This is a genomic window from Melioribacteraceae bacterium, from assembly GCA_030584085.1.
Lineage (GTDB): Bacteria > Bacteroidota > Ignavibacteria > Ignavibacteriales > Melioribacteraceae > SURF-28.
Genome location: CP129490.1, coordinates 3,229,598 through 3,344,940, shown reverse-complemented (window position 1 = coordinate 3,344,940; position 115,343 = coordinate 3,229,598). Strand labels below are relative to the sequence as shown.

The window sequence follows — 115,343 nt, the reverse complement described above, 5'->3', positions numbered from 1 at the left end:
GAACTTAATTCTTACGGATGGACGAACGGTTCTTATGCTATCTCACATTACAATGTAACCAATATAGATTCGTTTACTTACAACTCAAAATTTGGTTTGGAGATTTTACCTTTTGTTGATAATCTTTACGGAAATGAAACAATCGTTTATGATTCCGAAGCTGATTATATAAAAATTTATAAAGATAGTCTTTCTACATATATCGGCGTAAAATTTTTGAATAATCCCTTAATTTCGATGAATGTAATCGAGTGGGATACGGCTTATAATCGTTCAGATTCACTTTTATACGCAAACCTTTTTAGTAATGAAATTTTGCCGGAATATACTGCCGGTGAGTTAGGATCGATAATTTTCCCGGGAATAGATCCGCTAATTATAAATCCCGGAGAAACTTATGATGTTTACATTGCCCTTGCGGTCGGAATAGATGAGATACAATTAGATTCGAATATGACTCTGGCTGTTGAAAGATTTAATTCAGATATAACTTCGGTAGTTGATAATGAAGCTCTGCCCAAACAAATTGTTCTTGAACAAAATTATCCGAATCCTTTTAATCCCTCCACTGTAATTCAATTTAGTTTACCAAGTATGCAAAAAGTTGAATTGGCAGTTTATAATGTACTTGGACAGAGAGTAGAATCATTGATTAATGAACAGCTTAGTCCGGGTCTTCATAAAATTGAATTCAACGGAAATCGTTTATCATCAGGCGTTTACTTTTATAGGTTGATAACCGACAATTTTGTGCAGACACGTAAAATGATTTTGGTGAAGTAAACGGATAAGCTAGCTATCCACACAACTCCCCGAAAGGGTAGTTACAAATTATACAGAAATTGCTTATCTATAATTGAATAATTATCGAAGATGAGCATTAAAAAGATTATAATATCATTTCTGATTTCAAGCGGCATAATATTCTCGCAGATAAACATTCGCTCGGTTGAATCTTTTTCTGTCGAAGATGGATTGAGTCAAGCTAGTGTTCATTCCATTTTCCAGGATTCACGTGGATTAATATGGTTAGGCACTGAAGGCGGAATCAATAAATTTGACGGTTATACAATCACTCCCTTTCATACAATCGATTCAAGAAAAGTTTTGACATCACGCGGCACTATCTTCTCAATAATTGAAGATCATCTTGGCGATATTTGGTATGGTTCTTCCGGTGTATTAAGCAGACTTCACATACATTCAGAAAAACCGGAAAACCTTAATCAACTTTTGAACGATAATAGCCTAGAATTCGGGGTAGTACAATGTGTTTTTGAAGATTCCCAAAATAATATTTGGTTCGGAACATTTGGACAAGGTTTCTATAAAGTTTCTTCCGATTTCAAAGAAATAAAAAATTATCGTAACGATCCCGACTCAACCGGTGATTCGAGTTTAGATTATGTTAGACATTTTTATGAAGATGGAAACGGAATTATATGGATTGCAACTTACAAAGGTTTGGTTAAATTCAATCCACGAACAGAATTTATAGATAATGTTTTTGAAAATATCACAGGATTTAACCATACGGTTATTTACAAAATAATTCCTTTCCAAAATAAACTTTTGTTATTTACAGGATCAAAAGGAATTTTAATTTATGATCCAAGATCGGAAATAGTAGATGATTTCAATAAAAATTTTAATCTGCAACTTAAGGAATACTCATTACGAGATGCCGTTTTTGATAAGGAAGGAAATTTATGGATATCTGCTTATGGAGCAGGTGTTATAATATGGAATAGTCGTAAAAATACATTACAAAATATCAGCGAGTTACTTGATCAAAAAATTCGAAGTCAACTTTTAGAATCTCTTTCCATCTTAATTGATAGAAGTGGAATAGTCTGGATTGGTACACAACGGGATGGTTTGATAAAGTTAATACCTGGTAAAGAGAAGTTGAATTCCATTAACGCAAGTGAAAGCAAGTATGATACAATTGAAAGTTATTTTGCAACGGCAGTTTCTAAACATGAAAATGGAGATATCTGGTTTGCCTCAAGTTCAGGGTTGTACAAAATTAATCGGAATACCAAGATTGCTGTAAGATTATCTCTGTCTAATGAGTTTACTCCCTACATGATGAAGATTTATAACATAATTTTTATGAAGAATAAAGCATGGCTTTCTCTAGTCAAAAACTTGATTAAATATGATGTACAAAATGATAGATATGAAAAAATTGAATTTGATTGTAAGGGAAACATTACAGAAGTATTTCAACTTGATGAAGAACATTTAATAATCGGAACATCGTTCGGTGAATTATTCGTATATAATACAGCAAATGATAATACCAAAAAATTCTCGATTCCCGATTCAAAGAATATGCAGACTTCAGTTCTGGATTGTTACTTAGATGATTCAAAGCAACTCTGGATCGGAACCAACAATGGTTTATATATCGCCAATCCTTACATTGATTCAGTTGTAGTCACTGAGATTAAATTAAACTTAAAAATCGATTACATTTCTTCACTAACAAGTTTTGATAACAAAAAAATATGGTTTACGACCTATGGCGATGGGCTGTTCGCTTACGATAAAGTTACATCTCAATTAGAACATTTTACTCAACAAGATGGTTTGCCTGATAACATTCTTTATGCGGCACTATTTGATGATAATAATAAGCTTTGGATGAGTTCTAATCGGGGTGTTTTTGAATTTGACCCAATAAAAAAAACTGTCAGAACACTTGATCCGAAAGACGGAATTCAAAGTTATGAATACAACAGTAAAGCATTTTCGAAAAGTAAAGACGGTGAATTATTTTTCGGTGGAATAAACGGATTTGATCATTTCTATCCTCAGGACATTGTCGTAAATCAAATTCCTCCCAAAATATTAATCGACAAAGTTCTTCTGTATGACAGTGTTGTAGTCAACAACATTTCAGAAAGCTATAAAGAAATTCTTGAATTCGATCACTTCGAGAATTCAATTTCGTTTGAATTTTCGGCGCTGGATTTTACAAATCCGGAAAAGAATAATTATGAATATATGCTTGAAGGAATTAATAAAAATTGGATAAAAGCCGGTACTAAAAGATATGCAACATTCCCGAATATGAATCCCGGTCAATATAGATTTGTTGTTAGAGGATCAAACAGCGATCAAGTATTTAATGAAGAAGGAATTGCATTATCGTTTGTAATTCATCCTCCGTTTTGGGCAACTTGGTGGTTTAGATTTATACTCATTTCAGCGGCGCTTTTAGTTTTATATTCCATTTACAAGATGAGAATAATAAACCAAGATAAACGTATTAGAGAAATTGAAACCATACGAAAAAGAATCGCTGACGATTTTCATGACGATCTCGGTCATAAACTAACAAGAATTTCTCTTTATTCTGAGATGATAAGGAATCAAGACGAGTTTGGTACAAATAAGCAATTGTATCTTGATAAGATTAGTGAAGCTTCAAACTCATTATTTTATGAAACTAAGGATTTCATCTGGTCATTAGATCCCGGTAATGATTCTGTTTATGACGTGTTGGTTTACTTAAAAGATTTTGGTGATGATTTTTTTAATCGCTCATCTATAGCGTTCAAGGTAAACGAAATAGATGAGAAATATAAAAAGTACACACTTCCGATGAAATGGAAGAGAGAAATAATATTGATCTTTAAAGAAGTTATGAATAATGTTTTAAAGCATTCACAAGCATCATCTGCCGAAATGGAAGCTGAAATTAGTAACAAGAATTTAATAATACGATTATCTGATAACGGTAAAGGATTTGACACAGAAAAAAATCATACAAACGGCAGAGGATTAACAAGCATTAGAAAACGCGCAAAAATTGTCGATGGTAAAATCGAAATTCAATCAGATGAGAAGGGAACAACAGTTCAGCTATCTCTAATAGTTCCGGAGGAAAGAAAATGATATATGTTAGTTTAGTTGAAGATGACGACGAAATTCGGGAAACTATAAAACTTCTTATAAATAATGCGGAAGGTTTTAAGTGCATTAGTGATTTCCGAGATTGTGAAACCGCAATTCCCGAATTACAAAAAGAAATTCCGGATGTTCTACTTATGGATATTACACTTCCCGGGATGACCGGAATTGAAGGTGTAAGAATTCTTAACGATAAACTTCCTAATTTGGATATCATAATGCTCACAGTTCACAAAAGTGATGAGGTGATATTCGATTCACTTTGTGCAGGTGCCTGCGGTTATTTGATGAAAAATACACCACCTCATAAATTGTTGGAAGCAATTAAAGAAGTTATCAGCGGCGGCTCCCCGATGAGCACTTCAATTGCAAGAAAGGTAATTACTTCATTCCGAGTTACAAAAGATTCACCTCTAACAAAAAGAGAAACAGAAGTACTGAATGAACTTTGCAAAGGGAAAAGTTATAAAATAATTGCCGATACTCTCTTTGTAAGTGAAGACACGGTTCATTTTCATATCAAAAATATTTACCGTAAACTCCAAGTCCATTCAAAATCGGAGGCTGTTGCTAAAGCCATAAAAGAGAAACTAGTGTAATTCAAAACACCCAACTCCGGTAGTATCATTTCGGCATTGATTTTTTCAACTTAGCATTAGATCAATTAATAATCCTGTGGGGGGAAGATGTATAAAGCTATAATTCTAATCTTGTTCATTTCTTCATTCATATCGGCTCAAACTTTCGAGCCTGTCGAAGTCGGTCCGGTTGTTGAGGACGGAGGGGATTCTCGCGCAGTTAACTGGATCGACTACGACAATGACGGTGATCTCGATCTCTTCATCACAAACGGTCCGCGCAACGGTCAAAACAATTTCTTTTATGAAAATAATGGTGACGGTACTTTCACTAAAATTACAGATATCGCAATTGTTTTGGATAATTCCGCATCGGACGGAAGCACTTGGGGAGACATTGATAATGATGGTGATCTCGATCTATACGTTGCAAATTGGTGGGGTCAATCAAACAAATTTTATCTAAATAACGGTGATAAAACTTTTACAGAAATTACCGGTGAACTAATCAATGCAAGTAATTCATATTCAGAAACCGCAAGTTGGGGGGATTTTAATAATGACGGTTATCTTGATTTGCTTGTAGCTAACAGCGACGGAAACAGAAGAAATTTACTTTTCCAAAATAACGGCGATAACACATTTACTAAAATTAGTTCCGGTAATGTTGTAACAGATGCACATTATACACGCGATGTCGATTGGGTCGATATCAACGGTGACGGCTTGCAAGACATTTATGTTACAAATGAATCCGGTCAAAATAATGCGCTTTATATAAATAACGGTGACGGTACATTCGAAAAAGTTACCGACATTAATATTGTTCAAGACAGTAAATCATCGTGGAGCAGCAATTGGATTGATTACGACAACGACGGTGATTTTGATCTCTTCTATACAAACTGGAACGGTCAAAACAACTCTCTTTATCAAAATAACGGAGACGGAACATTTACCCAAATTACCGATGGCGATATAGTTAATGACGGCGGACATTCTTCCGGAAGTGATTGGGGTGATATAGATAATGACGGCGATCTAGATCTATACGTAGGTAATGCTTTTGCATCAACTGAAACGAATAATTTTATGTATATAAATAATGGTGACGGTACATTTACAAAAGTTGAAAATGAAATTACGAATGTCGGCGGTTGGACTTACGGTGTGAGCTTTGGTGATCTTAATCGAGATGGTTATCTAGATCTTGCAATAGCAAAATGCTACAGCGCAACCGAGAACAACGCACTATTTATTAACACAACCGGAAATAGTAATAATTGGATTATTATTAGACTTGATGCCGATTCGGATGCACAGCTTAACAACCGTGTCGGAATAGGTGCTATCGTTAGAATAAAAACAAATATTGACGGGAAGAATGTTTGGCAGGCAAGAAGAATTGAAGGACAAAACGGTTATTGCGCACAAAATTTAGAAGCTCACTTTGGATTAGGTAAGGCATCAAGTATTGACTCAGTAATTGTTGAATGGCCAAGCGGTTTAATTCAGGTTTACGATAATGTTGAATTAAATTCAGTTAATTCTCTTAAAGAAGATATTGACTTAAGCGTTGAAGATGATAGATCAGTACAAAATGATTTTACTCTATTTCAGAATTACCCTAACCCTTTTAATCCAACTACTACAATAAGTTATAACCTTTCAAAAGCGGGTAATGTAAAAATTGTTGTTTATGATTTACTGGGCAACAAAGTTACAGAGCTGGTAAATCAATACAGCTCTCCGGGTCTTTATTCCGTTTTATGGAAGGGGAATACAAGCACCGGGGAAACGGTCTCCTCCGGTGTTTATTTTTACTCTATGTATTTTGGGGAACTAAAAAGCTCTAAAAAAATGTTTCTTGTTAAGTAGCAAATTGAGCCTCCCAGCTTAATTAAAAGCCGGAAGTTCATTTTATTGAATGACCGGCTTTTTAATTTCATTGATAACAGAAAGCAATTTGAGGCGGCTAAACAAAGAGAAATCTAACTACTTTCGAATTACTATGAAGATTTAAATGGGAAAGTAAAAATAAAGCTGGAACCTTTACCTGGTTCACTTTCAACTCTGATTTTACCATTATGTTTTTCGACAAATTCTTTGCACAGAATAAGTCCCAGGCCTGTACCTGTTTCACCGCTTGTTCCGATTTTAGAATTTGTTGTATCCAGTCTAAATAATTTATCAATTGTTTCTTGATCCATTCCTACACCTGAATCCCGGACTTGTACTTCAACTAAACTCTCTTTTTGTTCGGCAAAAACACTTACCGTTCCACCCGAATTACTGAACTTAACTGAATTGGTCAGAAGATTCCGGAGAATTGTATTTAACATATCTTCATCGGCAAAGACTTTAAGATCGCGAGGTACATCTGCGGTTAACTCAATTTTCTTTTCATTAGCGGAATTTCTCAGTAATTGAAAATTCTCTTCAACAACGTCACTTAAAATTAATTCACTTGGATTAAATTCTATCCGACCGGTTTGTGCTCTTGACCATTGGAGCAAGTTCTGCAATAAGTTGTGAGAAAGATTGGCGGATTTCTCCATCTCAGCAACGTAGAATTTTCTTTCCTCGTCTGATAATTCGTCATAATCCGCAAGAAGAATATCCGAGAAACCTAAAATTGTTATAAAAGGATTTTTAAGATCGTGAGCAATTATTGAAAAGAATTTATCTTTGGTTGTATTCAATTCTTTTAATTCTTCTGAAAATTTCTTTATTGCCTCAGAATTTCTTTTTCTCTCGATTACTTGTGCTATCTGTTCAGCAACAAATACGAGAATTTGTTTTTCTTCCTCGCCATAAGTTTCGGCTGTATGATAATCCTGGACTACAATAACACCAATTGTTTTGCCTTCTACTTTTAACGGTACACCAAGCCAAATTAAAGTTGGTGTACCAATCATCTCAACTTCGCCGGTTTCTCTTAATTCAAGATCAAGCTTTTCATCGATCAATGTTGCTTCACCTTTTTTTAAGATATACTCCGTTAAACCTTTTCCGGCTTTTTTTGGCGGATATGGCGGATCATATTCGTCAACCATATACGGGAATGAAATTGTATCTGTTTTCTCATCATATATTGCAATGTAAAAGTTTATTACAGGCATTAAGGTGCTTACGGCTTCATGAATCTTTTTATACAATGCGACCATATCCGATGCAGTATAAGCAGCTTCGGAAATTTGGTAAAGTGCTTCCCGCATTACTTCAACTTTTTTTCTTTCTGTTATATCTCTAACAATTGCTAGAATTACATCATTGCCTGCTAGTTTAATTGGGGTTAAGGAAACCTCGGCATCAATCAGTTTATCACTTTTGGACTTGTGCTGCCAATAGAATCTTTGCGGAATACCGTTTTTAACTTGATGAATTTTTTCAGCGGCAGCTTCCGCTGACTTTTTTCCATCCGGTTGATATTCCGGTGAAAAGTGGAGAGGTGACTTACCAATGACTTCTTCTTTCTTACATTCAAATAGTTCACATACTGAATCATTACAATCAAGAAAAAGGTCGTCCATTAAAAACATAGAATCGGTAGAGCTTTCAAAAATGGCTTTATATGTTTTTTCGCTTTCCCGTAAAGATTTTTCTGCTTGTCGTGTTTCGGTTATATCTCTGAAACTCCATACACGACCAAGTATTTTATCCCCAAATTTCTGTGGTATTGAATAACGCTCGAAGATTCTACCATCCTTAAATTCTATTTCATCATAGCTGGATTTTTCCGGATGCCTGTACAGATCTTCAACTTTTTTTATAAACTGATCCGGATCTTTAAGCTGGTCTAAAATAAAAGCGAGCATTTTGTCATCATCTTTAGAAGCCAATAATGATGGCGGAATATTCCATAACTCTGCAAATTTTTCGTTGGTTAGTGAAACCTTCTTATTTGTATCAATAACCAAAATACCATCTGCGGTCGATTCAATCGTTGCTTCTAATAGGGAAAGATTATACTGACTCTCGTGATTTTGATCGATATTTAAATTTTGGGTTACTCCATCGTTAATTAACAAACGAAAGTTCTGTATTACCAATGAAGAAACTATTGCCGCTATCAACGAACTGAATAAAATAATCGGTATATCGTCAAAGAGTATAATTTCGTTACCAGACAAGTAATTTTTAATCAACACAAATAATAACATTACAATTATCATGGCACAAAAGATTAACAAAGCTTGATAGGACAATATTCTCTTTTTTTGAGTCAAAATCGTTTCCTTAATTATCCGCGGAAGAAAGTGATGAAAATCTGTTGATACAATTCATCATGGCTTTCCTAATAAAGTGAATTAAATATACGAAAATCCTTTTTATGTTGGACAAAAGATTTCACTTAAAATAATATTTTCTACATATTTAATTGCAATTCATTACTTTTCATTATGATTAATAATTCTCACAAGAGTAAAAAACATTAAAATTATAAACCGGGAAGACGGAGTTGTTATGAAAAAAGCAGTTTTGACTTTGGTTTTTATAAGCCTATTTTTTAGCGCGTGTGGACCTTCTAACAGTGTTAAAATTAACCAATTCACACCAACAGGAGAAGTTAACAATTTAACTACATTTACTGTTGAGTTTTCAGAGAACCTTGCACCAGCAGATATTCATGACCAATGGCTACAAGAAGAATTTATAGATTTCAATCCAAAGATTCCCGGTCAATTTAAATGGATTGATGCGAGTACATTAATATTTTCACCGGATGTTCCGCTTGAACCGATTCAGTCTTACACAGCTAATATCACAAAAAAAGTTTTATTCAATACAACATTTAGTCCCGATTTTGATGAAGTCAAATTTCACACCCCGGAATTTGATGTAGTTTCGGTAGATTTTTTCTGGACTAGGATCCCTAATCAAACTTACAAACTATCCGTTCAAGCTAATATTAATTTCAATTATGCGGTAAATCCGGACCAACTTAAGCAGTACATAAAAGTGTTTGTTGAAGGAGAAGAAATTTCAAACTATGAGATAGTATCGCAAAGCTCTAATCAAACAATAGCTATGAACTTTGGCGAAATTCAGCAATTGGATAAAGATCAAGAGTTTGAAATAAAAGTTGAAAAAGGATTAATGTCGATTGTGGGTAAAAAACCTTTAAGCGAATCACGTTCCTTTGCAAAAGATTTACCACCAATCACTAAATTACAAATTACTGGTGTTGCATCGGAATATAACGGAGAGATTACTTCAATAATTGTCGGTACTACACAAATGGTCGATGAAACAAAATTGAGAGATTATGTTGCTCTAAATCCCAAAAGTGATATGCAGTTCTTTGTAACAGAAAATTCGTTTCGTATCGAATCAAATCTTGATAACATGGAAACGGTTGAATTAAAAATAGAAAAAGGTTTACCCGGATTATATGGTGGTGAATTAGAGTTTGAATATGAACAAGTAGTTTCACTTGTAAGTTTAAATCCATCAATAAACTTTTCGGATAAGCGCGGCAAGTACTTAATGCTCGGCGGTAATAAAAATTTGCAGACAAACATTGTAAACGTTGATCAAGTTGAAATTGAAGTTTCTCAAATATTTAAAAATAATTTAGTTCATTTCTTGGATCGCTATTCTTATACATATGATGATTTCGAAGGTTATTACAATCCTTTCTTTTATGGTGAAAGTTTTGGAAGAACACTTTATACAGAAAAAGTTGAATTGAACTCAAGCCGAAATTGGCTTCAAAAATTAAACTTAAATTTAGATAAAGCTATTCAATCGGATCTAAAGGGAATATATACAGTTACAGTTCGCTCCGCTGAAGATAGATGGATACAAGATTCAAAAATGATTGCAATTTCCGATTTAGCAATTATTGCCAAGAGATCGGATAATCAACTTGTCGTATTTGTTAATTCCATTAAATCTGCAGAGCCGGTTTCAAATGTTAATGTCTCGGTAGTTTCATACAATAATCAAATTAGATTGGAAGGCACAACAAATGAATCGGGGATTATAACTTTTAATAACACTTCCGAACAATTGAAAGATTTTGCACCACAGTTAATCACTGCAGAATTAGATGATGATTTTAACTATATCGATCTACGTGAAACTTATGTTGAAACATCCCGTTTTGATGTCGGAGGAAAGACTGAATATGCCGATAATTATCAAGCATTCATTTATGGTGATAGAAATTTATACAGACCGCAAGATAAAGTTAACATCTCCGCTATAATCAGAAATAACTCAATTAATGTAGTGAAAGATTTACCGGTTATTATCAAAGTGTTTTCACCAACCGGAAAAATCTTTAATGAATTCAAAAAGGATCTAAACACTGAAGGCTCGTTTGAATTATCGTTTAATTTACCCGATTATGCATTAACTGGACAATATAGAGCTGAATTATCTATCGGGAATAATCAATTAATTGGTGTGTATTCTTTCAGTGTTGAAGATTTTGTACCCGATAAAATTAGATTAACTCTAAAAAGTGACAAAAAAAATTATTCTCCCGGAGAACAAGTTCAAATTGATGCTGATGCTGAATTTTTATTCGGTGCTGAGGCCGGTGGTTTAAGATATGAAGCCGATATTCAATTGCGTCACCAACCTTTCATCAGTAAAACATTTCCCGATTATGATTTTTCAAGATCAACTACTGAAAATACAGTTGTTCAAAATGGGTTTGTTGACGGTAATTTGGATGAGACCGGTCATGCTGATATTAAATACATTATTCCCGATGGAATTACATCGGGCGGAATATTAAAAGGTTATGCATTCGTAAGTGTTTTCGATTTAACAGGACGGCCTGTAAATCGAGTTACTGATTTTTCAATCTTTCCAAAAGAATATTTTGTCGGAGTTAAATCTCCCGGTTATTATTTCGGGACAAATGAAAAATTGAATTTCAAATCGGCTGTTGTTAATAATGACGATAAAGCTATCAGTAATTTTACAGGCACAGCTCAACTTGTTCGATATGAATGGAAAACAGTCCTCAAAAAAGATTACAGTGATAGCTATTACTACACCTCGGAAGAAGTTGAAATCTTAGAATGGCAAAAAGATATTAGTTACAGTAACGGTAAAGCAGACATTCAATTTGTCCTTTCTCACTCAGGTAAATATCAATTACGCTTAACAAAAAAGGGAAAAGAGAATGATGGGTTCGTTTTCAAGGAGTTTTACGCATACGGTTGGGGCAGTTCTACAGCATCGTCTTTTGAAGTTGACAAAGAAGGACGTATAGAAATTGTATTCGATAAGGAAAATTATGAGCCGGGAGAAAATTCAAAAATACTTTTCATGACACCTTTCGCCGGGAAAATGCTAATTACATTTGAACGAAATGGAGTTTACGAACATCAATACGTTGATGTAAATGATAGATCGTATGAATTAAATTTGAAAGCCAAAGATTCATTTATGCCGAATGTTTATGTAACGGCAACATTGTTCCGCCCTCATCAAGCGGAAAATAAATCGCCATTTTTAGTAGCACACGGTTTTGCATCGATGAAAGTTGAGAAGAAATCTAATAAACTTCCGGTTAGTATTGCCGCCAATGAAAAAATAAAACCAAATACCAAGCAGACAATTACAATAAAAACAGAATCACAAAAAAATGTCTTTGTAACATTAGCCGCGGTTGATGAAGGAATATTACAGATTAAGAATTATCAAACACCGGATCCATACGCTTATATGTACGCTAAACGCCCGCTTAAAGTTGATAGTTATGATTTATATAAGTTGTTACTACCGGAAATTGTTTCAACATCTTCTTCAACCGGTGGTGATATGCTAGCCGCAGAATTGCAAAAGCGTGCAAATCCAATTACCACAAAAAGATTTAAGCTGCTTTCATTCTGGAGCGGAATTAAAAGAACTGGATCAGATGGAATTGTTAAAGTAGAATTAGATATTCCTCAATTTAACGGTGAAGTAAGATTAATGGCCGTTGCTTATACCGAATCAAAGTTTGGAAGTGCAGAAAAATCAATTAAAGTTGCCGATGATTTAATCATAGAACCGGAAATTCCAAGAGTACTTTCAATAGGCGATTCACTAATTATGCCGGTTACAGTTATCAACACAACAGAGAAAGATGGAAGTGTAAAATTAAGTGTCGAAGTTGATGGCCCGATTAAACTTACTTCGAAATCAAATGTTGATCTTCAAGTTAAACCAAACTCAACGGCTAAAGGGAGTTTCGTTATTACAAGTAAGACAGAAGTCGGAAAGGCTAAGATAAAAATCTCTACAAGCGGTTTGGCAAATGTTTCGGAAAAAATTGAAATCGGAGTACGCCCAATTTCGCCATATGTTACCGAAACGGGTTCCGGAACAATAAAAGGTGATACTCAAACAAAAATAAAAATTCCGACAAATTTTTTAGACGGAACTCAATCATCGGTTTTGACAATAAGTAAATTCCCCGCAATAAAATTTGCAAAGCAACTCAAGAACTTGGTTGGATTCCCTTATGGCTGTTTAGAACAATCTGTTTCTAAATTATTTCCTCAAATATATTTTGATGAACTTGCCAAAGTGATTGCCCCGGAATTATACAGAACAAATAATCCCGTTTACTTTGTAAAAGAAGGAATTCGTAAAATAGAAGCAATGCAGTTATACGATGGTTCATTTGCATATTGGCAAGGCGGAAATTATACAAATGAATGGAGCCATGTTTATGCAGTCCATTTCTTACTTGAGTCGAAGAAAGCCGGTTATCAAGTAAATCAAGATGTATTGAACAAAGCAATCAGTTATATCCAAAATAAAGCTAAAGAAAGAAATGTAGTTGATTATACTTCTTATTCCGGTACTAGAAGAACAGTTAAGAAGATCGCAGATAAAGCTGTTATATATTCATTATATGTTTTAGCTCTTTCAGGAAAAGCTGATATATCAACAATGAATTATTACAAAGCGCGGCTGCATCTACTAACAGAAGACACCAAATATCTTCTCGCCGGTGCTTATGCATTGGACGGAAAATGGACATCGTATAAGCAAATGCTTCCGGAAATTTTCAAACCGGAATATTCCGAAAGGCAAACTGGAGTTTGGTTTGATTCGGAGGTGAGAGCAAATGCCATAATGTTAAATGTACTTTTGGAAGTTGATCCGACTAACGAACAAGTTCAATCAATGGTTAGACATTTATCATCATTAACCGATAAAATGTACTCAACACAAGATCAAGCATGGTCATTCCTCGCGCTTGGTAAAGCCGCAAATCTAAATGCCGATGCAGATGTAAATGTTGATATATTGATTGGTAATAAAAAACTCGCATCGTTCAACGGTAGAGATATTTCAATTAGTTCAAACGAATTGAACGGTGCGGAAATTTCTCTGAAAGGAAGCGGTAAAGGAGAAGTCTATTATTTCTGGAGTTCCGAGGGAGTTAAAGTAAACGAAAAAGTAAAAGAAAAAGATTCTTACATGGCAGTCAGAAGAACATATTATGATTACAGAACCGGAGACCCGGTTAATAGTTTTACGCAAGGTCAAATGATTGTAGCAAAAATTACTTTACAAGGGTTTGAACGATCGGCTGAAAATATTTTAATCACGGATATGATTCCATCCGGTTTTGAAATTGAAAATCCACGTCTTACAGAAGTAGGTAGACTGAATGTAAATTCAAGTAATTTGATGAATGTTCAATTCTCAGATATTCGTGATGATAGAATGATAATCTCAACCGAGTTAATAAGAAATAAAACAACAGAATTTTATTACTTGTTAAGAGTGGTTAACAAAGGAAAATTTGAATTACCCGCAATTGGTGCGGAAGCGATGTATGATAAAGAGCATAGTTCATATAACGGCGCAAAACAAATTAGAGTTCGATAAAACTTCTTAGCGTCTTTGCGTCTCTGCGGTTAAAAAATGGGACCGCAAAGGCGCAGAGTCGCAATAATTTTTATGACCGATAAACTAAGAAAGTTAACACAAAATATTTTATTCAGGTTAATTCTGGTAATTATATTTTTAGCTATTACACTCAATTTCATTTATCCACTCCCATCGACAAAATCATATTCAAAAACAATTTATTCCAATAATGGAACTCTGCTTAATGCTTATTTATCAGAAGATGATAAATGGCGAATGAGAACTAATCTCGATGAAGTAACACCCGATTTGGTAAAAGCAATTATTGAAAAAGAAGACGGTTGGTTTTATTGGCATCCCGGTGTAAATCCTATTGCAATTATTAGAGCTCTTGCTCAAAATGTTTTCAGCGGAACAAGGGTTTCCGGTGCATCAACCATAACAATGCAAGTTGCAAGGTTACTTGAACCTGCTGATAGAACTTATTGGAATAAGTTTTTAGAAATACTTAGAGCAATTCAACTGGAAATTCATTTTAGCAAAGATGAAATCCTTGAAATTTACTTAAGTCATTTACCCTTTGGAGGAAATATTGAAGGTGTTAAATCGGCATCGTTTATATATTTCAACAGACCTCCGGACAAATTGAGTTTATCACAATCAATTTTGCTTACAATTATTCCGAATGATCCAAACAAGCTGCGATTGGATACTAAGAATTCCAACACACTGACAAGAAGAAATATTTGGATTGATAAATTTATGGATGAAGAAATCTTTCCGATTCAAGATTTAAAGGATGCAAAAGACGAACCAATTATTTTTGCTCGTTATGAAATCCCAAACATTGCAGCTCACTTTTCAAGAAATATCTCAACTAAATTTAAAGATGACCAAATAATCTCCTCCCTCGATTTAAGTATTCAATACAAATCAGAATCACTGTTAAAAAAATATGTGAATCAAGTCACCGGGAAAGGAGTAACAAATGGAGCCGTAATCATAATCGATAATCAAAGTGCGAATGTTGTCGGTTATTGTGGTTCGGCCGATTTCTATAACAATTCAATTTCGGGACAGGTTGATGGAATTACTTCCGTCAGGGCACCGGGATCAACATTAAAGCCGGCATTATTTGCTTATGCGATTGATAACGGTTTTGTTACACCTCAAATGAAACTTCTTGATATTCCTACAGACTTTGGAGGTTATGAACCGGAAAACTATGATCTTAAATTTTACGGAGATGTAACGGCAGAGTTTGCATTAGCAAATTCCTTGAACATTCCGGCAGTTAGACTATTGCGAGAAGTTGGAATGAATAATTTTCTCAGTCTGTTAGAGCGTTCGGGTTTTGAAACTGTAGCGAATTCAAAAAGTAAGTTGGGACTTTCATTAATTCTTGGTGGATGTGGTGTAACGCTTGAAGAATTAACAAGATTATTCGCTTCATTTGCTTCGAAAGGAAATCTACCGAAATTGAATTATACGTTTACTACTAAAGAGAGTGAAAGTATAAAAATATTATCAGAAGAATCAGCATACATTGTCGGAAAAATATTGATGAAGAATGAACGGCCGGATTTTCCTGCTGAATTTTTATTTACTACAAAGCAACCAAGAATAGCTTGGAAAACTGGAACATCATATGGTAAACGTGATGCATGGGCAATTGGATTTAATCCAAATTATACAATTGGTGTTTGGATGGGTAATTTTGACGGTAAAGGTTCGCCTCATTTATCAGGTGCTGAAATGGCCGTCCCACTTTTGTTTGATCTCTTCAACGCAGTTGACTATGATTCACAAAATGAATGGTTTGAATTCCCAAAGAATCTTCGAACAAGAGAAGTGTGTACAGAAACGGGATTACTGCCTTCGAAATTTTGTGCGAATCTAATGGATGATTATTACATAGAAAATCACTCACCTATGACGAGATGTACATTAGATCGAGAGTTATTTGTTAATGAAGAAGAAACAATAGAATATTGTCCGGAATGTTTACCGAATGAAGGATACAAAAAAGTAGCTTACTCGTTTTATGATCCCGAATTAACATTATGGCAAAAGCGAAATAATGTTAACGTAAAACGACCACCAAAACATAACCCGGATTGCAGTGCAAAATTTAGTTCCGAAGGACCGAAAATAATCTCACCTTCAAACGAGTTTGAATATCTAATTGAAAAAGGAAATGAGGAAGAAATATTACTTCAAGCCGCTTCAGATCCGAATGTTAAAATTCATTATTGGTTTATTAATGATAAGTTTTATAAAAAATGTTCTCCGAGTGAAAAAATCTTTATGAAAGCTTCCGATGGTAAAATTAAAATTACATGTATGGATGACAGGGGAAGGGAAACAACTTTAAATGTGCAGTTGAGGAGTTATTAACAATATTTTTTATATTATAGTTATAAAAATGCAAAGTGCTCTATGAAAAAACTATTTGAAATAAAAAGCATAATTAACAACTCTAAACCTTATTTTGCAGAGAAATATGGACTTAAAAGTATTGCTGTATTCGGTTCATATGCTAGAGGGGATGAAACTGAATTAAGTGATGTTGATTTATTAGTTGAGTTCAATAGACCGATCGGACTTGATTTTGTGACTTTTGCCGATGAATTGGAGTTACTTTTAGAAGTTAAAATCGATGTGGTAACGAAGAATGCACTGAATAAAAGTATGTTTACACAAATTGAATCTGATTTGAATTATGTCTAAAAAAGATTGGAAAATATTAGTAAATGATATTCTTTTCGCTATTAACAAAATTGAAAATTATACCAATGAATTGTCCTATGAAGATTTTATTGTAAACGATTTAGTTAAAGATGCTGTTGTTCGTAATATTGAAATAATTGGTGAAGCTTCTAATAGAATTCCAGATGATGTTAAAGCACAAATTGATAAGATACCTTGGAAAAAACTTAGAGGTATTAGAAATAGAATTGTGCACGATTATTTTGGAGTTGATCAAGACATAATTTGGCAAATTATTTCGAAAGAACTGAGCGATTTAAAAGTAAACTTAAATCAACTATTAAATTCCAACTAAATTTTCAAGTCTGTCTAAAATCCTAACCATAGCAAATGTATCCAACTTGCAATATTCCAAAAGCTGTTTTTTTATTTCATCTATTTTTATAAAATCATCCATGTTCAACAGACTTTCATAAGCAAGAGAAGCTGTTCCACCGTCACCAATTTGCAAATCAGCATAACTTAACTCCGGAACTAGTGCGGGCAGTACATATTTTATTGAATATGAACCTTGCATCTCTGGGGTATAATAATACTTTTTCTGGAATGGAAGCATAATATCCTTTACCCTATCTAATAACTTATCAATTTTGTCAGAGTACTTTGGGTGGTCTCTCGCAATCTCTTTTAACCTTGTCATCTCAAAAGATTTGTTGTAAACAATAATATCGCCTTTATCACCAAGTACCTTTATCAAATTTTCAATAAACGGAATTCTTGGATCAATATGAGGATCAGCCAAAAATTCAAAGTGTATAAGTTCACTAGAAGCAGTTTCTTTGTAATGAACAGAATATTGAAATGGGATTTGTTGATATGGTTTTGAATAATCATATAAAGGAATCGGTGGCTGAAATGATTCAAAATCCACAAAGAACATAGGGTAATTAATTGTCTTTAAAAATTCACTGATTGCTTCTTTGTCAATTATTTCTTTATTCTTTAGCGTTCCCTCTATTTGCATCCATTGATTTGAATTTAATCCGGCATCTTCGGGAATATCTTCCATCTTTATTATTCCCTGGTCATAAAGCTCAAATTTCCTTCTGAGATGCATACCGGAAATATCAAACACAGAATTTTGTGGAATATGGTCCCAACAATAGCCGATAAATCCGCATGGATAAGGATCTGTGCAATGCATCCCGATATCTACTTTTGGGACTGCATTTTTTTCAAGTACTTTCTTTTGTCTAGCAATTTCTTTCGATACAAAAATTTGTTTTTTAATAACAGATTCCAATACCGATTCAAATTTGAATAACGAATTAATATCAAGTTTGCCATTCCTAACATACTGATTGTTTATATAAATGATTGCTATATCATTTACTTTATAACCCAGATTGCTGATTATCCAGTATTGAACTGCAGCATCGTTTAAGTGAACCTCATTTACAGATGTTGAGCTCTTCACTTCAAAAATATTCCAGCCGTCTTTATTTTTTACTACAATATCTGCTGCGGCTAAGACGTCATCATAAACAAAAGCAGCTTCGTAAATTACTTTTTCCTTGGCATTCATCAGTTGTTCGGTTTGTTCAATCGATTTAACGAAATTCATCGGTGAGTTTGGTGAAACATCTACTCCGTTTGGGAAAAGTTTTTGAGCAAATTTACCTACATCCGTCCCCCTTGCAAATATTGCTTGCTGCATCTCACTAAGTGGGTCAAGTAATTCCTTATTATTTTTATAAAGATAAAGATGCTTATCGCACTGAAGACCTTTTAGAAAAGTCGATTTACTGAGAATATGAGTTGAAACCATTATTTTCACAAAATTTTGCTCTTAAACTAACATTTATCTTTGATAAATTGAATTAAAGAATTAGTGAATTTGGAAAAATTGTTTTATATAATAATAAAGTTTTTTAAGAAATATGAAATCATCGCTTTTCTATTTGCTAATAATATTTCTATTAAGTAATCAAAAATTCTATATGCAAGAATACAGCAGCATTATAGTAGATTCGGATATGACGTTTGACGAAGCAGTCGCCGGACTCGAATTTCCTTTGGAAGTTAGGAAGAATCTCACTCTCATAAATGTGATGTACATTTCTTTTGATGAGAAAATTCATAAAGGACAAATTGTAATTCATAAACAACTCTCTGCCGAGCTAAAAGAAATTTTTGATGAACTCCTTGCAAAAAGATTTCCTATTGAAAAAGTGATTCCAATTGTGAAGTATGGCTGGGATGATGAAAAATCAATGGCAGATAATAATTCTTCGGCATTTAATTATAGGTTTATTGCTGGAACAGAAAAATTATCTAATCATGCATACGGTTTTGCAGTCGACCTAAATCCTTTCCAAAATCCTTACATAGTGGGTAAAAAAGTTTCTCCTTCAGGGAGTAAATACAATCCCAAACAAACTGGTACAATAACAGCAGAGTCAGTTATTGTTAAAATTTTCAAAAAACGAGGTTGGGAATGGGGTGGGGATTGGACAACGAAGAAAGATTATCAGCATTTTGAAAAATCAATTAAGTAGCTCGAACTTTCCTTTTATCAACAAAAGTATGCTAAAAATGGAGACGGACAATGCCCAACTAAGTTCATTGCCCAGGTTTATTCAACCATGTCTCCTTGGCGAAATATACAGTTTTTCTATTGAAAAGTATGAATGTGATATACCTCATTGTCAAAAATAAACTTAATGCTATATTTGTAATTAAAAATACAAAGGGTCTTTTATTGTGACACTTAGTACAATTGTATATTCAGCTTTATTGGTTTTTGCCTCTTTTGTTGTGGGAATTGTTTTTATCTCTTACGTTGCTTACAAAAGTAAAAACTCAGATTAAATATAAATTTTACGGCTGGTAAAGGTGTCGTGTCATTGGCTTTATTTTGATGCGGCACTTTTCTATTTTAAAGCATGAGGCAAAACGAAGCAATATCCCCAAAGTATGTTTTAGCAATTCTAGCAGGGATCGTCTATATCATTTTTTGTTTCGTAATTGATGTTGATAAAGGGGTTACGTTTTATAAATCAACCGCAAAAAATTATAGCTACTCTGATGGCAAATCTGATTTTGAAATTCCAAGCAACGAATTTCAATCGAAATCATCGATCGAATATCAGCATGTTGAATTAGATACGCTTGCCTATAAAATCCATCATGATCTAAAAAATTCTTACTTGATTGCTCGTGTAATTTGTTCTAACGAGAATATTATTTTAGTAAAGCTTGCAATCGATCCTCGTAACACGAAAGAATATGAATCTTATTTGATGAAAAAAGTTAGACTAAAAGCAGAGGTACATCAAATCAGAAAATTTCCGATCGAAAAGGAAATATTGGACTTCGAAGGTAATTTAGTTTGGAATCAACTACAGTATGATTATGTGTTGGAAGGAAATCTCGAAGAGATTATCTCAGTAACTCCTTTAATTGGATAGTAAAAGATTCTTCCCAACTTTATTCTCACTTTTCCTATTTTATCCCTATCAATTTTCTAATCTAAAGAAATGAACAGCACATTAAAGAAGATTATAATTCCACTGTTACTCGTTGTAATGCTTCCAATATTAAGCTATACATTTTATGAAATTACATCGCTAAACGAAACCGAAGAAGTTATTCAAGAAATATATTTGAACCAACTTGACGCGATTCTTAATTCGGTTAATCAATATTCTGACTTGGTAATTACATCTTGGGTTAATGATATAAACTCTGCTATTGATAAAAATGTTAACACTTATTTAAAGTCACAAAATATTTTTGATGAACTATTCCACCGTAACAAATCCTTATTGCAAATTTTTATAGTTCACGATACGCTTACACAAAATGGAATAACGTTTAAACAAGAAACAGCTTCTGATAAAGAAAAATTAAAAAATGTGATATCAGCAAACACCGGTAAAATTGAAAGACTTTTTAGGTACATTCAAGCTGATTATAGAAAGGTTGAACCGCTTGAATCAACTATTGGGCAAAATCAGTTCCTTGCTGTTTTATTAACCGTGAACCAAAAAGAAACACTCGCAATCATTGAAATTAATCCATCGATTTATATTGAAAATGTACTGCGCCCTTTAATTATCGAAGCGGCCGGAGAAAAGTTTGCAATCTCTTGTAACTCAGAAAATGATATTCATGAATTTAACTTTGATGAATCTGTTTCGGATAAACATCCGGATGTAAAAAGTAATCTATGGATTTTGCCGAACTACGAACTCGGAATTAAAATAAAAGGCAGAACACTTAAGGGGTTAACAGCAGAAAGAACTTATACTAACCTTATAATTCTCCTTTTTATGAATTTTATAATAATCGGGGGAATCATTTTTATTTACCGATCTATTCGTAAAGAAATTCAACTGGCTCAAATTAAATCGGATTTCGTCTCAAATGTTTCCCACGAATTGAGAACACCGCTTGCATTAATCAGTATGTTTGCCGAAACACTCGAAATGGGAAGGGTGCAGAATGAAGATAAAAGAAATGAGTACTATAGAATTATAAGTCAAGAATCAAATCGGTTAAGCAGAATTGTAAATTCAATTTTGAGTTTTTCTAAAATTGAAGCAGGAAAGAGAACTTACAATTTTTCGAATACTGATTTAAATGAACTTATCCAGCAGATATATGATAATTATAAATTTCATCTATCGAATAAAAAATTCAATTTTAGATTTGAACCAGCAGAAAATATTCTTTCTGTTAAAATTGATCGAGAAGCAATATCCGAAGCTGTTATTAACTTAATTGATAATGCTGTAAAATACAGCGAAGAGAAAAAAAGAATCGTTATACGAACTTTTAATCGGGTAAATGAAATCGGAATTGAAGTAGAGGATAATGGAATAGGAATTTCTAAAGATGATCAACAAAAAATCTTTGATAAATTTTTTAGAGTTTCAACCGGACTAGTTCATAACACAAAAGGTACCGGATTAGGTTTGACGATTGTTAAGCATGTTATTGATGCACATAATGCTAGGATAGAATTAGAAAGCGAACCGGGCAAAGGATCAACTTTTAGAATAATATTTAATGCAGTAATAAGTTAATACGGAGGAATGATGCCAAAGATATTGATAGTTGAAGACGAACCAAGTATGCGATTAGGATTAAAAGATAATCTTGAATATGAAAGCTATGAAGTCGAAATAGCAGAAGACGGAAAAGTTGGATTAGAAAAAATTCATTCATCTAAATATGATTTAATATTGCTGGATGTAATGCTTCCAAAAATATCCGGATTCGATGTATGCAAGACTATAAGGAAAGAAGGAAACACAACTCCGGTAATATTGCTCACGGCAAAAGGTGAAGAAATTGATAAAGTGTTAGGACTTGAACTCGGTGCAGATGATTACATAACAAAACCTTTCAGTTTACGCGAATTACTAGCAAGAATAAAAGCTGTTCTTAGAAGAAGTGAAAATTTATCGAACCAAGACCATTCAATAATTAAAATCGGCAAACTCGATATTAATTTTGAAACTTATAATGCATTTGAAAACGGAAACTCTGTTCAAATGTCGCATAAGGAATTTGAAGTACTCAATTATCTTTGGAAGAAAAAAAACAATACAGTTTCTCGTGATGAGCTTCTTGCTAATATTTGGGGTGAGGATGTTTATATAACAACACGTACGATAGATAATTTTGTTTTGAAACTTCGTCAGAAAATCGAAATAGATTCAAACCACCCGCAAGTAATTTTGACTGTTCATGGAATTGGTTACAAGTTAATCAATGCTTAATGACTGTGACAATTTATTACAATCATTTACTTTGAACTGACAACGATTACAGATTGCCTCGGTAAATTTGAAATAGAAATTTTACTAGGAGGCAGTGATGAAAACAATAGTTAAAGTAGCAACAATATTAGTTTTTTTCTCAGTATCAATAATGATTAATTTAGCTGAAGAAGCACCAAATTTGAGTGAAAGTGAAGTTGCAACATTAATTGAAGGAATAAAATCAGAGAACTATGGTTTAATGAGAAGTTCTATTTTTATTGCAGGTAAGTATCGAGTTGAAGAAGCAGTAGAGGCTCTGTTTGAAGTTTTGGAAAGAGAATCTGATCCCTCAAATTTAGTTTTAGTTTCATTAGCGATATATAGGATTGGAAATCTGGAGGCAATGATGAAAGTGATCGAAACCGCAAATAATTCAGAAAATAATCATACCAAGAATATTCTTTCTGCGATTGCGATGAATTACTTAGTGGAGAATGAGATACCATTTTCTTTAAAATAGAAATGATTCAGTGACAATTTATGACAACTAATTACAATTAATTAACAAATGTTCAGCCCCATTTCACGATTTTTGAATGAAATTATGAAAACATCTATTCAGAAAATATTAGTACTAGTTCTTCTCATTTTAATTCCTTCGGCAATTAAAGCGGACGAGTGGGAAAGAGTAGTCAACCTTAGAGGTTATTGGAAATTTACAATTGGTGATGATTTGAAGTGGTCATCGCCAAACCATAATGATAATAGCTGGGAAGATATCCGTGTTCCATCATCTTGGGAATCTCAAGGATTTCATGGTTATAATGGTTACGCATGGTACAGAACAACTTTTGAATTACCAAGGGATGCAGAGGGATACAGTATAAAAATACAGTTGGGGTATATTGATGATGTTGATGAAGTTTACTTAAATGGTAATTTAATCGGTAAGTCCGGCAGTTTTCCTCCAAATTATTATACGGCATATAATGTTAATCGAAGTTATCCTATTCCGGATAAGTATTTAAATAAACATGGCATTAATACAATTGCCGTAAGAGTCTTTGATTCTCAACTTGACGGCGGAATAACTGGCGGAGATATTGGAGTATTTGCATACACTGGTGGAATGAAACTTGATCTAAACCTCGAAGGCGAATGGAAAATTAGTGCCGGGGACAATTTTGAATGGAAAGATGCAAATTTTAATGATAGAGATTGGGAATCTATTTTTGTTCCTGGCTATTGGGAACCACAAGGCTGGACTGATTATGATGGATTTGCTTGGTATAGGTTAGAGTTTACAGTCCCGGAGAAATTAAAAGGTAAGAAACTTGTAATGGTCCTCGGCAAAATTGATGACTTGGATGAAGCATATATCAACGGTAAAAAAGTTGGTTCTACAGGTGTGATTGATAGTAAATGGGAATCAAATTTTTCAAATGAGTATGCCGAATTTAGAGGTTATTTTTTAGCGGATGATGTTATAAAATTTGGTGAAAAAAATATTTTAGCTGTTAGGGTGTATGATGGCTACTTGGATGGTGGAATCTATGAAGGACCAATCGGATTAATTACACAAGATAAGTATCGTACTTATTGGAAAGAGAAAAAACGTAAAAAAAATATTTGGGATATAATTTTCGGAAATTAGTACCTCCCAGCCTTAAACTGTAAACCGGTAGGGTAAGGGGTTTACCGGTTTGCGGTTTGTTTTAATAAGAAATCTCCCACAACGGAATAAATCCTGAATCTTTTACGACTTTTTGTCCGGCCGGACTCAAAACCCAATCAATAAAATTTTTAATAGCCCCGGTTGGTGTTTTTGAAGTGAAGAAATGCAGGTAACGTGTAATTGGGTATCTATCGTTTCTGGCGTTAGCTTCCGAAGACTCAATTCCATTTATTGCGGCATGAGTTATATCTTCTTTATATCCGATTCCTCCATAACCTATTGCATTTTCATTTTCATCAATGAAATCAATAACGGATTCAGTTGTTGGTAAAACAACAGAATTATTACAGTATTGTGAACCCTCCAAAACATGTTCTAAAAAGTATAAATGAGTTCCCGAATTTGGAGTCCTGATTACAGTCTGAATCATCTTATTCTCGCCTCCAAGTTCTTTCCAATTATTAATTTCACATAAAAATATTTTTTTTAATTCTGAAAGCGTAAATTCTTTTACCGGATTGTTTTGATTTATGTAAATACTTAGTGCATCTTTTGCAATTAAATAGTACATGCCAAGAGAACCATAATATTCGGCAAGTAATTTTGCTTCTTCGGCTTTTAGATTTCTTGATGCCGTTGCAATATCAACTTCATTATTAATTAGCGAATTTACTCCGCTTGCTGTTCCACCACCGGAAACATATATTGAAACACTTGGGTTTCCCTTCATATATTGTGCTGCTAGTTTCTCTGTAAGTTGCAGCATAGTATCAGACCCCTTAATACGTATAGTTGCGACTTCATAATTTGAAGAAGTGCAGCCGGCTAGAACAATTATTAAAACAATATCTAATAATGATCTTATTTTCATTTATCGTTTCTCTGCGATTGAACGGAGTCTGGTATTTAGATATGGTGAATTCTCATTCCATTCCGGTTCTTTAGTAGAATTACAAACTGCTAGAATAAATTGCATTAAAAACTCGGAATGTTGTAAAACAGCGTCATAATTAATTGGCAGACTTAAATCATCTTGCGGAGTATGATAATACATTTTGCTGAACTCAATGAATTTCTCAATTCCTTTTTCCTTCGATATATTTTGATAATCAATTCCTTCTAATATTAAAATAGAAGGAACACCAGCAACAGCAAAAGATATCTGATCAGAACTACTGAATGCATCACTAATCTTAAATATTGGAGGAACATTCGTAACACTTAAACCCAGTTGACTAGCTGCTAAGGCTAGGAAATTATTAAGATTGGAATACTCACTTCCGATGCCTACGACACTATTAAATTTGTCAAATGATGCAATTCCATCAATGTTTAAATTAGCAATTGTCTTGTAAAGCGGAACAGGCGAGTGATCCACGTAATATCTAGAACCAAGTAATCCTTTTTCTTCACCGGTAAATAAAGCAAATATTATCGATCGTTTGGGTTGTATGTTTTCTGTTTTTATTGCTGAAGCAATTTCTAACAAAACCGAAACACCAATTGCATTATCAAATACACCGTTATAGACTGAATCTCCATTAACCTCAGGACCAATACCCAGATGATCGTAGTGTGCGGAAACAACCATATATGAATCTTTCAATTCATTATCTTTTCCTTCAATCATTCCGATAATATTTGACGAGATAAAATCTCTTCTTTCAAATACTCCTTTAAAACTAATTTTTGTTAATAAAGGAAAGCTCATCATTCTGTTTTTGATATGCATATCGTAAATATCATTAAGCGAAAACTGCGAACCAATAAAAAGATTATCTGCTATGTTGGGATTTAACAACACGCTAAGATTTGATGTAACCGAATAAGCAAGTTGAACATTCTCGAATAAATAATTGGTTTTTATTTCTGCCCAATCAAAATTTGGTTCATCTATTAAATTCGGTATGATTATTATCCCGCTTGCACCGCGCGAAATAGCAAATCTTTTTTTTGATTCCACTAAACTATAAATAGTTGGATTTGCTCCGTCGAAGTATTTAAAGTCATTCGATGTTGGTTCGCCTTCAATTACAACTACAACTTTTCCTTCTACATTAATTGACTGAAAATCATTATAATCATATTCGGGTGCTATAATTCCATAACCGGCAAAAATTAATTGTAAAGGCATCGGTGTAAAGGTTTGATCTCCGTCTTCTAACAAGATATAATCGTTTAATAATTTTAGTGAAGTTTGATTCTCATCCCTATCATAAATTGTTAAGCGGGATTCAATTTTAGGTTCGCTTCCGTGCATTGGAATGTATTGATAATATGTCCCGTTCGAACCAAGTGGAATTATATCCAACTTAGAAAATTCTTGTGCTAAATATTTTGCGGCTAATTCACCACCGGTTGTTCCGGTCCCTCTTCCCTCAAAAATATCACTGCCAAGAAATGAAACATGTTTCTGAATTTTCTCGATAGAAATACTTGTTGCAGGATTTTGAGCAAAAACATTATTCACCAATATGAAAAAAAGATAATATGTAATTTTCTTAGATAATTGCATTAATCACTTAACGGAGATATTTTCAATCTTATATTAAAAATAAAATTTGCGAAAATTAAACAAATTTAGCCGACATTTTGTTTACAAAAATGTAAGATTTAAAGAAACCACTTTGCTGATAAAATGTATAAAGGACAATCAATCGGAATATTAATGAAGATTCTTAAAATTGCTGCTTTTACTGCATTATTTGCTATTCTCAATATTAATGCACAATCCGTCAGAACTGATTATGTGGAATCGGAATTGATTTCGGAAGTTCAATCTATCCAACCCGGGACTCCTTTCTGGTTAGCACTGCGATTAAAAATGGATGAACACTGGCATACATACTGGCTTAATGCAGGAGATGCCGGTTTACAAACAAAGATAGAATGGAAATTACCAGAGGGATTCACGGCGAGTAAAATCCATTGGCCGTATCCTGAAAAAATATACTTAGAAGATCTAGCAAACTTTGGTTATGAAGGTGAGGTATTTCTTTTAACAAAAATTACTCCTCCGAATGAGATAAATTCCAAAGAAGTACAAATCTTTGCCGAAGCGAGCTGGCTTGTTTGTAAAATTGAATGTCTTCCAGGCGAGGCGGAACATTTAATAACAATTCCTGTCAAGAGTGATACACCTCAACCTATTCAAAAATGGCAACAAGCTTTTGCAGATACTAGATTTAATTTACCATTATTAAACTCTGATTGGAAAATTACTTCTGTCAAGAATGAAAGTGGAGTAAGTATCAATATTCTGTCCCCCGATCAATCTGCAATTGTCGAAAAGATTGAATTCTTTCCATACGAAGGTAGCATCTTTCAAAATGCAGTTGATCAAAAATTTTCAAAAAAAAGTGACGGTTATATTCTTACAATTCCCTTTGATGATTTCAAAGTTACTGATCCAGATTCGCTTAAAGGAATTTTAGTTTCAAGTTATGGCTGGAGAGGGGAGAATTCCGAGAAAGCACTTGAAGTAATTATTCCGTTTGGTGAGCAAATTAGTCCGGGGCTGAAAAATAACTCAACAATTTGGATGGCGTTAATTTTTGCTTTCATCGGGGGAATGATTTTAAATCTTATGCCGTGCGTACTTCCTGTGCTTTCTATTAAGATAATGGGATTTGTTCAGCAATCAGGTGAAGATAAAAAGAAAATTATAAATCATGGATTGATGTTCACAGTTGGTGTTTTAATTTCATTTTGGATACTTGCCGGGGCTTTACTTGGCTTAAGAGCCGGTGGTGAAGAACTTGGCTGGGGATTTCAACTTCAATCACCTGCGTTCATTATTATTCTTTCGGTGTTCTTGTTTTTGTTTGCATTAAATCTATTTGGAGTTTTTGAAATAGGAACCTCGCTTATGAGTATTGGATCAAAATCTTCAAATAAAAGCGGATCATTTGGTGCATTTATGAGCGGTGTAACAGCCACAGTTGTCGCAACGCCTTGCACCGCACCATTTATGGGTACAGCTTTAGGCTTCGCAATTGTTCAACCACCAATCGTTACGATGATAATTTTTACTTCGCTTGCACTTGGAATGGCATTCCCGTACTTACTTCTTACAATTTTCCCCGCTTGGTTAAAATTTTTACCAAAACCTGGTGCATGGATGGAAACTCTTAAACAATTTATGGGATTTCCACTTGTGGCTACAGTGATCTGGCTGGTGTGGGTTCTCGGATTGCAAACCGGTTCTGATGGTGTTGCATCTTTGCTAATGACTCTTTTACTTGCATCTTTAGGAGTTTGGATATACGGTAAATGGGGAACTTTTAATAACAAGAATTCGGTTAAGATATTATCAAGAATTGTAACAGTCGTCTTAATTATTGCCGGACTTTTCTTCGGAATAAGTACTACCGCTTCATCATTCAACAATTACAATACAATTACCAATAATACTTCGGGCGTTCAATGGGAGAAGTTTTCACAAGTTAGAGTTGATGAATTAAGAGCGGAGGGCAGATCAATTTTTATTGACTTTACAGCCGCGTGGTGTTTAACTTGTCAAGTTAATGAACGAGCTGCAATTAATAAATCTGAAGTAATTGCAAAACTTAATGAAAAGAATGTAGTTGCGCTGAAAGCAGATTGGACGTCGCGTGATGATGAAATAACCAAAGCTCTCGCGAAATTTGGACGAAATAGTGTTCCACTCTATGTAATCTATTCGGAGAATTTAAGTGAACCATTAATTTTACCGGAAATATTAACGACCGGAATAGTTTTAGAAGCACTTGAAAAAATCAATTAACCACAAATAAAGGAGTTGGTATGAAAAGGTTCAAATTAATTTCGTTGTTTCTATTTATATCATTAGCACTTTTCGCATCAGAAGCAAAAGTGGGTGAAGCGGCACCAAACTTTACTTTGAAAGACAGTAATGGAAATGAACATTCACTTGCCGATTTTAAAGGTAAGTATGTTGTTTTGGAATGGATAAATTATGATTGTCCTTTCGTGAAGAAACATTATGAAAGCGGCAACATGCAAATGCTTCAAGAAAAATATACCGCAAAAGATGTAGTTTGGTTAACAATCTGTTCCTCTGTTCCGGGCAAGCAAGGTAATTTTGAAAACGAAGAAATCAATAAGAGATCAAGCGATCATAAAGCAAAGTTTACCGCATACTTGATTGATGATACGGGCGCAACCGGGAAAGCATATGGTGCAAAAACAACACCTCATATGTACGTAATCACTCCTAAGGGTGTGTTAGAATATGCAGGTGGTATTGATGATATACCATCGGCAGATCAAGATGATATAGCCAAAGCTACAAATTATGTAGCCAAAGCATTGGATGAATTAATGTCAGGGAAAGAAGTTGAAGTAAAAACTTCAAAACCATACGGGTGTTCTGTAAAGTATTAAGATAATTTTTGCCTCCTGAGTAAAGGGATTGGTTGAGTAATATCATATTATTCAATTAATCCCTTTTTCGTTACTTCAATTTATTTGATTAGCACTCCCATTTAAATTACTTTGGTTGTATTCAAAAAAAAAGAATTCAGGTCAAATTATGAGTAACCTCGATCTAAACAATTTCCTTTCACGAATTGAACTATTCAAAGAACTTTCCGAACAAGAATTAGACAGTATTTCCGGAATATTAGATAAAAGATATTACAAGCCCGGCGATTTTCTCTTTAGCGAAAACGTACAAAGAAAGAATTTATTCCTTATTGCCAAAGGGGAAATTGAACTTTTCAAAAAATCACCATTTGGCGATGAAAAAAGATTAGCAATATTCACCATGTATGACTTTATAGGCGAAGGTGCGTTGCTAGATGATTCACCTCACTCAACTTCGGCTAGAGCTATTGGTGAAGCTGAAATTCTAGTTATTAACCGCGATAAGTTTAGAGAATTATTTAATGAAAACGCTGCAATCGGTTTTAAGATTCTTGCAAATATTGCAAAAGTAATTTCACGAAGAATGCGTTCCGCGAATACTCGTGTAATTAATATTGCGGCTCAATATCAATCCGGACGTACACGTAAAGAGCACGATTTGCTTGGAGATAGAGAAGTACCATATGAATTTTATTATGGAGTTCAAACTTTACGCGGAATGGAAAACTTTAACATCAGCGGCGTTACTTTAGCTTCTTTTCCAACTTTGATTGAAGGGCTAGCTATGGTGAAACTTGCCGCAGCTCAAGCTAATCATGAACTTGGACTCCTTTCAAGAGAAATCAGTGATGCAATTGTTCACGCATGTACGGATATTATTAATGGAAGATTTCACAGTCATTTTGTTGTTGATATGATTCAGGGCGGGGCTGGTACTTCGACAAATATGAATGCAAACGAAGTAATTGCAAATCGCGCACTTGAAATCATGGGCTATGAAAAAGGGGATTACGATCATTGTCATCCAAATAATCATGTCAATCTTTCTCAATCAACAAATGATGCGTATCCAACTGCTGTTAAAATCGCATTGATCAACAGCAACAAAAAATTAATTGAGGTTCTGCAAGATCTCATTGAATCATTTCACAATAAAGCTAAAGAGTTTTCAAATGTTATAAAAATGGGACGAACCCAACTTCAAGATGCCGTTCCCATGACACTCGGACAAGAATTTGAAGCATACGCAGTAACGTTAGCGGAAGAGATTGTACGACTTGAACAAAATGCAAAACTATTTTTAGAAGTAAACATGGGTGCAACGGCAATCGGTACTGGCATTAACTCTGATCCGGACTATAGCGAAAAAGTCGTTAAACATTTACGCGATGTAACAGAACTAGATATTATACTTGCCGAAAATTTAGTTGAAGCAACACAAGATACAGGTGCATTCGTGATGTATTCTTCAGCCGTTAAGAGATTGGCTATAAAGCTTTCAAAAATTTGTAATGATCTTAGATTAATTTCATCAGGACCTCGTACGGGAATAAATGAGATAAATCTTCCGCCGATGCAACCCGGCTCGTCCATAATGCCGGGAAAAGTGAATCCGGTTATTCCAGAAGTTGTAAACCAAATTGCATTTAAAGTGATAGGCAATGATTTAACAGTAACTCTTGCGGCCGAAGGCGGTCAATTAGAGTTAAATGTTTTTGAACCGGTAATAGTCCAAAGTCTTTTCGAATCCATCGAAATGTTAAAAAACGGCATGATGACTTTGAAATACAAGTGCATCGATGGAATTACGGCAAACGAGAGACGATGTCGTGAACTTGTAGAAAATTCAATTGGATTAGTAACAGCTTTGAATCCTGTGCTTGGCTATGAAAAATCTACGAAACTAGCTAAAGAAGCACTCGAACAAGATCGTGGAGTTTATGAATTAGTATTGGAAAAGAAATGGCTGACTAAACATCAACTAGATGATTTACTAAAACCTGAAAACATGGTTAAACCGAGGAAGTATAAGTAACGTTTTTATTTGTGTATCGAAATTCTTTGATTCAGAAAGAGTTAACAATTACAATTTTAGAATAACTCAATAACATATTTGCAATATTTTTCTCAAATAAATTTATTTGCTGTTTTCGATTGCATTCTAATGAACATCCAGTAAAAATCTCTCCAACATGTTTTTTCTTCGCTCACTCTACAAATTATCACTTTCACTTGTTTATAAGTATCATTTTATATATCATAAATTAATATTCCCTGAATTAATAGAGGTGATTAAAATGAAATGTAAAATTCTTATGACCGAATTTGTCACACATGATGTAAAAAGCTTTATAGTTGAAAAACCAAAAGACTATACTTTTAATCCTGGTCAGGCAACAGAAGTAAATATTGACGATGATAAATGGCGAAAAGAAAAACGACCTTTTACTTTTACTTCCATGGCAGAAGATGAAGTATTACAGTTCATCGTTAAAAAATATCCTGATCATGAAGGTGTAACTGATAAAATGCATGAGTTGAAGTCAGGTGATAAAATCGAAATTGGAGATGCATGGGGTGCAATACAGTATGAGGGTAAAGGTGTCTTCATTGCAGGAGGTGCAGGCGTTACTCCCTTTATTGCAATTCTACGTGACTTAAAAACCAAAGGTGAAATAGAAGGCAATAAACTTTTGTTTTCTAATAAAGAAGAAAGAGACATAATTCTTGAAAAAGAATTTAAAGATTTACTTGGGGATGATTTCATTACTACACTAACACAAGAGAAAAACACAAAACATCACAATGGAAGAATTGATGAACAATTCCTCAAAAATAATGTTAAAGATTTTTCGCAGAACTTTTATGTATGCGGGCCGCCAAAGTTCATTGAGAGCATCACTCAAATTTTAAAAAATCTTGGAGCTGAACCGGATTCAGTTGTGATTGAAGAATAAATTTCGATTTTGACCGAAAATCGTAAAATACGCAGCAAATTAAAGACGATTTCCACCTCTTTTGATTGTGTTTACAAAGGGTTAATACTATTTTTACTGATACATTTTTTTATAAAAAGTACGAATAAATATCATTTCGAAATTGAAGGAAGATGGAGGTAGCAGTATGTCTAACGCGTATTTCAAGGTTCCGGTACCTATTAACGAACCAGTAAAAAGTTACATCCCAGGAAGTCCCGAAAGAGAAGCACTTACTAAAAGAATAAGTGAATTAAAATCACAACAAATTGAAGTTCCATTGATTATCGGTGGTGAAGAAGTCAAAACTGGTAACACTCAGGAAATGGTTATTCCTCACAACCATAAACATGTTCTTGGAGTTTACCACAAAGCAGGCAAAAAAGAAGTTGATATGGCAATTGAAGCAGCTCTTGAAGCCAGAAAAAAATGGGCTGACATGCCTTGGGAACAACGTGCTGCTATATTCTTAAAGATGGCTGATTTACTTGCCGGTCCATGGCGGGCAACTTTAAATGCTGCTACAATGCTCGGTCAATCCAAAACAGTTTATCAGGCAGAAATTGATTCAGCATGTGAGCTGATTGATTTTTACAGATTCAATACTTATTACATGACACAAATTATGTCAGATCAACCTTACTCTCCCGCAGGAATGTGGAATCGAGTTGAATACAGACCGCTTGAAGGTTTTATATTCGCAGTAACTCCTTTTAACTTTACATCTATTGCGGGTAATTTACCTACAGCTCCTGCAATAGTTGGTAACGTATCACTATGGAAACCAGCATCAAGCTCGGTTTACTCAGGTTATTGGTTAATGAAATTGTTCGAAGAAGCTGGTCTGCCGAAAGGTGTTATTAATTATGTTCCCGGTTCAGGTGGACAAGTCGGTAATCCTGTAATGGAAAGTCCACATTTAGCTGGAATTCATTTTACAGGTTCGACATCAGTATTTCAAGGTATGTGGAAAACTATCGGTAATAATTTATCGAAGATGAAATATTATCCAAGAATCGTTGGTGAAACAGGCGGTAAAGATTTTATCTTTGCTCATAACTCCGCAGATGTTGATGCACTTGTAGTTGCCGCACTTCGCGGGGCGTTTGAATATCAAGGACAAAAATGTTCTGCCGCTTCAAGAATGTACGTTCCGAAATCTATCTGGAGTGAATTCAAAACTAAATATGTTGCGGAAGTAAAGAAAATCAAAATGGGTGATGTAGAAGACTTCACTAATTTCTTTGCCGCCGTAATTGATGATGCAGCTTTCAAATCTATTACAGAATATATTGACTACGCAAAAGAATCTAAAGATGCTGAAATTATAACCGGCGGAAATTACGATGATTCAAAAGGTTATTTTATTGAACCGACTACAATTGTTACAACAGATCCAATGTTTAAAACAATGCAGGAAGAAATCTTCGGTCCGGTATTAACTATTTATGTTTACGAAGATGAGAAATTTGATGAAGCATTGGATTTATGTGATACAACTTCACCTTATGCGTTAACCGGTGCAATCTGGGCACAAGATAGATATGCGTTGATCAAAATGTCGGATAAGCTAAAAAATGCTGCAGGTAATTTTTATATAAATGATAAACCAACCGCCGCAGTTGTTGGTCAACAACCATTCGGTGGCGGAAGAGCGAGCGGTACAAATGATAAAGCCGGCAGTGCTATGAATTTGTTGAGATGGATGTCGGTTAGAACAATGAAAGAAACTTTCGATCCGCCAAAAGATTGGAAGTATCCGTTTATGCAGAAATAATTTTTCTAACCTTAGAGATTCCATCTTTTGGAAAGATGGAATCTCTTTTTTTTCTAATCCGTAGGCTTTTCCGGTGCAGGGTAACTTGCAAAAAATTCATCGTAAAATTTTTTCACATATTCATTAATCAATTCGGTAATTCTATCATAGTTTTCTGATTTTACAATTACTCCCACGTGATTTTTTTTGTTTAGTCGCCAAACGACTTCTTCATCATGGAAAGCATTCATATCCGGCCATTCTTGTTTAGCAAGTGAAAGTAAAATTGCAGCATGATTGTTCTCAATACTTGGTAATTCATAATCGCCTTTGCCGCCAAGCAATTCAATTTTTGCCCATTCTTCCCAGAGATTAATTCCACTTGCGGCTTTAACAAGTTCATGCAAATTTGCTCCTCCTACACGTGCGGATGTTTCAAGAAAATAAAACTTACCATCGCTTTTAGCTTTTATAAATTCGGTATGAGAAACTCCGCGAAGCAACCCCATTGCGTTTAATACTTGTATGTTCATTAACTTCAATGCTTTGTCTTCATTCGTTTCTTTTTGGATAGTCCGGCTTGTAAAAACTCTACCTTCATGAGCAACTTCCATCGGTGGATGACCGTACTTGCTCGTAATTGCAAACTTTATCTCATTGTTGTATATAATCGAATCCACATGATAAATATCTCCGGGAATAAACTGTTCCAAAAGGTAAAAAGACTGATCATCACCAAGATTTTCTATGGCATTCCAAAGTTCTGAAGGTGAAGTAATTTTTTTAATTCCAATTGCACCGGCTTGCATTCTTGGTTTTAAAACATAAGGTGGATCAAAAAGTCTTATAAAAATTTTAATTTCATCATAATTCAATATGTGAACAAATTCGGGTGCATTGATTCCAACTTCCTTTGCCCGCATTCGCATTGCAAGTTTATCCCTGAAGTACCGAGCAGTTGTATCACCCATACCGGGAACGCGTAAATGTTCTCTTAACTTTGCTGCCTTCTCAACATCAAAATCATCGAGAGCAACAATTCTATCTATTTTAACGGAGCGTGCTAAATAACTAACTGCATTAATGACATCATTCATATTCCATTCTTTGTTTACATCGGGCATATAATAAATATCGTCTAAATACTCTCTAGGCCAGTTTGCACTTTCCAAACTTTGTGAAGTCAGTAAAATTACGTTAGCGCCTAACTTTTTAAGAGCTAACATAAAATCATAGCCCTTCTCATAACTTGCTATGCATAAAAATGTCATTGATATGCTCGCTTTTTAATTAGATGAGAAATATTAGCTTTCATTAAGGTGAGAATCAAGATGATTAAACGATTGTACACATTTCATCAATTGACTTTTTAGAGATGTTAGGAACTCTTGTCCCTTCTTTAGGAAAACCGGTAACAAGAATCAAATATGGTTTCTCGTTTTCAGGTCGATTAAGAATTTCATTCAAAAAATTCATTGGACTTGGAGTATGTGTTAATGTTGCCAACCCACAATTATGTAAGGCAGTAATTAAAACTCCGGTTGCAATTCCAACCGATTCTTTTGTATAGTAATGTTTTACTTTATTTCCCGTATCATCTATACCGTATTTCTTTTCGAAGATTATGATTAAATACGGGGCATATTCGAGAAAGGGTTTTTCTGCATTTGTTTCAAATTGTTCCAGAGCTTGAAGCCATTCATCAGGTGCTTTACCACCGTAAAACTCACGTTCTTCTTTCTCTGCCCCTTCTCTAATTTTCTTTTTTACTTCCGGGTCTTTAACTATTACAAAATGCCAAGGCTGCATATTGGCTCCGCTCGGAGATGAGCCGGCTGCTTTAATGCAATTCAAAATAATCTCATTCGGAAAATCTAGTGAAGAATATTCGCGAATGGTTCTCCTTTTTTTTAGAAAATTCGAGAACTCTTGTGAACGTTTTTTCATTTCATCAATTGAGAACTTAGGAAAGTTCTTAAGCTCTATAAATTTATCTTTATTCATAAATGATAAGATAATGTTGATAAGGTTCAAATTCCAATAGGAAAGTTTGTCGGTACTGGTCGCAAATTTTACGATCTCTACGAATTAGATATGAAAATACAATTTATAAGTAAGTCTAAAGTTTCTACCGGCTTCCGGAAGTATTGATTTTACACGAGACAAATGATTGCGGTATTCTTTGTTGAGAATATTATCTACGCTCAATGAAAAGTTATGAATTAAATCTCCCGCATTTAATGAATATTGGAAATATGAATTTAAGACTGCAAATCCTACTGTTGGTTCTTCGAATTCATCAACATCATTCTGTGAAGCGGCTAATTCGGAGTTAATTCCAATTGACCATTGATCTGTTGAATAACTTATTTCAACGTTCCCCTTTAAGGGAGGAATTTGTGGGAGAGATTTATCAGAATCTTTGATTTTACCTCTCGTGTAACTCAAAGTAAAACCAATCTTAAAATGATTCCAAAATCTATAACTGACCTGTCCTTCCACTCCATAAAATAGAGCGGCTACACCTTCGGTTTGATAGATTGGTAGAAATGTTGCAAAGTTAGTTTCCCCGGTATTTCTGGGTATTATATAATAACCCAAATCGTTTCGAAATACATTGAGATGAAAATAAAGATCACTGAAATTGTGGAACACAAAAAATTCCATACCCCAACCACGTTCATCTTCTAATTGTGGATTTCCAATTTCATAAGAATATGCGGCAAGATGTGGACCCTCTGAAAATAATTCTTCAATGGTTGGAACTCTGGAGGATTTATTTAGATTGATTCCGAAATGAACAATGTTGGTAAAAGAATACAACGCAGATAGCGATAACGAATAAGTGTGATAATCTCGCTCTTGGATATTACCGATTTTAGCATCCGGCTTTGGAGTATCAGGTGAAATCTTATCAAAATTATATCTAGCACCGAACTCAAAACTAAAATTATTGTAGTTAAATGACTCGTAAACGTAGGTTGAGAAATTAAACGAATAAGATTGTGGAGTAAATACAAATCCACCAATATCAAAGTCTCGATACTCCGAAGATAATCCGAATGTACCATTACTAAGAAATCCGAATCCTTTATAATTGAGATTAATATAACCCAAGTAACTTCTTATTTTGAATTCGGAACCGATTAATCCACCCGATTCAAATTCTTTATGCCGGTAAACTGCAGTGCTAAAATGTGCTTCGATGTTGTCGAAAGATTTCGAAGGCAAATCAATAAAAACTTTTGTGTTAAATTGTCGTTTGTACATTTCAATATCTACACCGTTTGGATGGGCGCCGATAAATCCTCCCGGGATACCATAATCTAAATTAAAATCTCTATAAGAGATACCAACCATCCCAAATGCTGGGAAGTAACTTCCACCGAGACTCCAATTATAATTTTGCGAATAAGAATTATCAAGTTTTCCTACAGGAGTATTCAAATTCTCAGTTTTTCTTCTACTTCCTTCTAACCTCAGCGCAAATGGTTTAAGAGGTACTTCTGTAATTAGAGAACCCAAATAACCATTATTTGCACTCTCACCGTAGGTTCCAAATACTCCGTAAATTTTATCATGAACTTCTATTGGGATTTCATCTCTAACAACATTTACAACTCCACCTAAAGTTGTAGGAGTATGAATCAATACTTTGGGTCCGCGCAATACTTCAATTTTGTTTACTCCAAAAGGTTCGATGGTAACAGCGTGATCTGGTGAAGTGGCAGAGAGGTCAACAGTTTTATTTCCATCTTCTGTGATCAAAACTCTATCGCCACCGAGTCCGCGAATCACAGGTCGTGCAGGTGCAGGGCCCATTGACCGAATGGCTAATCCTGTTTCATTTTTTAATGTAGCGGCAAGACTTAATCCAAGTTCTCTTTGTAATTCTTTTCCGCGTAAAACATTTGACGATTCATAAATTTCATCAAACTTGGACATTATGTTTTGTCCTGATACAATTACAGGAGCCATATCAATTGCTTTCGGAATGAGATATAAAATTAGCTGCTGGTGGTTAACTTTTTCCAGATCGATTGTTTTTAGTTCTTCTTTGTATGCAACGTGCGTGATTTTTAATTGATAAATTCCAAGTTCAGAGAAGATTAGATCAAAACTTCCATCTGCTTTTGTGGTTGTAAAAATATCCTCGCCTGTTGTTCGGATATTCACATTTTCAATTGGTCTATTTGTCTCGCCATCAAGAACAATTCCGGAAAGATGTATGTCGGGATGTTGTCCTAATAAAAATGTTGGAAGTAAAAAAAGTAGAAAGACCACAAACTTCCTGTTGTGGTCTTTATAAAATTTTGTGACTTTTATATTTATAGAAGAAAAAATCATTAGTTATCAATTTTAACAGGAATCAAACCGGAACGATAGTCACTATGTCCATTATGCAATATCTTAATTTCTATTGTAGTAATTCCAACGGCTTTACCCTCTAAATGAAATTCAAATGCACCGAGTTCATCTTGTTCGAATGCAAGTAAATTTGTGTCAGTGATATCAATTCCCATCGTTGTTTCATCATCAGTAGGCGGGTTCACAACTTTTTCATCTTCATCTAAAAACTTTACATTATAATGATCCGATAATATGCCGACTTTGGCAAAAAGTGTATCAGAAGTTACACCACGTAAAATTCTTACAACTTCAGCACCGGTTGCATCATAAACTACTGTTCCGATTGCCTCAAAATGTTCTTCTTGTGGTGTAACTGGATCATCATCGCCGCATGAAGTAAATACAAAAACGAATAAACTGATAAATAAAACTAATACTGGTTTTTTAAGAATAGTAAACATATTCTCCTCCTTAGAAATTTAGTGAAATCTTTTTGTTTAGTTGTGCAAGTAAAAGCTAAACTATTGGAGGAGCGCGAAGCGAATTGGAGCTAAAAGAAAGTCTTTGGAGAGGAATTGATTGAAAATTGAATTCATCAAATGAAATAAGTGAAAATTCTGAGATGGTAAAATCTGAAGCCGGTATATAATTAAATGTAGATAGTAAATGACAAATATCGCAATGTAGTGTTTGATGTGAACCGGATAATCCGTCATGTTGACTATTTATAAAAGAATGTTCAGTGCCATTAACAATATTAATTGGATGGAAGTGAAAAACAAGACAGAGATACAAGAGAGAATATAAAATTAAAACTGATGTACTGAGCTTTCTTGATTGCGATATCTTTTGCATTAAAATCATTCAATAAATGTACTAAATATTAATAACAGATTTCAAGTCCAAATAAAACCAGCCATTTAAAAAACTTTATAAATTAATTATTGAAAAACAAATCTAAACTGATTAACTTAATATAAAAATATAAATACGTAATAAGGATTTATCCCTTATGGATGATAGGGTAGAATTTGATTATCGCAGTTCTAATCCCGAGACTAATTTTGTACCACGTGCTGTTTTAGAAATCTCAGAATCTATTAATAATTCTCAAAATTTAGATGAACTTTTTAACAAAGTTCATCAGATAATTAGCGAATATATCCCTTCCGATAGCTTTTACATTGCATTATATGATAACGATACAAAAGAAATTACATATCCGTTCTACTTTGATCAATTGGATGAATCGTTAAATTCCGAGAAATTCACTCAAGGTTTTGATGACATAACTACTTTTGCTATCAATCATGATAATCCTTTATTAATAACCGCAAAAATGTTTAATGAATTAGTAAAAACCGGAAAGATCTCCGAAACTTCGGAAATGTTCAGTGAATGGCTTGGCGTTCCTTTAAAGACAAATGATAATCAGACAATCGGGCTTATGGCATTGCAAAGAAATAAATCTGAATTGGTTTTTTCAGATTCACATCAAAGCTTTCTAAGATTCGTTTCCGAGCAGATTGCCAAAGCAATTCAGTACAAAAGAACTGAGGAGGAACTCAAAAATAATGAACTTAAGTTCAGAATGTTATATTCAAAAAATCCACTTATGCTTTTTATTGTTGATGAAAATGGAAAAGTAATTGACGCAAACGAAAGAACTAAAATTGATTTGGGCTATGAAGCACAAGAATTAGTCGGTAAAAATGTAAAAAGTGTATTCCATCCCGATGACCAATTAATGATCACAAAAAACATTAAAGAATGTTTGGCTAAAAAGGGGTCAACACTTGTTTGGGAACTGCGAAAAATTACAAAAGGCGGTGAAACTATCTGGGTAAGAGAATATGCAAGTGTTTTAGATTTTCCGGCCGAAAAGAAAACAATTTTGATTGCATGTGAAAATATTAATGAAATAAAAAAAGCACAACTGAATATAATTTCAAGTGAAGAGAAATATAAGTTGTTAACAAACAACATTGATGAAATGATTCTTATGCACGATGTAAATGGTGAAATAAATTATGTAAATGAAGCTGGACTCAGCCTTTCGGGATTTGATTTTTCTGAACTAATGGGTCGGAATATTTACAAACTTTTTAGTGAAGAATATGGACATGAAATTCGTGATTATATAGCCAACAGTGAAAAGATCAATTCACTCTTCCTTTTTGAAGTGAAGTTAATATGTAAAAATGGACTTAAAATTCCATTAGAAATTAGTGTTAATAAACTCAAGAAGCATAATTCACATGAAAATTTATTGGTTGTTGCGCGGGATACCCGGTTAAGGAAATCCGAAGTTCAAAACTTAAGAGACTATAATGAAGAACTGAAAAAATCAAATTCTGCTAAAGATAAATTCTTTTCCATTATAGCTCATGACTTACGAAGTCCGTTTAATGCTTTGTTAAGCTACACAGAAATTTTACTTGAAGATTTTGATGAATTAAAAAAAGATGAATTAAAAGAGTATATCCACCACATTAAAAATGTTTCGGGAAACATTTTTGAGTTACTTAACAATTTGCTTGATTGGTCTAGAATGCAAACCGATAAATATCAAATTGATCCTGTTAATGTTGACATACAAGAAGCAATTTATGTTGTACTAAGATTATTCCGTGAAAGTGCAAAGAGTAAAAAGATCGATATGCAATTTGAAAGTGATACGAGATGCTATGCTTATGCAGATGCAAATATGATTTCAACTATTCTAAGAAATCTCATTTCGAATGCTATAAAATTTTCGGAAGATAATTCAGTAATCAAAATTAGTTCTACAAACGAAAAAGATTATGTCCGGGTTACAATTGAAGATAACGGTGTTGGAATGCTTGAAGAAGATATTGCAAAACTTTTTAGAATTGATATTAACTATACAACCTTAGGGACGCATAAAGAAAAAGGAACCGGGTTGGGTTTGGTTTTATCCAAAGAAATGATTGAGAAAAATGGCGGAGAAATTTTTGTTGAAAGTCATATTGGAAAAGGAACTAAATTTTCGTTTACAATCCCAAAGAAGTAAAATTAAATTTGTTAAGACAAAGAAAAACCGTTGATAATCAGCGGTTTTTCTTTGTAGAGGGGATTAGTATGCTGCACTTACAAAATTTTTATCGTTGACCCAATGTTCATAAATTGCTTGTGCCATTCTTCTAACTTTATAATCTTCGTCTTTATTCTTAGCAAGCATATTTAAGTCAGTTATTACATTATCGTCTCCAATTTCATAAAGTGCCAACGCTGCTAAAATTTGTATGTCGGGATTTTCGGCATTTAGCATTTCATCTTTAAGAACGTCTACAGTTTCCGTAAGTTTATAATATCCGGCGAAGAAAATTGAGCTTCTTTTGAGACCGGGATTATCAGACTTAATACCTGTGATCAATGTTTGAAGTTGATTGTCAGTCAATTTTTCTTTTGCTTGAGCAAAGTTGTTTGATGCTACTAATAAAACTACAAGAGCTATTAAAGTAAGTGTGCGTTTCATTTCTCCCTCCGAGAATAATTTTTTTGGTTTCTACATATTCTGACGAGAGAGATTGCAGCTAGGTTGTCATGTTAAGGTAAGAGTTTGTCACGAATTGTCATGATAATATTTACTATAAGACAAAGGTATTTATTCCAAATACAAAGTTATTATCTCCGCGGTGATTCAATTTCCAAGTAAATTCAAATTGAAGCGGAATTAAAGGATGAGAAATACCAAAACCCGCTTCCCAAAATGGTTTTAGAAATAGCGTTGGTGAAAGCAATAAAATGTTTTTACTTTCCTTTGATAAATCGACAAAAGCTCCGTTTAGATGTGTGGTTAAATTAATTTGCCAATCTTTAAGAAGTGGAATATTTAGTAATCGCCATAGTTCGGAACCAAAATTGTATTCAATAAAAGTTGAAATAACTCGATCGCCATATATTTCAGCAAAACCTAATGTTCTGAATGAATTACTTTTTCCGGATGACTCAATATTACCCGGAAGTGCTTCCAAAAATTGAAAAGGTATTGCACCGTTTGAAACAGTTGAAGTAAGATTTATTCGTGCAGAAGTTGATCCGAATGATTTTATAAATGAGTTTATATTAAATTTATATATCTGGAAATCCATTTCACTGTTTAATAAAGTCGGACTCAGAAGTATCTCTCCGCCAAAACTAATTCTTGTATTATTTGAACCAAGTCTTCTTCGGAATTTTCCATCTTCCATATAATTTCTGAAGTCAAAATCAAAACCAATTTTTAATGCGTTAATCTTAGTGTCATAAATTGAAAGGTTTGGTGAATAAGATTTGTCTTTGCTAAAAAAGGAAAAATCACTCTTTGTCAGCAAACTTTTATCTGTTCTATTAAGAAATCCCAAACTTAATTTGAGAGTGGGAAATATCTCGCCGGCTAAATCAAATTCAATTCCGGTAGAATTAAAATAATCTCTAAAATCATATTTGCCGAACAGACTAGTTAAGGTAGAAGTGAAAGTATTGTAATTATCCGAGTTGTCAAACAAAACATTTGTTTTATCAAATACCGATAAATCAAATGAATATGTTCGATAATCTCCGAACAGATACTTTGCGGATAATTCTTTCTTAAGCTTTTTATCTGAGAAACCGTAACTTAAATTTAATTCAGAATCGAATCGATCATTAAGCAAATTTTGTAATCCTAATTTAAAATCGATTGAATGTCCCTCAACATTGTTGAAGTGATACATTCCCAGAGGTGCGGATGAGTAAATGTTATCATCATAATTAATAATACTGGAAAGAATAGAAAACCTATCCCAAAAAGTTCTTTCAATCGATTCCAAGCTGTCGATTCTTTGGTAAGCTTGTGCTTCGATACTTGTTGAGGGAATTGTTTGAACCGACTGCCAATAAGTAGAATTCTTTTCATCAGCCGCCGGTTGAACTTTTAAAACCAACATGCTGAAATCATCACTGGCAAGTCCGGGATTAATTTCATAATCATATAAAATTGAATTGAGTTCAAAACCAAATTTGAATAAACCAAGATAATTTCCTTCAACAAACAATCTATAATCAATCGGCATATAAATACTATCATATACCGTAAATTGTTGAAAGATATTCACCTTTGTAAATATACCACCTGGATTAGCCGCAGCATTAAGATCAACATCGATTTTGAGTAAATCATAAGTTTTATCTTTTATAAATATTCTTCCGTAAAACCCGGGGTCATCATTATCAATGGTAGAAAAGTATATTTGGAATATTTTATTCTTATCCATTGCTAATGTATCTTCGATATAGAAGTAATAGTAATTAAGTGAATTATCGGCTATCGGACTTAATAAATTGTTGCCAAAAAATTGTATATCATCCGAATAAAAATTTTGGATAAGTCTTCCACCGGTTAGAATATTTATTGTGGAAGGAAAGTTTGATGTTTGCTTCCGTGCTAATATTTCTTCTTTATAATAATTGGGCTTCAGAAAGTAACCTTTACTTTGGTTTTCAATTATCCCCGTAATTTTTAATTCGGATGTGTCGGCAGTACCTAGCCCGATACCAACACTGTTACTGCCAGCAGAAATTTCTTCAGTTGTTAAAATTTTCCCCTTGGTATAACCATAGAATATGTATGAGTTTAACCGAGAATTCCTTTCGTGTTTTCTTTGGATCGCTTTTTTGATTATTTCAATAGCAGGATTGATACCCGGAGTTACAGTGACTTCGGCAAGTTCAACCGTTGCCGGATTTAATGCGAAATTTACGGTCAAGCTATTCGTTAAATTTACGTTTACTGTATCCGTTTCATAGCCAATAAATGAAGCAGCTAATTTGTAAGAACCTATGGATAATTTTAAGGAATATTCTCCGGTTACATTTGCTGCAGTTCCGTTGGTAGTCTCTAAAACTCTTATATTCGCAAAACTAAGTGGTAGACCGGTAACAGCATCAATTATTCTACCTTTCAACTCATAAGTTTGAGCAAAGTAAATTGAGCAAGTGAAAAATATTGCCGTTATAAATTTAATAATCATTGTGCCTCTAAATGTTAAATTCGATTTTCTTTACTTTATCTTTAGCTTTTCTTAAGACAATAACCATTGCATCGGAATCTTCAGATTCATCAAGCGGTTTAGGTGGAATGCTATAAAGACTTCCAAAGAACCAAGCTTTATCAAAAACTCCCGCTTTCTCTATAAGTAACTTCATCTCTTGTAATAAGTACCATCTAACTTCACTTCTACTTTCCGTTATAACTTGAGGTGCGTTTCCATTTTTGATTTTCAATCGTGTTGTAGAAAGCCAAGTTTGATTTAAAGAATTGTACGAATCGTTAGGATCACCAAAAGTTATTTCAACGGAAAAATTCCCTTCCTTTGAAATCCATGTGTTTGGTTCATCGTCAGGAAAATAAAATTGGGGATGAGTCGCTTCGATAATATATAGTCCACCCTTTTTCAAATTTGCAGCAACAGATTTGAAGTGTTCAACCATATCTTCATTTCGTGTTATATGAGCAATGCTTTCCATTAATGTTGCAGCAAGTGGAACCTTTTTATCTAACTTGAAGTCAATCATGTTTGCCACAATACCGGTTAAATCAAGATTATCTTTTTTTGCTTCATGCCTTGCGTATTCAATCATTTCATCTGAGAGATCTAAGGCGATTGATTTCCAATTTCGTTTTGCAAATTCTCTTGCGTGACGTGCAGGACCGCAGCCAAGTTCAACAAAACGATTTTGCTTATTTGATTTTTTTACTTTGGAATAGTTATTAAAACACCATTCAAGGAAATCGCATTCCTTGTCGAATTCTCTATCTAAAAAAGCTACGTCATACGCCTTTGCATTCCTATAAAACTCCTTTGACATCATCACTCCGTAATTTGAAGATTAATATTTTTCGTATTATTGTTTATTTACAAGTATAATTAAACTTTTCAGAGCAAATATACGTTTATTATAGAAATCGAGAAAAACATGAAAAGAATAATAATTACAGGTGCAACCGGTTTAATCGGTTCGAATATCACAACCAAATTAATTGAGAGAGGGGATGAGGTTATTATTTTTTCCCGTAATCCACAATCAGCTAAAAAAGAAATCCCGGGCGCTTATCGGTATATTGAATGGAATTTTAATTCAATTGGAAATTGGTCAGATGAGATTAATGAAGCAGACGCAGTAATTCATCTTGCCGGTGAAAATGTTATGGGAGGAAGATGGACTACATCACATAAGAACAAAGTTGAAAAAAGCAGAGTTATCGGAACAAAAAATTTAGTAGATGCAATTTGCAAATCGAAAAGAAAGCCGGTCTTTATTTGTGCATCTGCAATTGGATTTTATGATAATTCTATCAATAAAATTGTTGATGAAAATTCTGAACATGGCAGTGGATTTCTATCTTATGTAACACAAAAATGGGAAGAGGAAGCAACAAATGTTGAAAAATGCGGTGTTAGAAGAGTAAGCATTAGAACAGGAATTGTGCTAGAGCAAACTGAAGGTGCATTAGCCAAAATGTTAACACCATTTAAATTTTTTATAGGTGGTCCACTCGGTAGTGGTAAACAATGGATGCCATGGATACATATTGCTGATATTGCAGCTCTTTTTATTTATGCTGTAGATAATGAAATTCACGGTGCATTCAACGGAGTTGCGCCAAATGTTGTAACAATGAATGAATTCTCATTAACAATTGGTAAAATATTAAATCGTCCATCAATATTTAAAATCCCGGAATTTGTATTAAAACTTGTATTGGGAGAAGCCGTAGAAGTAGTAACGAAAGGATCAAAAGTGTTTCCAAAGAAAACTCTAGAAAGCGGCTTTCAATTTAGATATACTGATTTAAGTGAGGCTTTAAGAAATATTCTAGATTAATCCCACCATGCGACAACATTTGATGAGCTATTACCTGAGGTTAAACCTCCACTGCCAATAGTGGTTGCTTTTTTAATTGCCTCGGTAGAGTACTTTACATGTCCGGTTCCATTTCCAATCTGGTTTCCGCTTGAAGGTGAGGGTGATAAACCAATCAAAGCACCGATTATATCAGCATGAACATGAACAATATCGTCCGCAATGATTAACCCCTTAAACGTAGACCAATTTATATTTTTAATGACAGCATCTTTCGTAGAATTATGAACTATCAATATCCCTTCCCCCTGAATGTTGGCAGGATTCCATGTTCCGCCTGAAGCTAGTTCAACATAAGTAACTCCCTTCAGGGGATTCGAAAGGAGAGCAGGATTTGTAACATATTGACTACCGCCTTTTCCGCTCATTGCAATTGATTTTAAAGTGCCGGCCGGATAACCCATGGCGGCTCCTCCCAAAACTTCATCAGGATTATCGGGATAAGAACCTCCGGGATATGTCTGCCCTTCTAAACGATAATTATCATCTTCAGACTTTGCTGGAGCATAATCTGTTCCGCTGACAGAAGAACCAAGTTTTGAATTACCTTTTCGGTTGTATGAATTTGTTGTCCAAATCGCATGGGTGCCGGTTCCACCAATTAAGTTTCCATTAATATCGTGATCTCTTCCATCAACAATGAGAGTACCACTCGTTTCAACTTGATTGTTTGTTGTAATTGCTGCTAACACAGCAGCAGGCATGTATCCGCTTCCACCAATTTGTGCATAAGCTCTTGAGGTTTGTGAAGCAGCTAAGTTTGTTCCGGCTCCGACAGTTGCTGTAGAAGTGATCATTACAACATTTATTGAATCTAATGTTGTATCTGCTAGAGTAGTAGTCAAATTTCCATTAAAGATATTTATATTTGAAAAGCCTGTTCGCCAAGAACTTGAATCAGCTAATTGGCGAAGTGACATATGTATTCCTGTTTGAGCAATATTAAACGCATTCTGTTGATTGTAATATCTAACCATATTATCTGTAGCTTGTACCGAATTTTCCGAAATATTTATAAAAGCTAAAGAAATAGCCATTGCCGCACCAAGTACTAATATTAATACTGCTTTTCCACTCATAACTATCTCAAATTATTTGGTTGAATTAGTCTTTCAATATAAGTCGTTACATATTCATCATTATAGGTAAAGAGACTCTCGACATTCAATGCAAATTTAATGGAACGTATATCCGCCGGTGTTGAAGTTAAATTTCCAGAAGCATCATAATACCACAACCTGAAACGGGTAACTCCTAAATTACTTGTTTGAGGTTGGCTTCCATTTACGGTTCTATATAAAAATATATCTCTTGGATTCGGAGTATTACTCAATATAGTTGTATCACTTGTGAAGTATGAAATTGTTTCAACACTTCCGTTGTTGTCAATATCATATCTAAAAGTAATTGCATTTGTATCAACAGAAACTATTTTAGGATCTGGTGATCTATAACCGATTTTCTTTAAATCATATTCTATTTCTTCGACTAACGAAGTAAGATTCTCCTGTGCAATTTTATCAAAAGACATTTCACCGGCATTCTGCATTACATTAGAATTTAGATTAAGAATGATAAAAATTATCATTCCGCCTATAAATGATGAACCAACTATTTCTAATAAATATGCCATCGATTACCTAATAAGTAATTGCGCTTCTCATCTGAACTGAAGGAAGTGTTGTGAAAAATGGACTTGTAACTGTTACAGTAATTAATTTGCTATATGTTCTTGTCCCGGATAATATGTCCGGATTTGAAACCTGAACATATTGAACTGTACACGTTAATGAAAAATTCTCGGCAATATCGGTATCAACAGTCCTTGAGTATCCATTATAATCATCCACATCATTGTAAGCAGAAAGAGATGAATAAGCTTGTGAACTGGAAGTATCAGGTGTTGCTACTTTTTCGCCGGCTTCAGGACCGAGTGTTGATGATAAATCAGATGGTGAATCTATAGTTCCGGTTATTTCCACTTGATCAAACGCTTTCGTTTTAATCTCATCTATCAGCGATTGTGCTAAAGAAATACCAGTGATAACAATTTCACTTTCCGCAACAGTAACATTATTATTCATGATGTTATTATTGGTTGTTAAAACCAATAAACCTACTAAACTTAAAGCCCCTAATGTTATTAATAAATTTCCGCCCATAATTTTTTTTCTACAATTGTCTGATAATTACTAAAGATAAACAATTAGTTACGCAAAAATCATGCTAGAAAACACGCTGAAATTAGTTAGAAATCCCAACGAAGTTTAAAAAGGTATGTAATAAATTGATAAATTGCCTCATTATGAAAAAAAACTTTTGATTACTCATACCAAGAAACAATTTCAAATTTATCCGTTGATGGGAAGAGTGGGGGAACGGCATTTAACATTCTTTCGTCATAGACAACATGTCGTCTGTATCCGTGTTCAATGATACCGGAACTATTTGCTATTGCGATCTCTTCTTCTTTTGCTGCAACTGCACTTCCCATAAGTTTTAATGTTCCACTTTCGGGAATAGTTTTATCCTCCATTTCAAATCCGCCTTGAGCGGCAAAAATTGCTGCATGTAAATTTATATCTTTATCGGCTACATTTGCTGTTGTGTTTGCAACTCTAACATTATTACTTGCTAAAATTCCCAACATGTCAGTTGAGTTCTCATTAACAACATAGTTGCCTTCTGCTGCATCCCATACCATTGGTGGTTGTGTATAAACCAAATCATCAACTAAATAAACATTACCATGGCCTGTTCCCGATGATTCTCCTGCCGCTATTGTAATTTTCCCTTTTAGAGTTCCCGATGTATAGATATTTCCAAAACCAACATAGATTATTTTATTAGGTGCGAAAGTGGATAGAGATTCAGTAATAGGAGCACTATATGTCGAGCTATCACTTCCGGTTCCTGTTCTATAAGTTACCGTTCCATCTGCGTTAAAAGTTAACCACACATCGGTTCCTGTAAAATATGATGAACCTCCACTAGCTACACCATCAAGTGCCGCAGCTTTTTGATCAGTAAACTGGTAATTGTTTGGAATTGGCATATCAACACCTGATTCATAACCACCATAAAATTTGGGGAAGTAACCACTTTTCGCTAAGTTCTTTTCAGATGGGTTTATGCCTTTTAAAGCTGTAACTTTTCCCCAAAATACGGGATTTCCTCCAATATTTAATTTTGATTGAGTATGAAGTGGTCCCCAAACGGTATCACCTGTTACAAATACTTTTGAACTCATATTTCCGGCATACCATGCATATTTGGCATAACTACTTCCTGCTAACTTAACAATTACAGTCGAAGATTCTCCATCGTAGGTTCCAACAGATGTAACAACTAGTTCATCACCTGTATCCGTAACCGTAACGGTTACTTTGCCATCGCCAATACCTAGATTGTTATAACCTGTACGCCAAGTTGGATCAAGAAAAATTTGATTCAACGCCATATTTGCGCCGCCTCCGGCTATATTGTATGAGGTTGTCTTTGAGAAATAATTTATTGAGTTATCAACTGATCTGTTTGTGAGGTTGTTAAAATTATAACCGACAACCATAAAGATCATTGAAAAACCAAGGACTAATAATATTGTAGCTTTTCCACCCATTTGATTACCTATTCTTTAAATTTCTTGCAGCAAGCCGAATTTGTCGCCAAAAAGCAGAGGAATAATTTTCATCATAAGCATCTGTATTTTCTACTGTAATATTTATTTGCATCGTGTAAATCTGTCTTGGCTGAGTTATCGGAAAAGGAATTACTGCTCCAATTGCATCATAGAAAACCATATTGAATTGTGTAACACCTAAATTTGCACCCTTTGGTGATTCATTATTTTCCACCCTATATAACATGCGATCTCGAGGATTAGCCGTGCCTGTTAACTCACTAGTCGGGCCTGTAAAATATCGTAAAGTATCTATATTTCCATCAGAATCTAAATCGGTAATAAAAGTAATGTCATTTGAATCAGCAGATAATATTGCATCGGCCGGATCAGGGATTTTCGACCAATCAGCACAATAGCCAATTTTTCTAAAATCATATTCAAGAAGGGTAACAACTTCCACAAGATTTTGTTGAACGAGCAGTTCACCACCGTAAACGTATGTGTTTTCAACAGCAGTATCATTCATGCGAAATAAGATCACCAGAAGCATTCCGCCAATAATTGTGGAGCCCATTATGTCTATTAAAGTACTAAAGCCCATAAGTTTACCTAAAGAAAAAGTAACTGTAAATTGAAGTAAGTCTAATTGTGTCTTGCATGAAATCACTTGATACTGTTACATTCATCCTTTTATGCCATGTTTTTGAACCGGTTGTTAAATTTGGATTTGACGGGTTTATATAATGAACTTCACATTCAATTTTGAAAGGTGCTGAAGGTAATGTACTATCGATTTTGGAGAAACCATTGAAGTCATCAAAATCATTAAAGTTGGGATAAACTTCACCGCTTTCAGGACCAATAGTGCTTAGTTGGTTTGAGGAAGTAACAGTATTGGTATCGGTATTATGATCGAATGCTTTCCCTTTAGCTTCTTCCAAGATTGACGTGGCGAGCGAAACAGCCAGTACTCCGAACTTGTTTTCCATGAGAATTGTGTTAGTGCTTAGGAAGTTATTATTAACCCTAAGAATCACAAGAGTCAATAACATTAATGCGGCGATGGTAATTAACATTTGACCGGTATTCATAAATACCTTCGATCTTTCCTATTTAAATTAGAGAAAAAGCCCAAATAATTCTATGCAAATTTTATGCTAAGTAAAGACTATCATAAATTTGCCAAAAAATTAAGCTAATTTACTATTTTCAAAGAAATTTGGTAAAAATTACATGTATAAACTTCTTGTCTAAATATTTAGTATAAACTCATCCAACAATTTTGGAAAGGCATATTTTATAATAATATTTTATATTGTAGAAAACAATTAAAGTAGTTTCTTAAATGGATGTTATTAATTTACTTGTAGGTATTAATCTATTTGCGACAATAACTGCAAATGCTTCCGGTGCTAAAAAGGGATTGAAATCATCGTTGAGCGAAGTTATTGAACGGCCTAAGACTTATTTGCAAAAATGGCCTCTTAACATTGCAGCATTGGTGTTGATTTTAGAAGCTGTTGGTGTATTCGGTTTAGGAGTTTTTGAGATACCCGAATCTGACTCATTTTATATTTACAGATTAATTGGATTGATCATTTTCATAATTTTTTCTTGGATACAAGTTTGGTCATACAAAACACTCGGAAAGAATTATTCTCAAGAAGTAATTATCTCGAAGAAACAAGAACTTGTTACAAACGGACCCTATAGATTAATCAGGCATCCCCAATACATTTCTCAATTGTTAAGTGATCTTGGTGCCGGTTTGGCATTGGCAAGTTATCTTGTTTTACCAATTGTTATTATAGTTCAAATTCCTTTATTTGTTTTGCGTGCTCAACTTGAAGAGAAACTTTTATTAAAAAGATTTCCTGTAGATTACGCAACATTTAAAAAGAAAACCGGATTTATATTTCCATTCCTTGGTTAAGTTGAGAAAACTTATCTCAAATACAATCGTAATCGTTTTATTTTTCTTTCTCGTTCAATCGAGTATTGAAGCACAGCGTATGCTTAAGCTAAGCTTATCGGTTGATGGGAAAACAGAACATGTTTCTTACATTACTCGTAAAGGGATTAGTTATGCTTCGGCAAAAGAGATCGTTTTGGCTTTAGGTGGTAATTTCTATTACAGTGATGAGACAGCAAAGCTTGAATTAAAATTCAGCGAATATAATCTAAAACTTACCGGCAGAAATCAATTTGTCGTTTTAACTAATAGAAGCAATAACAATCAAAATGTATTTCAATTACCAATATCCACTTTACTCGTACAAGATGATGTAATGATACCTATGATATATGTTTCTAAAGTACTCTCACTTGCGTATGGAAAAGAAATAAATTATGATGATGGACGTAAACATATAAGCATTACAGAAAAATCTGCACCGATAATCGCCGACATACCAATTAAAGATGAAAAGCCTGTTGTTTCACCCAAACCAGAACCGGTAAAAGAAAAGGATACGAAAACAGTTGTCGCATCAAAGTATGATATTTATGATATGGCAATTGATGAAAAATCAAATGGGACAATGATAAGACTCAAATCCCAAAAGAATTTAAAGGGTTATAGAAGCTCAATAAAAAATAATACACTGTATTTATTTTTAACAGGAACAAGCGTTGATCCGAGCATAACACAAGTTAAACCATTCGGGTTGGTGAAAAAAGTTGAACGAAAAACCGTAGCAGGAAATATTCAACTTGAGTTTCAATTGAAAGATAATTTTGCAGCTCATGAAACATTTAGAGATGTTGAGAGTGATGATATTCTTATTTCTATCCAAAATAAAATGTTTGATAAACCGGTAGTTGATTTAGTAAGTAAAATTAATGAATGGAAGTTTGATGTAGTGGTTATTGATGCCGGACATGGCGGTAAAGATCCCGGTGCAATCGGAGTTACCGGTGTTAGAGAAAAAGACGTAAATCTTGGTATTGCGTTAAAACTTGGAAAACTTATTGAACAAAAAATACCGGGTGTGAAAGTCGTCTATACAAGAGACAACGATACTTTTGTTGAATTATTCAAACGTGGAAAAATTGCAAACGAAGCAAACGGTAAATTATTCATCTCAATTCACTGCAATGCTTTAAAACAAAAACCGAGTACGACAAGAGGATTTGAAGTCTATTTACTTCGTCCCGGTAGAACTCAACGCGCGATTGAAATTGCTGAATTTGAAAATAGTGTAATTCATTTTGAAGAAGATCCGAACAGGTATCAAGCATTAACTGATGAGAATTTTATTTTAGTAAGTATGGCTCATTCGGCTTATATGCGTTATTCCGAGAAATTTTCAGATATACTAAATCAAAAGTGGACTGCACATACAAAAATTCCGTCACGTGGGATTAAACAAGCCGGATTCTATGTTCTTGTAGGGGCTTCGATGCCAAGTGTTCTTATTGAAACCGGATTTTTAACAAATCGAGAAGATGAAGCATATCTTAAAAGTGAAAAGGGTCAAAAAGAAATTGCAAATGCAATTTTAAATTCCGTTATCGCTTACAAAGATTATTATGATAAAGCCTTGCTGGAGACTTCAAATTAACTTTGAAATTAATCCCGCTAGTCTTAATTTTACAGTTCGTCTTATGAATAATGAAATAATGAATTGAAAGGAAATGTATGACAAATGCACAAAAATGGGTAACAGCGTTTCTTCTAGTTTTTATTTTTCTCTTCGTCTTATCCGATCTGGTAAAAGATGATTCGGTTAATGTACCTCATCATATAGATGATTATTTACAAGAAGAACCTTCGCAGCAAACAAATCGGGAAGTATCGCAAGAAGCTCCCGGACTTACATTAATAAAGCAAAATGGGTGTACAGCATGTCACGGTCAAGATTTGAGAGGAAACAGAAATCTTGGTCCAAGTTTATACAATGCGAAGAAACATTGGAATCGTGATGAACTTATAAATTATTTAAGAAGTCCTGCAGATTATAGCAACGATCCACGGTTTGACGAATATTCAAATCAATTTAGAAATATCATGATGCCATCTTACGAAAATTTAGATGTAAAAGATCTTGGAATTATTGCAGATTACTTATTGAGTTTGGAAGGAAATTAGTTTGTAGCGCCTTAATTAATTAAGGCGCTATAATTTTTTTTTATAAGTCTGAAATCACTTCAATTGCTGGATTTACTTCTCTCTTCAAAAGATTTTCGATAGCAACTAAAGTACCTCTAATTGCACTTGGGCACGTTCCGCAAGCACCTTGATAACGTATTTTCAAAGTGTTTCCATCGAGGCCGGTTACTTCTAAACCGCCACCGTCTCCGGCTAAAGCAGGACGAACTCTTTGATCCAAAATCTGATTAATTTTTCTCAATACATCAGATTGTTCTTCTTCAGTAATTTTTACTTCTTTCTCAGCAGGAACGAGGTTTTTATCAAATTTGGAAATAAAATCAACAAAAGGCTTTTGAATTTGTCCCCAGCTAGCTTTCGGATCTTTTTCAATTGTGACGAATCTATCCATATAAAAAACCGAAACTACCCCCTCGATATCAAAAATACCTTTTGCAAGCGGATCATTCTGAGCTTCCTCTTTTTTAGCAAAATTGCGGGTTTCTAACTGTAAAAGCTTTTCATTTAAGATGAACTTTAAAGCTTGTGGATTCGGTGTTAAATCAACATCCTGAACCTGTAACATTTATTCCTCCGGTTCCTATTTATTCTTTTTTACTAAGATTAACTAAAATAATTATAATTTCATGTACAAATGAACAAATTTCTTGCCAAAAATGGTAGGGTATCTAACTGCGATTTTCAATTAGAAGGACAAACTCTCCTTTGAGTTCGTTTTTTTCTATTTTCGGTAGAACCTGAGATATTTCGCCACGGAAAAAGTGTTCATCATTCATCGTTAGTTTATATGCAACTACAATCTGTTGTTTTTTCCCGAAGATCATTTCCACATCTTTCAGCAGTTTTATAAGGCGGTAGGGAGTATCGAGAATTACGATTAGTTCTTTCAAGTTTTTTAGTCTATTTAGTTCTCTTCGTCTTTCTTCTGTATTTGCGGAAAGCCAGCCGTAATAATAGAATTTTTCAATATCAAGTCCCGATCCGGTTAATGCCGGAATAAGAGAATTAGCTCCGGGCACAGGTACAATCTGAATATTACTCTCAATACACAAATCAACAAGGTAATGACCAGGATCAGAAAAAAGAGGTGCCCCGCCATCTGATATAAGCGAAACTGTTTTTCCACTTTGAATCAACTTTAAAACTTCTTTTGCTGATTCTTCCTCAGTATGTCTGTTGAGAGGAATTAATTCTTTTTGAATTCCAAGGGTTGATAAAATTCTTCGTGCGGGTTTTATTTTTTCACAAGCAATAATATCTGATTCTTTTAATATTTTTAGAGCTCGCAGTGTTATATCATCAGGATTCCCGATAGGAGTTGAAACTAAGTAGAGTTTATGTTCCATATATTCACCGCAAAGTCTAATTCACAGCCGGGCAAGCGCGAAGACGCAAAGGAAAACTTAGCGACTTTGCGTCTCTGCGGATTAACTTAATAAATCTTCCAGCTTTGATTTCAAATTACTTATTGCCACGACTTCCTTTTCACCGGTTCTTCGAATTTTAATTTCAACATTTCCATTTTTATAATTTTTTTCACCGACAACAACTTGAACCGGCATACCCATTAGATCAGCATCGTTAAATTTAAAACCAGCAGAAACATCAAGTCTATCATCAAATAAAACCTCGTAGCCTTCGCTAGTTAATTCATCATAAAGTTTTGATGAAGCTTTATTTATTTCGTCATTCTTCATGTTCAAGCCAATCAAATGAATTTGGAAAGGAGCTAAGTTTTTATCCCAAACTATTCCGCGATCATCATGATTTTGTTCAAGGTAACAAGCTAATACCCGTTCAACGCCAATTCCATAACTTCCCATAACTATCGGATGTCCTTTACCGTTCTCATCTAAGTAATTTACACCCATAGCATCTGTGTACTTTGTCCCGAGTTTAAAGATGTGTCCAAGTTCAATTGCCTTGAATACGCTAATGGGTGAGCCACATTGAATACATTTCTCACCGCTCTCAACTGTACGTAAATCCGCATACTCAATTGTCGGAACATCTCGCTTTAAATCAATACCGCCGATATGATAATCATTTTTATTTGCACCGCTATATAAATTGTTGCCATCCATTAATCTATTGTCTGCAATAATTCTTTTCTTAAATCCTATCGGACCGATTGAACCGGCATCGGCACCGGTTATTTCGTTTAATTCCTCAGGATGACCGGGACGAACATTTCCGCCGAGCACAGATTCTAATTTTGTTTCGTTGACTTCATCATTTCCGCTCATTAAAATTAAAACCGGTTCATCGTTATGAATATAAATTCTTGATTTAGCAGTCTCACGTTGATCAATTTTCAAAAATTCACAGAGTTCATCAATCGATTTAACATTTGGTGTACTGATTTCTTCTATTTGCTTGCTTACTGAGAGACGATTTACCGGATCAATTACAGACTTTGCTACTTCAACATTTGCGGCATATCCACAATTCTCACAATGTGCAACTGTATCTTCACCGGCATCAGATTGAACCATAAATTCTTCTGATTTGCTTCCACCCATTGCACCGGATGAAGCTCCTACTATAAAGTATTTCAATCCGCATCTATCGAAAATTTTTCTATATGCTTTATCATGTAACTCATATGATTTATCAAGTGTTTCATAAGAGGTATCGAATGAATAAGCATCTTTCATTAAAAATTGTCTTCCACGAATAACACCGCTTCTTGGTCTAGGTTCATTTCTAAATTTAGTTTGAATCTGATACCAAATCTGAGGTAAGTCTTTATATGATTTTAAAACTCCTTTTGCATGGAATGTCATAATTTCTTCGTGTGTTGGAGCTAAAACATAATCACGATTTTTTATGTGAAACATTGTATCACCGAAAGCTTCAACACGATTTGTCTCTTCCCAAATATCTTTTGGGTTAAGCGCCGGCAAATGAAATTCTTGTCCGCCTATAGCATTCATTTCTTCACGAATAATATCGGAAATTTTCTTAATCATTTTGTAACCAACAGGAAGAAATGAATAAATACCGGCTGATAACATTCTAACTAAACCGGCTCTAACCATTAGAATATGGCTTGGTATAACTGCATCCGCCGGAACTTCTTTTAATGTGGGAATAAAAGCTTTTGATAAACGCATAAAAATAATATCTCCAATAATCGAATCAACAAAAATAGTAAATGATTATAAGAATACCCACTTGTTAGTATGCGGTTCGCAATTGCTTCTTAATTGTGTATTTTTGCAAAGAAATTAAATGTTGGTGTTTCCGTTTTAATTCAGTCTTAGGCTGGTTCGTAAATGAGGAGATAATGAAACTTAACTTTGATCCAGTAACACAAGATCCACCTGAAGTTGATCTAAAATATCCGGCTACGGTTCGTACTTTTACACTCGATTCTCATGGGAGTAAACTAATCGGTTCTATATTAATTGCAGCGGGAGAAGGACCTCATCCGACTGTTATTCTCTTAACCGGTTTTCCCGGTAATGATACAAATATAGATATTGCTCATGCAATAAGAAGAAACGGTTTTAATGTTGTCCATTTTCATTATCGCGGTTCTTGGGGAAGCGGTGGAAGTTATTCATGGAGTAATTGTATTGAAGATTCCAAATTAGTGATTACCTACTTCAGATCTGATGAAGTAAAGGATTTATATCGATGTGATAATAAAAAAGTAATTCTTGTTGGTCATAGCATGGGTGGATTTATCACTTTGTTAAATTTAGCAAATGATAGTTTGCTAAAACATGGTGCTGCTTTCGCCGGGTTCAATTTCGGGTTATGGGCGGATTTTATTAAATCAAATGAAGACATAAAAAATATTTCACTCGATAGAATGCATGATTCTGTGCTATTGCTTAATGGAACTTCAGAGCAAGATTTGTTAAATGAAATGTTGCAGCATAATAAAGAGTGGAATTTGATAAATCATGTTAAAACATTAGCAAAAAAAGATTTATTGTTAATCGCGGCAAAATTCGATCAACTTGCGCCGGTTGAACTCCATCATTTTCCTTTATCCAAAGCTCTAAAGAAGTATAACCCAACCTATACAGAGAGAATAATTTCTTGCGGGCATTCATTTTCGGATAAACGAATTGAACTGACAAGAGAAGTAATAAATTGGTTGAATAAAATTGAGTTTTAGAAATGAATAAAAAGTATGTTGATATGTCTCCCGAGGAGTTCAGAAAGTATGGCCATGAACTTATTGATTGGATCGCAAATTATTTTGAGAATATTGAAAGTTATCCAGCGCTTGCAAAAATTAATCCCGGTGATGTAAAATCTAAACTTCCCGAATCGCCACCGTTAAAACCAGAGAATATGAAAAATGTTTTTAATGACATTGATGAAATCATAATGCCGGGAATGACACATTGGAATCATCCGAAATTTATGGCTTATTTTAATTCCAGTGGAAGTGGTCCCGGAATCCTTGCAGAACTGCTTTCCGGTGCGTTTAATATTAACGGGATGTTGTGGAAATCCTCGCCTGCTTCAACAGAACTTGAAGAAGTTATGATGAATTGGCTTAGACAAATGATAGGTCTCCCGGAAAATTTTTGGGGAATTATTTATGACGGCGGATCGGCTTCTACATTACACGGCATTGCAATGGCTAAAGAAAATATTGAAGGTGCCGACTTTAGATTAAAAGGAATGAGTGGAAGGAGTGATACTAAGAGATTAAGGTTATATCAATCAGAACATGCGCATTCTTCTGTTGAAAGAGCAGCTATTACATTGGGAATAGGTATTGAAGGAGTTAAAAAAATTCCGGTCAATGAAAAATTTGAATTGATTTCTTCGGAGTTGAAAAAAGCTATTGAAGAAGATAGAAAAAATGGTTGGTTTCCGTTTTGTGTTGTTGGAACAGTTGGTACAACTTCCTCAACTGCAATTGATCCGATTCCGGAAATATCAAAAATCTGTAAAGAAGAAAATCTTTGGCTTCATGTTGATGCAGCACACGCTGGTTCGGCAGCAATTCTACCTGAAATGAAATATATCTTAAATGGATGCGAAGAAGCGGATTCATTTTATTTTAATCCGCACAAATGGATGTTTGTCCCGATTGATGTTTCCGCATTTTATACAAAACATCCTGATGTACTACGACGAACTTTCAGCATTGTAGCGGAATATTTAAAAACCGAACATGATAAAAACGCCGTTAATCATATGGATTACGGTATTCAACTTGGCAGAAGATTTCGATCGCTTAAATTGTGGTTCTTAATTAGGCACTTTGGAGTTGAAGGTATTCAGAATATTATAAGAGAACATCTTCGTCTCGGCAAATTAGTTGAAAAATGGGTACTTGAATCTGAACAATTTGAATTGTTAGCGCCGGTTAATTTCAGCACAATATGTTTTCGTATAGTCCCGGGAAAATTACAAACAGATGAACAATTGAATTCCTTTAATGAAAAACTGTTAGAAAAAATTAATCAAACGGGAGAATTCTTTTTAACACATACAAAGCTCAACGGCATGTTTACAATTAGAATTGTGATTTCCGGTTTGCGTACTACCGAAAAACACGTGCAACAAGTTTGGCAGCATATTCTTAAATGTTATAAAGAAATTGAAGCTTTTTAAAATATGGATCAGATAACGGAATACATACTTTACGCATTTGCTACATTATTTACAATGGTAAATCCGCTTGGTGTAATGCCAGTTTATACAACAATGACAGCGAAGTTACCATCGGATGAAGCACGCAAGACCGCATTGAAAGCTGTGTTAATTGCCGGTATTACTCTTTTACTTTTTGCGTTTACGGGTAAATTCATTTTTGACTTCTTTCATATTTCTATTAACGGATTACGAATCGTTGGTGGAGTTATCTTTTTTATGGCTGGTTATGATATGCTCCAAGCAAGATTAATTAGAACAAAAACCGATAAAGAAACTACACATGAATTTGTTGATGATATTTCAATTACACCACTTGCAATTCCAATGATTGCCGGTCCGGGTGCAATGACGGTTTCAATTGTTTTAATGAGCGATGCACATACATTATTATTAAAGGGAGTTTTAGTTGCCGTAATTCTCGTTGTATTATTAATTACCTTTTTAGTTTTAATATCATCTCGTAAAATTATTCGTAAGCTTGGTGAAAGCGGAAATAAAGTTCTAACCCGAATAATGGGATTGATAGTAATGGTTATTGCCGTCGAATTTGTCTTCAGCGGATTGAAACCTATATTACGTGACATCCTGATGATTGGCAATTAATTACAGATATCTTTCCTTTATCACTTCGATGTGATGATCTATATGTCCCGCCATTATATACAAAATTGAACCAACTGTATATTCAGTATTATTTGCGATTCCTTTGCGAGATAGAATCTCATCATTAAATGTTTTGAAAAGTGAAATATGAGAATCCCTCATAATAACAAAATCATCTATTAATAATTGCAACGGAAGTTCATCAAAGTTAGCTGCTCGGACATACTCGTTTTCTTCGAAGCCCGGCAGAGCTTGCTTTTCGTTTCTTGCAAATTTTAATGCGCGAGCTGTAAATATTCTTTCTGAATCACAGATGTGACCTAGAATTTGTTTAATACTCCATTTATTATCCGCGTATCTGTAATTGGATTTCTCTTCGTCTATGTTTTCAAAAAATTTCTTAGTCGAAAACTTTTGTTCTTCAAAGTATTTAAAAATATCTTTATCAATTACTTGTTGAATATATCTTTTATAATATTCCGGAAAATCATCTAGTTTTGGTTTATTCATTGTACTCCCTATAAAAGAAAAGCGGCATCTTATGAATGCCGCTTAAATTTGTTTACTTAGTTAACCAGCGATGTTAACAACTTCTTGAGCTTGCGGACCTTTTTCTGCTTCAACAACAGTGAATTCTACTTTTTGTCCTTCTTCAAGTTTTTTGTATCCATCGGATTGAATAGAACTGAAATGGACAAATAATTCTTCACCACCGTCTCTTGTGATGAAGCCGTATCCTTTTGATGCGTTGAACCATTTTACGGTACCGGTTTCGCGCTCTGCCATGAAAAAACCTCCGAAAATATTTTAAAACAAAATTGGCAGAAGATAAAACCGTGTCTTTCTTTTAATTCTTAAAGCCACAAAATTATCAAAGAACTGCCTCAAACAAAATTGTTGAAAAGAGTAAGAAAAATCAACAAAAAACGAAAATTTGCAATTAAAACATTTTTAGGAAAATATTTGTCTTATTGAGTTAATGTTATTTTTATTTACCAGCATCGATAGAATATCTCCGCCTTCTAAAATAGTTTGACCGCTGGGCACAATATTTTTTTCATCACGGGTTACTAAAATAATTCTACTTTCTTCCGGGAAATTTAGATCAACAATTTGTTTCCCGATAACTTTTGAGCTAAACGGAATTATGATTTCAATCATCTCGGTATCATCTTTTGTGGTTGATGTGAATTCAATCTGTACACTTCTTGCTTTTTCTAACGGGGCAGCAAGTTTTAATAACTTTGCAACCGGATTAATTGACCATCCTTGAACTAATGCCGATGTAAGTACAATAAAGAAAACTAAATCAAAAATTAATCCCGAGTTTTCTACACCCATTAAAAGAGGGAAAGTAGCGAGGATAATCGGAACCGCACCACGTAAACCCACCCACGATGCAAATATTTTTTCTTTGATCGTAAATTTAAATGGAATTAACGTAATCAGAACACTCAAAGGTCTGGCAACAAACATAAGTAATGCGCTGAGTAAAAATCCTAAACCAATTACATCAAGTAATTCAGATGGAAATAATAATAGACCTAGAGTAAGAAACATTGTAATTTGACTTAACACTGCAAGTCCATCAAAGAATCTAATTAAAGATCTTTTATGTACAAATTGGCAATTCCCAAGAACAACTCCGGCAATATAGATGGCAAGAAATCCGCTTCCACCTAAAACCGCTGCGGAAGAATATATCAACAGTGCTATTGAAAGCGCAAAAATTGGATAAACACCTTCGTAAAAGAAATTAAGTTTGTTTACTAAATATGCCATTAATCTGCCACCGCCAAAACCAAGCGCTCCACCTAAACCAATTTGAAGCAAAAACATGATTGCTAAATCAATAACAGGTTTCTCAGGTGAAAGTAATAATTCTATCGTTCCGATTGTGAGGAATACTGCCATCGGATCATTACTTCCGGATTCAAGTTCAAGTAATGGTTTTATTTTTCCCTTTAATGAGATATTTCCGGTACGAAGAATCGAAAAAACAGCAGCAGCATCAGTTGAGGAAATTATAGAACCAAATAGTAAACCCCAAAGAAAGGATGTATCAAACAACCACATTATAAATAATGCGATAATTATTGCAGTAATTAAGACCCCTACTGAGGCAAGTAAAAACGAGGGTAAAACAACTTGTTTTGAATCACTCCAATTTGTATCCAACCCGCCCGAAAATAAAATAAAAACTAAAGCTATAATACCTATTGATTGTGCAAGGTTTGCATCGTCAAAATAAATTCCGCCAATACCTTCAGAACCGGCAAGAATTCCTACAGCTATAAAAAGCAGCATTGTAGGAATGCCGATATTATGAAAAAGTTTTGCGATCAATAAACTGATTAGAATAAGAATCGCACCGATAAAAAGTAATAAATCAATGGTGATCATTTATTCACATTATAATTGGATAAGATAAATTTGACAAAATATTTTATAAATATCGTCAAATAAAATCAAAAATGAATAGCGGAAAAGACTAAAAAATTTTACGGAATTATAAGAGTTCTTCCAAAGAATGCACAACCTTACATCCGGTTGAAGCTAATCTTTCATAAGATTGATGACCTTCAGCCGTTAAAAGGCAATCAGCGCCAATTTCTAGTGCAACTTCAAAATCGTGTATTGTATCACCGATTAGAATTGATTCGCCTTTTTTTAATCCAAGTTTATTCATCAGCATTTTACCTTGCTCAACTTTTCCGTACGCATATATATCACCGGCACCTACCAAGTAATCGAAATATTCGGTCAAGTTGTAATGTGAAACAAGTTCCTCTAAAGTATGCTGCATATATGCGGAAAGTATTGATTGGCTTTGTCCGTTTTGATGTATTGAAGAAATAATTTTTGAAACCGCGGGATGTATAATTGCATCATCATATTTTCTTCTTTCATATTCGTCCATCCATTCCTTCCCGATTATCTCAAAACTCTTTTTGCTGAAATCGAATCCGATTTCTTTATAATAGTTTTCTACGGGAATAGTAAAAACAGATTTATACTGTTCCGTTGAAATTGTCTGCATATCATGTGCTTCAAGAAGTTCATTTATAATATTAACACACATATCAAGATCGCTGAGAATCGTTCCGTTCCAATCCCAGATAATATGTTTGTATTTAGAGAGCTCGATCATGTTTATATAATGTTTTTGAAAAGTTGAATGACAAAGATGTGACTTTTATCTGAGATAACAAAAAACAATTATACTTATTACTTAATATTACCTAAAAACGTAATCATATTGAATTTCATGTTTACTTAGAGTTGACTTATTTTTTTCTATAAATCTGAGAATAGCTTCAATTGATAACACTTTAGTAATTCCGAACTTGATATTACGTTGGGCATCAGCAACTAGACGTCCTTTATATTCTGAACCGACTACCATCTCACTCTCTTTATGAGGTCTTAAAACATACTCATAAGAAGCCGGAGCCGAAAGGACCATTCCAACCAGTTCAAAATTTGGGATACCATCACGTATTGCTAAAACAATTCCACCGCTCATTCCTTGATTAGCAACAGCATCAATTATGAATGATGATTTTTTATCATAATTTGGACTTGAAACAATCGCTTTAGATATCATTTTATAATTAGCAGGAAATCCGAATACATATACAAATGTTCCCCAATTTAATTCAGCAGCATTTCCGAGTGGAATACTTAAGGTCGGAACCTTGAATAACTGTTCACTTTTTAATTTCTTTTTAAGAATAGCAATGTCGAGATCATTGTCTTGTAGAATAAGTTCAAAATTTCCTTCTTCGTAGGAAGGAACAACATAAATATCTTGCTTAACAATTAGAGAAAAACTTTTTAAGTATTCGGTCCTTTTACCACTTTCGGTTAAGTGAAATGATTTTATTGAATCGGGAAAATTGATTACATGCGCGCATGTTAATATGGCAAGAACATCTCGATAACTATAAATGAGAGTACCGGTGCCGGAGGCAGTCTCATCAAATATTGTTGAACTAGCAACATAATTTTTATAATCTTCATTTATTATTGACGAAACTGTTATGCTATCATTTAAATTAAAGTGGTAAGTTCTGTAGAAGGCAATACTGTTTACAAGTCTAATTGAATTGGAAATTTTCTCTAATTGTTCAGAACTGCTTCTTGCGGGGAATTCGCTGTCATATTTTCCATCAAATAATTCGGGATATGTAACCTTGCGTATTTCGGTTTCGGAAGTACAACTTGAAAAAATCAAACCAATAAAAAGCATGAAAGAAATATTCTTTAATAGCCTAGTTCTCCAATTCGTCGATCTCATCTTCTTCATCCTCCAAGCGTTCAAATTTATTATAAGGATCAAGCTTCCGGAATGCAACAGCGCATATAAAACCCAGTACTGCACCCGATAAATGTCCTTCCCAAGAAACTTTGTCGTCTAAAGGTAACACTCCCCAAGTAAATCCACCATAAAGAAATGTAACAATTAAAGAAAGTACAATTGATCTTCTATCCCATTTTATTATGCCGGAGAAAAATGTGAATGTAATTAGTCCGTAAACAAACGCACTTGCGCCAATATGATAAGAGGGGCGTCCGATAAACCAAACCATAATACCGGAAAACAGAAATATTAATGCCATCACCCGAAATGCAGAGTTTGGATAAAAATAGACAATTGCGGTAACCAAAAATAATATCGGAAAAGAATTTGAGATTAGATGCTCAAAACCGGAATGAATAAAATGAAACAGAAAAACTCCCGGGGGGAATGCAAAACTTTTAGGCAGTAAACCGTACTGTACAAAACTTAGACCAAAAGAAATTTCAATTATTTTAACAATCCATATAATCAATAAAATGATTGAGGAAGTTAATATAGCTTTACGAAATTTAATTTTTTCATCATTCATTGAAATATTCTAAACACTGAAAATATCTGTTAGAGTTGCGATATCTTCTACTTTGGAGAGAACAAAAACTATATCATCTTCTCTAAGTATTGTTGAAGCATGTGGATTTCCAATTACTTCGTTTCCACTTTTAATTGCAAAAATTGAGAAACCATACTTATTCCTTAAGTCAAGTTCTGCCAATGATTTATTTGCCAGGCTGGATTCTTTTTCTATTACAAAATTGCATAGCCGTAAATCGGGGAACTGTAATTTTAAATTTTGCATTGGAGCAATATCTTCAGATAATGATCTGAACATTTGGTAATCAGCAGAACGAACTTCGTGAATAAATTTTTCGATTTGATTACGTGGTATCAAATACTTAACTAAAACACGCGCAAAAATTTCGATAGAGGTTTCATATTCTTCAGGAATTACTTCATCCGCCCCGAGTTTTTGCAATGTTTCAACTTCGTTGACATGTCTCGTTCTAACGATAATAAACACATTCGGATTTGCGGCTTTTGCTTGTGATACAATTCTTTGAACGGCAGTTGGATCATTTATTGCAATCACAATAATTCTTGCTTTTTTAATATTTGCTTGGGCTAGTATATCGGGATAAACCGCATCTCCAAAAATTATATTTATTCCATGTTCTCTTTCCTCTTTTACTGTATCCGGATTAGTTTCCAGAACAATGAACGGTATGTTGGCTTTTACTGCAGCACGGGCAAGATTTCTTCCGTTTATTCCAAAGCCAACAACTATTAAATGATCTTCTAAATAATCATGTATTCCTGAAGAATCGGATGAGTGAAATTTATCATTAAAAATCTTCGCAACTATATCTCCAATAAGTGGTGAAATTTTCAAATAAACCGGTGTGAGAGACATTGTCAATATTGAAACAGAAAGAAAATTTTGATAAAAATTTTCATTTAAAAATCCGAAACTCATACCTGTCTTAGCAAGAATAAATGAAAACTCTCCAACTTGAGCGAGAGCTAAACCGGCAATAATTGAAATACGCCATGGAATTCTTAGTATTTTAATCGAAGTAACGCCGATGACTGATTTAACAATAACCACGATTAGTGTTAAGCCAAGTGCTACCGGTAAATTGTTTAATAAAAACTTTATATCCAACAACATTCCGATGGAGACAAAAAACAAACTTGAAAATGCATCACGGAAAGGCATCACATGACCTAAAGCCTGATGTGAATATTCTGATTCCGAAATAATAAGTCCGGCTAAAAAAGCACCAAGTGCAAGTGACAATCCAAGCTCGCCTGTAACCCAAACGATTCCAAAACAAATAACGAGAATTGTGAATAAGAATAGTTCTCTGCTCCTAGTTTTTGCAACGTGATGAAGTAAAAACGGAACAACATACTTAGTCCCAATAAATACTAATATTATTACACCCAATGCTTTCAGTAATAAAATTGAGACTTCGGTAATTAGATTACCGCTTAATCCGGCTAAAATCGGAGTGAATAAAATCATCGGTACAACGATAATATCCTGAAATATCAAAATTGAGAGAAGAATCTTTCCGTGCGGAGTTTCCATCTCGCCTTTTTCACTATAACTTTTAAGTAAGATGGCTGTTGAACTAAGCGCGGCAAGAAATCCTATAAAAATAGCTTCATTAAAATTTCCGCCATAGAAATTGAATAGTAATGCAACAATTATAGTGGTTAAGAAAACTTGAATTGATCCACCGATTAAAACAGAACGCTTAAGCTGTACCATTTCCTTAAATGAGAACTCAATGCCAATGGTAAACAACAGTAAAAGAATACCTATTTCGGCAAGTACTTCAACTTGATGTACCGATTCCACTAACCCAAATCCGAAAGGACCTGTAAGTACACCTGTTATTAAGAAACCAATAATGGTAGGAAGTTTTAATTTATGAAAGATCAGAAGAATTATAATCGATAAAGCGAATATGATAACAATATCATTGAGTAATTTGAATTCCATTTAATGCCTGTTTATTCCGGAATAATATATACAGAACCCGGTGCGGGTAATTTTATTTTATATGATTTTCCTTTAGGTACTTTTAAGTAGTTATCTCGTAACCAAGGATTGAGAATTTTCAACCACTTGTAATTTATTTGTTTGTCCTTAGCCCAAATTGCCAAGTCGGTAATATCTTCGGTAACTTCTATTTCATATGTTTCATATGGCATGTATTTCTCAAATTCTTCAACATTAAAACCGTAGACTTCCGGATTATTTAAAATAAGCTTCATAGCAATTGCCCGGAATAGATATCTTGATGTTTCCGGATTTAAGGTGAAGTTATAATAGTTGCTGGTCTTTTGGCGTTCAATTTGTTTTCTAACTCCGTCTATTCCCATATTATAACTTGCAGCAGCAGTTGCCCAGCTTCCAAATTTCTCGTATGCTTCCATCAAATAATCACAAGCAGCTTGAGTAGATTTTTCAAGGTGATACCGTTCGTCAACTTCATCCCTAATTTCTATATTGTATTTTGGTGCGGTTCCTTTCATAAATTGCCAGAAGCCGGTTGCGCCGGCAGGGGAGATAACATTATCTAAATTGCTTTCAATTACCGAAATATATTTTACATCATCGGGAATATTATTTTTTTTAAGAATTGGTTCTATAATCGGAAACCATCTTTTTGCTTTTTTAATCATCAATAAAGTAGATGAATGCCAATAAGTGTTTACAATTATTTCACGTTCTAATCTTTCACGAACATCAATATCTTCAAGTGGAACGCGTTCTCCGAAAATTTCAATATTATCGGGTATTGGCGGAACTACGATTCTGTAATTTTGAGGATAAGGTTCGGGAGGTGTAGTTACTTTTTGTTCTTCGATCTGAACGTAAAAATTCAGAAGAAAAAATATAGATACAGCAAGCAATAAATAAAGTGAAATAACATGAACGCGGGAAAAACTTTTTGAACTCATACAAATCTCTAAAAATTATAAAATGAATATAATCGTTAATTATTATATCAATCTTGGCTAAAATAAAATTGAAAATCAACCGAGGCAGAATGAATTGATCTGAATTTACAAACTTTTGGTATTACTATAAAGCAGAATCGATTTATTAAAACGAAGAGAAAAAATCATTTCTTTTTAATGGCCACAAAAGTGATATCATCTTCTTGCGGATGATCTTTTCGCCATTGGTCACCCTTTTCAAAAAGAGTCGTTACAATTTTATCGGAACTACTATCCGCCACATCGAGGAAATATTCTTTTAATTTCTCATCGCCCAGCATTTCTTTTTGTGCATTGAACAACTCGATGTATCCGTCACTTTGAATAAGAATTACATCTCCGCTATTAAACTCGGTTTGAAAGCTTTCATAAGGAAAGTTTAGATACGCACCCAGCGGCATACTTTTCTGTAAAATTTCCTCGATAATATTTTGCTTTTTTCTATAAACTAATATCGGCGGCATCCCTGCTAAACTTCCAATGACTGTATTTCCTTTAATTCTAATAAATACCATTGACATGAACAAATTACCAAGCGCCATGCTCTTAATTATCTCAGTACACTTTTTAAAGAAATCCGGGATCATCATTTTCAAACCCAGTGCACTGAATAAACTCTTGATACTTGCAACCATAATCCCGGCTTTCATGCCATGACCGGTTGCATCACCGAGAACAATGTTTAAAGTTCCGTCTTCACCGATTTTATAATCATAATAATCGCCTCCAACCTCAGTTGCCGTTTTCATATCGAAACAAATATCCAAACCTTCAATATCATTTAAACATTGCGGCAGCATAGCAAGCTGAACTGATCTTGCAGCTTCGAGTTCATCGGTTTTACGTTTATTATCCGCTTGAAGAATTCTTTTTTGAATATCCAATTCTTTGGCGGCTAGCTCTTGCTGCAATGTTTTTTCTGAAAGCTCTTGAATTTCCTCAAGCTTCAATTTCAATTTTTTACTTGTAGTAACGTAATCACGAGCCAAAGCAATGGACATTGAAAGGATGAAAATTATAACACCATAAATAAACGGCATTCCAATTCCCCAATTAGCAAGCAATCCAAAACTAAGCAGCATCTGGTAGACTCCCATAATACCCATTACACCAAATCCGATTCTTAGATACCAATCACTTTTAGAGTTCCTACTGTGTTTTGGATTGTAAAGTACATGGCTTCCCCAAATCGAAACTAATATGATAAACGCGTATATGATGTACCAAATTAAAATAGTGCTCAGTAAGTATCCCAGCAATCCTAATATTACACCCACGAAAATGAAATACTTCAGGTACTTGCCATGTTCTCTATAGATTGAATTGATAGTAGTTGAACCGAATAAAATTGTGAATACAAGAACACCGGGAGCAATTCGGTACAAGAAGAATAGTGCTTGAATATCGTTGCTGTAAAATGGACTTAAATTAATGTAAATAAATAGAGTAAAAAAGAGTAAGAATAAAACATAAAACAAATTTTGCTTTTGTGATCGATCGAAAAAGAAGAGGAATAAGTGAAGAATTGCAAGCACCAAAGAAATGCTCATAAAAACATTTCTTACTAGAAAAGTTTCACTTAAATATTCATGTCGACCCGGTAAGATCTCTGACGGATATCCTAGTTCTAGAAAGAAACCAGGAGTAAAATTTCTCCTATGCATCTGATCATAATCAGGGTTATAATATCTTATGGCAATTAAATTTTCTCTTTGAGCAAAACTTATAATTTTCGGTAAACTTGGATTGTAATGTTTAATGCTTCCATCATCATTAATATTTCCGTAAGTAAGGATTTTTTCTCCGTTAACATAGACCTCGGCAGCGCCGGCAAGCCATAAATCAAAAGAAATTGGTTCATTGATAAGCAATGAATCCACAACTAAATGTAACCGAAACCATCCTTTCCCGGGGAATTCTTGTTCGGGATGTTCAATTCCATTTAAAGAAGTTGCGGAAATTTCCCAGGCAGAATCATTAAAGCTCGGATAAGCCCACTCTAATTTATCACCTGGATGATACTTCCAATTCTTTCCTGTATAAATCTCGCCTCGCGTAACTAAAGAATCAGGAGAAAGAGTAAAGTATTTTTCATCTTTACCCTGAGCAAGGTGAAAAGTCGTTAAAATAATTGTAGCTATAAGAAATAATCTCAAATATCGACCCATAATACTTTGCATCAAAAAAAACTAAAATCCGAAACCTAGTAATGAATGAGGGTCAATCTTATTGTTAAACCAATTAACTCCCCAATGCAGGTGCGGACCTGTAGATCTACCGGTTGAACCTACTTCACCAATCTTTTGTCCTTTCTTAACAAACTCTCCGGTTTCAACAGTTAACTTACTGAAATGCAGATACACACTAGATAATCCTTGTCCATGATCAATTAAAACAAAATTACCGTTATAATAAAAATCATCTCCGGCAATTTGTACAAGACCATCGGCCATAGCGTAAACATCTGTTCCGGTTGGAGCCGAATAATCCAATCCATTATGAATATTTTGGGGAACACCATTCAAAATACGTTGACTTCCAAAAACTCCGGTTAGCTTTCCACCTTTAATGGGAAGAATAAAGCCTGATGAAAAATAAGCTGTATCAATTTTACCGATTTTATTTCGGGCAGCTCTCATTAATTGACGTTCTCTTTCAATGCGCGGCAATTCTTCTTCAGGCGGAGTGCTGAATTGTTTTTTTGTACTGTTTATTCTCTGGATGTCATATTCACGTTTAGGAAGTTCCAACTTCTTAACTTCAGATTTACCATCGTTATATTTTATCTTTAATAAATGTGTGCCTTCCGCGTCTCTATCAAATCCGATGAAAAAAGTGCCGCTTTTATCAACCATTATCTTTTGATTATTCAACATAACTTGTGAGATATTTTCTCCGAATCCAATTAATGCGTTACCAGGTTGTGCAGTGCCAAATAATTTAACGGATTGAGAATAGATTACCGCCTGTAAAATTAATATTGCTAATAAATTTCTAATCATAACTTTTGAAGAGATTTTAATAAATTGTCCAATAAGCGGAAAGCTGACCTTGAATGTACTTATAACTTGCGTTGTCGCGTGAAGTGCTTCCTAAATTCAATCGGCCTTGAATATTCAATCGTTGTGAAACTTTCAAGTTCATATCAAGGTAAGCTGATAAAAGTAAAAAATTACTTGCCGGTACAAAGCCAATTCTTCCGCCAAGTTTAATTTCCAAATGTTTTTTCTTTTCTAAATATGAATCGAGGAATAAACTATGTGATTCGAAGTTGTTCGGAGAGTAATAAAAATCTGCATTGTATTTATAATTGGAATAAAAATATTCATATCCCGCTATTACTTCCGGTAGAAATCTTCTACCGATTCTTAATTGTAAATCGTTTCCTTCATTACCATCGGTTACCGTTAAATAAGAAAAGTAACCTGAAAAATGAAATCCATTTTTATGATTTAAATAACCACCGATTCTATAATATGTTGTGAATAAACGATTATCAATTAAATAAGGTGAATATAAAATTAGAGCAGCATCTGTATTCATGTATTGGAAATTTAATTGAACCGTATCTTTTCTCTCGTAATTTATAAATGCTTCAGATTCATCCCGTGTTTCAAATCCGTTGACATTTGCTTGACCAAAACTGGCACCAATTACAACATCAGGAATAAATCGTAAATACATGTGACCCTTAAACGAAGTGAATGTTTTATCACCGGTAAAATTATATGTTGATATAACATCCTCGTTTAAACTAGACGCATTTGCATTCATCTGTGTTTTGAAATAAGATACTCCGAAAGTTAACCAGTAGGTAAATCCCAATTCCATTCTTGCACCGAGCTGCCAAAAACGGAAACTCAAATTGTCAGAGTAAAACGAACCTTGCGGTGCTAAACCAATATAGTTTGGGAAAGTTTCGAATATTGCGGCCAAACCTGTAACAGGCAGATAACCTTTGCGTATATCAATTAAAGCTATTTCAGTAGAATCCAAATCTTCCCAAGCTAAAAGTGAATCGTACTCTTCGCGAGCCATATCGTATAATTGTGCCTTTGCATAAGAATCACCGAGATATAATCTTGGTTCAAATTCATAAGGTTCTTCGTTTTTTAATTTTTTAAAATAACTTATTGCCCCTGTAGTATCATTTAGTGCGTACGCAACTTTTGCTCTTTGAAGTTCGGCATCGTAGAAGTATCCGTCGAGTAAAACTTCATCATAAACATTTTTTGCATCTTCTAAACGATCCGCACCAAAAAGAACATCACCGTATTCCTTTTTAATTAAATTATTCGGTTCCGCTTGATTGAGATAATCTTCGTAATAGGGAAGAGCCATCTGATATTCTCCTTCCATTACAAGTTCTCGTCCTTGATTTAGAATTTTTAATAACTGCTCTTCCTCATAACGGAGTTTTTGAAAATCAATATTGGATTCAAGCTTAACCACTTCGCTATTATTGGGGTCTATTGCTTTGGCTTGATCAGCATAAGATTGTGCACCCTCAAAATCATTATCGATTAACATCAGTGAACCCATTGCGATTAACGCATCAACATTTTCCGGGCGATCTTCTAATACATTAGTTAGATATTCGCGGGCAAGTTCAACGTCTTGGTTAGTCCAAATCGATAATTGTGCTCTGAATAGCTGATAATCTAAATTATTCGGATAATCCACTAACAAATCATCCATCAAATCGATTGCCCTGTCAAAATACCTTGCCCATGCATTAACTCTTGCATATTGATATCGAAGCGCTGCATCTTTTTCATCCGGTACAAGTGAAAAATAATTATCAAGCACTTGCAATGCTTGATCATATTCTTGAAGGTATTCGTGATACTGAGCTAAGCCTTTAATAGCCTGAAGGTTTTGAGGATCTTGTTCTAAACGAGCTTGGAATTCTTCAACCTTTGTCCTGTAAGTTTCATCACGATAAGTAACAACATAATTCCAAAGTTCATCAAACTTTTCTTCACCTTGATGACGAATAGCTAATCTTTGAAGCTGCTGATATGCTTCTTCTATTCTTTCTTCCTGGATTAAAGCTTCAACAAGCTGAAACCGTGTGTCATCATCATCGGGGTTTCTTCTAAGAATGCTGTAAAATCTATCAATCGGATAAACTCTTTCAAATGAACGCGGGTCTTCTTGGGTCACATAAGCTTCACTTCGGGCAATATCCAATCCATCTTGAGCTTCTTTAAAAAATGGTTTGAAACCAAGGGCAGTTTCAAATGCGGTTCTCGCCTCATTATATTTTGCAAGCCACAAAAGGAAATACCCGAAACGGCTCCATAGTCTCCAGTCATCCGGATATCTTCCCACATATTCTCTAAGAATTTTTTCGCCCTTAACAATACTTCCTGTTTTTGCTAGGATTTCAGTATATCTAATAATTTCATCCGGAGAAGCATTTGGATCGCGTAAAAGATATTCATCATACCAAAGCTCGGCTTCAGGCCACATTTCCATCCATCTGTATGATTTTCCTATCTCCAAATAGTTGAATGGATTATTAGGATCGATCGCAATTTCCCGTTGATGACCTTCAATTTTCTTACGAAGTTGAGCATACCAAACTTCAATAACTCGACTTAAGTTATTTCGGTATTCTTGAGTTCCCGGTTCAAGAGCAATTGCACGTCTAAAATCTAGAACTGCATTTTGATATTGAGATCGGTTTTCATAACAAATTGCTCGCAAATTATAACCTTCAGCTTCACGTGCATTTGCGGCGATATATTTGTCAAGGAGATCAATTGCCTCGCCGAACCTTCCGGCTTGCATATGACCTATTGCTCGTTGTTTAAATTCCTTTAGCTCTGAAGCGGATTGAGCATTTAAAGAAATCGAGAGAGTGATAATGAAAATTACGAGACCGATTATTCGATATGCAAATTTGAGTTTAATATTTATACGTCTCGCCATAAATTTTGGATAGTCAAAAATCACAATAATAGTATATATTAAAAATAACACAAAATCGAAATCATATAAAGGTTTATTTGCGTATTTCTACAATTTGTGTAATTAGTTGCAGAAAACTAGAACTGGAAGTAAATAAACGGCTGAATATCCGAAGCTTTAAATTGAGCAACTAACCAAATTACGATGGTAATTAAAATTGCTTTGCCTATTAACGGTAAATTAGTGATTATTTTTTGTATTGCGTCTTCCCACTTTTCAGGTATGTAATGTGATACATAACCAATTACAATAAGAATAAATACTAAAGTATATCCCTCAATAAATTGGAACAAGACTTCAAAATGGAAATAGTGTATAATCTGATTTAACATTTCAAAGCCAGTATTATATTCTTGAACACGGAAAAAAATCATTGATAGTGCCCAAACATGAAGCGTAATAAAAACAGATAATATTTTAATAATTATATTCTGTTTAGAAATCCATTTGGGAAGATTAAAAAAACGTTCAACAGCTAATGCTAATCCGTGCCAGGCACCCCAAATTACAAACCGCCATGAAGCACCGTGCCATAATCCACCGAGTAGCATTGTTAACATTAAGTTTATGTAAGTCCGCGTATTTCCTTTACGATTACCACCTAAAGAGATATACAAATAATCGCGGAGCCAAGTTGAAAGAGAAATATGCCATCTCTGCCAAAATTCGGTTATTGTTTTAGCTTTATAGGGCGCATTAAAGTTCATCGGCAATTTAAAACCGAGAAGAAGAGCTAAACCAATAGCCATATCGGAATAACCTGAAAAATCACAGTAGATTTGAATAAGATAACCATACACAGCTAGTAAATTTTCAACACCTGTAAATCGAGTAGGCCACTCAAAAACTCGGTCGATAAAATTTATACTTATATAATCTGCAATGACTGCTTTTTTTAGTAATCCGGCAATGATTAAGAATAACGCTCTACCAATTTCCTCCTTTGTAACAAAAACATCTTCTTTAATTTGAGGAAGAAAATCTTTTGCTCTTACTATTGGTCCGGCAACCAATTGAGGGAAAAAAGAAACGAAGAAAAGAAAATCAATAAAATTATTTTCAGGTTCCAAATTTCCCTTATAAATATCTATCGTATAACTCATTGATTGAAAAGTAAAAAACGAAACACCGACGGGTAAGAAAATGTCAACAAATTCAATGCTTCCTGTACTGATACTATTTACGGTATTGATGAAAAAATTTGTGTATTTGAAATATCCCAGTATTCCCAGATTAGTAATTAAACTTAGTATTAAATAGAGTTTCTTTTTACTACCAGATTCAACCGCATAAATATATTTAGCAGCGATGAAATCGATTATAGAGCTTAAAATAACAAGATAGAAAAAGAGGCCGCTTGATTTATAATAAAAGTAGAGGGACATAACGGTAAGGAAGAATACCTTAGCTCGTTTATTTCTCCAGAAGAAGCGATAGAAAATTAAAATGAAGATAAAAAAGAAAAGGAAGAAGCCACTGTTGAATAACAGTGGTCTAAACGGATCATAACTCAGTAATTCAATAATGTTCTGAAACAAATCGCTTTCAAACATTCGCCTCTCCCAAAAATTTAAAATTGGAAGTAAATAAAGGGTTGAATGTCTGCTGTTTTAAACTGAGCAACAACCCAAATAACAACAGCAATTAAAATGGCTTTACCTATAAAAGGTAGATTGGTGATTAACTTCTGTGCTTTATCTTCCCACTTGGTTGGTGTGAAATGAGTTAAATAACCAATCAAGATAAGGATGCAAACTAAAGGATATCCTTCAATAAATTGAATAAAGACTTCCGGATTAAAATAATTCCACATCTGTGAAATCATTTCTAACGCGACTTGATGAGACTGTGCTCTGAAAAAAAGCAAAGTGAAAGTAAAAAGGTTGAATGTTACAACAAAGCCGATAAATCTATTTAGTTTACTTTTTTGTGTCCATTTGTGGATACCAAATTTTCTTTCAACTGCTAAAGCAGTTCCTTGTATCAATCCCCAGATTACCATACGCCATGAAGCACCATGCCATAAACCACCGAGCAGCATTGTTAAAATGAGATTGACATAAGTTCGAATATTTCCTTTTCGATTTCCGCCCAGACCGATATATAAATAATCTCTGAGCCAGCTTGAAAGAGAAATATGCCATCTTTGCCAGAACTCGGTGATTGATGCGGCTTTATACGGTGAATTAAAGTTGATAGGGAGTTTAAATCCTAGCAATAATGCAAGACCGATTGCCATATCAGAATAACCCGAAAAATCGCAGTACAATTGAATTGCATATGCATAGAGAGCCATTAAATTTTCAACACCCGTAAATCTTGTCGGCCATTCGAAAACTCTGTCAATAAAATTTATACTAATATAATCTGCAATAACTGCTTTCTTAAATAAACCGGCAATTATTAAAAATAGAGCTCTACCAATATCTTCACGGCTTACAAAGACATCATTTTTAATTTGAGGAAGAAAATCCGATGCACGAACAATTGGTCCGGCTACAAGTTGAGGAAAGAATGAAACGAAGAAAAGGAAATCGGCAAACTTCTTTTCAGGTTCAAGCTGCCTTCTGTAAATATCGATTGTGTAACTCATTGATTGAAAAGTAAAGAAAGAAACTCCGACCGGAAGGAAGATATCAAGCATATCAAAATTACTAACGCCAATTTGGTTGAATGTATCTAAAAAGAAATTTGTGTACTTAAAGTATCCGAGTATTCCTAGATTCATTACCAAACTAACAACCAGCAAAAATTTTCTATAACCCGGTGATTCCGAATCATGAATCATTTTCCCGGCAATGAAATCTATTATTGAGCTTATGATAATGAGAACAAAAAAGACACCGCTCGATTTAAAATAAAAATAGAGCGACATTGTCATAAGGAAAAATACCTTTGCTCTGTAATTATGCCAGAAGAATCGATAAAAAACTAAAATGAAGAGAAAGAAAAACAGAAAAAAGCCGCTGTTAAATAACAACGGCTGAAGCGGATTGTATTTTAAAATTTCTACAAGGTTAGGTGCAAACGAATTAAAGTCCATTAACAGATACCCTTAATAAGTTCTAGTTTGCTTAACTATTTATTTTCATCCATTAATGCATTGTAAAGCATATTTGCAATTTTTTCTGCACCCTGACCGTTGAAGTGAGTGTAGTCTTTAAATGCTAAAGGTGGGTTAGCGTCAACCCATTTGGGCATTGAATTTAAGCCACCCATTGCTTCAAACATATTCCAAAAGGCAACATTTGCTGTTTTAGCAATATTCATTTGTGATTTTAATAATGTGACGACTGCCGGATCGGTTACAAATTGTGAGCCTTTTCTAACACTCTTATCATGTGCACTAATCATTAGTATAGAAGCGCGAGGGAACGCAGATTTTAAATGATTTACAACAGCTACCATTTCTCTTTCATACCAATCATAACGAGACGTTACAGAACCTGCTGCATTTAAACCGAATTCTAAAATGATTAAATCATAATCCAATATTCGGGCAAAATCCTTTAATACATCGGCTGGAATATTTTTTAAATCAACTCCGGAATTACCACGTAATGGAAGATTATCAATATAAACACCGTTTCCGCCTTCTAAACTTGCACCATAAAAGTATGCTTGTTCGTTTGTAAATTCTAGTCTTAGCTTACTAGCATTTTTTCCAACTTCAACAACTGATTCCTGGACTCCATTTCCTGGTTTTAGTTTGATTGTACCATTTGTAGAGCCGTCAATGGTGTATTTTACTTCGGAATTTTTTGCATGGCTATAAAATAATCTGAACTTAGTAAAGCTTTTTACAGTTCTATATCTTCTGGAAGTTTCGAATTCTACCCAGCTATTTCCTTGAGGGATGAAAATCTCACCGCTGATACCAACCGGTAAATTTTTTGGATTGTTCGAATAAATAGCGGCTGTTTCCCAATTATTTGAAAATCGTTGAGAAGTGGTTTGTCTAAACTTTGTGTCCTGTGAAGTTAAACCAAGGAAGCCAACCCCTTCACCACCAAATTTTCGTTGGAATTCTTGGCGTAAATCCGCAGTTACAAGGTCTCCTTCAATCATAGAATCACCGTAGTGTGCAACACGCACAATTTTTGATTTAGAATTTTTCAATTGATTGAAAAAGTTTTTTAACTGAGCTGTGTTTCCTCTAATCGGCTCATTTTTGCCTTGCGGAGAAGGTGAGAAGAAATAAAAATCTTCGCCAAGTTCACGAATAATATTTTCAATTCCCATACCGGCAAGATTAACTTGATTATTCTTGAGTTCTACATCAAAACTCGAATCATGTGATTCTGAAGAATCATCTGTATTAAAGAAATCATCTTGCATTTCGAAGTAATCGTCATCGTAGTCAAATTCTTCATCCGACTCTGATTCTTTTGTCAAATCTGAAAAAAGATCTACAGTATGTAATTTTAATCCCATTATTTCATAATCGATTGGTACATACGAAAAACCAAGTAATAGAATGGTTGCTATTAATAGTAATTTAAGTGTATCTCCGGCACGATTTTCTTTCATTGCTGCTCCTCTCTCTCTTTATAAACCTAATTTTTTTAAAGTCTCTTCGACTTCGCGTCCCCAAATTTTATAACCGGCTGCATTCAAGTGCACACCATCATAAGTTAATTCGGACCGAAGGAAATTGCCTCTACTCATAAGTGAGTTAAGGTCAATGTATTCAATATTATTTTTTGCTGCATAATTTTTAAGCAAGTTATTTAGTCTATCGACTTGAATATTTCTTTCGGCGTTCACTTCGGATGCATTTGCTTCCGGATTATTTGCCGCGAGCCAATCTTTACCCCAATCACGTCCGGCATAAAGCGTACTTTGGATTACAACAGTAATTCCATTTCGCTGAAGGCGTTCAATTACTTTCTGATAATCTTCGAAAATTGTTTCAACCGGAATCCATTGATAAAGATCGTTCAGTCCACCAAGTACAAAACAAACTTTTGGTTTTAATTTTGTGACATATGTTAAACGATTGTAATACCCGGATAGTACATCGCTCACAATTCCCATTTCCGTTACGTCGTTTCTGCCTAACAACATATTCCAATCTACACCGTGCGTTAGTGAATTACCCAACATTACAACTTTTGTATTAACGGGTTTATAAATTTTATAGAATTCAATTTGTCTTTGATAGATCGGATTTTGGAGATAACTGTATGTTGATTGAGCTGCTAAATTGCTAAATAAAAAAATATATGAGATGATAAGGAGGAATTTTTTCATAGAAAGTTTGTCTCTTTTGGGAATAAACTTGCTTTTAGGTACTTAAAATAAATAGACTCCATGTAAAAGTAAATAAGTAATTTATGATGACTCTGTTAATGTAAAAAATCAACCAGAACTCATAAATGCTTTAATGCTAATAAATTGTGGAGTTGTCTCTTTGTAATTCTAATATGAATCAAATAGAATACCAAGATGCAAGGCTGTAAATTTGATCGAAATTCCCATCAAATAGAAAAAGTAGAAGGAGATGGAGTATCTCAATTATAGACAGTGTGTACTTTTATTAGATCGAAGATAATCAACTTTCCTCTTGGGGAATTTGTCCATCCGATCTTTTGTCCTCATTTAATTGTCTCTCAAAAGCAGAAATTTTTGTTTGTAATTTTTTTTCGAGAGCAATTAACTGAGAAATTTTTGCAGCGTATTCTTCTTTTTCGATTTCCTTTTTTGCGGTTTCGCTTTTTAGCTCCTGCAGATTTTGTTTTGCGGTTTCAACTTTCTCTTCTAATTCTTCTGCCAATTTTTCATTTTTACTCAGCTCCTCGGTAATTGCGGTGTTTCTATTTTCTGCTTCGGAATAATTCTTACTTATTTGATCAATCAACTGTTGAAGATCTTTTTCAAGTTCATCGCGCTGCTTGTGAAGTGCTTCGTTTTCTAGTCGAATCCTGTTTATGTCAAGACGGAGTTTGTTCTCTTTGTTGTTCAATCGCTCAACATTTTCGAACAAATCATTTTGTTGTTCTTTTAGTGAGTTTAAGAATTGCTCGGCGGCAGATCGTTCACGCTGCATAACTTTATTTAGTCCGGAATACTCTGCAATTTGGGCAGTCTTATCCAAAAGCAATTCTTCTTTTTCACGAAGTTCTTTTTCTTTATCAATTACTTGTTGTTTTAATTTAGACAGGCGAGAACTTGAATCTTTAATTTCATCGGCAAATTTCTGAATTGTTTCACTAAACTTGTTCTCAATTTGTAACTTGTTTTCTTCTATATCAAATTTTCTACTTTCCATTTCGTTAATTCGTGTTTTTAAAGTAGAAAGTGCCGCGGATAATTTTTCTTCTTCTTCTCTTCTTGCAAGTGTTGTTTCGTTAATTTCATTCTTTATTGTCTCTGCTCTTCTTGTTTCTTCATCAAGAGTTGCCTTCTTTTCCTTCAATGTTTGTAAATCTGTTTCAAGTTTTTCCAATTCTTCTTTATGAAGAGAAATGCTTTCTTTTATCGAGCTTAGTTCAATTTGTTTTGTATTTAGTTCGCTTACATATTCTTCTCTTTTAGAATTGTATTCGTTAAAAAGAAGATCTTTTTCGGCAAGCTGATTGGTTAGAACCGATAAGCTTTTTTCTAAGTTTAGCTTGATCTCTTCTATTGCGGAAAGTTTTTCATCAAAGTTTTTTATTGTTTCATTTTTTTCATTTTCTTTATTGCGAAGAGAAATTAGTCTTTCTTCGATTTCTTCTGCTTCTTTTTTAAGTCCGGAAATTTTTGATTCTATTTCACCGATCTGATTTTCAAATATTTCGTTTTGTTCTTGATGTTCCTTGAAAGTTCTCTCAACAGTTTCGTATTCTTCTTCTTTTGCTTCTATTTGATGAATTATTCTAGATTCTTCCTCTCGAAGTCCGGCAATTCTTTGTTCAAGTTCCGAAAGTGCATGAGCTGTGGTTTGCTGCTTTTCGTGTTGTGAAGCTATTTCAGTATTAAGCTTGGTGAGTTCATCTTGCTTGTAAGAGATCTCTTCGGTAAGCCATCTGTTTCTTTCTTCTTGATCTTCTTTAATCTGTTTATACTTTGTACTTTCTGCTTGATATTCTTCTACAGATTTTTGAATACTTTCTCTTAATTCTTCTAATTCGGTAATGTTTGTCTGAAGAACTTCGAGTTCAATTTTCTTCTCGCCGATTTGGGCTTCCAATGTTTTAAGCATGCTATCGGATTCTTTTTCTTTTTGATTTGTTTCCGATAATTCTTTGCGAGCTTTTGACAACTTTTCATCGAGTTCTTCAAGACTGCTGTACTTATCCAGTACGGAATGAAGCTTATTCTTTAATTCATCATTTTCTTGAATAAGTTTGTCAGCGCTTTTTTGACCTTTTGATAGAATGCCCATTTTTTTACCTCGGTCTATTGAAATAACTAATCATATAATTTATCAAAATTACTTCATATATACACTAGTTCATATGTCTTCAATATAAAATTCATTAGAATCCTTTTATTCTGTAAATTTGCTTTCCCTTTTATTTATGGAAAACCTAAAACGACATATTAATGAAACCGTTAAACTAGCTGTGCCTGTTTCCATTGGACAAATTGGGCATATAATGATGGGTGTTGTTGATAGTTTAATGGTTGGTCAGGTTGGTACGGTTCCGCTTGCGGCTGCCGCATTGGTAAACGGATTGTTTTTTCTAGTACTTGTTCTAGGTATCGGAATGACGATGGCAATTACTCCGCTGGTTGCCATATCAAAAGGTGCAAACAATGTTGACGATTGCGGAATGATACTCAGACAAGCATTGCTTGTTAACATGGTCTTCGCTCTTCTATTACTTGCAATGATTTTTTTCGGGGCGGATTTAATTCAATATATGAATCAACCTCCGGAAGTAGTTGCCGAAGCGCGATCTTATATGAAAATTTTAGCGTTGTCTGTAATCCCGTTTTTATTATTCCAAGTTTATAGACAATTTCTCGAAGGTATAAGTGTTGTTAAACCTCCGATGATTATTGCAGTTCTCGCAAATCTTTTTAATGCATTTAGTAATTGGTGTTTGATTTTCGGTAATCTTGGATTTCCGGCACTCGGACTAGATGGTGCCGGAATTTCTACATTTCTTACAAGAACTATTATGGCGTTTGTTCTGATGTTTTATGTAATTAATTCAAAAAAATTTGCGATTTACAACCCAACTCTTAAATATAAGACCATCAATTTAAAAGTAATTAAAAAAGTTATAGCTATAGGACTACCGAGCGGGTTACAATATTTTCTTGAAGTTGGTGCGTTTTCGTTTTCGGCTATAATGATCGGATGGCTTGGAGCGGTTCCTTTAGCGGCACATCAGATTGCGATTAATTTAGCTTCGGTTACATATATGATTGTTCTGGGAATTGGTGCTGCGGGAACAATTCGTGTCGGTAGTGCGCTTGGTCAACAGGATTACAAGAATATGAGACGAGCAGGATTTACCGCTATCGGAATTGCCATCTCATTGATGTTCTGCTTCGCCATAATTTTTATAGTACTAAGAAATTTTCTTCCGACTTTATATGTTGATGATATCCCGGTTATAGAACTTGCTTCAACATTACTAATTGTTGCCGCATTGTTTCAATTATTTGACGGTACTCAAGCGACAGCTATCGGGGTGCTTCGCGGTTTAACCGATGTAAAAATTCCTTTAATAATTTCATTCGGAGCTTATTGGCTTCTCGGAGTTCCTGTAGGTTATATTTTGGCATTCACATTTGAACTCGGAACTATGGGAATTTGGTTAGGTTTTTTGGTTGGACTTGCTTCCGTTGCAATTTCTCTTACAATGAGGTTTAATCATCTTTCAAAAAAGGAGCTATCCGTTTAACTTTCTTGAAATTCTTCCTGTATCTGATTTGGTCGAAGAGTTTTTATTGAGATTATGTATGTCGTCACACCGATTGCTATGACTAGTAAAAGTATTTTTACCCAAACTAATTCAACGGCAAAAATTGCGGAGTAACCGATAAATAAATTCAACATAATTATTGCAATAAACTTTGCTCTCAGCGGCATACCTCGGTGTTCACGATAATCTCTTATTAATTTGCCGAATTGTTTGTTGTTCAACAACCAGTTGTAAAACTTATCTGAACTTCTGGCAAAACACGCTGCAGCTATAATTAGAAAAATTGTTGTTGGCATAACCGGCAGAAATAATCCAATTACACCAAGGGTTACAAAAAACCATCCCGCGGTAATCAATAACCATCTAACCAATCTATTAGAATGAATTTGTATTTTATCCGACATAAATAATCCTATTCAACAACTTCCAAATATCCGGCAGTTATTAGGACTTCATTTTCATTATAAATATTGAACTTATACTGACCCGGTTTACTAAATGTATATTTGAAAAAAACATAATCCCAAGAGGGAGTTAAAGCATATTTCTTTGACTCTATAAATTTATCGTATTCAATTGAGCGAGTTGGTTTTTCCCAAATATCAACAACAAATATTGAAGACTGTATGGAACTTTTTGTATCTATAAATACATGTACTGTTCCATCCAATTTAGAAAGAGACATTTTCCTAAATGTATTAATCGGTTTACCAGCTATTACTCTTTCGCAAAATTTTATTTTTGTTCCGTCATAATACAGTGAATTTTTAGTCTGCCTATTCTGTAAATAATCACTTTCCACTTGAATTGTAACTGTTGATGCAACAATCTCTTGTTTGTTTTGGTTCACTACATAAACTTTATATTTACCAGGCTCGGTAAATTTATAGTTGTAAGCAAACCATGTTGCATCATCCTTCACATTTACTGCTTTGCTGTCAAAAGGTCGATACTCCCCGTCAATAAGTCGATCAAGAAAGAGGTAATTCAAATGTGTTTCAAAAGGTTTATTTTCATTATTAACAAGGACATAAACCAAACTGCCCCATGGCTTAATTGACCAAACATTGCGAGCATCTATAGGATCACCTTTTTCCGTATGGCTGTTGCAGAAATAAATCTCTTGTGAAAACGAGATTGTACTCGCAAAAATTAATAATATGATCAGTAATCTTTTTATCATAACCTTTTACAGAAAAGAGTCTAAATATAAGGAATGTTGCGGAAAATATGGGATTTTTGAGAATAAAAGGTTTTCGACTGCACAAGCGTGTAAATATTACATTCCTACTTCTGCCAAAAAGCCGGTGAGAAAATTATTAGTACTGTAAACAATTCAAGTCTTCCCATCAGCATCAAGAAGGATAAAACCCACTTGCCGATTTCAGGTACATTCGCAAAATTAAGTGTAGGTCCGACAGTTCCGATACCGGGACCAACATTACCAAGAGATGTTGCCGAAGCACCGATTGCACTTAAAAAATCCATCCCGATCAAAGACATTACCAATGTTCCGAGAATAAAAATAAAAATATAGAAAAGAAAAAATGCCAGAACATTTGAAATAATATCGGAAGCAATTGTGCCTTTATTAAACCTGACCGGAATTACAGCACGCGGATGAATCAATCTCTTAAGTTCGCTAAAGCTGTTTTTAATTAAAACAAAATGACGAACCATCTTAATACCGCCGCCTGTGGAACCGGCACTTCCGCCTGTAAATAATAGTAAAAAGAATAATACTTGGAAAAACGGACCCCACAATTCGTAATCAGCGGTAACATATCCGGTTGTGGTTATAATAGAAACTGTTTGAAATAATGCATCGCGAAAAGTTTTTTCTACACCAGAATATTGTGAAATAAATAATCCGGCAATTACAACTAATGTTACTGTACCTATTAGTTTTAAGTAGAATTTAAATTCGTCATTCTGTGTAAATACTTTAAAATTCTTGTGCAGAAGATGATAGTGAAGAGTAAAATTTGTTCCCGCAATGAACATAAAAATTATCATAACATAATGAATAAAAGGAGAATCATAAGCAGCAATACTTGCTTGCTTAGTTGAAAATCCGCCCGTTGCCATTGTTGTGAAGGAATGATTTACTGCATCAAACAAGTTCATTCCGCCTAGTAAAAGTAAACCGGTTTGTACCAATGTAAATAAAACATAAATTCCCCATAATCTTTTGGCTGTTTCTCTAACTCGTGGATGAATTTTATCTTTTGTTGGACCCGGAACCTCTGCAACAAATAACTGCATTCCTCCAATGCCCAACATTGGGAGTATTGCAATTGATAATACTATCACGCCCATACCACCTAACCATTGAGTCATGCTTCGCCAAAATAAAAGTCCGTGTGGAAGTTCTTCAATATTATTTAATATGGATGCACCAGTTGTTGTAAATCCCGACATGGTTTCAAAGAAAGCATCGGTATAAGAAGGAATTGCGCCATGAACTACAAAGGGTATTGCACCGAACAAAGCCATCATAATCCATGTTAGCGAGACCATTATGTAACCATCCCGTTTGTAGATTTCCTTTTTATGATCACGAGTTGCTAAGACAAGCATCAATCCGATAAACGATGTACCTAATCCACACGCAATAAGAATTAGGATATCATTAGCACCGTAGTAAATTGAGAAGGGAATTCCCAACATCATGAATAATCCGTTGAGAATTAAAACAAAGCCGATAAAATTTAAGATGATTTTAATGTTTAGCATTATTGAAAATATTTTTCAACTTTACTTATATCGCTTGGAAGAGCAATAACTACAACTTTATCACCGGGTTGAAGTTGTGAATCTCCTACAGTTATGAACCCTTCGCCATCTCTTACATATCCGCCAATGATAGCATTTTTAGGAAATTTAAGATTCTTAACCGGGGCAGTTGTCACTTTTGAATTATCTCGTGCAATAAATTCTAAAACTTCCGCATCAATTCCTTGCAGAGATGCCAAGGTCAGAATATTTGATTTTCGAATAAAACGTGAAATATTACTTGCGGTAATTAATTTTTTATTGATAAGTGCATCAAGACCTATAGTTTGTGTTAAAGGGACATAATCAACATTGTCAACCAGAGCAACAGTTTTGGAAACGCCGAGATGTTTTGCCATTAGACAAGTTATGATATTTGTTTCTGCATCATTTGTAACAGCAATAAAAGCATCCATATCAATTATACCTTCTTGAGCAAGTAAATCAAGATCTCGTCCGTCTCCTTGAATTACCAAAGCTTTCTGAAGATGATCGGCTAGTTCAACAGATCTATCTTTTCCTTTTTCTATTATTTTGATATTTATTTCATCTTCTAAAAGTCTCGCGGCTTTACGACCGATTTTACCGCCCCCAAGTATCATTAAATTTTCAATCTTAGTTTTATCCTTACCGGCGAGTTCTAAGATTTTATCTTGTCCGCCCGGATTTGTAATTACAAAAATTTGATCGTTAGGAAGAAAGATATCATTACCGGAAGGAATTAATGTACGCATACCTCTATGAATAGCTACAATTCTATAGTTTAATGAATGATACTCCGAAGCTGTTTCGCGCATGGTCTTATGAATAACTTTTGCATTCTTATCAAGTTTTAAACCGATTAAGGTTAGTAATCCATTTTCAAATTCAATAACATCGGTAGCCGCTGCACGTTCAATCAATTTTACTAATTCAATTGCGGCTAAATCTTCGGGATAAATTAAATTATCTACACCAAGATTTTTGAACATATCCTTGAAATCGGCTGAGATATACTCGTCATTCGAAACTCTTGCAATTGTTCGCTTTGCGCCTAATTTTTTGGCAAGGATGGCTGTGTTAACATTAACTGCTTCGCTTGAAGTCACTGCCACAAGGAGATCGGTATTTTCAACATGAGCGGATTTTAAGATTTCAATGGAGGTTGATGAACCCGGAATTGTAAGTACATCGGAGTTTGAACCGATTCTATCGAGTCTTGCCCCATCAATATCAATGATTGTTATATCGTGTTCATCAAGAGAAAGCTGTTTCGCTAAATGATAACCAACTTCTCCTGCACCTGCAATAATTATCTTCATAAATAAATTGGTTTTTTAATCTTCCATAAAGTTAAGTCAGATAAAGTTATTATTCCAATTAAATTACATGCTCACAAATCGATTTTCGGCTGAAATCTTTGTTGTGTTCTCTATCAGAATAATTAGAAAATATCTACTTAATCAAGCTCAAAGAAATTCTTCCTTTTGGAATATCAACGCCAATAATTGTTACTTCAATAATATCCCCGACATTTAGCACTTCTATTGGGTGCTTTATGAATTTGTTTGCAATTTGTGAAATGTGAAGTAAACCATCTTGCTTTACGCCAATATCAACAAAGGCTCCGAAATCTACAACGTTGCGAACAGTTCCGGTTAATTTCATTCCTTCTTGAAGGTCTTCGATTTTAAGAACATCGCTGCGCAAAATTGGTTTAGGCATTTCTTCGCGGGGGTCACGACCGGGTTTCTTTAAATTTTCTATAATGTCTTCTAAAGTCGGTAATCCAACTTCAACTTCTTTTGCAATTTCAGATAAACTTTTTTGTTTGACAAATAAATCGAGCATTGAACCTTTTTTATTTATTTCTTTTGCACTGATGTTTGTCATTTCTAAAAGTTTTTCAGCTGCCGGATATGATTCGGGATGAATAAAAGTGTTATCCAATGGATTTTCACCATTCGGAATTTTCAAAAATCCAATTGCCTGCTCAAAAACTTTTTCACCGATGCCTTTTACATTTTTAATTTGTTCACGATTGATGAACTTTCCATTTTTATCGCGGTACTCAACAATTTTGCTTGCTGTGTTTTTTGTCAAACCGGATACATAGGTTAATAATGAAGATGAAGCCGTATTTACATCAACGCCGACATAGTTTACGCAGCTTACAACAACGTCATCCAATTTTTTGTTGAGTAATTTTTGATCTACATCATGTTGATACAAGCCAACACCGATTGATTTTGAATCTATTTTTACTAGTTCAGCAAGCGGATCAAGAACTCTTCTCGCAATCGATATGTTTCCTCGTTGAGATGCATCAAGATCGGGGAATTCATCTTTAGCAATTTTCGATGCAGAATAAACCGAAGCTCCGGCTTCATTAGTAATTAGATAGTGACATTGTAATTTATTCTCCGCAATTAATTCGGCGACCATTTGCTCCGTTTCCCGACTTGCGGTTCCGTTACCGATTGAGATTAACTCTACTTTGTATCTTTTAATCAGATCAACAATTGTTTTCTTTGCGCCATCCATCCTCTTTTGCGGCGGATGAGGATAAATTGTTTCGCCTTCTAAATACTTGCCTGTTTTATCAATTACGGCAACTTTACATCCCGAAACATATCCCGGATCAATTCCCATTATCATTTTATTGGTAAATGGTGGTTGTAATAATAATTGTCTAAGATTTGATGCGAAAATTTCAACCGCATGTAAATCGGCTTTTTCCGTTAGTTCACTTCTAACGTCTCGCTCAATTGACGGGAAGATTAATCTATCAAATGAATCTATTGTAACTTCATTGAGCAATTCTGTAAAATCGTTTTCGTCAGTCCCGAAAAATTTATCATAAATTTCCCCGGTAATTTTAGGATGATCAAAACTTAACACGATTTTAAGAAATTTTTCTTTTTCTCCTCTGTTAATGGCAAGAACTTGATAAGGTTTTATTTTTCTAATTTCGATTTCGAAATCGTGATAAATATCATAAACATCCTTCTTGTTTTTATCCAAATCTTCTTTCTTTGTATTTGATTTCTTTGAAATAATTTTTGCGTTATCTAAAAGATAATCTCTAACTAATTGTCTTACTTCGGCATTTTCAGAAATTCTTTCGGCAATTATATCTTTTGCTCCTTGCAATGCCTCTTCTGCTGTTGTAACTTCTTTTTCAAGGTTTATGTATTTCGCAGCTTCATCGGTAATGTTACCTTTGAAATGAGGATTGTTGAGTATGAAGTCGGCTAAGGGTTCAAGTCCTTTTGCAATCGCAATAGTCGCACGAGTTTTTCTTTTTGGTTTATAAGGAAGATAAAGATCTTCAACATCTCTCAATTTTTCAGCTTCTAAAATTTTGTTTCTTAAATCGGGAGTAAGTTTACCTTGTTCTTCGATACTATTTAAGACGGTGTTCTTTCTATCCTCTAATAGAATCAAATAATTTCTTCTATCTTCAATTTCTCTAAGTTGTTCTTCATCTAAACCGCCGGTATGTTCTTTTCTGTACCGAGCAATAAACGGAACGGTTGCACCGTCATCAAAAAGACTAAATACTGTTTTAATTTGTTCGGCTTTTAATTGTAATTCTTTTGAAATTTTTTCGACAATATTCATAGCGCCATTCATTTTTATGATGTGCAAATCAATAATAAAAGAAATTGCTTTTCAACTTGATTGTTATCTTTCTTTATTATGAGACTTTAGCATTGCTTTATACGGATATAATTGTAAAGAAAACCAGTCCAAAAAATTAATTGATCTTTCATCTAAATACCCCAACTCTTATATTGGGTGCAATTTAAATGGGAGTTTTTCGAAAATGAGAATGGGTGAATTATCGGTTTGTAAAAGAATAGATAAAGTTGGTGTTTCCCCAACAATGCGTGTTGCCGGTGAAGCTAAAGCGATGAAAGCACGCGGTGAAGATGTAATCGATTTAAGTGTAGGTGAACCTGATTTTCCTACACCGCAAAATATTAAAGATGCTGCCAAACGTGCTATTGATGAAGAGCATACAAAGTATACTATAAATTCCGGTTCGGTTGAATTAAGAAAAGCAATTCAACAGAGTTTAATACGAGACTATGATATAGAATATGCCTTGGATGAAATAATCGTTTCGAACGGGGCGAAGCAAAGTGTTTACAATACAATTATGGCAACCGTTCATGTTGATGACGAAGTTATAATTCCGGCACCTTACTGGGTTTCATATCCTCAAATGGTTACTCTTGCTCACGGTACACCGGTAATTGTTGAAACTACGGAAGAATCCGGCTTTAAATTAACTCCCAAACAATTAGTCGAATCAATTACTCCATATACCAGAGCGATGATTTTATGTAATCCTTCAAATCCTACAGGTTCGGCTTATACGAAAGATGAACTTCAAGAGATTGCCGAAATAATGTCAAAGTATCACATTTTTGTTATCGCTGATGAGATATACGACAAACTTGTTTACGATGATTTTAAATTCACAAGCTTTCCAACTTTAGGTGAAGATACAAAGAGAAGGACAATATTGATAAACGGTGTTTCAAAAGCATATGCAATGACAGGCTGGCGAATAGGTTACACTGCCGCACAAAAAAATGTTGTTGACGGTATTAATAAATTACAAAGTCATTCGACTTCTCATGCTTCGTCAATATCACAGCAAGCAGCAATTGAAGCTTTTATAGGTCCGCAAAATGCCGTTGAAGAAATGAGAAAAGAGTTTGAGAAAAGAAGAAATTACTTACATGCGGAATTAAATAAGATTGACGGAATTACCTGTAATAAACCTGAAGGAGCATTTTATTTATTTCCTAATATCTCAAAATTGTTTCACCGCAAATCAAATGTTTATAAAATTGAGCATTCTTTTGATTTCGCTATGCATTTACTTAAAGAAGCTCAAATTGCCGTTGTTCCGGGAAGTGCATTCGGTGCGGAAGGTTATCTGAGAGTCTCCTACGCAAACTCGATGGAAAATCTTGAAAGGGCGGTTGAAAGATTTAGGAAAGCTGTTGAAATGTTAAGCTGATTAATTAGCTTTGCATATAAGATTTAATAGCTGTATAAATTTTTTCTTTCGGCATTTCTTTTTCGGTCCAAAGTTCAAAAGATTTTGCACCTTGCTCAATAAACATTTTCAAACCATTCAGAGCAATTGCACCTTGTCCTTCGGCTATTTCCAACAATTTGGTTTTAAGCGGGGTATAAACAACGTCAAAAACAATTTGTTCTTTGTGAAATGATTCGGCAATTGTAGTTGCGGCATCATCAATGGCCGGTGTCATCCCAATCGAAGTGGCATTAACAATCAGTTTCGAATCCTTGAATAAACCTACTAAATCCGGGGGAAGAAGTTCGTAGGAATGAATTTCCTCGAATAACATTTTACTAATAAAGTATTCCTTTAACGACTCGGCTTTATCGGCAGTTCGGTTTACAATATTAATTTTACCAGGTTTAAAATCTTTAATAAGCGCATAGAGTACACTTCTCGCAGCACCGCCTGAACCTATTACAGTCACTGTTTGATTTACTATCTCATCTTTAAAAGGAGCAAGTGTTTCAATTATTCCGTGTACATCAGTATTGTATCCATGCAGGCTGCCGTTTTCATTAACCACAGTATTTATTGATCCAACAATTCCGGCTTCGTCTGAAATTTCATTTAGGTATTGACCGATTTTTTCTTTCAATGGAAGAGTTACGTTAACCCCTTTTATTCCAAGTGCAATCATTCCTTTTAAGGCTGTTTTTAAATTAGTAATTGTAACATCGAAAGGAAGATAGATGTAATTCAAATCCAGAATCTCAAAAGAGATATTATGCATTAACGGAGAGAATGAATGCCTGATGGGATGTCCCATCACTCCTACAATTTGAGTTGTATGATTAAACTTGTTTAATGATTGCATGAATTGAATAAATCAGTTTTCTTGAATTAGTTTATTAAAAAGTTTTGAAGTCTTAACTTCGGGATACTCTTTTGCAAAATCGTTTTTTATTGTCGGATCAAGATTAAACGCCGACTTTAAGCAAGAAATTGCTTCAGATGTTCTGTTTAGTAAAAAGAAAATTTTAGCTTTACCGTAATAACTATTTGCATGATTCGGTCTGAGATTCAAGCATTCTTCAAATGCAGCAAGTGCATCAAGCCAGCTTCCTACTTCAATATGAGTTTCGGCAAGTTTGAACCACGCATTAAAATTTTTATTATCAGCTTGAATAGCATTGATATAACAATTTATTGAGTCCTTTAAATGACCAAGGGAATATTCTAAATCAGCTTTCGCCGACCAAGCATCGGTTGGATTTGTGGTAATTGAAATAGCTTTGTTGAAATCTCTCAGCGCAAGCCTGTATTTACCAAGCATATCGTAGCAATAACCTCTCGCCAAATATGCTTCGTAATAATCTTCATCAAGACTAATCGATTTTGTGTAACTTTTTATTGCCATGTTCAGATCACCAAGGTCTTCATATGCTTGACCGATATTAAGAAATATTGATTCATCATAAGGATCAATTTCGGCTGCTCTTTTAAATGAAGACAGTGAGTCATTAATTTTATTCATATTTGCGTATGCAACACCTAAATTAAACCATGAGCTGGCAAAGTCATCTTTAAGAGCTATTGATAATTCAAAGCTATCTGCGGATTTTGCAAAATCACCCATTCTAATTTGTACAATACCTTTATTATACCATCCGGTAGGACTGTGCGGTTCTAAATCTAAAAACTTTTCATATACTTTTAATGCTTCATCAAGTTCATCTATGCTTTCATAGCAGTAACCGAGTTCATACCAAGATTCTGAATAAGAACTGTCGGCTTCAATTGCCTTCTTGAAATACTCGATCGCTTCGCGATAGTTTTCTTGTCTTTCATTAAGCAATCCTAAACTGAACAGCACTTCTTCATTGTTTGGTTCTAATTGAAGGGCTTTCTCAAGTGTTTCAACTGCATCCGGATAGAGATTTAAATTCTCTTCAGCGATGGATTTGTTTATTAATGTTTCGACGTCATTTGGATTTAATGAAAGCGATTTATTGAAAGCTACATATGCATTATCAAAATCAAATTTATTATTCAGCAACATCCCTTTGAACTGCCAAACTTCAGAGTTATATGGTGTAATATCCAATACTGCATCACATAAGAATAAACCGTCTTCAACAAAATCATACTCCAGGCAAAGTTCAATAGTTTCTTCAATGTTTTCTAAGTATGAAAATGTTTGACCGGTTGATACAATCTGCTTACATGAATTTACTTTTTCTTGAATGTCTTCGTCTTCGAAATATTGCTCATCATTGTTGTCAAAAAATTCTTCAGAATAGGGCATACAATTCCTTATTTAATTCGGAGAAAATGTATTACTAAGATGTGTTAAAATCAAGTTGAATTTGTTTGAGTAATTGCAGGTAAAATTTCCGAAAAATTAATTTCTGTAAACAGTGTGCTTTTGGTTTATTTTCAATTGATTTGCACCTTCGGAAATTCCGTAATCTTCAATTACTAATTCGGATCCATTCTTTGAAACGTACTTTGTTGAAACATGCGTGCTAAACTTGTCAAGATTCTTTTTATACACTAAATTAATTGTTGAATCATGATACGAACAACTGACCATTTTGCTTCCTAAACAAATTTTTGATTCTTCAGCAATTGATACTAATTTATCCATAGTCACTGAGCTTATTTCATAATGCTCTGCCAAAAGTTTATGAGTCTTGTTTAGATTAATTGCGAATTCCTCAATTTCATTATTTCGAAGATGCTTGTATGCATCTTCGACCAATTTTCTTTCCAGCACGTTGTAAAGACATCTTGAATACAATCTTTTGGGAAGCATATGAATATGTCTTTCAAGAAATTTTTCTTCCACATCACGTAAGTTTTTAATTCCCCAAATGTATAAGCGTAAACCTTTCACACCAACTTCACATTCAACAATTCTATCTTTACATCTTTCATGAAAATTTTCTTTTTCGACATTAGTATTGCAAATAACAAGCCGAATATTTTCATTTATCGGTAAAAATTTTTTGAAGTCCGTTCTGCTATCATGATATAAAAGTGAATGTTCTTTGTGCATAAGTGAAGCATAAAACAGTGTTTTGCTTACAACAGGACCGAATAATTCGGTTTCCGATTTTACAGCCACTTCAACCATTTGATGATTGTTGAGGTCAAAACACGAAGTGCTCGATAAAGATTTCATGAATCCCATCATTGCAGCGGCATGATTACCAAGCCCAAACACTTTAGAAGTTTCATTTTTAATGAAACACTCAAAACCGCATTTAATATAATTTCCTTTTATTAGATTGTTGATCAGGTGAATTAAACTATGTAGTAGTTTATCGTCTGAAGAATCTTTAAAACCACCTGTTAAATCACCGGATATTTTCTGGTTATTATAAGCAATTTCAATTTTTTTTTGACTTTTTTGGCAAGCGAAATACACGAAGCTATCAACAACAGTCGCAATCATTATTCCATCGTTGTACTGTGTGTGATCTCCCATTAGAATTATGCTTGACGGGCTTTGAAAATATTTTACCGAGTTTGAAGTTCCAAAGTTTAGTTCAAAACCCAATTCTAACTTTGTTTGGATATCATTTGCGTTACTTTTCTTCGTCTTCATCACCGCACCTATATAATATGGATAATCAGTAATCACACCGAATATCCTAAAATAGTCTATAAGAGCCTTTTATCTTTTATAAATCAATATAACTTTTTTACTGAAAAATGTCTAAGTTTTTATTCAAAATAAGAACGAATATGGAGATAAAACTAAGTTTTGTTACTTGAAAAAATTGCCCACAAAATTGAAAATCTCAGTGAAAAAATTGGGAAAAGTGTTTCTTGGTTAGCCTTCGTTTTAGTCCTTCTTGTTTGCTTCGATGTAGTCTCGCGATATCTTTTTAAGTTTAGCAGTGTTGCTGTTCAAGAATTAGAATGGCATTTATTTGCTGTAATTTTTCTTATCGGTGCGGCATATACTTTAAAACATGATGAGCATGTTAGAGTTGATTTGATTTATTCTCGCCTTTCTCAAAAAGCTCAAGCACTAATTAATATTTTGGGAACGATTTTATTTTTAATCCCGTTTTGTTTGATGATTGTTTATGCATCACAAAATTTTGTTATATCCTCATTTAATATGTCAGAAACCTCACCCGATCCGGGCGGACTTCCGGCTAGATATATTCTCAAAGCAATTCTACCAATTTCGTTTTTATTAATTCTAATTCAGAGTTTTGCTCTAATCATTCGTTCGCTCGTGCAATTCAGAAAAGCTTCTTACAAGGAAAATTTATGATGGAAGCTATGCCTATAATTTTTTTCATTGTGGTTTTACTTTTATTGCTAGCCGGTTTCCCGGTGGCATTCACGCTTGGCGGGGCATCGATAATATTTGGTTTATTTACATTTGGTTTTGATTTCTTCAATCTGCTTCCTCTCCGTATTTGGGGAATAATGAACAATTACATTCTTATTGCCGTACCGTTGTTCATATTCATGGGAGTAATGTTTGAAAAGTCCGGATTAGCAGAAGAACTTCTTGAAACAATGGCTTTATTGTTCGGTAAACTAAAAGGTGGTTTGGCAATTTCTGTTTTGATAGTTGGCACTTTGCTCGCTGCCGCAACAGGAATTGTTGGGGCGACGGTTGTTACTATGGGGGTTTTGAGTTTACCTACAATGTTAAAACGAGGTTATAGTCCACAAACAGCAACCGGTATTATTTCTGCATCCGGAACATTGGGACAAATAATTCCTCCGTCAATTGTATTAGTTCTGCTTGGAAGTGTATTGAATATCTCCGTCGGTGATTTATTTATGGCCGCGGTTATTCCGGGATTTATGTTGGTTTCACTTTACTTCTTATATATTGTTTTAAAGACTTTTATTGATCCAAAATCAGTTCCGGCTATGCCAAGAGAAGATTTAGAAAGTTTCAGAAGAGACATGAAGTTTGTCAATATTATTGGTGCATTCATTGCACCATTGTTTTTAATTATTGCTGTTCTTGGATCAATCTTTGCCGGAATTGCATCGCCAACCGAAGCCGCAGCTATTGGTGCACTTGGAGCCACATTACTAACAATCGGAAGAAAAAAGTTTACGTTGTTAACATTAAAAGATGTAATGACAAGTACAACCAGATTGACAAGCATGGCATTCTTGATATTGGTTGGTGCTTCAGCTTTCGGTTTGGTTTTTAGAGGAATGGGTGGTGATAGATATTTGACACAATTAATCAGCGGGATTGAAGCTCATCATTTCTTGGTAATAGTTATGTTGATAATCTTTATCGCCGGATTCTTTATCGATTTTATTGAGATCACATTTATCATTGTGCCTGTAATTGCTCCTATTTTTGTTCATTTAGGAATTGATCTCTTGTGGGTTGGAATACTCATTGCAATGAATTTACAGACATCTTTTTTAACTCCACCTTTTGGTTTTGCACTTTTCTATTTGAAAGGCGTTGCACCACCGGAAGTATCGACAACTCATATTTACAAGGGCATCATACCTTACGTAATAATTCAGCTGATAGGATTATTAATCGTAATCCTGTTTCCACAAGTTGCTCTCTGGCTGCCGGCTACTCTTAAATAATTTTTAAAGAGTTTCGTAATTCGGTTCTACAATTGAATCCCATTGATACATCATTTCATGAAAATTTTTGTAAGATGGATAAATTTTCTTACTCATAGAGTTAGATTCGACTATTTCATCAATTGCTTCCTTTGCAAATTTTCGGAAACTAGTTAAAACATCTTCCGGAAATTTTTTGAATTGTACTTTTGTTTCATTTTTTATTTTAGAATAATACTCAGCATTATTCTTTTTAAACAAACCGAACATTTTTATATTTGCCGCTTCTGCAGCCTGTATTATTATTTGTTTTAATTCATCCGGTAATGATTCATACACGGATTTATTTATAGTCAACTCAAGTACGCCTGTCGGTTCCGCCCAACTTGGATAGTAATAGTATTTTGCAATTTCATGAAACCCCATTAAGTAATCATGATATGGACCTATCCAATCGGTTGCGTCAATTACTCCTCTTTCGAGATTTGTATAAATTTCACTTCCTGCTGAAAGCACTGCCGACCCACCTGCTTTATTAATAACTTTACCGCCGATACCGGGAAATCTCATTTTTAATCCACGAACATCATTCAAAGAATTAATTTCTTTGTTGAACCATCCGCCCATTTGTGCCCCTGTATTACCTGCGGGGAAAGCGATCAAATTAAATTGTTGATAAAGTTCATGCCAAAGTTCAATCCCGCCACCGTTATATAACCAAGCATTCATTTGTGATGTATTCATACCAAAGGGAAGACTTGTAAAAAATTGTGCTGCCGGAGCTTTACCTGCCCAATAGTAAGATGCAGAATGTCCCATCTCAGCAACACCTTGACTTACTGCATCAAAAGTTTCCAACGGTGGAACCAGTTCACCACCACCATAAACTTGAATTTTGATTCTACCACCCGACATACTTTCGATATCTTTTGCCAGTTGATCAGCGCCTTCACCTAATAATGGAAAGTGCGGAGCCCAAGCTGTAACCATTTTCCATGAATAGGTTTTATTCATGTTAATGTTAACAGATTTTTGTTCTTCGTTATTTGAGCAGCCGAATAATAATGCACCGCCGCTTGCCAATGCAGTGGTTTTTATGAAATCTCTTCTCTTTGAATTCAACTTTTTACTCCTTGTTCTTTCAATAACTTTTCAATTTTTTTAATTGTTAAAGGTGCAGAACCTTCGTAATGATTATTAACGTTTATATAAATATCTATTTGCTTTGACAAAAGTAACGAAATTATATAAACTAATTTTTCTAACTCAACATCTTTTGGTTCGATAATTTTATTCCATTCACCGCCGCTTTTTACTTCGATTCCTTTTCTATCCGGTCCATGTAAACGAATCACGACGGTTTTGGGAAGAAGATCAATAAACTTTTCAATTAGTTCAAAAATAGGCGGCATGTAATAGCCTTGCAGAAAAACGGGAATTAAATCATACTCTTTTAGAAACTCAAAGTAAGTTTTATTGAGATAATTCGGATTACGTATTTCAATTCCCCACAAATAATTTCTGATTATCTTATCACAAAAATTTGCGAGTTGAAGTTGGAAGTCGTGCTGGCTTTTCATTTTGTGTTTGTTCAAATATTCGAACTGCAGCATGAGAGGACCGAGTTTATCTTTCATCGGCTCTAATGTTTTGAGAAATTCGTTAGTCAATTCTTCCGATAAAAAATATGGATTTGCTTTAAGCGGATCAGATTTTGATCTATTATAAAAATGTGTAAGCGTTATGCTGTTCGGTACTTTAATTGAAAATCTAAAATCCTCGTCAACTGATTTTGTATAAGTCTCAACATCATGTAATTGCGGTAAATTAATTTTTTTCTCTCCAAACAAAGACCAAAACCATTGATCGATTTCAACGGTGCTGTAATGATTAGAATATTCATGTAGATAATTTATCTTTGGTTCATTCGGATAAATTAATCCTTTCCAAGAATCATATTTCCAACTGCAAGTGCCGATTCTGAGGTTGCTCATATTCTTTTATGAATAGTGAAATGAATTTTTACGTATAAAGGTAAGAATAGTATTGAAAATTTTCAGTCATTGGTTATATTAAATCGATGAGAAAATAGTGGTAAACCCGAAGAAGTTTAGCTAAAAAAAGAGCGACCAAATGATCGCTCTCAATTATACATTAACAATTTTACATTCTACATCACTTCATTCTTTTCGGTCCGGCTTTTTTAACTTCATCGGTCACACCTTCTTCAAAGAGCTTAAAGTTCTCGATGAATCTTGCAGCAAGAGCATCATATTTTTTCCAGTACTCTTTTTCGTTACCCCAAGAAGTTGACGGATCTAAAACATCTTCGGGTACTTCCGGACAACTTGTAGGAACTTCAAAACCGAATAACTTATCTTTTCTGAATTTCACTTTTTCTAATTGTCCGTCCAATGCAGCGTTAAGTAAATTACGAGTGTGGCGAATACTAATTCGTTTACCGACACCAAACGCACCGCCAACCCATCCGGTATTTACTAACCAAACATTTACGTTGTGCTTCAGCATTCTTTCTTTCAGCATTTGTGCGTAATCAAAAGGATGACGAACCATAAACGGTGCACCGAAACATGCCGAGAAAGTTATCTGCGGTTCAATACCTAAACCGATTTCAGTTCCGGCAATTTTTGATGTGTAACCGCTTATAAAATGATACTGTGCTTGTGCGGGATTTAGTTTTGCAATCGGAGGAAGTACACCCGATGCATCACAAGTTAAGAATATTATATTTTTCGGATGTGCATGAACATATCCTTCCGAAATAATATTCGGTATAAACTCAACCGGATATGAAGCGCGTGTATTCTCCGTAAGTATATCATCATCCAAATCGATTCTGCGAGATACCGGATCGAATACAACGTTTTCTAAAATTGTTCCGAATCTTCTAGTTGTTTCATAAATCTGCGGTTCGTGTTCTTCACTTAAACGAATAACTTTTGCGTAACAACCACCTTCGAAATTGAATACGCCTTCGCTGCTCCATCCGTGTTCATCATCGCCGATAAGTTTTCTTTTTGGATCGGCAGATAATGTTGTTTTACCCGTTCCGCTTAATCCGAAAAACAATGCTACATCATCGTTATTTCCGATGTTTGCCGAACAGTGCATAGGTAACACATCTTCAAATGTTAGAAGAAAATTAAGAACGGTAAAAATTGATTTTTTAATTTCTCCGCCATAAAGAGTATTCGCAATAATTGCAGTTCTTTGGTCGAAGTTTAGAATTATCCCGGTTTCAGTTCTTGTTCCATCAACTCGAGGGTCAAGTATGAAGCCGGGGACACAAATAACGGTAAACTCCGGAGTGAACTTTCTTAATTCATCTTGATCATCGGTTGTTATAAACATGTTTCTTGCGAATAAACTATGCCAAGCTTTTTCGGTAATAATTCTTATCGGCATTCTGTATTCAGGATCAGCACCAGCATAACAATCTTGAACAAAAAGTTCTTCACCTTGGCAATAAGCTTGAACTCTTGCCAAAATCGTATTGAATTTTTCATTTGTAATCGGTCGGTTATATTCACCCCACCAAATATTATTTTCTGTTGATTCTTCTTTAACCACAAATTTATCATTTGCGGCACGAGCGGAATGTTTTCCTGTGTTTACAATTATAGGACCTTGTTTTGTAATTTTACCTTCATTTCTGAAAATGATTTCTTCGTACAAAGCTTCATCGGGTAAATTCCAATACACAGCATCGAGGTATGTCAATCCTTGATTCTTTAATCGAAAATCTGAAGCAAGTGTCATTGCCTCTTTTTGTGCGGGAGTTTTGAATTCTAGATATTTACTCATGACCAATCCCTCACTAATTTTCTGTCGCCAATATAAAGTTCATTCGGTGAATTAGGATCGAGTGCCCATTTCATTCTTTCAATACCTTCGGTAATCTCTTTAATGCTTCCGCAATAACTTAATCGAAGATGTCCGTCTAAACCGAATTCCGCACCGGGAACAGTTAATACCAAAACTTTATCAATGAGGAAACTTGATAATTTATTAGAATTCTCTTCATAGTTAGAAAAATCTGCTAAGCAATAAAAGGTGCCGTCGGGAACAGTAACATGAACTCCATTGAATGATTTCAATCTTGCCATCATTATGTTACGGTTGTTTTCAAGTGTAACTCGTAAGTTTTCTATACTTGATTGAATTCCATTCAAAGCACCGACTGCTGCTTTTTGTAAAAGTACTGAAGGACCGGAAGTTTGATGACCTTGAATGTTTGTCATTACTTCTATCAATTTTCTGTTTGCAACAGCCCAGCCGATTCTGAATCCTGTCATTGCATAAGCTTTGGAAACGCCGTTAATTAAAATCATGTTTGATTCTTCCAACGGTTTCTTAGCAAACTTAAATGGGTTGATCTGTTTTCTTCCGTCAAAAATTAATTTGTGGTAGATATCATCCATTATTAAATAGATATCTCTTTTCTCACAAAGCTCAACAACTGCAGCTATAAAATCTTCCGAATACATTGCACCTGTCGGGTTGTTAGGACTATTAATAATTATAGCTTTTGTGTATGAACCGATTCTTTGTTCAATGTCTTCAATGCGTGGATAAAACGTTCCATCTTCAGGTAGAACAGGAACAGGAATACCTCCGCAAAGTTTTACCATATCAGGATAACTAACCCAGTAAGGTGAAGGGAAAATAACTTCTTCTTGGGGATTAACAATTGCTTGAAGAGCAACCATTAATGCTTGCTTTGCCCCACCGGAGGCCATTACATTTTCCGGTGCAACTTTTTTACCATAATTTTCTTCTGTGTAACGAATGATTGCTTTTTTAAGATCGGGAATTCCATCAGCAGGAGCATATCGAATTTCACCGGTGTTTAAATGCGCCGATGCTGCAACTATTGCATCGAGCGGTGCTTTACTTTTTGGCTCTCCACCCCCGAGATGAATAACCGGATCACCTTTTTGTCTTAATATTGCCGCTTTTTCATTCAAAGCTAGGGTGGGGGAGGCTTTAATTGATCTTGCGATTTGACTGATACTCATAAAATATCCTTAAAATGAATGTTTTTTAACACAATTAAAACAGTATCTGAATGTCCAAAAATAGAGGTACTTTTATAGATTAGCAAGGATTTAAAAGCAGAAGTCAGAATTCAGCAGTAAGAAGTCAGAAGAATATTCATTGTACTAATAAGAGTTGTTGACCAAGCTCTCCAAGTAAACTTTTTAAAGTAATTACCATAATGAAGAATGCGAACAAATAATTATACCTTATTTCCCAATAATCTCATTCAATCCATCAATTACCTGTATTAATTCTTCTTCCTTTATGTGAGTTATTTTCTTCCCGAGCCGCGAGACAGAAAGTGTTCTGATTTGGCTGATTTTTATCCATGACTTTTTAGGAAGTTTTTTTGAGGTAATTTCAAGGGTTAATGGAAACCCGGCTTTTTGTTCTTTACTAGTTAAGGCGACGGCAATGGCCGTTCCAGAATTTTCATTAAAAACATTGTGGCTTAAAATTAAAACGGGACGTTTACCGGCTTGTTCATTACCCAGAGTTGGATCTAAGTTTGCCCAAACAATATCGCCTCTTAGTATTCTGGCCATTCGCTGACTCCACCATTAATATTTTCGTCGGCTAATAGCTGCTCTTCAGCTATGTTTAATTTTGCACTTTCAATTGCTAATCTTGATTTATCAATTTTTGAGAGCTTTTCTTCAAGAGCAATTTGGATTGCTTTACTTCTGCTAGGGAAAAGATTTTTATCTACTAAAAGATCAATTCTTTGAAGAATTTTCTTATCAACCGAAATTGCTATTTTAGTTGTAGTTGCCATTTATTTCTCCGGTATGACTGATGGTAATACCACAAAAATAGATTCATTTCGTCTAAGAAGCAAATGTGTGCTTGATTACAGGTTAAGCGATAGGGGAGTGAAAATTTTTTATAGCAGGAATTAATTTGTCCCGGCAACAGATAATTGAATTTCTTTACAATCTTCCGATAGCAAATCATGAAGTATCATCTGTTCTTTGATAAGTGCGAAAACATTTTCGAGTTCTTTTAACTCTAGTAAAATATTTTTGTTAAAAGAATTTTGTTTCATTGAGAAAAGGTTTCTATAATATTCGATGCCATTAGCAAGATTATCTCTAAATGTTTCAAAGTATTTCAATTGATTAGTTGAAGGAGCTTCATTTATTTCGTTGATTTCGTCCATTAAATAATCCAGATATAATTTTAGTTCCTTTATGAACATGTTTGGACGATTTGTTCTTGTGATAAGGTTTGCTCTTCCATAAATATGATCAACCATTTCTTTTAGTGAAACAATAGAAGAAAAATATGCCATATTTGGTCCGGGACAAATTAGTGTACCCTCGCCGTCAATTTTTGTTGAGACATTATAATTTTGTACGGCAGATGTAGCTAGTCCAACGCATAAACATGCCTTATCAATTATCTTTTTATAATTTGTATCAAGTTCTTTTTTGTTTAAGTCCTGTGACTTGAGTTCTTTTATCTTTTCCGATTGATATTTTATTGAAGCCGTACAAATCGGTTGTTCACCAAATTCTGTATTCGATTGAAGATATTTTTTGGGACAAGGACTTCCCGGTTTTCCGTTAAGAGCATTCGCCAATTTCTCTAAATCTTTGGTGTTTCCTTTTATACTGTTGAATGGAACACCTAGCGGTGAAATTCTGCTTAAGTACAAATCGTCTTCTTTTGCATCACTTAATAATCTCAAAGTTTTCGGATCGACATTTGTGACTTCGGGAACCAATAAGAACGGACTTCCCCAACCAACCGAATCAACTTCATAGTTATCGATTAAAAATTTTTGTTCTTCGTATGTGCCGACACCGCCTTGCGCAGTAAATTTTTGCTGATGCGGATTCTTATTGAATTCAATATTTTTTTGTCTTAGTGCTTCGGTATAAATTTGGTGATTGATTTCTAAAAGAGAGTTACGATTTTTCTTAAACTCTTCCAGAATTGGTCCCATTAAAAATCCGTCCGATGCAAAAGCGTGACCACCACAGTTTAAGCCGGATTCAATTCTGTATTCAGAAATCCACAAACCTTTTTTTGCCAGAAACTTACCTTGTATTAATGCGGAACGATAATCACTAACTTTTAGAATAATTTTCTTTCTTAATTCACCGTTTTCTGTTGGATAAAAATCTTTGAACTCTTCAAAGTAACTATATAAACGAGGATTCATACCGGCAGAAAGTACAATTGAAGAATTAAGATCACTATTTGCGTATCCTCTCAAAGCGGCGTGGGCATAATTATGAATAATCGGAAGTTTCTCATTTCCTTTATAAACTGCGCCGTCAACTTTTGTCATAATATTAATATCAATACTGCCTAAGTGAAGTTGGTCTAAAGCCCAATCTTTAATCGAATCTAATTGATTAGTTGTTTCTGCTGCGTTATAGATTATTTTCAAATCGGAATCATTAGGAAGCAATTCAATATATTTTTTGAATTCTCCATCTCTTTTGCCAAAAGAATTTTTGAGAGCTTCAAAATTATTGTTGACGATTTCATTAACTAGATTCAGATAAGCCGTGATTCGTTTTGCGCGAAAATCATATTCGGATGTTTTAATTTCTTCATAGGTTATGCCTGCTTTAGCGGAATGATATTCGCGTATTTTCTCAATCAGATCATCATCCATTATTGAAATGACCGAATCGATTCCGTAGTGCGCAACTTTAATTGGAGTATCAATCGAAAAACCAAGTCCCATTACTGGGATATGAAATTTATGTATCGTATTAAACATTGAATTTGCTTTCTCTACTTTCTAAATAAATTCAGATAGAGACGAAGATATAAATAAAAAATCCGGATCAAGAGAATATATTGTAAAAGAATTGTAAAAGTTTTATTGAAGTGGTTTGGTTTGCAATAACAGCAATTTTGGATAAATATTTATTGAGTCCAATATGCTTGTAATCTTCCGGAAAAATTTTCAGGAGTTTCAGAATAAATAAATGGTGATAATGATTTTGCATCACTTTGTAATTTTAATCTTTCCTGCCCGATGTAATTAAAAAGTTTTGTTTGAAATTCTTTATTAGTACAAAGAGTAGATTCTTTCATTAACAAATTCCTTAATTCGGCAAGATCATGTTCTAAGCCTAATACATCTGAAAGCTGTGAAAGTTTAGCAGCTAGCAAAGTCATATATTCCGGCCATGCATCTTCTAAGATTCGAGTCTGGTACCACAAATATTTAGCTCGTTTTCTCCACTCGTGAAAATTAGACGCAGATGGATATCTCACAGCAGTTTGCATAGCATTTAGTCCTCGTTCGTAAACTAAATTAATACTCGGTATTAATTGTGTAAAAGTTTTTTTTCGAAGAGGAAGTTTAATTATATCGGATTTATGATTTTCTAGAATATTTATAACTGCTTCAATTAATTCCTTATTCTTTTTGAATTGCGAGCGTACTCGTCTTGCTCGTACTGATAAATTCTTTTTTAACAGATCATATTCGTTTTGCTTTATCTCATTTGAATAATTCTTTTTTATCAAGTTTAAGGATTCGACCATAACCGCAGCATCTCTGATAGGTGAAAGAATTCTTCCTGTATCTCTGAACAAGATATTTTCCTTTTTGAAAATATCTTCACCAAGTTCATTTCTTACTAATCGCAGTAGTCCTCGCATTTTCTTAAAATTTTTACGTGTTTCGTGTATTGATACATCAAATGAAGTTTGAACAACTCCTAAGCGTGAAATCGAATCATCGAGCAACTCAATTGCAATTCGTTTTATTTCCCTATTTATAGGGTCGTTATGTATAATTTTAAAGTTCATTGATAACTTTGCGCTATTGAACAAATAGGATAATATTCATATTATAATTTATCAATAATAATCGGCATGTAGAATGGGTACTGCGCAACTTTTATATATTACTCTTGGAGTTATTATCATCGGATTGGCTATTGTAACCGGCTTGCAGATGTTTCAAGTTTACTCGCAGGATAGCGCGCGCGAACAATTAATTAGTCATAGTCTTACAATATTATCAAAAGCCGAAGAGTATTATAAGAAGCCGACAAATCTTGGAGGAGGTGGTGGATCATATAATGGGTTTCAACTTCCTAGTGAATTTACCCGCAATGAACTCGGTAAGTTTTCGGTTTCACTTGTCGCAAATAATCAGAGGGTAAACATCGATGCAAAAGGCGATTTAAATGGTTATGATGGAAACAATCCTGTAAGAATTATTGCAAGAATCTCTAAAAACAATAAAAATCGATATGGCGAGATGCAAATTTTAGTTAGAAACTGATTCTCACATTAGTTAACTTTTACATCGAAATCTTTTTATCTATTAATAGAGAGTAGATTGCAGGCACCGAACGTAACATATATAAAGTATCTAATCAATTTATCTCAAAAAGGGAGAAAGAATTCCTTTTTAGAGCTTTGTGAGATTAATCTTGCTAGAGTATATGCAATTTGCGGATTGTGTTTAGGTGATGCAAATATTGCCGAAGAAGTTACAAAAGATGTATTTCTTTCGGCATGGCAGAATATCAAATTTGTTCGCGAAGATACTGCTGTAACTGCATGGTTAAGAGGAATTGCGGTATTTGAAATTATGGAGGAATTACGAACCCGCGAAGTTCGAGCAAAGGTTTATCCCGCCGAAAAGAAAAATGATTCGACAATTTTTAATCGTGTTCATACCAATAGTCAATTTGAAAGCACAATTTTAGAACTACCAGAACTTGAACGTACTATTTTTGTATTGCATGATGTTGAAGGTTACGATTATGAAGAAATAGCAGGTTTTTTTGGTGATCTCACAATTGATGAAATAAAAAGAATCATAAGAAATTCTCGTGCAACTTTAACGGGAGTCGATATTCAATGACCAGAGACGACGTTAGAAATTTAATGCACGATTATTTTGACGGACTACTTTCTTTAGACGAAAAGGATACTATTGAATCTTACCTCGAAGAATACGAAGACCTTGCTGCCGAATATGAATTACTAAATAAATTAATAAAGAAGGCTCAATCACTTCCAATAGGCATTAAAACACCGCAGACAGTGTTGAGCAAAATTTCCGATGAGTTACTATCCCAGAGTTTGGAAAAAATCAAATCTGATAAACAGAAAAAGATACGAGAGATTACCGAACAAACCGAGAGCGAGGGTGAGAAAAGAAAACGTCTAAAGTTAGATTCAGGTATTTCTGCAAAATCAGTAGACAGAGATCTTGTAAACACATTTGAAAAGAAGAGTTTACCAAAGAAACCTTTAATTGCTATACTAGCAGTGATTCTTATTGTTGGCGGATATTTTATTTATGATTTTTTTAATACCAACTTACCGTGGAACTTAAAATTGAATTATGGTAATTATTCAATCGTTCCGACATCGAGTGCATCAACAATAGATAATAATCAAATTATCACCACCGAAGATTCGACAAAAGTTTCAATTAATATCCCTAATGCAGGAAGAGTTGATTTAAGAAGTTTCTCCTCGTTAAAAGTATTGAAAGGAAAAGATTCTGAAAATATCATTTCACTTACCTCCGGAAGATTGGATGCTGTTTGTAAAATTGATGATCCAAGATTAACTATTATTACCCCTCAAGCAGAATTAAAAATTATAACCGGAAATTTTACTGCTTCAATTAACAACGTATCGTTTCTGAATTTGGAAACCGCTAATGGCATTTTAAAAGTTTCCAATTCTAAAGAAGAAATTACACTCGTTCAAGATCATAAATGCACAATTTCAAGTGATGGCACAATTGGAATTCCTTATCATATCGCTGCAGATTCAAGTTTAATTTCCCTTGTGGATAAAATAAGTTTTGGTACTCCTTCAATTGCAGATTTTGGAAAAGTTTTGAATATTGCTCAACCATTAGACGGCATGACACTTTTATACCTTATTCCAAAAGCCAAAACACCGGCAGACCGCATTCCGATTTACCAAAAGTTAAACGAATTTTATCCGGTTGTTCCCGGAATTACACAAGAGGGAATTATTAAGCTGGATAAGAAAATGCTCGAACTTTGGCACAATGAAATTGAATGGCAGATATAATTAAATAACAGTAATTCCCACGATTATTCCGACAATTAAACCAAACACAATGTGAGCCGCCCAATGTAATACCGCAACTGCTATTCCGGTTTTCTGAAATTTTTCCAAAGGATGATGTTCTGCGATAATTACAACTAAGACCAAAGCTACTACCGCTCCATGAAATATTCCTATTGCTACCCCGTATGCAATTGAACTTTCTACTGTAACCGTATTAAACAAATCAATTGCAAGAGCATAAACAATTGAGAAAAAAATACCCGAAGAATAGTGTAATAATAATCCGGGAATCAAAGCATTTTCATACTTTTTTGTAATCAAACTTCCGACAGCCCTCACCATGTCGCCATTGGCTAGTCCTGCTTTATCAAAAATATACAGGATGGCCGTCATACCGCTTGTGGCAAGTATGCCTCCGAGTAAGGCAATATGAAAATATTGATTTATGGTAAAGTCAATCATCTTATTCCTTTCTTTAGTAAGGCGTTTTAAAATATAAAAGATCGTAACTGATAAACAAGTGAAATGATATACAAATAATTTTTAAGTTCTATTCTAATTATCTATTTTGGATTTAATAACTAAAAAAACTTACCATGAAAAGAATTCTATGCGGAATTGACGGCGGCGGCAGTAATACTAAATTGTTAATTACCGATGAAAACTTAAATGTATTGACAGAAGACGTTGGCGGAGCTTCAAATTTTCTTAAAATTGGATTTGAAGAAGCGGTTCTCAATGTAATTAATTTACTCGATCCACATCTCAATAATTACAAAGATCACGAAATTGCATTAGTTATTGGAACTGCCGGAGCCGGAAGGAAAGACAGTGCTGAAAAATTTCAGGATTATTTAAGTGAGAGTCTTCCCAAAACTCAACATATAAAAGTTGTATCCGATGCAGAGATCACAATTAAAGGTGCATTCGAAAATGAAGACGGTGCAATTTTGATTGCCGGAACAGGCTCCATCTTATTTTATAAAATTGAGAATATAATAAATCGAGTTGGCGGATTTGGAAGATTAATAGGTGATGAAGGTTCAGGTTATTCCATCGGTCAAAAGGGATTAAACTTATTTTCTAAAATGGTTGATGGTAGAATTAATAAAAGTGAATTGTTTCTCATAGCTAAAACAGAATTAAAAGTAAATTCAACAAATGAACTGATCGATCTGATTTATAAAAACAATTATGAAATATCACAATTTGCTGAAGTTGTAATTAATGCGGCATCAAAAGGAATTCAAGATGCTATAAACATTTTGCAAAGTGAAGCTAATGAATTGCTAATACATTTAAAAGCAATGTGTGATTCAGTAAAATTTGATCGACTTAATTTAATTTTAACAGGCGGACTTCTTCAATCTGAAAATTATTACAAAAAAATGCTTACCGATATTATAAATAAAAAACTGCCTCAATTAAAAATTATTGAACCAAAACATAGCGCCGAGTTTGGTGCTGTTCTTATAGCTAAGAATTTATTCAAAGGAATTGAATGAAGGAAAGAAAAATCAGAAGTCCTTGGACTTGGGTCCCTTCGTTGTATTTTGCGGAAGGCATGCCCTATATTATTGTAATGACTGTCTCTGTTATAATGTATAAGCGGCTTGGCTTATCGAACACAGACATTGCTCTTTACACAAGCTGGCTTTATTTGCCTTGGGTTATAAAACCATTATGGAGTCCGGTTGTTGATCTGTTTAAAACAAAACGGGCTTGGATTTTAGCAATGCAGTTAATTATTGGTGCCGGTTTAGGCGGAATTGCATTAACAATCCCGGCGGATAATTATATTCAACTTACTTTATTATTTTTTTGGCTGATGGCTTTCAGTTCTGCTACACATGACATTGCAGCCGATGGGTTTTATATGCTTGGTTTGAGTGAACATCACCAAGCATTTTTTGTCGGAATAAGAAGTACATTTTATCGTTTTGCGATGTTAACCGGACAGGGTCTTCTTGTAATACTTGCAGGGTATTTCGAAGAATTATACAGCATAAAAACAGCATGGGTAATTGTATTTGTTATTCTTGCCGGATTATTCGTTCTATTTTTTATCTATCATTATTTCGCCTTACCTTATCCGGGTGTTGATGTATCTCGCAAAGCAGTTTCCGCAAAAAAGTTTTTCGAAGATTTCATCAATACATTCTTAATGTTCTTTAAGAAGAAAGGAATTTTAATAACAATAGGATTTTTACTTTTCTATAGATTCAGCGAAGCCCAGCTCGTTAAAATAGCAGCACCATTTCTATTAGATAAAAGAGAAATAGGCGGATTAGAATTAACTACATCCGAAGTTGGTTTAATTTATGGCACTATCGGATTGATTGCATTGATGATCGGAGGAATTCTTGGTGGAATTGTTTGTTCAAAAGACGGGCTTAAAAAGTGGCTATGGTGGATGTTGATCGCAATCAACTTGCCGAATACAGTTTATGTATATATGTCTCTTCTTCAACCCGAATCATTCTATATGATATCTTCATTAATTGCAGTTGAACAATTTGGATATGGATTTGGTTTTACTGCATACATGCTTTTTATGATATATGTTTCAGAAGGAGAACATAAAACAGCACACTTCGCGATTACAACGGGTTTTATGGCTCTGGGAATGATGATCCCCGGAATGTTCAGCGGTTGGCTTCAAGAAGCACTGGGTTATAAAATGTTTTTTATCTGGATTTTAATAGCAACAATACCGGCATTTGTGATCACAAAATTTATTAAAATCGATCCGCTATTCGGGATTAAGAAAGAAAAATAGTCATGCGAACTGCTGTAGGATTTTTGATAATATTATTAATTTCGATAATCATTCCTTCCGAGAATATTACGCAGCTTCGTAAACCCAAGCATACCTTTGATAAATTATTTCCTTTATCGCAAGACGACCAAAAATGGGTTGAATCAACATTAAATTCATTAACACTTCGCAAAAAAATTGCGCAGCTGGTTATACCGTATGCAAATGGACAAGATACGATAAAGTATTCCAGACAATACAATAGATTGAAGAAACTTGTAGAGGATGAACAAGTAGGTGGGATTATTTTTTTAGCCGGTGATATAGAAAATCAAACGGCTATAATTAACCAACTTCAGAAGAGATCAAAAATTCCTCTCTTAATTTCAGCCGACTATGAGCGCGGACTGGGTATGCGTTTATCCGATGCAGTTGAGTTCCCGTATAAAATGGCATTTGCTGCTTCGGGAAATCCAAAAAATGATTACTATATGGGGAGGATTGTAGGGCAGGAAGCAAGAGTACTTGGAGTGCATCAAAACTATGCACCGTTAGTTGATGTAATTCATGATTATAGAAATCCAATTATAAATGTAAGAGCATATTCATCCGACCCGGATGTTATTGCAATTCATTCTGATGCTTTCATAAGAGGAATGCATGAAAGCAACTTGATATCTACCGCAAAACATTTTCCCGGTCATGGTGCAACAGATTTAGATTCGCATAATGAACTTCCGCTGATTGAATTAACTAAAAAAGAACTTTGGGAAGTTGACCTAAAAGCATTTCAATTTGCAATTGATGCAGGTGTAAAATCAGTAATGATAGGTCATCTTGATGTACCAGAATTAACAGATGTTGAAGGCGCTCCGGCAACTTTTTCATATAATGTAGTCACTACTCTTCTAAAAAATGAAATGGGATTTGACGGATTGGTTGTAACAGATGCACTCAACATGCAAGCTTTAACGAATGATTATACACAAGCACAAATCGGTTTGCTTTCAATTCAAGCTGGCTGCGATATTTTGTTATTCCCCAGCAAAGAAAAAGAAATGATTGATGGTATTGTTGATGCTGTAAATCTAGGAAGAATTTCGGAAGAGAGAATTAATGAATCGGTTAGAAAGATTTTGAAAGTTAAAAAATGGTTGAAGCTTGATGAAAACAAATATGTAGATATTCATCAAGCCAGAAAAGAAATAAACAAACGATCCCATTTTAGATTAGCACAAGACATCGCTGAAAGTTCAATTACTTTAGTTAAAGATGAACAGAATATCATACCAATTAACCCTGACGATTATTCAAAAGTAATTTCTGTTACAATAAGTGATTCGCGATTTGCCAAAACAATTGAAGATCCGTTTCTTTTTGAAGAAGTGTTAAATCAAGAACTTGGATACGTTAAAAATTTTAGAATGAATTTTAGTAGCACAGAAAAAGATTACAAGAAAATTCTTGAAGAAGTTTCTGAAAGTGATCTTGTTATTTTATCAATCTATGCAAACGTCAGATCATCAAAAGGAACAATAGATCTTCATCAAGATCAGTTTAATTTTATAAGAGATATAATAAAAAATGGTAAACCGACGATTGCGTTAAGTTTTGGAAATCCATATCTGTTAGCGGAAGTTCCGGAAATACCGACTTACTTTGCGGCATACGGAAACGTAGCAGTTACTCAGTCATCAGCAATAAATTCTTTGCTGGGAAATATTGCAATCCGTGGAAAACTTCCGATCAAAATTCCTAAAACCCAATTTGATTTCGGAACCGGGTTACAAAAGAATGCTAAAAATATATTCTTTCAAAAAATGCGATCGGATTCAAACTATATTTTTAGTTCGGTTGATTCATTGATGAGAAATGCGGTATCAGAAAAAGTTTTTCCCGGTGCACAATTATTAGTCGGACATAGAGGGAGAGTAATCTACAGAAATAATTTTGGTTCCGGTACTTATGAAAAAGGAGCAAAGAGAATTGAAGACAATTCAATTTTTGATATTGCATCATTGACAAAAGTAATCGGAACGACTTCTGCGGTTATGCTTCTCTATGATCAGGGTAAAATTTCGTTGGAAGATAAAGTTATTGAATATTTGCCGCAGTTTGATAACAACGGTAAAGATAGAATAACAATAAAAAATTTATTACTTCATAATTCCGGATTGCCCGCATTTAGACCTTTTCATAAAACACATAAAACAGCGGATGAAGTTATTAATTCAATCATGAATATTGAATTGGATTTTAAGCCGGGAATAAAATATCAATATAGTGATCTGGGAATGATTGTTCTTCAGAAAGTCATAGAGAAGATTACCAACATGAAATTCGATGTTTATCTAAAAGAAAATCTGTTCGATAAACTCGGTATGAAAAACACATTTTTCAATCCATCGCCAAAAGTTTGGTACAATTGTGTTCCGACCGAACAAGATAATTATTGGAGAATGCAATTGATGAAAGGGAAAGTTCATGATGAAACCGCGTATCTATTAAACGGAGTTGCGGGACATGCCGGATTGTTTTCTACTTCTGAAGATTTAGCAAAATTAATCTACTTGTACGTTAATGAAGGTAAAGTCGGGGATAAACAATTTTTCAAAAAAGAAACAATTGATCTTTTTACCAAGACAAATTCGGAACTAAGTTCACGAGCTTTAGGTTGGGATACTAAATCGGAAGAAAAATCATCTGCCGGAAAATTATTTTCTAAAAATTCATTTGGTCATACCGGATTTACCGGCACATCAATTTGGGTTGATAAGGATGAAAAATTGTTTGTTATTCTTTTATCCAATAGAGTTTTTCCAACACGTGACAATACGAAGATCATTCCATTCCGATCAGTTCTACATGATGCTATTTATAAATCCGTAACAAATTAAAGAACATTTTTAATCTCAGCTTCGTCTAATTACAAAATTTTGAGGATTGTTTGGAAAACGAAAAGATTATCGAAGTTTCCGGGTTAACTAAAAAGTACAAAAATCTTATTGCAGTTAATAACCTAGACTTGAATGTCTATCGCGGCGATGTGTTTGGTTTTCTTGGTCCTAATGGAGCAGGGAAAAGTACAACAATCCGAATGTTGCTTACATTAATTAAACCGACATCCGGTAATATTAAAATATTTGGGAAATCGCTTCAGAAAAATCGATTAGAAATCTTAAAGAAGATAGGTGCAATTGTTGAGAAACCGGATTTTTATCTGTACTTAACAGCCTATAAAAATTTGGAAATACTTGGTAAAATTTCCGGTGCCGATGTTTCAAAACAAAATTTAATGAAACATCTCGAAATAATTGGATTGGATAAAAGATATAACAGTAAAGTAAAAACATTTTCGCATGGAATGAAACAAAGACTCGGAATAGCACAAGCACTTCTTCATGATCCCGAACTTATTATTCTTGATGAACCTACCACCGGTTTAGATCCACAAGGAATGAAGGAAATCCGTGACTTAATTATTCGTTTAAGTAAAGAACAGAATAAAACAATTTTTCTTTCATCTCACATACTTCACGAAGTTGAGTTAATCGCAAACAGAATGATTATAATCAACAAAGGTTCAACAAAAGTTGAAGGCACAGTCGATGAATTATTAAATCCCGATTTCTTAAAAGTAAGTATTGAAGTTGATGACATTATGAAAGCATTTGAGGTTATAGAATTAACTCAATGGGTTGATTCATTTGTGCAAAAAGAAAAAAATCAACTGGTATTTGAAATGCAGAAAAGTGAAATACCGGAATTGAATTCATACTTAATACAAAACGGAATCAATGTAAGTGCAATTATTCCGATCAGATCATTAGAAGATTATTTCCTAAGAATTACCGAGACAACCGAATGATAATTAAATTAATCTCGATCGAACTATCTAAAATATTTAGAAAATTGAGAACGTATATCGGGTTTGGCGCTATTGCTGTTTTGGTACCGATTGTTCAGATATCCCTTTATTTCAACGGTGAAGGATATGTCGATTTCGCTACAAGAAATCTCAAAGATTCGTTTTTCTTTGTCGGCAATTTATTGAACGGTTATTTAGTAGCATATTTGATTTTACAGGCATTGTTCATACACATACCATTCTTAATTGTTCTTGTTGGTAGTGATCTTTTTGCCGGCGAAGCAACTTCGGGTACTTATAGAATGTTAGTTACCAGACCGGTTTCCCGTTTTAGTATTGCTTTCTCAAAATTTATTGCCGGATTCATTTACACAAATCTTTTACTTGCTTGGTTATTGATTATCAGCATGGGTGTAAGTTTGTTGATCTTTGGTCCGGGTGAATTAATTGTATTGAGGGATAAAGTTTACATCTTTGCCGCTGACGATGTTATTTGGCGATTTGTATTAGCGTACGGCTTTGCTATGATAAGTATGACAACCGTATTCACGCTTTCGTATTTCTTTTCTTCATTGGTTGAAAATGCAATCGGACCTATAGTTGTAACAATGGCAGTTATTATTGTTTTCATTATTATTTCGGCTCTTCCGATTGAAGCATTGGAATTTATTAAACCGTATTTGTTCACAAATCATATGATAAAATGGCGCGA

The 115,343-nt window shown here is 34.3% G+C and carries 92 protein-coding genes (2 of these 92 running past the window's edge); 39 read left to right on the top strand and 53 right to left on the bottom strand.

What is annotated here, in order from left to right; genetic code table 11:
* From QY331_15015 to QY331_15000, 4 genes are all read left to right on the top strand, one after another.
* A protein-coding gene (locus QY331_15015; GenBank protein WKZ69270.1) for a T9SS type A sorting domain-containing protein crosses the window boundary here: on the top strand, nt 1-783 show its 3' portion. The gene continues 312 nt to the left of window position 1, outside the view; only the last 783 of its 1,095 coding nucleotides appear in the window; its start codon lies off the left edge, out of view; the stop codon is at nt 781-783.
* Between the two features lie 90 nt (nt 784-873).
* Nucleotides 874-3,906, top strand: a complete 3,033-nt coding sequence (locus QY331_15010) for a two-component regulator propeller domain-containing protein (protein ID WKZ69269.1) — start codon at nt 874-876, stop codon at nt 3,904-3,906.
* Nucleotides 3,903-4,520 (top strand): response regulator transcription factor, encoded by a 618-nt coding sequence (locus tag QY331_15005; GenBank protein ID WKZ69268.1) that lies wholly within the window; start codon nt 3,903-3,905, stop codon nt 4,518-4,520. The genes QY331_15010 and QY331_15005 overlap by 4 nt, the downstream gene beginning before the upstream one ends.
* A gap of 87 nt (nt 4,521-4,607) precedes the next feature.
* Nucleotides 4,608-6,377: an FG-GAP-like repeat-containing protein gene (locus tag QY331_15000; protein WKZ69267.1), complete on the top strand. Its 1,770-nt coding sequence runs from the start codon at nt 4,608-4,610 to the stop codon at nt 6,375-6,377.
* A 131-nt stretch (nt 6,378-6,508) separates the two neighbouring features.
* Here the strand turns inward: QY331_15000 and QY331_14995 are convergent, their stop codons facing one another.
* Complete coding sequence (locus tag QY331_14995; protein ID WKZ69266.1) at nt 6,509-8,728, bottom strand: ATP-binding protein; 2,220 nt, start codon at nt 8,726-8,728, stop codon at nt 6,509-6,511.
* A gap of 238 nt (nt 8,729-8,966) precedes the next feature.
* On the opposite strand from QY331_14995, the gene QY331_14990 reads away from it, so the two are divergent.
* The 4 genes from QY331_14990 to QY331_14975 all read left to right on the top strand — a co-directional run bounded on the left by QY331_14990 (nt 8,967) and on the right by QY331_14975 (nt 17,397).
* A complete protein-coding gene (locus QY331_14990) occupies nt 8,967-14,351 on the top strand; it encodes an MG2 domain-containing protein (protein ID WKZ69265.1) in 5,385 nt (1,794 codons plus the stop codon).
* Nucleotides 14,352-14,423: 72 nt separating this feature from the next.
* Entirely contained in the window at nt 14,424-16,730 is a 2,307-nt protein-coding gene (gene pbpC, locus QY331_14985) for a penicillin-binding protein 1C (protein ID WKZ69264.1), read from the top strand.
* A 42-nt stretch (nt 16,731-16,772) separates the two neighbouring features.
* Complete coding sequence (locus tag QY331_14980) at nt 16,773-17,063, top strand: nucleotidyltransferase family protein (protein ID WKZ69263.1); 291 nt, start codon at nt 16,773-16,775, stop codon at nt 17,061-17,063.
* Complete coding sequence (locus tag QY331_14975) at nt 17,056-17,397, top strand: DUF86 domain-containing protein (protein ID WKZ69262.1); 342 nt, start codon at nt 17,056-17,058, stop codon at nt 17,395-17,397. The genes QY331_14980 and QY331_14975 overlap by 8 nt, the downstream gene beginning before the upstream one ends.
* Here the strand turns inward: QY331_14975 and QY331_14970 are convergent.
* On the bottom strand, nt 17,383-18,870 hold the full coding sequence (locus QY331_14970; GenBank protein ID WKZ69261.1) for a DUF2779 domain-containing protein: 1,488 nt from the start codon (nt 18,868-18,870) through the stop codon (nt 17,383-17,385). The two genes, QY331_14975 and QY331_14970, sit on opposite strands and share 15 nt — an antisense overlap.
* Before the next feature lie 112 nt (nt 18,871-18,982).
* Between QY331_14970 and QY331_14965 the strand changes: the two genes are divergently transcribed.
* The 6 genes from QY331_14965 (at nt 18,983) to QY331_14940 (ending at nt 24,467) form a co-directional block, all read left to right on the top strand.
* Complete coding sequence (locus QY331_14965; GenBank protein ID WKZ69260.1) at nt 18,983-19,600, top strand: M15 family metallopeptidase; 618 nt, start codon at nt 18,983-18,985, stop codon at nt 19,598-19,600.
* A gap of 387 nt (nt 19,601-19,987) precedes the next feature.
* Nucleotides 19,988-20,512, top strand: coding sequence for a hypothetical protein (locus QY331_14960; GenBank protein ID WKZ69259.1), 525 nt, complete (start codon nt 19,988-19,990; stop codon nt 20,510-20,512).
* 69 nt (nt 20,513-20,581) lie between these two features.
* The gene (locus QY331_14955; protein WKZ69258.1) at nt 20,582-22,132 is read left to right on the top strand and encodes an ATP-binding protein; all 1,551 of its coding nucleotides are present in this window, start codon (nt 20,582-20,584) and stop codon (nt 22,130-22,132) included.
* Between the two features lie 12 nt (nt 22,133-22,144).
* Nucleotides 22,145-22,831: a response regulator transcription factor gene (locus QY331_14950; GenBank protein ID WKZ69257.1), complete on the top strand. Its 687-nt coding sequence runs from the start codon at nt 22,145-22,147 to the stop codon at nt 22,829-22,831.
* Nucleotides 22,832-22,928: 97 nt separating this feature from the next.
* A complete protein-coding gene (locus tag QY331_14945; protein ID WKZ69256.1) occupies nt 22,929-23,333 on the top strand; it encodes a hypothetical protein in 405 nt (134 codons plus the stop codon).
* 84 nt (nt 23,334-23,417) lie between these two features.
* Entirely contained in the window at nt 23,418-24,467 is a 1,050-nt protein-coding gene (locus QY331_14940; protein ID WKZ69255.1) for a beta galactosidase jelly roll domain-containing protein, read from the top strand.
* Between the two features lie 61 nt (nt 24,468-24,528).
* On the opposite strand, the gene QY331_14935 is transcribed toward QY331_14940, so the two are convergent.
* Both QY331_14935 and QY331_14930 read right to left on the bottom strand, forming a co-directional pair.
* Nucleotides 24,529-25,359, bottom strand: a complete 831-nt coding sequence (locus tag QY331_14935; protein WKZ69254.1) for a phosphate ABC transporter substrate-binding protein — start codon at nt 25,357-25,359, stop codon at nt 24,529-24,531.
* Nucleotides 25,360-27,003, bottom strand: coding sequence for a M28 family peptidase (locus QY331_14930; protein ID WKZ69253.1), 1,644 nt, complete (start codon nt 27,001-27,003; stop codon nt 25,360-25,362). It abuts the gene before it with no gap.
* A gap of 153 nt (nt 27,004-27,156) precedes the next feature.
* On the opposite strand from QY331_14930, the gene QY331_14925 reads away from it, so the two are divergent.
* The 5 genes from QY331_14925 to pruA all read left to right on the top strand — a co-directional run bounded on the left by QY331_14925 (nt 27,157) and on the right by pruA (nt 34,607).
* Nucleotides 27,157-29,253 (top strand): protein-disulfide reductase DsbD family protein, encoded by a 2,097-nt coding sequence (locus tag QY331_14925; protein ID WKZ69252.1) that lies wholly within the window; start codon nt 27,157-27,159, stop codon nt 29,251-29,253.
* A 20-nt stretch (nt 29,254-29,273) separates the two neighbouring features.
* Nucleotides 29,274-29,873 carry a thioredoxin family protein gene (locus tag QY331_14920; protein ID WKZ69251.1) on the top strand — a complete coding sequence of 200 codons (600 nt, stop codon included), beginning with the start codon at nt 29,274-29,276 and terminating at the stop codon, nt 29,871-29,873.
* A gap of 148 nt (nt 29,874-30,021) precedes the next feature.
* Nucleotides 30,022-31,890, top strand: coding sequence for an aspartate ammonia-lyase (gene aspA / locus QY331_14915; protein WKZ69250.1), 1,869 nt, complete (start codon nt 30,022-30,024; stop codon nt 31,888-31,890).
* 262 nt (nt 31,891-32,152) lie between these two features.
* A complete protein-coding gene (locus tag QY331_14910) occupies nt 32,153-32,812 on the top strand; it encodes an FAD-binding oxidoreductase (protein ID WKZ69249.1) in 660 nt (219 codons plus the stop codon).
* A gap of 166 nt (nt 32,813-32,978) precedes the next feature.
* A complete protein-coding gene (gene pruA / locus QY331_14905) occupies nt 32,979-34,607 on the top strand; it encodes an L-glutamate gamma-semialdehyde dehydrogenase (protein WKZ69248.1) in 1,629 nt (542 codons plus the stop codon).
* A gap of 53 nt (nt 34,608-34,660) precedes the next feature.
* Here pruA and QY331_14900 read toward each other — a convergent pair whose 3' ends face one another.
* The 4 genes from QY331_14900 to QY331_14885 form a co-directional block, all read right to left on the bottom strand.
* The gene (locus QY331_14900) at nt 34,661-35,812 is read right to left on the bottom strand and encodes an ATP-grasp domain-containing protein (protein ID WKZ69247.1); all 1,152 of its coding nucleotides are present in this window, start codon (nt 35,810-35,812) and stop codon (nt 34,661-34,663) included.
* A 109-nt stretch (nt 35,813-35,921) separates the two neighbouring features.
* Nucleotides 35,922-36,533 carry a nitroreductase family protein gene (locus QY331_14895; protein WKZ71308.1) on the bottom strand — a complete coding sequence of 204 codons (612 nt, stop codon included), beginning with the start codon at nt 36,531-36,533 and terminating at the stop codon, nt 35,922-35,924.
* A 141-nt stretch (nt 36,534-36,674) separates the two neighbouring features.
* Nucleotides 36,675-38,870, bottom strand: a complete 2,196-nt coding sequence (locus QY331_14890) for a TonB-dependent receptor (GenBank protein WKZ69246.1) — start codon at nt 38,868-38,870, stop codon at nt 36,675-36,677.
* Between the two features lie 62 nt (nt 38,871-38,932).
* Complete coding sequence (locus QY331_14885) at nt 38,933-39,397, bottom strand: hypothetical protein (protein ID WKZ69245.1); 465 nt, start codon at nt 39,395-39,397, stop codon at nt 38,933-38,935.
* Nucleotides 39,398-39,948: 551 nt separating this feature from the next.
* Here QY331_14885 and QY331_14880 point away from each other — a divergent pair.
* Nucleotides 39,949-41,970 carry a PAS domain S-box protein gene (locus tag QY331_14880; protein WKZ69244.1) on the top strand — a complete coding sequence of 674 codons (2,022 nt, stop codon included), beginning with the start codon at nt 39,949-39,951 and terminating at the stop codon, nt 41,968-41,970.
* Nucleotides 41,971-42,033: 63 nt separating this feature from the next.
* Here the strand turns inward: QY331_14880 and QY331_14875 are convergent, their stop codons facing one another.
* The 3 genes from QY331_14875 to QY331_14865 form a co-directional block, all read right to left on the bottom strand.
* A complete protein-coding gene (locus QY331_14875) occupies nt 42,034-42,435 on the bottom strand; it encodes a HEAT repeat domain-containing protein (GenBank protein WKZ69243.1) in 402 nt (133 codons plus the stop codon).
* A gap of 112 nt (nt 42,436-42,547) precedes the next feature.
* Entirely contained in the window at nt 42,548-44,950 is a 2,403-nt protein-coding gene (locus tag QY331_14870) for a DUF5686 family protein (GenBank protein WKZ69242.1), read from the bottom strand.
* A gap of 7 nt (nt 44,951-44,957) precedes the next feature.
* On the bottom strand, nt 44,958-45,788 hold the full coding sequence (locus QY331_14865; GenBank protein WKZ69241.1) for a class I SAM-dependent methyltransferase: 831 nt from the start codon (nt 45,786-45,788) through the stop codon (nt 44,958-44,960).
* Nucleotides 45,789-45,896: 108 nt separating this feature from the next.
* Between QY331_14865 and QY331_14860 the strand changes: the two genes are divergently transcribed.
* On the top strand, nt 45,897-46,805 hold the full coding sequence (locus QY331_14860; protein ID WKZ69240.1) for a TIGR01777 family oxidoreductase: 909 nt from the start codon (nt 45,897-45,899) through the stop codon (nt 46,803-46,805).
* On the opposite strand, the gene QY331_14855 is transcribed toward QY331_14860, so the two are convergent.
* From QY331_14855 to QY331_14830, 6 genes are all read right to left on the bottom strand, one after another.
* On the bottom strand, nt 46,802-47,923 hold the full coding sequence (locus QY331_14855; GenBank protein WKZ69239.1) for a hypothetical protein: 1,122 nt from the start codon (nt 47,921-47,923) through the stop codon (nt 46,802-46,804). The two genes, QY331_14860 and QY331_14855, sit on opposite strands and share 4 nt — an antisense overlap.
* Before the next feature lie 2 nt (nt 47,924-47,925).
* Nucleotides 47,926-48,477, bottom strand: coding sequence for a hypothetical protein (locus QY331_14850; GenBank protein WKZ69238.1), 552 nt, complete (start codon nt 48,475-48,477; stop codon nt 47,926-47,928).
* 7 nt (nt 48,478-48,484) lie between these two features.
* Nucleotides 48,485-49,006 (bottom strand): hypothetical protein, encoded by a 522-nt coding sequence (locus QY331_14845; GenBank protein ID WKZ69237.1) that lies wholly within the window; start codon nt 49,004-49,006, stop codon nt 48,485-48,487.
* Between the two features lie 161 nt (nt 49,007-49,167).
* Nucleotides 49,168-50,463: a hypothetical protein gene (locus tag QY331_14840; protein ID WKZ69236.1), complete on the bottom strand. Its 1,296-nt coding sequence runs from the start codon at nt 50,461-50,463 to the stop codon at nt 49,168-49,170.
* A 4-nt stretch (nt 50,464-50,467) separates the two neighbouring features.
* Nucleotides 50,468-51,040 carry a hypothetical protein gene (locus QY331_14835; protein WKZ69235.1) on the bottom strand — a complete coding sequence of 191 codons (573 nt, stop codon included), beginning with the start codon at nt 51,038-51,040 and terminating at the stop codon, nt 50,468-50,470.
* Between the two features lie 31 nt (nt 51,041-51,071).
* Entirely contained in the window at nt 51,072-51,557 is a 486-nt protein-coding gene (locus QY331_14830; protein ID WKZ69234.1) for a hypothetical protein, read from the bottom strand.
* 254 nt (nt 51,558-51,811) lie between these two features.
* On the opposite strand from QY331_14830, the gene QY331_14825 reads away from it, so the two are divergent.
* From QY331_14825 to QY331_14815, 3 genes are all read left to right on the top strand, one after another.
* Entirely contained in the window at nt 51,812-52,399 is a 588-nt protein-coding gene (locus QY331_14825; protein ID WKZ69233.1) for an isoprenylcysteine carboxylmethyltransferase family protein, read from the top strand.
* Between the two features lies 1 nt (nt 52,400).
* A complete protein-coding gene (locus QY331_14820) occupies nt 52,401-54,029 on the top strand; it encodes an N-acetylmuramoyl-L-alanine amidase (GenBank protein WKZ69232.1) in 1,629 nt (542 codons plus the stop codon).
* Nucleotides 54,030-54,106: 77 nt separating this feature from the next.
* A complete protein-coding gene (locus QY331_14815; protein ID WKZ69231.1) occupies nt 54,107-54,556 on the top strand; it encodes a cytochrome c in 450 nt (149 codons plus the stop codon).
* A 40-nt stretch (nt 54,557-54,596) separates the two neighbouring features.
* Here the strand turns inward: QY331_14815 and QY331_14810 are convergent, their stop codons facing one another.
* From QY331_14810 to QY331_14800, 3 genes are all read right to left on the bottom strand, one after another.
* The gene (locus tag QY331_14810; protein WKZ69230.1) at nt 54,597-55,142 is read right to left on the bottom strand and encodes a NifU family protein; all 546 of its coding nucleotides are present in this window, start codon (nt 55,140-55,142) and stop codon (nt 54,597-54,599) included.
* Between the two features lie 103 nt (nt 55,143-55,245).
* Nucleotides 55,246-55,923, bottom strand: a complete 678-nt coding sequence (gene rsmI / locus QY331_14805) for a 16S rRNA (cytidine(1402)-2'-O)-methyltransferase (GenBank protein WKZ69229.1) — start codon at nt 55,921-55,923, stop codon at nt 55,246-55,248.
* An 81-nt stretch (nt 55,924-56,004) separates the two neighbouring features.
* Complete coding sequence (locus QY331_14800) at nt 56,005-57,693, bottom strand: proline--tRNA ligase (protein WKZ69228.1); 1,689 nt, start codon at nt 57,691-57,693, stop codon at nt 56,005-56,007.
* A gap of 173 nt (nt 57,694-57,866) precedes the next feature.
* Between QY331_14800 and QY331_14795 the strand changes: the two genes are divergently transcribed.
* From QY331_14795 to QY331_14785, 3 genes are read left to right on the top strand one after another with little or no spacing between them, the layout of a single operon-like run.
* Nucleotides 57,867-58,709 carry an alpha/beta fold hydrolase gene (locus QY331_14795; GenBank protein ID WKZ69227.1) on the top strand — a complete coding sequence of 281 codons (843 nt, stop codon included), beginning with the start codon at nt 57,867-57,869 and terminating at the stop codon, nt 58,707-58,709.
* A gap of 2 nt (nt 58,710-58,711) precedes the next feature.
* A complete protein-coding gene (locus QY331_14790; protein WKZ69226.1) occupies nt 58,712-60,166 on the top strand; it encodes a pyridoxal-dependent decarboxylase in 1,455 nt (484 codons plus the stop codon).
* Between the two features lie 3 nt (nt 60,167-60,169).
* Nucleotides 60,170-60,811 (top strand): NAAT family transporter, encoded by a 642-nt coding sequence (locus QY331_14785; GenBank protein ID WKZ69225.1) that lies wholly within the window; start codon nt 60,170-60,172, stop codon nt 60,809-60,811.
* Here the strand turns inward: QY331_14785 and QY331_14780 are convergent, their stop codons facing one another.
* From QY331_14780 to QY331_14705, 16 genes are all read right to left on the bottom strand, one after another.
* Complete coding sequence (locus tag QY331_14780; GenBank protein ID WKZ69224.1) at nt 60,812-61,321, bottom strand: DinB family protein; 510 nt, start codon at nt 61,319-61,321, stop codon at nt 60,812-60,814.
* A 60-nt stretch (nt 61,322-61,381) separates the two neighbouring features.
* On the bottom strand, nt 61,382-61,597 hold the full coding sequence (locus tag QY331_14775) for a cold-shock protein (GenBank protein WKZ69223.1): 216 nt from the start codon (nt 61,595-61,597) through the stop codon (nt 61,382-61,384).
* 165 nt (nt 61,598-61,762) lie between these two features.
* On the bottom strand, nt 61,763-63,214 hold the full coding sequence (locus tag QY331_14770; protein WKZ69222.1) for a potassium/proton antiporter: 1,452 nt from the start codon (nt 63,212-63,214) through the stop codon (nt 61,763-61,765).
* A gap of 106 nt (nt 63,215-63,320) precedes the next feature.
* Nucleotides 63,321-63,962, bottom strand: a complete 642-nt coding sequence (locus QY331_14765; GenBank protein ID WKZ69221.1) for an HAD hydrolase-like protein — start codon at nt 63,960-63,962, stop codon at nt 63,321-63,323.
* An 87-nt stretch (nt 63,963-64,049) separates the two neighbouring features.
* The gene (locus QY331_14760) at nt 64,050-65,120 is read right to left on the bottom strand and encodes a serine protease (protein WKZ69220.1); all 1,071 of its coding nucleotides are present in this window, start codon (nt 65,118-65,120) and stop codon (nt 64,050-64,052) included.
* On the bottom strand, nt 65,086-65,703 hold the full coding sequence (locus tag QY331_14755) for a rhomboid family intramembrane serine protease (protein WKZ69219.1): 618 nt from the start codon (nt 65,701-65,703) through the stop codon (nt 65,086-65,088). Before QY331_14755 ends, QY331_14760 begins: the two co-directional genes overlap by 35 nt.
* Before the next feature lie 9 nt (nt 65,704-65,712).
* A complete protein-coding gene (locus QY331_14750) occupies nt 65,713-67,680 on the bottom strand; it encodes a cation:proton antiporter (GenBank protein ID WKZ69218.1) in 1,968 nt (655 codons plus the stop codon).
* An 11-nt stretch (nt 67,681-67,691) separates the two neighbouring features.
* Complete coding sequence (locus tag QY331_14745) at nt 67,692-68,645, bottom strand: transglycosylase SLT domain-containing protein (GenBank protein WKZ69217.1); 954 nt, start codon at nt 68,643-68,645, stop codon at nt 67,692-67,694.
* Nucleotides 68,646-68,809: 164 nt separating this feature from the next.
* Complete coding sequence (locus tag QY331_14740; protein ID WKZ69216.1) at nt 68,810-70,852, bottom strand: SpoIIE family protein phosphatase; 2,043 nt, start codon at nt 70,850-70,852, stop codon at nt 68,810-68,812.
* Between the two features lie 21 nt (nt 70,853-70,873).
* Nucleotides 70,874-71,686, bottom strand: coding sequence for a M23 family metallopeptidase (locus QY331_14735; protein ID WKZ69215.1), 813 nt, complete (start codon nt 71,684-71,686; stop codon nt 70,874-70,876).
* Between the two features lie 16 nt (nt 71,687-71,702).
* On the bottom strand, nt 71,703-74,621 hold the full coding sequence (locus tag QY331_14730) for a tetratricopeptide repeat protein (GenBank protein WKZ69214.1): 2,919 nt from the start codon (nt 74,619-74,621) through the stop codon (nt 71,703-71,705).
* A gap of 116 nt (nt 74,622-74,737) precedes the next feature.
* A complete protein-coding gene (locus QY331_14725) occupies nt 74,738-76,213 on the bottom strand; it encodes an MBOAT family O-acyltransferase (protein ID WKZ69213.1) in 1,476 nt (491 codons plus the stop codon).
* A 17-nt stretch (nt 76,214-76,230) separates the two neighbouring features.
* Nucleotides 76,231-77,703 carry an MBOAT family O-acyltransferase gene (locus QY331_14720; GenBank protein ID WKZ69212.1) on the bottom strand — a complete coding sequence of 491 codons (1,473 nt, stop codon included), beginning with the start codon at nt 77,701-77,703 and terminating at the stop codon, nt 76,231-76,233.
* A gap of 35 nt (nt 77,704-77,738) precedes the next feature.
* Entirely contained in the window at nt 77,739-79,190 is a 1,452-nt protein-coding gene (locus QY331_14715; GenBank protein ID WKZ69211.1) for a hypothetical protein, read from the bottom strand.
* Between the two features lie 18 nt (nt 79,191-79,208).
* Nucleotides 79,209-79,913, bottom strand: coding sequence for a GDSL-type esterase/lipase family protein (locus QY331_14710; protein WKZ69210.1), 705 nt, complete (start codon nt 79,911-79,913; stop codon nt 79,209-79,211).
* Between the two features lie 301 nt (nt 79,914-80,214).
* Nucleotides 80,215-82,029 carry a hypothetical protein gene (locus QY331_14705; GenBank protein WKZ69209.1) on the bottom strand — a complete coding sequence of 605 codons (1,815 nt, stop codon included), beginning with the start codon at nt 82,027-82,029 and terminating at the stop codon, nt 80,215-80,217.
* A gap of 136 nt (nt 82,030-82,165) precedes the next feature.
* On the opposite strand from QY331_14705, the gene QY331_14700 reads away from it, so the two are divergent.
* Entirely contained in the window at nt 82,166-83,503 is a 1,338-nt protein-coding gene (locus QY331_14700) for an MATE family efflux transporter (protein ID WKZ69208.1), read from the top strand.
* Here QY331_14700 and QY331_14695 read toward each other — a convergent pair.
* The 5 genes from QY331_14695 to QY331_14675 form a co-directional block, all read right to left on the bottom strand.
* Entirely contained in the window at nt 83,500-83,928 is a 429-nt protein-coding gene (locus QY331_14695; protein ID WKZ69207.1) for a YbaN family protein, read from the bottom strand. The two genes, QY331_14700 and QY331_14695, sit on opposite strands and share 4 nt — an antisense overlap.
* An 8-nt stretch (nt 83,929-83,936) precedes the next feature.
* Nucleotides 83,937-84,707: a hypothetical protein gene (locus tag QY331_14690; GenBank protein ID WKZ69206.1), complete on the bottom strand. Its 771-nt coding sequence runs from the start codon at nt 84,705-84,707 to the stop codon at nt 83,937-83,939.
* A gap of 104 nt (nt 84,708-84,811) precedes the next feature.
* Nucleotides 84,812-86,260 (bottom strand): TrkH family potassium uptake protein, encoded by a 1,449-nt coding sequence (locus tag QY331_14685; GenBank protein WKZ69205.1) that lies wholly within the window; start codon nt 86,258-86,260, stop codon nt 84,812-84,814.
* A complete protein-coding gene (gene trkA / locus QY331_14680) occupies nt 86,260-87,600 on the bottom strand; it encodes a Trk system potassium transporter TrkA (GenBank protein WKZ69204.1) in 1,341 nt (446 codons plus the stop codon). Before trkA ends, QY331_14685 begins: the two co-directional genes overlap by 1 nt.
* Before the next feature lie 133 nt (nt 87,601-87,733).
* Nucleotides 87,734-89,902 carry a Tex family protein gene (locus QY331_14675; protein WKZ69203.1) on the bottom strand — a complete coding sequence of 723 codons (2,169 nt, stop codon included), beginning with the start codon at nt 89,900-89,902 and terminating at the stop codon, nt 87,734-87,736.
* A gap of 205 nt (nt 89,903-90,107) precedes the next feature.
* On the opposite strand from QY331_14675, the gene QY331_14670 reads away from it, so the two are divergent.
* On the top strand, nt 90,108-91,316 hold the full coding sequence (locus QY331_14670) for a pyridoxal phosphate-dependent aminotransferase (protein ID WKZ69202.1): 1,209 nt from the start codon (nt 90,108-90,110) through the stop codon (nt 91,314-91,316).
* A gap of 4 nt (nt 91,317-91,320) precedes the next feature.
* On the opposite strand, the gene aroE is transcribed toward QY331_14670, so the two are convergent.
* The 3 genes from aroE to QY331_14655 form a co-directional block, all read right to left on the bottom strand.
* Nucleotides 91,321-92,199: a shikimate dehydrogenase gene (gene aroE / locus QY331_14665; protein ID WKZ69201.1), complete on the bottom strand. Its 879-nt coding sequence runs from the start codon at nt 92,197-92,199 to the stop codon at nt 91,321-91,323.
* A gap of 12 nt (nt 92,200-92,211) precedes the next feature.
* Entirely contained in the window at nt 92,212-93,630 is a 1,419-nt protein-coding gene (locus QY331_14660) for a tetratricopeptide repeat protein (protein ID WKZ69200.1), read from the bottom strand.
* Nucleotides 93,631-93,726: 96 nt separating this feature from the next.
* Complete coding sequence (locus QY331_14655; GenBank protein ID WKZ69199.1) at nt 93,727-94,935, bottom strand: galactokinase family protein; 1,209 nt, start codon at nt 94,933-94,935, stop codon at nt 93,727-93,729.
* Between the two features lie 159 nt (nt 94,936-95,094).
* Between QY331_14655 and QY331_14650 the strand changes: the two genes are divergently transcribed.
* Both QY331_14650 and QY331_14645 read left to right on the top strand, forming a co-directional pair.
* Nucleotides 95,095-95,616, top strand: a complete 522-nt coding sequence (locus QY331_14650; GenBank protein WKZ69198.1) for a TRAP transporter small permease subunit — start codon at nt 95,095-95,097, stop codon at nt 95,614-95,616.
* Nucleotides 95,613-96,923 (top strand): TRAP transporter large permease subunit, encoded by a 1,311-nt coding sequence (locus QY331_14645; protein ID WKZ69197.1) that lies wholly within the window; start codon nt 95,613-95,615, stop codon nt 96,921-96,923. Before QY331_14650 ends, QY331_14645 begins: the two co-directional genes overlap by 4 nt.
* A 3-nt stretch (nt 96,924-96,926) precedes the next feature.
* Here QY331_14645 and QY331_14640 read toward each other — a convergent pair whose 3' ends face one another.
* From QY331_14640 to QY331_14605, 8 genes are all read right to left on the bottom strand, one after another.
* Nucleotides 96,927-98,024, bottom strand: coding sequence for a TRAP transporter substrate-binding protein (locus QY331_14640; GenBank protein ID WKZ69196.1), 1,098 nt, complete (start codon nt 98,022-98,024; stop codon nt 96,927-96,929).
* Nucleotides 98,021-98,896: a DUF72 domain-containing protein gene (locus QY331_14635; GenBank protein WKZ69195.1), complete on the bottom strand. Its 876-nt coding sequence runs from the start codon at nt 98,894-98,896 to the stop codon at nt 98,021-98,023. The genes QY331_14640 and QY331_14635 overlap by 4 nt, the downstream gene beginning before the upstream one ends.
* Before the next feature lie 181 nt (nt 98,897-99,077).
* Nucleotides 99,078-100,727, bottom strand: a complete 1,650-nt coding sequence (gene pckA, locus QY331_14630; GenBank protein WKZ69194.1) for a phosphoenolpyruvate carboxykinase (ATP) — start codon at nt 100,725-100,727, stop codon at nt 99,078-99,080.
* Nucleotides 100,724-101,941: a pyridoxal phosphate-dependent aminotransferase gene (locus tag QY331_14625; protein WKZ69193.1), complete on the bottom strand. Its 1,218-nt coding sequence runs from the start codon at nt 101,939-101,941 to the stop codon at nt 100,724-100,726. Before QY331_14625 ends, pckA begins: the two co-directional genes overlap by 4 nt.
* A gap of 228 nt (nt 101,942-102,169) precedes the next feature.
* Nucleotides 102,170-102,508 carry a type II toxin-antitoxin system PemK/MazF family toxin gene (locus tag QY331_14620; GenBank protein ID WKZ69192.1) on the bottom strand — a complete coding sequence of 113 codons (339 nt, stop codon included), beginning with the start codon at nt 102,506-102,508 and terminating at the stop codon, nt 102,170-102,172.
* The gene (locus tag QY331_14615; protein ID WKZ69191.1) at nt 102,493-102,738 is read right to left on the bottom strand and encodes a ribbon-helix-helix domain-containing protein; all 246 of its coding nucleotides are present in this window, start codon (nt 102,736-102,738) and stop codon (nt 102,493-102,495) included. Before QY331_14615 ends, QY331_14620 begins: the two co-directional genes overlap by 16 nt.
* Nucleotides 102,739-102,858: 120 nt before the next feature.
* Complete coding sequence (locus QY331_14610) at nt 102,859-104,700, bottom strand: hypothetical protein (GenBank protein ID WKZ69190.1); 1,842 nt, start codon at nt 104,698-104,700, stop codon at nt 102,859-102,861.
* Between the two features lie 149 nt (nt 104,701-104,849).
* Nucleotides 104,850-105,743: a CHAD domain-containing protein gene (locus QY331_14605; GenBank protein ID WKZ69189.1), complete on the bottom strand. Its 894-nt coding sequence runs from the start codon at nt 105,741-105,743 to the stop codon at nt 104,850-104,852.
* A 73-nt stretch (nt 105,744-105,816) separates the two neighbouring features.
* On the opposite strand from QY331_14605, the gene QY331_14600 reads away from it, so the two are divergent.
* From QY331_14600 to QY331_14590, 3 genes are read left to right on the top strand one after another with little or no spacing between them, the layout of a single operon-like run.
* Entirely contained in the window at nt 105,817-106,224 is a 408-nt protein-coding gene (locus tag QY331_14600) for a hypothetical protein (protein ID WKZ69188.1), read from the top strand.
* Between the two features lie 57 nt (nt 106,225-106,281).
* Nucleotides 106,282-106,812 (top strand): RNA polymerase sigma factor, encoded by a 531-nt coding sequence (locus QY331_14595; GenBank protein WKZ69187.1) that lies wholly within the window; start codon nt 106,282-106,284, stop codon nt 106,810-106,812.
* A complete protein-coding gene (locus tag QY331_14590) occupies nt 106,809-108,005 on the top strand; it encodes a FecR domain-containing protein (protein WKZ69186.1) in 1,197 nt (398 codons plus the stop codon). The genes QY331_14595 and QY331_14590 overlap by 4 nt, the downstream gene beginning before the upstream one ends.
* Here QY331_14590 and QY331_14585 read toward each other — a convergent pair whose 3' ends face one another.
* Nucleotides 108,006-108,467: a hypothetical protein gene (locus tag QY331_14585; GenBank protein WKZ69185.1), complete on the bottom strand. Its 462-nt coding sequence runs from the start codon at nt 108,465-108,467 to the stop codon at nt 108,006-108,008. It lies immediately after the preceding gene.
* A 134-nt stretch (nt 108,468-108,601) separates the two neighbouring features.
* On the opposite strand from QY331_14585, the gene QY331_14580 reads away from it, so the two are divergent.
* The 5 genes in view from QY331_14580 to QY331_14560 are tightly spaced (at most 50 nt apart) and all read left to right on the top strand, a layout consistent with a single transcriptional unit that may run on beyond the window.
* On the top strand, nt 108,602-109,510 hold the full coding sequence (locus QY331_14580; protein ID WKZ69184.1) for a BadF/BadG/BcrA/BcrD ATPase family protein: 909 nt from the start codon (nt 108,602-108,604) through the stop codon (nt 109,508-109,510).
* Nucleotides 109,507-110,784 carry an MFS transporter gene (locus QY331_14575; GenBank protein WKZ69183.1) on the top strand — a complete coding sequence of 426 codons (1,278 nt, stop codon included), beginning with the start codon at nt 109,507-109,509 and terminating at the stop codon, nt 110,782-110,784. Before QY331_14580 ends, QY331_14575 begins: the two co-directional genes overlap by 4 nt.
* Nucleotides 110,785-110,786: 2 nt before the next feature.
* Complete coding sequence (locus QY331_14570) at nt 110,787-113,660, top strand: glycoside hydrolase family 3 N-terminal domain-containing protein (protein WKZ69182.1); 2,874 nt, start codon at nt 110,787-110,789, stop codon at nt 113,658-113,660.
* Between the two features lie 50 nt (nt 113,661-113,710).
* Nucleotides 113,711-114,631, top strand: a complete 921-nt coding sequence (locus QY331_14565) for an ABC transporter ATP-binding protein (protein ID WKZ69181.1) — start codon at nt 113,711-113,713, stop codon at nt 114,629-114,631.
* Nucleotides 114,628-115,343, top strand: partial view of an ABC transporter permease subunit gene (locus tag QY331_14560; protein WKZ69180.1) — the 5' portion only. Its footprint extends 124 nt past the window's final position; 716 of the gene's 840 nt are visible here — the first part of the coding sequence; its start codon is at nt 114,628-114,630; its stop codon lies beyond the right edge, outside the window. Before QY331_14565 ends, QY331_14560 begins: the two co-directional genes overlap by 4 nt.

Excerpts from the sequence above, each read along its gene's own strand:
- QY331_14975 (WKZ69262.1), top strand. The coding sequence starts at position 17,056 with ATGTCTAAAAAAGATTGGAAAATATTAGTAAATGATATTCTTTTCGCT.
- QY331_14580 (WKZ69184.1), top strand. The coding sequence starts at position 108,602 with ATGAAAAGAATTCTATGCGGAATTGACGGCGGCGGCAGTAATACTAAA.
- QY331_14845 (WKZ69237.1), bottom strand. The coding sequence starts at position 49,006 with ATGGGCGGAAATTTATTAATAACATTAGGGGCTTTAAGTTTAGTAGGT.
- QY331_14685 (WKZ69205.1), bottom strand. The coding sequence starts at position 86,260 with ATGCTAAACATTAAAATCATCTTAAATTTTATCGGCTTTGTTTTAATT.
- pbpC (WKZ69264.1), top strand. The coding sequence starts at position 14,424 with ATGACCGATAAACTAAGAAAGTTAACACAAAATATTTTATTCAGGTTA.
- QY331_14725 (WKZ69213.1), bottom strand. The coding sequence starts at position 76,213 with ATGTTTGAAAGCGATTTGTTTCAGAACATTATTGAATTACTGAGTTAT.
- QY331_14870 (WKZ69242.1), bottom strand. The coding sequence starts at position 44,950 with ATGATTATTAAATTTATAACGGCAATATTTTTCACTTGCTCAATTTAC.
- QY331_14605 (WKZ69189.1), bottom strand. The coding sequence starts at position 105,743 with ATGAACTTTAAAATTATACATAACGACCCTATAAATAGGGAAATAAAA.
- QY331_14865 (WKZ69241.1), bottom strand. The coding sequence starts at position 45,788 with ATGTCAAAGGAGTTTTATAGGAATGCAAAGGCGTATGACGTAGCTTTT.
- QY331_14840 (WKZ69236.1), bottom strand. The coding sequence starts at position 50,463 with ATGGGTGGAAAAGCTACAATATTATTAGTCCTTGGTTTTTCAATGATC.
- QY331_14875 (WKZ69243.1), bottom strand. The coding sequence starts at position 42,435 with ATGAAACGCACACTTACTTTAATAGCTCTTGTAGTTTTATTAGTAGCA.
- rsmI (WKZ69229.1), bottom strand. The coding sequence starts at position 55,923 with ATGGAACATAAACTCTACTTAGTTTCAACTCCTATCGGGAATCCTGAT.
- QY331_14610 (WKZ69190.1), bottom strand. The coding sequence starts at position 104,700 with ATGTTTAATACGATACATAAATTTCATATCCCAGTAATGGGACTTGGT.
- QY331_14775 (WKZ69223.1), bottom strand. The coding sequence starts at position 61,597 with ATGGCAGAGCGCGAAACCGGTACCGTAAAATGGTTCAACGCATCAAAA.
- QY331_14910 (WKZ69249.1), top strand. The coding sequence starts at position 32,153 with ATGAAATGTAAAATTCTTATGACCGAATTTGTCACACATGATGTAAAA.
- QY331_14800 (WKZ69228.1), bottom strand. The coding sequence starts at position 57,693 with ATGCGTTTATCAAAAGCTTTTATTCCCACATTAAAAGAAGTTCCGGCG.
- QY331_14645 (WKZ69197.1), top strand. The coding sequence starts at position 95,613 with ATGATGGAAGCTATGCCTATAATTTTTTTCATTGTGGTTTTACTTTTA.
- QY331_14670 (WKZ69202.1), top strand. The coding sequence starts at position 90,108 with ATGAGAATGGGTGAATTATCGGTTTGTAAAAGAATAGATAAAGTTGGT.
- QY331_14715 (WKZ69211.1), bottom strand. The coding sequence starts at position 79,190 with ATGAAAGAAAATCGTGCCGGAGATACACTTAAATTACTATTAATAGCA.
- QY331_14990 (WKZ69265.1), top strand. The coding sequence starts at position 8,967 with ATGAAAAAAGCAGTTTTGACTTTGGTTTTTATAAGCCTATTTTTTAGC.
- QY331_14815 (WKZ69231.1), top strand. The coding sequence starts at position 54,107 with ATGACAAATGCACAAAAATGGGTAACAGCGTTTCTTCTAGTTTTTATT.
- QY331_14570 (WKZ69182.1), top strand. The coding sequence starts at position 110,787 with ATGCGAACTGCTGTAGGATTTTTGATAATATTATTAATTTCGATAATC.
- QY331_14855 (WKZ69239.1), bottom strand. The coding sequence starts at position 47,923 with ATGAGTGGAAAAGCAGTATTAATATTAGTACTTGGTGCGGCAATGGCT.
- pruA (WKZ69248.1), top strand. The coding sequence starts at position 32,979 with ATGTCTAACGCGTATTTCAAGGTTCCGGTACCTATTAACGAACCAGTA.
- trkA (WKZ69204.1), bottom strand. The coding sequence starts at position 87,600 with ATGAAGATAATTATTGCAGGTGCAGGAGAAGTTGGTTATCATTTAGCG.
- QY331_14810 (WKZ69230.1), bottom strand. The coding sequence starts at position 55,142 with ATGTTACAGGTTCAGGATGTTGATTTAACACCGAATCCACAAGCTTTA.
- pckA (WKZ69194.1), bottom strand. The coding sequence starts at position 100,727 with ATGAGTAAATATCTAGAATTCAAAACTCCCGCACAAAAAGAGGCAATG.
- aspA (WKZ69250.1), top strand. The coding sequence starts at position 30,022 with ATGAGTAACCTCGATCTAAACAATTTCCTTTCACGAATTGAACTATTC.
- QY331_14600 (WKZ69188.1), top strand. The coding sequence starts at position 105,817 with ATGGGTACTGCGCAACTTTTATATATTACTCTTGGAGTTATTATCATC.
- QY331_14730 (WKZ69214.1), bottom strand. The coding sequence starts at position 74,621 with ATGGCGAGACGTATAAATATTAAACTCAAATTTGCATATCGAATAATC.
- QY331_14925 (WKZ69252.1), top strand. The coding sequence starts at position 27,157 with ATGAAGATTCTTAAAATTGCTGCTTTTACTGCATTATTTGCTATTCTC.
- QY331_14585 (WKZ69185.1), bottom strand. The coding sequence starts at position 108,467 with ATGATTGACTTTACCATAAATCAATATTTTCATATTGCCTTACTCGGA.
- QY331_14895 (WKZ71308.1), bottom strand. The coding sequence starts at position 36,533 with ATGAAAAAACGTTCACAAGAGTTCTCGAATTTTCTAAAAAAAAGGAGA.
- QY331_14860 (WKZ69240.1), top strand. The coding sequence starts at position 45,897 with ATGAAAAGAATAATAATTACAGGTGCAACCGGTTTAATCGGTTCGAAT.
- QY331_14655 (WKZ69199.1), bottom strand. The coding sequence starts at position 94,935 with ATGAAGACGAAGAAAAGTAACGCAAATGATATCCAAACAAAGTTAGAA.
- QY331_14935 (WKZ69254.1), bottom strand. The coding sequence starts at position 25,359 with ATGAAAATAAGATCATTATTAGATATTGTTTTAATAATTGTTCTAGCC.
- QY331_14850 (WKZ69238.1), bottom strand. The coding sequence starts at position 48,477 with ATGGCATATTTATTAGAAATAGTTGGTTCATCATTTATAGGCGGAATG.
- QY331_14960 (WKZ69259.1), top strand. The coding sequence starts at position 19,988 with ATGAGGCAAAACGAAGCAATATCCCCAAAGTATGTTTTAGCAATTCTA.
- QY331_15000 (WKZ69267.1), top strand. The coding sequence starts at position 4,608 with ATGTATAAAGCTATAATTCTAATCTTGTTCATTTCTTCATTCATATCG.
- QY331_14635 (WKZ69195.1), bottom strand. The coding sequence starts at position 98,896 with ATGAGCAACCTCAGAATCGGCACTTGCAGTTGGAAATATGATTCTTGG.
- QY331_14920 (WKZ69251.1), top strand. The coding sequence starts at position 29,274 with ATGAAAAGGTTCAAATTAATTTCGTTGTTTCTATTTATATCATTAGCA.
- QY331_14785 (WKZ69225.1), top strand. The coding sequence starts at position 60,170 with ATGGATCAGATAACGGAATACATACTTTACGCATTTGCTACATTATTT.
- QY331_14660 (WKZ69200.1), bottom strand. The coding sequence starts at position 93,630 with ATGCCCTATTCTGAAGAATTTTTTGACAACAATGATGAGCAATATTTC.
- QY331_14885 (WKZ69245.1), bottom strand. The coding sequence starts at position 39,397 with ATGTTTACTATTCTTAAAAAACCAGTATTAGTTTTATTTATCAGTTTA.
- QY331_14615 (WKZ69191.1), bottom strand. The coding sequence starts at position 102,738 with ATGGCAACTACAACTAAAATAGCAATTTCGGTTGATAAGAAAATTCTT.
- QY331_14755 (WKZ69219.1), bottom strand. The coding sequence starts at position 65,703 with ATGAATGATGAAAAAATTAAATTTCGTAAAGCTATATTAACTTCCTCA.
- QY331_14675 (WKZ69203.1), bottom strand. The coding sequence starts at position 89,902 with ATGAATATTGTCGAAAAAATTTCAAAAGAATTACAATTAAAAGCCGAA.
- QY331_14790 (WKZ69226.1), top strand. The coding sequence starts at position 58,712 with ATGAATAAAAAGTATGTTGATATGTCTCCCGAGGAGTTCAGAAAGTAT.
- QY331_14750 (WKZ69218.1), bottom strand. The coding sequence starts at position 67,680 with ATGGAATTCAAATTACTCAATGATATTGTTATCATATTCGCTTTATCG.
- QY331_14880 (WKZ69244.1), top strand. The coding sequence starts at position 39,949 with ATGGATGATAGGGTAGAATTTGATTATCGCAGTTCTAATCCCGAGACT.
- QY331_14970 (WKZ69261.1), bottom strand. The coding sequence starts at position 18,870 with ATGGTTTCAACTCATATTCTCAGTAAATCGACTTTTCTAAAAGGTCTT.
- QY331_14625 (WKZ69193.1), bottom strand. The coding sequence starts at position 101,941 with ATGAGTATCAGTCAAATCGCAAGATCAATTAAAGCCTCCCCCACCCTA.
- QY331_14780 (WKZ69224.1), bottom strand. The coding sequence starts at position 61,321 with ATGAATAAACCAAAACTAGATGATTTTCCGGAATATTATAAAAGATAT.
- QY331_14700 (WKZ69208.1), top strand. The coding sequence starts at position 82,166 with ATGGAAAACCTAAAACGACATATTAATGAAACCGTTAAACTAGCTGTG.
- QY331_14735 (WKZ69215.1), bottom strand. The coding sequence starts at position 71,686 with ATGATTAGAAATTTATTAGCAATATTAATTTTACAGGCGGTAATCTAT.
- QY331_14955 (WKZ69258.1), top strand. The coding sequence starts at position 20,582 with ATGAACAGCACATTAAAGAAGATTATAATTCCACTGTTACTCGTTGTA.
- QY331_14940 (WKZ69255.1), top strand. The coding sequence starts at position 23,418 with ATGAAAACATCTATTCAGAAAATATTAGTACTAGTTCTTCTCATTTTA.
- QY331_14945 (WKZ69256.1), top strand. The coding sequence starts at position 22,929 with ATGAAAACAATAGTTAAAGTAGCAACAATATTAGTTTTTTTCTCAGTA.
- QY331_14835 (WKZ69235.1), bottom strand. The coding sequence starts at position 51,040 with ATGGGCTCCACAATTATTGGCGGAATGCTTCTGGTGATCTTATTTCGC.
- QY331_14620 (WKZ69192.1), bottom strand. The coding sequence starts at position 102,508 with ATGGCCAGAATACTAAGAGGCGATATTGTTTGGGCAAACTTAGATCCA.
- QY331_14965 (WKZ69260.1), top strand. The coding sequence starts at position 18,983 with ATGAAATCATCGCTTTTCTATTTGCTAATAATATTTCTATTAAGTAAT.
- QY331_14720 (WKZ69212.1), bottom strand. The coding sequence starts at position 77,703 with ATGGACTTTAATTCGTTTGCACCTAACCTTGTAGAAATTTTAAAATAC.
- QY331_14830 (WKZ69234.1), bottom strand. The coding sequence starts at position 51,557 with ATGAATACCGGTCAAATGTTAATTACCATCGCCGCATTAATGTTATTG.
- QY331_14695 (WKZ69207.1), bottom strand. The coding sequence starts at position 83,928 with ATGTCGGATAAAATACAAATTCATTCTAATAGATTGGTTAGATGGTTA.
- QY331_14590 (WKZ69186.1), top strand. The coding sequence starts at position 106,809 with ATGACCAGAGACGACGTTAGAAATTTAATGCACGATTATTTTGACGGA.
- QY331_14690 (WKZ69206.1), bottom strand. The coding sequence starts at position 84,707 with ATGATAAAAAGATTACTGATCATATTATTAATTTTTGCGAGTACAATC.
- QY331_15010 (WKZ69269.1), top strand. The coding sequence starts at position 874 with ATGAGCATTAAAAAGATTATAATATCATTTCTGATTTCAAGCGGCATA.
- QY331_14745 (WKZ69217.1), bottom strand. The coding sequence starts at position 68,645 with ATGAGTTCAAAAAGTTTTTCCCGCGTTCATGTTATTTCACTTTATTTA.
- QY331_14710 (WKZ69210.1), bottom strand. The coding sequence starts at position 79,913 with ATGAAAAAATTCCTCCTTATCATCTCATATATTTTTTTATTTAGCAAT.
- QY331_14705 (WKZ69209.1), bottom strand. The coding sequence starts at position 82,029 with ATGGGCATTCTATCAAAAGGTCAAAAAAGCGCTGACAAACTTATTCAA.
- QY331_14795 (WKZ69227.1), top strand. The coding sequence starts at position 57,867 with ATGAAACTTAACTTTGATCCAGTAACACAAGATCCACCTGAAGTTGAT.
- QY331_14980 (WKZ69263.1), top strand. The coding sequence starts at position 16,773 with ATGAAAAAACTATTTGAAATAAAAAGCATAATTAACAACTCTAAACCT.
- QY331_14740 (WKZ69216.1), bottom strand. The coding sequence starts at position 70,852 with ATGGGTCGATATTTGAGATTATTTCTTATAGCTACAATTATTTTAACG.
- QY331_14900 (WKZ69247.1), bottom strand. The coding sequence starts at position 35,812 with ATGTTAGCTCTTAAAAAGTTAGGCGCTAACGTAATTTTACTGACTTCA.
- QY331_14765 (WKZ69221.1), bottom strand. The coding sequence starts at position 63,962 with ATGATCGAGCTCTCTAAATACAAACATATTATCTGGGATTGGAACGGA.
- QY331_14770 (WKZ69222.1), bottom strand. The coding sequence starts at position 63,214 with ATGATCACCATTGATTTATTACTTTTTATCGGTGCGATTCTTATTCTA.
- QY331_15005 (WKZ69268.1), top strand. The coding sequence starts at position 3,903 with ATGATATATGTTAGTTTAGTTGAAGATGACGACGAAATTCGGGAAACT.
- aroE (WKZ69201.1), bottom strand. The coding sequence starts at position 92,199 with ATGCAATCATTAAACAAGTTTAATCATACAACTCAAATTGTAGGAGTG.
- QY331_14950 (WKZ69257.1), top strand. The coding sequence starts at position 22,145 with ATGCCAAAGATATTGATAGTTGAAGACGAACCAAGTATGCGATTAGGA.
- QY331_14930 (WKZ69253.1), bottom strand. The coding sequence starts at position 27,003 with ATGCAATTATCTAAGAAAATTACATATTATCTTTTTTTCATATTGGTG.
- QY331_14760 (WKZ69220.1), bottom strand. The coding sequence starts at position 65,120 with ATGAAGAAGATGAGATCGACGAATTGGAGAACTAGGCTATTAAAGAAT.
- QY331_14825 (WKZ69233.1), top strand. The coding sequence starts at position 51,812 with ATGGATGTTATTAATTTACTTGTAGGTATTAATCTATTTGCGACAATA.
- QY331_14575 (WKZ69183.1), top strand. The coding sequence starts at position 109,507 with ATGAAGGAAAGAAAAATCAGAAGTCCTTGGACTTGGGTCCCTTCGTTG.